This is a genomic window from Kribbella sp. NPDC004138 (assembly GCF_053603655.1).
Genome location: NZ_JBSGFZ010000008.1, coordinates 57,356 through 172,698, shown reverse-complemented (window position 1 = coordinate 172,698; position 115,343 = coordinate 57,356). Strand labels below are relative to the sequence as shown.

Annotated in this window: 99 protein-coding genes and 1 riboswitch (1 of these 100 cut by a window edge); of the genes, 42 read left to right on the top strand and 57 right to left on the bottom strand. The window is 69.9% G+C overall.

The features are described from left to right. Positions 1–112 precede the first annotated feature (112 nt). Entirely contained in the window at positions 113–874 is a 762-nt protein-coding gene (locus tag ACWEOO_RS13560) for a hypothetical protein (RefSeq protein ID WP_452143219.1), read from the bottom strand. A 9-nt stretch (positions 875–883) separates the two neighbouring features. After that, positions 884–1,135: a hypothetical protein gene (locus ACWEOO_RS13555; protein ID WP_452143218.1), complete on the bottom strand. Its 252-nt coding sequence runs from the start codon at positions 1,133–1,135 to the stop codon at positions 884–886. Positions 1,136–1,417: 282 nt separating this feature from the next. Between ACWEOO_RS13555 and ACWEOO_RS13550 the strand changes: the two genes are divergently transcribed. Beyond that, positions 1,418–3,490, top strand: coding sequence for a hypothetical protein (locus tag ACWEOO_RS13550; RefSeq protein WP_452143217.1), 2,073 nt, complete (start codon positions 1,418–1,420; stop codon positions 3,488–3,490). A gap of 439 nt (positions 3,491–3,929) precedes the next feature. Here the strand turns inward: ACWEOO_RS13550 and ACWEOO_RS13545 are convergent, their stop codons facing one another. After that, the gene (locus tag ACWEOO_RS13545; RefSeq protein ID WP_452143216.1) at positions 3,930–4,346 is read right to left on the bottom strand and encodes a hypothetical protein; all 417 of its coding nucleotides are present in this window, start codon (positions 4,344–4,346) and stop codon (positions 3,930–3,932) included. A gap of 1,170 nt (positions 4,347–5,516) precedes the next feature. Between ACWEOO_RS13545 and ACWEOO_RS13540 the strand changes: the two genes are divergently transcribed. Next, positions 5,517–6,158: a hypothetical protein gene (locus ACWEOO_RS13540; RefSeq protein ID WP_452143215.1), complete on the top strand. Its 642-nt coding sequence runs from the start codon at positions 5,517–5,519 to the stop codon at positions 6,156–6,158. A 42-nt stretch (positions 6,159–6,200) separates the two neighbouring features. On the opposite strand, the gene trpD is transcribed toward ACWEOO_RS13540, so the two are convergent. From trpD to ACWEOO_RS13525, 3 genes are read right to left on the bottom strand one after another with little or no spacing between them, the layout of a single operon-like run. Next, on the bottom strand, positions 6,201–7,244 hold the full coding sequence (gene trpD, locus ACWEOO_RS13535; RefSeq protein ID WP_452143214.1) for an anthranilate phosphoribosyltransferase: 1,044 nt from the start codon (positions 7,242–7,244) through the stop codon (positions 6,201–6,203). Positions 7,245–7,250: 6 nt separating this feature from the next. Then, on the bottom strand, positions 7,251–7,670 hold the full coding sequence (locus ACWEOO_RS13530; RefSeq protein WP_452143213.1) for an Rv3143 family two-component system response regulator: 420 nt from the start codon (positions 7,668–7,670) through the stop codon (positions 7,251–7,253). 58 nt (positions 7,671–7,728) lie between these two features. Beyond that, positions 7,729–8,646, bottom strand: a complete 918-nt coding sequence (locus tag ACWEOO_RS13525; RefSeq protein WP_452143212.1) for a cytochrome c oxidase assembly protein — start codon at positions 8,644–8,646, stop codon at positions 7,729–7,731. A gap of 31 nt (positions 8,647–8,677) precedes the next feature. Here ACWEOO_RS13525 and ctaE point away from each other — a divergent pair, with 31 nt between their 5' ends. Genes ctaE through qcrB form a run of 4 tightly spaced genes read left to right on the top strand, consistent with a single transcriptional unit; the run spans position 8,678 to position 12,973 of the window. Beyond that, positions 8,678–9,391, top strand: coding sequence for an aa3-type cytochrome oxidase subunit III (gene ctaE / locus ACWEOO_RS13520; RefSeq protein ID WP_452143211.1), 714 nt, complete (start codon positions 8,678–8,680; stop codon positions 9,389–9,391). After that, positions 9,388–10,254: a cytochrome bc1 complex diheme cytochrome c subunit gene (gene qcrC, locus ACWEOO_RS13515; RefSeq protein WP_452143210.1), complete on the top strand. Its 867-nt coding sequence runs from the start codon at positions 9,388–9,390 to the stop codon at positions 10,252–10,254. Before ctaE ends, qcrC begins: the two co-directional genes overlap by 4 nt. A 56-nt stretch (positions 10,255–10,310) precedes the next feature. After that, positions 10,311–11,303 (top strand): cytochrome bc1 complex Rieske iron-sulfur subunit, encoded by a 993-nt coding sequence (qcrA, locus tag ACWEOO_RS13510; RefSeq protein WP_452143319.1) that lies wholly within the window; start codon positions 10,311–10,313, stop codon positions 11,301–11,303. Next, complete coding sequence (gene qcrB, locus ACWEOO_RS13505; protein ID WP_452143209.1) at positions 11,300–12,973, top strand: cytochrome bc1 complex cytochrome b subunit; 1,674 nt, start codon at positions 11,300–11,302, stop codon at positions 12,971–12,973. Before qcrA ends, qcrB begins: the two co-directional genes overlap by 4 nt. Before the next feature lie 48 nt (positions 12,974–13,021). On the opposite strand, the gene ACWEOO_RS13500 is transcribed toward qcrB, so the two are convergent. Beyond that, complete coding sequence (locus ACWEOO_RS13500; RefSeq protein WP_452143208.1) at positions 13,022–13,486, bottom strand: MarR family winged helix-turn-helix transcriptional regulator; 465 nt, start codon at positions 13,484–13,486, stop codon at positions 13,022–13,024. Positions 13,487–13,527: 41 nt separating this feature from the next. On the opposite strand from ACWEOO_RS13500, the gene ACWEOO_RS13495 reads away from it, so the two are divergent. The 3 genes from ACWEOO_RS13495 (at position 13,528) to ACWEOO_RS13485 (ending at position 16,793) form a co-directional block, all read left to right on the top strand. Further along, positions 13,528–14,358, top strand: a complete 831-nt coding sequence (locus ACWEOO_RS13495) for an alpha/beta fold hydrolase (RefSeq protein ID WP_452143207.1) — start codon at positions 13,528–13,530, stop codon at positions 14,356–14,358. A gap of 33 nt (positions 14,359–14,391) precedes the next feature. Beyond that, positions 14,392–14,871, top strand: coding sequence for a pyridoxamine 5'-phosphate oxidase family protein (locus ACWEOO_RS13490; RefSeq protein WP_452143206.1), 480 nt, complete (start codon positions 14,392–14,394; stop codon positions 14,869–14,871). Between the two features lie 98 nt (positions 14,872–14,969). Further along, positions 14,970–16,793 (top strand): DUF222 domain-containing protein, encoded by a 1,824-nt coding sequence (locus ACWEOO_RS13485; RefSeq protein WP_452143205.1) that lies wholly within the window; start codon positions 14,970–14,972, stop codon positions 16,791–16,793. A gap of 353 nt (positions 16,794–17,146) precedes the next feature. On the opposite strand, the gene ACWEOO_RS13480 is transcribed toward ACWEOO_RS13485, so the two are convergent. The 8 genes from ACWEOO_RS13480 to ctaC form a co-directional block, all read right to left on the bottom strand. Then, on the bottom strand, positions 17,147–18,376 hold the full coding sequence (locus tag ACWEOO_RS13480; protein WP_452143204.1) for an MFS transporter: 1,230 nt from the start codon (positions 18,374–18,376) through the stop codon (positions 17,147–17,149). Positions 18,377–18,437: 61 nt separating this feature from the next. Continuing rightward, positions 18,438–19,145: a DUF4386 domain-containing protein gene (locus tag ACWEOO_RS13475; RefSeq protein ID WP_452143203.1), complete on the bottom strand. Its 708-nt coding sequence runs from the start codon at positions 19,143–19,145 to the stop codon at positions 18,438–18,440. After that, positions 19,108–19,410: a hypothetical protein gene (locus tag ACWEOO_RS13470; protein WP_452143202.1), complete on the bottom strand. Its 303-nt coding sequence runs from the start codon at positions 19,408–19,410 to the stop codon at positions 19,108–19,110. The genes ACWEOO_RS13475 and ACWEOO_RS13470 overlap by 38 nt, the downstream gene beginning before the upstream one ends. An 87-nt stretch (positions 19,411–19,497) precedes the next feature. Further along, a complete protein-coding gene (locus tag ACWEOO_RS13465; RefSeq protein WP_452143201.1) occupies positions 19,498–22,161 on the bottom strand; it encodes a LuxR C-terminal-related transcriptional regulator in 2,664 nt (887 codons plus the stop codon). Between the two features lie 122 nt (positions 22,162–22,283). Next, the gene (locus ACWEOO_RS13460; protein ID WP_452143200.1) at positions 22,284–23,522 is read right to left on the bottom strand and encodes a L,D-transpeptidase; all 1,239 of its coding nucleotides are present in this window, start codon (positions 23,520–23,522) and stop codon (positions 22,284–22,286) included. A gap of 199 nt (positions 23,523–23,721) precedes the next feature. Next, positions 23,722–24,117 carry a cytochrome c oxidase subunit 4 gene (locus ACWEOO_RS13455; RefSeq protein ID WP_363713541.1) on the bottom strand — a complete coding sequence of 132 codons (396 nt, stop codon included), beginning with the start codon at positions 24,115–24,117 and terminating at the stop codon, positions 23,722–23,724. Then, entirely contained in the window at positions 24,114–25,862 is a 1,749-nt protein-coding gene (gene ctaD, locus ACWEOO_RS13450) for an aa3-type cytochrome oxidase subunit I (protein WP_452143318.1), read from the bottom strand. The genes ACWEOO_RS13455 and ctaD overlap by 4 nt, the downstream gene beginning before the upstream one ends. 26 nt (positions 25,863–25,888) lie before the next feature. Then, positions 25,889–26,674, bottom strand: coding sequence for an aa3-type cytochrome oxidase subunit II (gene ctaC, locus ACWEOO_RS13445; protein WP_452143199.1), 786 nt, complete (start codon positions 26,672–26,674; stop codon positions 25,889–25,891). A gap of 193 nt (positions 26,675–26,867) precedes the next feature. On the opposite strand from ctaC, the gene ACWEOO_RS13440 reads away from it, so the two are divergent. From ACWEOO_RS13440 to pulA, 5 genes are all read left to right on the top strand, one after another. Continuing rightward, a complete protein-coding gene (locus ACWEOO_RS13440) occupies positions 26,868–27,983 on the top strand; it encodes a cysteine desulfurase family protein (RefSeq protein WP_452143198.1) in 1,116 nt (371 codons plus the stop codon). Further along, complete coding sequence (locus ACWEOO_RS13435) at positions 27,980–28,192, top strand: sulfurtransferase TusA family protein (protein ID WP_452143197.1); 213 nt, start codon at positions 27,980–27,982, stop codon at positions 28,190–28,192. The genes ACWEOO_RS13440 and ACWEOO_RS13435 overlap by 4 nt, the downstream gene beginning before the upstream one ends. Before the next feature lie 13 nt (positions 28,193–28,205). Continuing rightward, a complete protein-coding gene (locus ACWEOO_RS13430) occupies positions 28,206–28,769 on the top strand; it encodes a GNAT family N-acetyltransferase (RefSeq protein ID WP_452143196.1) in 564 nt (187 codons plus the stop codon). After that, entirely contained in the window at positions 28,756–29,478 is a 723-nt protein-coding gene (locus ACWEOO_RS13425) for an SIR2 family NAD-dependent protein deacylase (RefSeq protein WP_452143195.1), read from the top strand. The genes ACWEOO_RS13430 and ACWEOO_RS13425 overlap by 14 nt, the downstream gene beginning before the upstream one ends. A gap of 74 nt (positions 29,479–29,552) precedes the next feature. Continuing rightward, the gene (pulA, locus tag ACWEOO_RS13420; protein WP_452143194.1) at positions 29,553–35,204 is read left to right on the top strand and encodes a pullulanase-type alpha-1,6-glucosidase; all 5,652 of its coding nucleotides are present in this window, start codon (positions 29,553–29,555) and stop codon (positions 35,202–35,204) included. Here pulA and ACWEOO_RS13415 read toward each other — a convergent pair. Further along, entirely contained in the window at positions 35,201–36,097 is an 897-nt protein-coding gene (locus ACWEOO_RS13415) for a diacylglycerol/lipid kinase family protein (RefSeq protein WP_452143193.1), read from the bottom strand. The genes pulA and ACWEOO_RS13415 overlap by 4 nt on opposite strands. A 37-nt stretch (positions 36,098–36,134) precedes the next feature. Between ACWEOO_RS13415 and ACWEOO_RS13410 the strand changes: the two genes are divergently transcribed. From ACWEOO_RS13410 to ACWEOO_RS13360, 11 genes are all read left to right on the top strand, one after another. Then, entirely contained in the window at positions 36,135–37,547 is a 1,413-nt protein-coding gene (locus ACWEOO_RS13410; RefSeq protein ID WP_452143192.1) for a serine hydrolase domain-containing protein, read from the top strand. A gap of 47 nt (positions 37,548–37,594) precedes the next feature. Then, entirely contained in the window at positions 37,595–38,533 is a 939-nt protein-coding gene (locus ACWEOO_RS13405) for an NAD-dependent epimerase/dehydratase family protein (RefSeq protein WP_452143191.1), read from the top strand. A 116-nt stretch (positions 38,534–38,649) separates the two neighbouring features. After that, a riboswitch (guanidine-I (ykkC/yxkD leader) is annotated at positions 38,650–38,775 on the top strand. Between the two features lie 58 nt (positions 38,776–38,833). Beyond that, the gene (locus tag ACWEOO_RS13400; protein ID WP_452143190.1) at positions 38,834–40,405 is read left to right on the top strand and encodes an amino acid permease; all 1,572 of its coding nucleotides are present in this window, start codon (positions 38,834–38,836) and stop codon (positions 40,403–40,405) included. Continuing rightward, entirely contained in the window at positions 40,402–41,013 is a 612-nt protein-coding gene (locus ACWEOO_RS13395; protein WP_452143189.1) for a DUF1989 domain-containing protein, read from the top strand. Before ACWEOO_RS13400 ends, ACWEOO_RS13395 begins: the two co-directional genes overlap by 4 nt. After that, entirely contained in the window at positions 41,010–41,651 is a 642-nt protein-coding gene (locus tag ACWEOO_RS13390) for an urea amidolyase associated protein UAAP2 (RefSeq protein WP_452143188.1), read from the top strand. The genes ACWEOO_RS13395 and ACWEOO_RS13390 overlap by 4 nt, the downstream gene beginning before the upstream one ends. Before the next feature lie 3 nt (positions 41,652–41,654). Then, a complete protein-coding gene (locus ACWEOO_RS13385; RefSeq protein WP_452143187.1) occupies positions 41,655–43,607 on the top strand; it encodes a 5-oxoprolinase/urea amidolyase family protein in 1,953 nt (650 codons plus the stop codon). Further along, positions 43,604–45,181 carry an allophanate hydrolase gene (gene atzF, locus ACWEOO_RS13380; protein WP_452143186.1) on the top strand — a complete coding sequence of 526 codons (1,578 nt, stop codon included), beginning with the start codon at positions 43,604–43,606 and terminating at the stop codon, positions 45,179–45,181. Before ACWEOO_RS13385 ends, atzF begins: the two co-directional genes overlap by 4 nt. 17 nt (positions 45,182–45,198) lie before the next feature. Next, on the top strand, positions 45,199–46,473 hold the full coding sequence (locus tag ACWEOO_RS13375; RefSeq protein ID WP_452143185.1) for a M20 family metallopeptidase: 1,275 nt from the start codon (positions 45,199–45,201) through the stop codon (positions 46,471–46,473). A gap of 53 nt (positions 46,474–46,526) precedes the next feature. Continuing rightward, the gene (locus ACWEOO_RS13370; RefSeq protein ID WP_452143184.1) at positions 46,527–47,633 is read left to right on the top strand and encodes an amidohydrolase family protein; all 1,107 of its coding nucleotides are present in this window, start codon (positions 46,527–46,529) and stop codon (positions 47,631–47,633) included. 33 nt (positions 47,634–47,666) lie between these two features. Beyond that, positions 47,667–49,031 carry an amidase family protein gene (locus ACWEOO_RS13365; protein WP_452143183.1) on the top strand — a complete coding sequence of 455 codons (1,365 nt, stop codon included), beginning with the start codon at positions 47,667–47,669 and terminating at the stop codon, positions 49,029–49,031. Positions 49,032–49,039: 8 nt separating this feature from the next. Next, the gene (locus ACWEOO_RS13360; RefSeq protein WP_452143182.1) at positions 49,040–49,852 is read left to right on the top strand and encodes a MerR family transcriptional regulator; all 813 of its coding nucleotides are present in this window, start codon (positions 49,040–49,042) and stop codon (positions 49,850–49,852) included. On the opposite strand, the gene ACWEOO_RS13355 is transcribed toward ACWEOO_RS13360, so the two are convergent. The 3 genes from ACWEOO_RS13355 to ACWEOO_RS13345 are packed head-to-tail and all read right to left on the bottom strand — an operon-like array spanning position 49,839 to position 52,701. Continuing rightward, a complete protein-coding gene (locus ACWEOO_RS13355; protein WP_452143181.1) occupies positions 49,839–50,330 on the bottom strand; it encodes a DUF3830 family protein in 492 nt (163 codons plus the stop codon). The two genes, ACWEOO_RS13360 and ACWEOO_RS13355, sit on opposite strands and share 14 nt — an antisense overlap. Further along, a complete protein-coding gene (locus ACWEOO_RS13350; protein WP_452143180.1) occupies positions 50,327–51,712 on the bottom strand; it encodes an amidase in 1,386 nt (461 codons plus the stop codon). The genes ACWEOO_RS13355 and ACWEOO_RS13350 overlap by 4 nt, the downstream gene beginning before the upstream one ends. Then, entirely contained in the window at positions 51,709–52,701 is a 993-nt protein-coding gene (locus ACWEOO_RS13345; protein ID WP_452143179.1) for a D-2-hydroxyacid dehydrogenase, read from the bottom strand. Before ACWEOO_RS13345 ends, ACWEOO_RS13350 begins: the two co-directional genes overlap by 4 nt. A 67-nt stretch (positions 52,702–52,768) precedes the next feature. Here ACWEOO_RS13345 and ACWEOO_RS13340 point away from each other — a divergent pair, with 67 nt between their 5' ends. Genes ACWEOO_RS13340 through ACWEOO_RS13330 form a run of 3 tightly spaced genes read left to right on the top strand, consistent with a single transcriptional unit; the run spans position 52,769 to position 55,889 of the window. Continuing rightward, complete coding sequence (locus ACWEOO_RS13340) at positions 52,769–53,524, top strand: maleate cis-trans isomerase family protein (RefSeq protein ID WP_452143178.1); 756 nt, start codon at positions 52,769–52,771, stop codon at positions 53,522–53,524. Beyond that, on the top strand, positions 53,521–54,675 hold the full coding sequence (locus ACWEOO_RS13335) for a M24 family metallopeptidase (protein WP_452143177.1): 1,155 nt from the start codon (positions 53,521–53,523) through the stop codon (positions 54,673–54,675). Before ACWEOO_RS13340 ends, ACWEOO_RS13335 begins: the two co-directional genes overlap by 4 nt. 5 nt (positions 54,676–54,680) lie before the next feature. After that, entirely contained in the window at positions 54,681–55,889 is a 1,209-nt protein-coding gene (locus ACWEOO_RS13330) for an aminotransferase-like domain-containing protein (protein WP_452143176.1), read from the top strand. Between the two features lie 13 nt (positions 55,890–55,902). On the opposite strand, the gene ACWEOO_RS13325 is transcribed toward ACWEOO_RS13330, so the two are convergent. Then, on the bottom strand, positions 55,903–56,640 hold the full coding sequence (locus tag ACWEOO_RS13325) for an SDR family oxidoreductase (protein ID WP_452143175.1): 738 nt from the start codon (positions 56,638–56,640) through the stop codon (positions 55,903–55,905). A gap of 93 nt (positions 56,641–56,733) precedes the next feature. On the opposite strand from ACWEOO_RS13325, the gene ACWEOO_RS13320 reads away from it, so the two are divergent. Then, positions 56,734–57,573 (top strand): LysR family transcriptional regulator, encoded by an 840-nt coding sequence (locus ACWEOO_RS13320; RefSeq protein ID WP_452143174.1) that lies wholly within the window; start codon positions 56,734–56,736, stop codon positions 57,571–57,573. A 35-nt stretch (positions 57,574–57,608) separates the two neighbouring features. Here the strand turns inward: ACWEOO_RS13320 and ACWEOO_RS13315 are convergent, their stop codons facing one another. Further along, the gene (locus ACWEOO_RS13315; protein WP_452143173.1) at positions 57,609–60,752 is read right to left on the bottom strand and encodes an FAD-binding and (Fe-S)-binding domain-containing protein; all 3,144 of its coding nucleotides are present in this window, start codon (positions 60,750–60,752) and stop codon (positions 57,609–57,611) included. Between the two features lie 45 nt (positions 60,753–60,797). Here ACWEOO_RS13315 and ACWEOO_RS13310 point away from each other — a divergent pair, with 45 nt between their 5' ends. Then, on the top strand, positions 60,798–61,526 hold the full coding sequence (locus tag ACWEOO_RS13310; RefSeq protein WP_452143172.1) for a maleate cis-trans isomerase family protein: 729 nt from the start codon (positions 60,798–60,800) through the stop codon (positions 61,524–61,526). Then, positions 61,523–62,170, top strand: a complete 648-nt coding sequence (locus ACWEOO_RS13305) for a GntR family transcriptional regulator (protein ID WP_359933159.1) — start codon at positions 61,523–61,525, stop codon at positions 62,168–62,170. The genes ACWEOO_RS13310 and ACWEOO_RS13305 overlap by 4 nt, the downstream gene beginning before the upstream one ends. Before the next feature lie 13 nt (positions 62,171–62,183). Here ACWEOO_RS13305 and ACWEOO_RS13300 read toward each other — a convergent pair whose 3' ends face one another. Then, positions 62,184–63,644, bottom strand: coding sequence for an NAD-dependent succinate-semialdehyde dehydrogenase (locus tag ACWEOO_RS13300; RefSeq protein WP_452143171.1), 1,461 nt, complete (start codon positions 63,642–63,644; stop codon positions 62,184–62,186). Positions 63,645–63,725: 81 nt separating this feature from the next. Between ACWEOO_RS13300 and ACWEOO_RS13295 the strand changes: the two genes are divergently transcribed. Beyond that, positions 63,726–64,979 (top strand): aspartate aminotransferase family protein, encoded by a 1,254-nt coding sequence (locus tag ACWEOO_RS13295; RefSeq protein ID WP_452143170.1) that lies wholly within the window; start codon positions 63,726–63,728, stop codon positions 64,977–64,979. 99 nt (positions 64,980–65,078) lie between these two features. On the opposite strand, the gene ACWEOO_RS13290 is transcribed toward ACWEOO_RS13295, so the two are convergent. Both ACWEOO_RS13290 and ACWEOO_RS13285 read right to left on the bottom strand, forming a co-directional pair. Further along, complete coding sequence (locus tag ACWEOO_RS13290) at positions 65,079–66,437, bottom strand: MFS transporter (RefSeq protein ID WP_452143169.1); 1,359 nt, start codon at positions 66,435–66,437, stop codon at positions 65,079–65,081. Positions 66,438–66,816: 379 nt separating this feature from the next. After that, positions 66,817–67,023: a hypothetical protein gene (locus tag ACWEOO_RS13285; protein WP_452143168.1), complete on the bottom strand. Its 207-nt coding sequence runs from the start codon at positions 67,021–67,023 to the stop codon at positions 66,817–66,819. Here ACWEOO_RS13285 and ACWEOO_RS13280 point away from each other — a divergent pair. Continuing rightward, entirely contained in the window at positions 67,013–68,386 is a 1,374-nt protein-coding gene (locus ACWEOO_RS13280) for a DHA2 family efflux MFS transporter permease subunit (protein ID WP_452143167.1), read from the top strand. The two genes, ACWEOO_RS13285 and ACWEOO_RS13280, sit on opposite strands and share 11 nt — an antisense overlap. Before the next feature lie 196 nt (positions 68,387–68,582). Here ACWEOO_RS13280 and ACWEOO_RS13275 read toward each other — a convergent pair whose 3' ends face one another. Further along, positions 68,583–68,939 carry a HesB/IscA family protein gene (locus ACWEOO_RS13275; RefSeq protein WP_355688408.1) on the bottom strand — a complete coding sequence of 119 codons (357 nt, stop codon included), beginning with the start codon at positions 68,937–68,939 and terminating at the stop codon, positions 68,583–68,585. Between the two features lie 173 nt (positions 68,940–69,112). Further along, complete coding sequence (locus ACWEOO_RS13270) at positions 69,113–70,207, bottom strand: glycerate kinase family protein (RefSeq protein WP_452143166.1); 1,095 nt, start codon at positions 70,205–70,207, stop codon at positions 69,113–69,115. 62 nt (positions 70,208–70,269) lie between these two features. Between ACWEOO_RS13270 and ACWEOO_RS13265 the strand changes: the two genes are divergently transcribed. Together ACWEOO_RS13265 and nfi are read left to right on the top strand one after the other, a co-directional pair. Beyond that, positions 70,270–70,665, top strand: a complete 396-nt coding sequence (locus ACWEOO_RS13265) for a VOC family protein (protein ID WP_452143165.1) — start codon at positions 70,270–70,272, stop codon at positions 70,663–70,665. Next, the gene (gene nfi, locus ACWEOO_RS13260; RefSeq protein WP_452143164.1) at positions 70,665–71,306 is read left to right on the top strand and encodes a deoxyribonuclease V; all 642 of its coding nucleotides are present in this window, start codon (positions 70,665–70,667) and stop codon (positions 71,304–71,306) included. The genes ACWEOO_RS13265 and nfi overlap by 1 nt, the downstream gene beginning before the upstream one ends. 56 nt (positions 71,307–71,362) lie before the next feature. On the opposite strand, the gene ACWEOO_RS13255 is transcribed toward nfi, so the two are convergent. From ACWEOO_RS13255 to ACWEOO_RS13220, 8 genes are all read right to left on the bottom strand, one after another. Continuing rightward, positions 71,363–71,992: an SRPBCC family protein gene (locus ACWEOO_RS13255; protein ID WP_452143163.1), complete on the bottom strand. Its 630-nt coding sequence runs from the start codon at positions 71,990–71,992 to the stop codon at positions 71,363–71,365. Then, positions 71,989–72,843, bottom strand: a complete 855-nt coding sequence (locus ACWEOO_RS13250; RefSeq protein WP_452143162.1) for an FAD binding domain-containing protein — start codon at positions 72,841–72,843, stop codon at positions 71,989–71,991. The genes ACWEOO_RS13255 and ACWEOO_RS13250 overlap by 4 nt, the downstream gene beginning before the upstream one ends. Further along, positions 72,840–75,224: a xanthine dehydrogenase family protein molybdopterin-binding subunit gene (locus ACWEOO_RS13245; protein ID WP_452143161.1), complete on the bottom strand. Its 2,385-nt coding sequence runs from the start codon at positions 75,222–75,224 to the stop codon at positions 72,840–72,842. The genes ACWEOO_RS13250 and ACWEOO_RS13245 overlap by 4 nt, the downstream gene beginning before the upstream one ends. Continuing rightward, complete coding sequence (locus tag ACWEOO_RS13240; RefSeq protein WP_452143160.1) at positions 75,221–75,685, bottom strand: (2Fe-2S)-binding protein; 465 nt, start codon at positions 75,683–75,685, stop codon at positions 75,221–75,223. Before ACWEOO_RS13240 ends, ACWEOO_RS13245 begins: the two co-directional genes overlap by 4 nt. Before the next feature lie 83 nt (positions 75,686–75,768). Next, a complete protein-coding gene (locus ACWEOO_RS13235) occupies positions 75,769–76,917 on the bottom strand; it encodes an XdhC family protein (protein WP_452143159.1) in 1,149 nt (382 codons plus the stop codon). After that, a complete protein-coding gene (locus tag ACWEOO_RS13230; RefSeq protein ID WP_452143158.1) occupies positions 76,910–77,998 on the bottom strand; it encodes a vWA domain-containing protein in 1,089 nt (362 codons plus the stop codon). Before ACWEOO_RS13230 ends, ACWEOO_RS13235 begins: the two co-directional genes overlap by 8 nt. Positions 77,999–78,003: 5 nt before the next feature. Further along, entirely contained in the window at positions 78,004–78,879 is an 876-nt protein-coding gene (locus ACWEOO_RS13225; protein WP_452143157.1) for an AAA family ATPase, read from the bottom strand. A gap of 38 nt (positions 78,880–78,917) precedes the next feature. After that, the gene (locus ACWEOO_RS13220; RefSeq protein ID WP_452143156.1) at positions 78,918–79,493 is read right to left on the bottom strand and encodes a nucleotidyltransferase family protein; all 576 of its coding nucleotides are present in this window, start codon (positions 79,491–79,493) and stop codon (positions 78,918–78,920) included. Positions 79,494–79,575: 82 nt separating this feature from the next. On the opposite strand from ACWEOO_RS13220, the gene nadA reads away from it, so the two are divergent. Then, positions 79,576–80,757: a quinolinate synthase NadA gene (gene nadA, locus ACWEOO_RS13215; RefSeq protein ID WP_452143155.1), complete on the top strand. Its 1,182-nt coding sequence runs from the start codon at positions 79,576–79,578 to the stop codon at positions 80,755–80,757. Here the strand turns inward: nadA and ACWEOO_RS13210 are convergent. Genes ACWEOO_RS13210 through ACWEOO_RS13190 form a run of 5 tightly spaced genes read right to left on the bottom strand, consistent with a single transcriptional unit; the run spans position 80,754 to position 84,825 of the window. Further along, the gene (locus tag ACWEOO_RS13210) at positions 80,754–81,944 is read right to left on the bottom strand and encodes a glycosyltransferase family 4 protein (protein ID WP_452143154.1); all 1,191 of its coding nucleotides are present in this window, start codon (positions 81,942–81,944) and stop codon (positions 80,754–80,756) included. The genes nadA and ACWEOO_RS13210 overlap by 4 nt on opposite strands. Continuing rightward, a complete protein-coding gene (locus ACWEOO_RS13205; protein ID WP_359933103.1) occupies positions 81,944–82,360 on the bottom strand; it encodes an adenylyltransferase/cytidyltransferase family protein in 417 nt (138 codons plus the stop codon). Before ACWEOO_RS13205 ends, ACWEOO_RS13210 begins: the two co-directional genes overlap by 1 nt. After that, positions 82,360–83,106 carry a CDP-alcohol phosphatidyltransferase family protein gene (locus ACWEOO_RS13200; protein WP_452143153.1) on the bottom strand — a complete coding sequence of 249 codons (747 nt, stop codon included), beginning with the start codon at positions 83,104–83,106 and terminating at the stop codon, positions 82,360–82,362. Before ACWEOO_RS13200 ends, ACWEOO_RS13205 begins: the two co-directional genes overlap by 1 nt. After that, complete coding sequence (locus ACWEOO_RS13195; protein WP_359933099.1) at positions 83,103–83,564, bottom strand: adenylyltransferase/cytidyltransferase family protein; 462 nt, start codon at positions 83,562–83,564, stop codon at positions 83,103–83,105. The genes ACWEOO_RS13200 and ACWEOO_RS13195 overlap by 4 nt, the downstream gene beginning before the upstream one ends. A gap of 43 nt (positions 83,565–83,607) precedes the next feature. Then, a complete protein-coding gene (locus ACWEOO_RS13190) occupies positions 83,608–84,825 on the bottom strand; it encodes a glycosyltransferase family 4 protein (protein ID WP_452143152.1) in 1,218 nt (405 codons plus the stop codon). Positions 84,826–84,910: 85 nt separating this feature from the next. Here ACWEOO_RS13190 and ACWEOO_RS13185 point away from each other — a divergent pair, with 85 nt between their 5' ends. Beyond that, complete coding sequence (locus ACWEOO_RS13185) at positions 84,911–86,614, top strand: right-handed parallel beta-helix repeat-containing protein (RefSeq protein ID WP_452143151.1); 1,704 nt, start codon at positions 84,911–84,913, stop codon at positions 86,612–86,614. A 130-nt stretch (positions 86,615–86,744) separates the two neighbouring features. Further along, positions 86,745–88,328: a right-handed parallel beta-helix repeat-containing protein gene (locus ACWEOO_RS13180; protein WP_452143150.1), complete on the top strand. Its 1,584-nt coding sequence runs from the start codon at positions 86,745–86,747 to the stop codon at positions 88,326–88,328. On the opposite strand, the gene ACWEOO_RS13175 is transcribed toward ACWEOO_RS13180, so the two are convergent. The 6 genes from ACWEOO_RS13175 to ACWEOO_RS13150 are packed head-to-tail and all read right to left on the bottom strand — an operon-like array spanning position 88,303 to position 94,754. Next, positions 88,303–89,685: a mannitol dehydrogenase family protein gene (locus ACWEOO_RS13175; protein WP_452143149.1), complete on the bottom strand. Its 1,383-nt coding sequence runs from the start codon at positions 89,683–89,685 to the stop codon at positions 88,303–88,305. The genes ACWEOO_RS13180 and ACWEOO_RS13175 overlap by 26 nt on opposite strands. 13 nt (positions 89,686–89,698) lie before the next feature. Then, on the bottom strand, positions 89,699–90,544 hold the full coding sequence (locus ACWEOO_RS13170) for an ABC transporter permease (RefSeq protein WP_452143148.1): 846 nt from the start codon (positions 90,542–90,544) through the stop codon (positions 89,699–89,701). Next, positions 90,541–91,419, bottom strand: coding sequence for an ABC transporter permease (locus ACWEOO_RS13165; RefSeq protein WP_452143147.1), 879 nt, complete (start codon positions 91,417–91,419; stop codon positions 90,541–90,543). The genes ACWEOO_RS13170 and ACWEOO_RS13165 overlap by 4 nt, the downstream gene beginning before the upstream one ends. Continuing rightward, positions 91,416–92,474, bottom strand: a complete 1,059-nt coding sequence (locus ACWEOO_RS13160; RefSeq protein ID WP_452143146.1) for an ABC transporter ATP-binding protein — start codon at positions 92,472–92,474, stop codon at positions 91,416–91,418. The genes ACWEOO_RS13165 and ACWEOO_RS13160 overlap by 4 nt, the downstream gene beginning before the upstream one ends. Then, on the bottom strand, positions 92,471–93,697 hold the full coding sequence (locus tag ACWEOO_RS13155) for an ABC transporter substrate-binding protein (protein ID WP_452143145.1): 1,227 nt from the start codon (positions 93,695–93,697) through the stop codon (positions 92,471–92,473). Before ACWEOO_RS13155 ends, ACWEOO_RS13160 begins: the two co-directional genes overlap by 4 nt. A 58-nt stretch (positions 93,698–93,755) precedes the next feature. Beyond that, positions 93,756–94,754 carry a LacI family DNA-binding transcriptional regulator gene (locus ACWEOO_RS13150; protein ID WP_359933081.1) on the bottom strand — a complete coding sequence of 333 codons (999 nt, stop codon included), beginning with the start codon at positions 94,752–94,754 and terminating at the stop codon, positions 93,756–93,758. Positions 94,755–94,895: 141 nt separating this feature from the next. Here ACWEOO_RS13150 and uxaC point away from each other — a divergent pair, with 141 nt between their 5' ends. Together uxaC and ACWEOO_RS13140 are read left to right on the top strand one after the other, a co-directional pair. Then, positions 94,896–96,308 carry a glucuronate isomerase gene (gene uxaC, locus ACWEOO_RS13145; RefSeq protein WP_452143144.1) on the top strand — a complete coding sequence of 471 codons (1,413 nt, stop codon included), beginning with the start codon at positions 94,896–94,898 and terminating at the stop codon, positions 96,306–96,308. A 150-nt stretch (positions 96,309–96,458) separates the two neighbouring features. Then, the gene (locus tag ACWEOO_RS13140; RefSeq protein WP_452143143.1) at positions 96,459–97,868 is read left to right on the top strand and encodes a right-handed parallel beta-helix repeat-containing protein; all 1,410 of its coding nucleotides are present in this window, start codon (positions 96,459–96,461) and stop codon (positions 97,866–97,868) included. Here the strand turns inward: ACWEOO_RS13140 and ACWEOO_RS13135 are convergent. Beyond that, positions 97,854–99,128: an O-antigen ligase family protein gene (locus ACWEOO_RS13135; RefSeq protein ID WP_452143142.1), complete on the bottom strand. Its 1,275-nt coding sequence runs from the start codon at positions 99,126–99,128 to the stop codon at positions 97,854–97,856. The genes ACWEOO_RS13140 and ACWEOO_RS13135 overlap by 15 nt on opposite strands. Before the next feature lie 8 nt (positions 99,129–99,136). Further along, on the bottom strand, positions 99,137–100,759 hold the full coding sequence (locus ACWEOO_RS13130) for a Wzz/FepE/Etk N-terminal domain-containing protein (protein ID WP_452143141.1): 1,623 nt from the start codon (positions 100,757–100,759) through the stop codon (positions 99,137–99,139). Positions 100,760–100,929: 170 nt separating this feature from the next. On the opposite strand from ACWEOO_RS13130, the gene ACWEOO_RS13125 reads away from it, so the two are divergent. Together ACWEOO_RS13125 and ACWEOO_RS13120 are read left to right on the top strand one after the other, a co-directional pair. Further along, positions 100,930–103,149, top strand: coding sequence for a LamG-like jellyroll fold domain-containing protein (locus tag ACWEOO_RS13125; protein WP_452143140.1), 2,220 nt, complete (start codon positions 100,930–100,932; stop codon positions 103,147–103,149). A gap of 134 nt (positions 103,150–103,283) precedes the next feature. Beyond that, positions 103,284–104,813: a fibronectin type III domain-containing protein gene (locus tag ACWEOO_RS13120; RefSeq protein WP_452143139.1), complete on the top strand. Its 1,530-nt coding sequence runs from the start codon at positions 103,284–103,286 to the stop codon at positions 104,811–104,813. Here ACWEOO_RS13120 and ACWEOO_RS13115 read toward each other — a convergent pair. The 10 genes from ACWEOO_RS13115 to ACWEOO_RS13070 all read right to left on the bottom strand — a co-directional run. Further along, the gene (locus tag ACWEOO_RS13115) at positions 104,810–106,096 is read right to left on the bottom strand and encodes a hypothetical protein (RefSeq protein ID WP_452143138.1); all 1,287 of its coding nucleotides are present in this window, start codon (positions 106,094–106,096) and stop codon (positions 104,810–104,812) included. The genes ACWEOO_RS13120 and ACWEOO_RS13115 overlap by 4 nt on opposite strands. Before the next feature lie 9 nt (positions 106,097–106,105). Further along, complete coding sequence (locus ACWEOO_RS13110; protein ID WP_452143137.1) at positions 106,106–106,885, bottom strand: WecB/TagA/CpsF family glycosyltransferase; 780 nt, start codon at positions 106,883–106,885, stop codon at positions 106,106–106,108. Then, positions 106,882–107,871, bottom strand: coding sequence for a GDP-mannose 4,6-dehydratase (gene gmd / locus ACWEOO_RS13105; RefSeq protein WP_452143136.1), 990 nt, complete (start codon positions 107,869–107,871; stop codon positions 106,882–106,884). The genes ACWEOO_RS13110 and gmd overlap by 4 nt, the downstream gene beginning before the upstream one ends. Further along, complete coding sequence (locus tag ACWEOO_RS13100; RefSeq protein WP_452143135.1) at positions 107,868–108,779, bottom strand: GDP-L-fucose synthase family protein; 912 nt, start codon at positions 108,777–108,779, stop codon at positions 107,868–107,870. Before ACWEOO_RS13100 ends, gmd begins: the two co-directional genes overlap by 4 nt. 29 nt (positions 108,780–108,808) lie before the next feature. Continuing rightward, the gene (locus ACWEOO_RS13095; RefSeq protein ID WP_452143134.1) at positions 108,809–110,284 is read right to left on the bottom strand and encodes a sugar transferase; all 1,476 of its coding nucleotides are present in this window, start codon (positions 110,282–110,284) and stop codon (positions 108,809–108,811) included. Positions 110,285–110,478: 194 nt separating this feature from the next. Beyond that, a complete protein-coding gene (locus ACWEOO_RS13090; protein WP_452143133.1) occupies positions 110,479–111,372 on the bottom strand; it encodes a phytanoyl-CoA dioxygenase family protein in 894 nt (297 codons plus the stop codon). Positions 111,373–111,384: 12 nt separating this feature from the next. Continuing rightward, positions 111,385–112,551 carry a glycosyltransferase gene (locus ACWEOO_RS13085; RefSeq protein ID WP_452143132.1) on the bottom strand — a complete coding sequence of 389 codons (1,167 nt, stop codon included), beginning with the start codon at positions 112,549–112,551 and terminating at the stop codon, positions 111,385–111,387. Beyond that, positions 112,548–113,861, bottom strand: coding sequence for a hypothetical protein (locus tag ACWEOO_RS13080; protein ID WP_452143131.1), 1,314 nt, complete (start codon positions 113,859–113,861; stop codon positions 112,548–112,550). Before ACWEOO_RS13080 ends, ACWEOO_RS13085 begins: the two co-directional genes overlap by 4 nt. Next, the gene (locus ACWEOO_RS13075; protein WP_452143130.1) at positions 113,858–115,078 is read right to left on the bottom strand and encodes a polysaccharide pyruvyl transferase family protein; all 1,221 of its coding nucleotides are present in this window, start codon (positions 115,076–115,078) and stop codon (positions 113,858–113,860) included. Before ACWEOO_RS13075 ends, ACWEOO_RS13080 begins: the two co-directional genes overlap by 4 nt. A gap of 1 nt (position 115,079) precedes the next feature. Beyond that, positions 115,080–115,343 carry the end of a glycosyltransferase family 2 protein gene (locus ACWEOO_RS13070; protein WP_452143129.1) on the bottom strand. The gene runs 711 nt beyond the window's last position, so 264 of the gene's 975 nt are visible here — the last part of the coding sequence; the start codon falls outside the window, past its right edge; the stop codon is at positions 115,080–115,082.

Below are 115,343 nucleotides of genomic sequence, written 5' to 3'. Positions count from 1 at the left end.
CCAGCAGCAGTCCTGGCCGGCTCAGCAGCAGGAGTCAGCTCAGCAGCAGTCCTGGCCGAGTCAGCACACCGACGGCCAGCAACAGCCGTGGTCCGCCGATCAGCAGCCGTGGTCAGCAGGCGAGTTCAGCTCCTACGACCAGCCCAACGCCGAGCACTCCCAGCACCAGCCGGCGCCCGGCCAGCACCACCCCGCAGCGCAACAGCCCTGGCCTGCCCAGCAAGAGCCTGGAGCTCAGCAGCAGAACCAGCCCTGGCCAGCCCAACAGCAGCCGGACCAGCAGTCGACGGCCCACGACACCACGCAGCAACAGCCGTGGTCCGCAGACCAGTTCAGCTCCTACGACCAGCCCAACGCCCACCAGGCCCAGCAGCAGCCGTGGCCCGGCCAGGAGCAGCCCGGAGCTCACCACCAGGAACAGCCCTGGTCGGCAGACCAGCAACCGTGGTCCGCCGACCAGTTCAGCTCCTACGACCAGACCGACGCCGAGCATGCCCAGCAGCAGCCATGGCCCGGCCAGCAGCAACCTGGAGCTCACCACCAGGAACAGCCTTGGCCTGCCCAACAGCAGCCCGAAGCTCAGCAGCAGAACCAGCCCTGGCCTACCCAGCAACAACCGGACCAGCAGGCCACGCCCGACGGCACCACGCAACAACAGCCCTGGTCCGCAGACCAACAGCCCTGGTCCGCCGGCCAGTTCAGCTCCTACGACCAGCCCGACGCCGAGCAGGCCCAGCAGCAGGCGGGGCCCGGCCAGCAGCACCCCGCAGCCCAGCAGAACCAGCCCTGGCCGCCCCAGCAGCAGGAGCCAGCTCAGCAGCAGTCCTGGCCGAGCCAGCACGCCGACGGCCAGCAGCCGTGGTCCGCCGACCAACAGCCCTGGTCAGCCGACCAGTTCAGCTCCTACGACCAGCCCAACGCCGAGCAGAACCAGCAGCCTTGGCCTGGCCAGCAGCAGCCCGCAGGGCACAACCAGCAACAACCCTGGCCCGCGCAACAGGAGGGTCAGCAGCCGGACCAGCCCCAGCAGTCTTGGTCTGCGGATCAGCAGTCGTGGTCGGCTGATCAGTTCAGCAGCTATGACCAGCCGGATCCTGACTCCGAGCAGACTCAGCAGCAGCCGTGGTCTGCCCAACAGGACTGGTCGCAGGAGCCGACCGTGCAAGGCTCCGGCACAGCTGAGCAGACCCAGCAACAGTCGTGGTCGGCCAACCAACAGCCGTGGTCAGCAGACCAGTTCACCTCGTACAACCAACCCGAGCAAACCCCCTCTGATCAAGGCACGCCCGGCACCTGGGACATGCAGCAAGGCCCGGCGCAGCAACCGACGGACCACGCACCTGACGCCAACGAGCCGACGCGCCCAGTGCCCGTACAGCCTGCGGACGAACCACAGCCCACGCCTGGCCTACGCGCAGTGCAGCACACCCCTGTCGAGACGACCGAACAAGCCGAAGGCGGCGGCTGGTGGCAACCAGCCGCCACACCGCAACTGTGGAGCACGACGCCGTCCACCGACGACGCAGCGACCGGCGGTACACGCCTGCGCGCAGTCGCGCCGGACGAAACCGCGCCCTCGCCCCAGTCAGCAGCTGCCCAGGCGACACAGACAGTTGAGACGGCTCAGACCACCGAGGCGTCGCGAGCCGAGGCAGCCGCACGTGCGCGCGCGACCTGGGGCGCTCCGGAGCTAGCCCCTGCTCCGCCGGAACACTGGACTCGGCGCGAGATCTCCCCCGAGCTCGAAGAAGAACCCGCCCCACCCACCGACGCGCAGCCAGACGAACAAGCCACCGGCTGGACCCTCAAGCTCGCCCCAGCCCTCGCCGACGACGCAACCGACGCAACGTCGACATCTGCAGCCGACACCTTCACGCCAGCCGCAGACGAGCAGCCCACGAACCAGCGGGCAACGGACCAGCACGCCGCGTACCCGCAGACAGCGGATGAGCACGCTGAGGACGAGCAGACCGCGGACCAGTCCGCCGCAGACCCGCAGGCAGCGAACCAGCCAGCAACCGACCCGCACGCAGTGAACCAGCAGACAGCGGACCAGCGGGCTGCAGACCAGCGGACAACGGACCAGCGGGCTGCGGACGAGCGGGCTGCTGAGCTGCTGGCGGCTGATGACGCTGAGGCGGCCGGTCAGCTGCGGCCCGACTGGGGTAGCCAGTCCGGTGACGGGCAGGACGAGCAGGCAACCGACGTACCAGCGTGGGGTGTCGAGGCGTCGGCCGAAGAGGACGAGCAGAAACCAGAGAAGGCCAGTCCTCTCTGGACTGTTCCGGAGACGTCAGACACCCCGCAGGAGCAGCCTGTCCAGCTCTGGGGCGATCAGCCGAGCCAGACCTCGAGTGCGGGGCAGACCGCGCAGGCCGGGCAGGTTTGGGGCTCACAGCAGAGTACGGCGGGAGTTGATGCGCCCAGCGACAACGGTTGGGGCGACTCGAACGGCGTACAGGAATCCTCGCCGTGGGGCCAGCAGCCAGCCGCCGGTCAGCAGGGTGGCGACCAAGTGTGGGGCGGCCAGTCCTGGCCCGTGCAGGAGGCCGCCGGTCAGCAGAACGCTCAGCCGACCCAGCAGCAGTGGGGTGCCGGCAACCAGCAGGCCGGCCAGCAGCAGGGCGGCCAGCAGGCTTGGGCTGGTCAACAGACGCAACGAGCCTGGAACGACGACGGGAGCGAGGCTTGGGGCGGTCAGACCGACCTGAGCGCCGGCGTCGGCAAGCGGGACGGCGGCAAGGGCAGCAAGAAGTCCAAGAGTTCCGGCGGCGGTGGTCCGTTCGGCGGGAAGATGCCGCTGATCATCGCCGGCGGGGTCGCGGTAGTCCTGTTGACCGTCGCCGCGGTGGTCCTGCTGACGAAGGGCGACAAGGAGACCGCTGACCCGGATCCGACCGGTACGCCGACGCAGAGCTCCTCCCCCACGCCGACGAACCAGTCCAGCACCAAACCCGGTCAGTCGAAAAACCCGTCGCTGCACGAAGGTGCCGGCCGGATCGCGTCGGACGCGATCTCGTTCCCGCGCCGGAATCCGCCGTGGTCGGACCGCAAGCGCCTGGTCGAGCAGCTGATCAACTCGAACGGGCAGCGCATCGTCCTCAAGGAGGACGTCGTCGAAGGCGACGACTGGAGCGCGGACATCTTCGTCGGCGGTCTGGGCACCGGATCCGGCTTCAACGGCGACCCGAAGGCGACCGCGGCGTCGCTGTCGCTGAAGGTGCGCGAACGCATGTACGGGAACATCCCGGTCACGTACAAGACGGTCGCGAACGGTCCCGTCAAGCGGAGCGGCAAGGCCGGCTGGGTGTTCCAGCAGTCCGTGACCGCGACAACGACTGCGGTGACCGATCGAGTACTTACCCTGACGGTGGCCGTTTTCGACCTCGGTGACGGGACGGCGGTCGCCTACATCAGCGGCATCCCGAACAACCGCCCGGACCTGAAGAAGGCCGCGGACCAGGCCTACCTAGGAATTCAAGTTGGCTGACAACAACCACACCCCGCCCCACGACACCCCCCAGGGCACGGACCCGCTCACCGGCACCCCCCAAGCACCGCCCTCCCCGACGCCCAGCAGCGAGGCACAGGGCGCCGGCCAGATACCAGGTCTCGGTGAACAACCGCGTGCTGACCACCCGGCAAGTGCCAGCGAGACGCCGGACGCCGGGCAAGCGCCTGGTATCGCCGAGTCGCGGGGCGCCGGCCAGCTACCAGGTCACGGTGAGATGCCGGCTGCGGGTCAGGCACCAGATCCAGGTGAGGCGCTTGGCGCGGGCCAGGCATCAGGTCTCGGTCAGGCGCCAGGTGCGGGTCAGGGTGGATCTTCGGATGCTCTGTTCGGGCAGTCGCCTGCTCCGGCGCCGCCTCCTCCGCCGGTACGGCCGCAACACGCGGCCCCGCCGCAGCAGCACTGGACCAGCCAGCCCTCACAGCCTTCTCCCCACCAGCAACCGACCACTCAGCAACCACCTGCGCCGCCACGCCCCGGCACTCAGGCACCAAGCGCACAGCAGTTGGGCGGGCAGCAGCCAGGCGGACAGCACTTGGGATCCCCGCAGTCGGGCGGCCAGGCCGGCGGCCCGCATGCGGGGTCCCAGGCGGGCGGGCAGCAGGCGGCGTCCCAGGCAGCGGGGTCTCAACCGGCGGGCGGTCAGCAGCAGGGTAGGCAGCCGGGTGCGCCGATGTGGGGCGTGCAGCAGCCACAGCAGCCGGGTGGGCAGCAGGTGCGGCCTCAGCATGCGGCTCCGCCGCCGGGGGCGCAGTACGGCGGGCAGCGTCCGGTGCAGCAGTCGGGGCAGGGTGAAGCGGGCCGGCCAGACGGTGGCTACGCGCAACCGCGTCAACCGCAATCCCAGCCTGGGCAGCAGGCTCCTACACAGACAGGCCAGGCCGGTGCTGGGCAGGCCGGGCAGATGTGGGCTGTGCAGCAGAGCGGTCAGCGGGCGGGTGGCTGGCAGGCGCAGGCTTCTGGGCCTCAGGGCAGTGCGCCGCAGTTCGGCGAGCAGGCCCGGGCGCAGGGCTGGCAGGTCGGTTCGGCGCAGGGCGGGCCTGCTGGGCCTCAGGGCGGGCAGCAGGTCGGCGGGCAGGGCTCTCAGCAGGCTGGACCGCAAGGCGGGCAGCTCGGTTCGGGGCAGGGCGGCCCCGCGCCGCAGGGCGGTCAGCACGCCGCGCCGCAAGCGGGAGTGCAGGGCTCAGCGCACGGCGGGCCGGTCGGTTCGGCGCAAGGTGGGCCAGGCGGCCAGCAGGCCGGCGGGCAGGGCAATCAGCAGGCTGGGCCGCACGGCGGGCAGATCAGTTCGGCACAAGGCGGGCAGGCAGGAGGGCCGCGGGTCGGTCAGCACGCTGCCCCTCTGGCTGGGGTGCAGAGCTCCGCGCACGGCGGGCCCGGCGGGTCTGCGCAAGGTGGGCCGGCTGGGCCGCAGGGCGGTCAGCAGGCCGGTGCGCAGGGTGGGCGGGCCTTGTTTACTGAGGTGGTTTCGCGGGCGGTTGGGCCCGGGGCTGCGGGGGGTTCTCACTCGGGTGCGCAGGGGGCTGGTTCGGGTGATGGGCGCTCGGATGGGCTGGGTGCTGGGGGGTTCGGTGGGGCGGCGGCTCATGGTGCTGGGCAGGGTGCCACGCACGGCGCTGGGTTCGGCGCTGGGCAGGATGCCGCGTCTGGGGCTGGGGACGGCGCCGGGCATGGCGCCGCGTACATGGCTGGGCAGGGTGCTGGACAGGGCGATGGGCACGGGACCGGGCAGGGTGCCACGCACGGGGCTGGGGACGGCGCTGGGCACGGCAGCGCGTATGGAGCTGGGCAGGGCGTCACGCACGGGACCGGGCACGGGGCCACGCACGGGGCTGGGCACGGGGCTGGGCGTGGGGCTAGTGGGTCGCGGGGGGCGGCTCGGCATGGGGGTGGGGGGTCTGTCGGCGTAGGTGCCGGGGGTGGGCCTGGTGGGCGGGCTCGGGCTGTGGGGGCTGCGGTGTTGGTGGTGGCGGCTTTGGCTGCTACGGGGTTAAGTGTCGGGTGGGTGTGGAACAGGGCTGAGGCGATCAGTCCGGTTGCGTTGCCGACGGCGGCGGAGAAGCCGATCGAGACGGTCAGTCCGTCGGTTAAGCCGACGAAGACGCCGACGCCGTACGGCAAGGTGCTCGGGACCGAGATGCTGGCGGCCAACAACGACACGATGCCGGTGATGAGTTCGGCGTGGGGCAACAACTTCGAGCGCACCGGGTTGTGGGGCGGCGCCGCGGTCTGGCTGACGGTGCACAACAACTACAACGGCAAGGGCTCGTCGTGGGGCAACTACGTGTCGTTCGGGCAGCTCCCGCCGGACATCCCGTACCAGAACTCCGCGGCGGGTCGTAAGCAGGCAGCGATCCAGATCGGCGCCCGCGCACTCGTCAACCTGTACGACAAGAACGTGACGGTGGTGAAGAACAGCAGCACCCACAAGGTGATCACGGTCAACGGCCACCCAGGCCACGAACTGACGGCCAGGGTCCCGGTGAGCGTGCCGAAGCTGACGGAGACGTACTCCACGATCATGATCGCGGTCATCGACCGCGGCGACGGCACCGCAGACGTCTCGATCGCCGACCTGGCTGGTTCAACCCCGGCCTGGCAGAACGTCTGGCGCTACAAGGTCAGCCAGATCAAGGTCAACAAATAGGAAGGTGCCGGCGGGGACAATCCCCGCCGGCATCAACAAGGACTAGCCGCGCACCTCGGCGCAGGCCGCGATCCAGCGGTCCAGCACGTCCTTCGCCGCCCCGGAGTCGATCGCCTCAGCCGCGCGATCCATGCCGCTGCGGATCCGCTCCGTCACGGTGCCGGCCTCCGGCGTGTACGCCGCGAGCGCCGCGCCGGCGTTCAGCAGTACGACGTCCCGCACCGCTCCCGGCTCGCCGTCGACGAGGGCCCGCACGACCTTCGCGTTGTACGCCGCGTCCGCGCCCTTCAACGCGTCCGCGGCCACCGGCTCGATGCCCAGCTCCCGCGGGTCGAGCGTGACCGGTCCCTCGACCTGACCGCCGCCGACGGTCCATACCTGCGACGTCGTCCGCGTGGTCAGCTCGTCCAGCCCGTCGTCGCCGTGGAACACGAGCGCGTCGATGCCGCGCCGCGCGAGGACACCGGCCATCAGCCCGGCGATCCGGCCGTCGCCGACGCCGACCGCCTGCGCCGACGGGTTCCCCGGATTCGCGAGCGGGCCGAGGAAGTTGAACGTGGTGGGCACCCCGAGCTCCCGCCGCGGTACGGCGGCATGCCGCAGCGCGGGGTGGAACGCCGGAGCGAAGCAGAACGTGATCCCGGCCCGCTCCCCCACCTCGGCCACCTGCGCCGCGGTCAGGTCGAGCGGAATGCCCAGCTCCTCGAGGACGTCCGCCGCGCCGCAGGCCGACGAGGCCGCGCGGTTGCCGTGCTTCAGCACCTTCGCGCCCGCCCCGGCCGCGACGATCGCGGACATCGTGCTGATGTTCACCGTGTGGGCTTGGTCACCACCGGTACCGACGACGTCCAGCGTCCGGCCGGGCACCGAGATCCGGGTGGCGAAGTCGCGCATCGTGGCGACCAGGCCCTCGACCTCGGTGACGGTCTCGCCCTTGGAGCGCAGCGCGATCACGAACCCGGCGAGCTGCGCGGGTGAGGCGGCGCCGGACAGGATCTGCTCCATCGCCCACGCCGTGGCGGAGGCCTCCAGGTCCTCACGCCGCAGCAGCGGGTTCAGCACCTGCGGCCAGGTGTAAGCCCCCATGGTGCGTCAGGCGGTGGTGGCGGGGAGCTTGGTCAGCCGCTGCCGGAGCAGCTCCGCGGTGACCTCGGCCAGCTTGATCGGGTCGATCGGGTGCGAGACCGCGCCCTCGGCCCGCGACCAGGTCGCCAGCCAGGCGTCCTGCGGACGGCCGGTGATGACCAGGACCGGCGGGCACTGGAAGATCTCGTCCTTCAGCTGCCGGGCGATCCCCATGCCGCCGGCCGGGACGGCCTCGCCATCGAGGATGGCCAGGTCGATGCTGCCCTTGTCCATGGTCTTGATGACGGCCGGCTCGGTGGCGCACTCGACGTACTCGAGCTCGGGCAGATCGGCCGCGGGCCGCTTGCCGAGGGCCAGCCGGACGGACTCCCGCGTCGTACGGTCGTCGCTGTAGACCAGGACCTTCAGCGGACGCTCTGAACTCATCGATCCATCCCAAGCTGTGTTCTGAGGAAGACTGGACATTCAAACAACACCGCGCATGCTACCGGGGCGCCTGTTCGGCCCGGCGAGCCTGTTCCTCCAGGCGGTCCAGCCGCCGGTCCTCACGGCGCGCCTCACGCTGCGACTCGCGCACCCACTGGACGAACAGTACGGCGAAGAACACCAAGCCGACGATGTCACCCGAGCCCCACAGCAGACCGCCGGCGATGTACTGGTCGTGCAGCGGCGACGGCGGCCAGGACCGGCCGAAGCTGGTGTACCAGTCCTCGGCGATCAGCGTGTTCGCCGACATGATCGTGATGCCGAGGAAGGCGTGGAACGGCAGGGTGAGGAACACCAGGATCAGGCGGAACGGGTAGATCACCCGGCCGGGCACCGGGTCCAGCCCGAGCAGCGGCCAGAAGAACAGCGATCCGACCAGGATGAAGTGCAGGTGCAACAGGTCGTGCAGCACGGTCGAGTGGAGCGTCGCGTCGTACCAGCTGCTGAAATAGAGCGCCCACGGGCTCAGCACGAACAGCGTGAAGCCGATCAGTGGGAAGCAGATCACCTTCGCGAACCGTGAGTGCAACACGGAGAGCAACCATTTCCGCGGCTGTTGCGGCAGGGTCCGCAGCGCCAGCGTGACCGGAGCGCCGAGCGCCAGCGCGAGCGGCGTCAGCATCGACAGGATCATGTGCTGCACCATGTGCACGCTGATCAGCACGGTGTCGTAGGTGCCGAGCGCGGACTGGGTGGCGATCACGGCGCTTCCCAGGCCGACGCCGACGAAGGAGAACGTCCGGCCGCGGGACCACTTGTCGCCGCGTTTGCGCAGCCGGTGGACGCCGTACAGGTACACCGCGCCGAGGAGAATGATCACGCCGAGTAACACCGGTTCGAAGGTCCATGCCGTCAGCAACCGGACCGGAGTCAGCGGCTCGATCCGGTCTCCGGGCGTGGCGTGAAGGGGAAGCACGCTTCCACAGTAGAAACAACGGTTCGGCGACATGCACGGGGGTGGTCGTGGCACTGAACAGCGGGACCGACATAATGACCGCGTGGCCACTGCAACCGCGCTCCCAGCGTCTCGTGAACACGGACACCACGACCGTCCCAGCATGGTCAGTGTCGGCACGATCGTCTGGCTCTCGAGCGAACTGATGTTCTTCGCCGCCCTGTTCGCGGCGTACTTCACGATCCGGTCGGTGACGACCGCCGCCGCGGCTCCGGGGACGGAGACGCTGTGGCAGCTCTCGACCGAGCGCCTGGATGTGCCGTTCGCCTCGGTGAACACGCTCATCCTGGTGGCGTCGTCGTTCACCTGCCAGTTCGGCGTGTTCGCTGCCGAGCACGGCCGGGTGGGCCGGACCGGCTCGGTGCTGAACCTCCGCTCCTGGGGCATGCGTGAGTGGTTCATCCTCACGTACATGATGGGCGCGGTCTTCGTCGCCGGTCAGGTGACCGAGTACACCGCACTGGTGCAGGAGGGCCTGACGATCTCGTCCAACGCGTACGGCTCGGTGTTCTACCTGGCCACCGGATTCCACGCGCTGCACGTGACCGGCGGCCTCATCGCTTTCGTGTTCGTCCTGGCCAGGACGTACATGGCTCGTAAGTTCACCCACGAACAGGCCGTCTCGGCGATCGTCGTGTCGTACTACTGGCACTTCGTCGACGTGGTCTGGATCGCCCTGTTCGCGACCATCTACCTGCTCAAATGAGTGAGAAGAGACCTTCCTTGTCACCGGCGCGCTTTCTCTCCGCGCGACGACGGCACCGGTCCGCCGGCCTCGTCGTGCTCCTGTTCGGCCTCCTGGCAGTGGGCTCGGCGTACGCCGCCTTCGCCCCTGACAACGCGGTGGCGGACAACTCGGCCCAGTCCCAGCAGATCGAGGAGGGCAAGAAGCTCTTCGCGGTCGGCTGTGCCAGCTGCCATGGCCTGAACGCCGAGGGCGGCGGGAACGGCGAGGGCAAGATGGCCGGCCCGTCGCTGATCGGCGTCGGCGCCGCCGCGGTCGACTTCCAGGTCGGTACCGGCCGGATGCCGGCGATGCAGCCGGGCGCGCAGATCCCGCGCAAGGCCCCGGCGTACACGGAGGAGGAGATCGAGGCCCTGGCCGCGTACGTCGCCTCGCTCGCCCCGGGTCCCGCGGTGCCGGCGTCGGAGTCGTACGACGTGAGCAAGGCCACCGACGAGCAGGTCACCCGCGGTGGCGAGCTGTTCCGTACCAACTGCACGGCGTGCCACAACTTCGCCGGTCGCGGTGGCGCACTGCCGAACGGCAAGTACGCACCGTCGCTGATGGGTGTCAGTGAGAAGCACATCTACGAAGCCATGCTGACCGGCCCGCAGCAGATGCCGGTCTTCTCCGACCAGGTCATGCAGCCGGAGGACAAGCGCGACATCATCGCGTACCTGAAGGCCCTGCAGACGCAGAAGGACCCGGGCGGCTTCGGACTGGGCCGGCTCGGCCCGGTGTCCGAGGGCCTCTGGGGCTGGTTCGTCGGGATCGGCCTGCTGGTGGGCGTAGCGGTCTGGATCGGCGCCAAGGGCGTCAAGGCCAAGGGAGCGAAGGCCAAGTGAGCGACGACAAGAACCTTCCGGTCAAGCCGGAGGACGAGCACGGCAGCGCCGTAGAGGTGGCGGAGCCGATTCCGGACCCGGGTCTGGAGCCGCACGAGCCGCGGATCACCGACATCGACCCGAAGGCGGCCGACCGCGTCGAGCGCCAGGTGTCGGCGATGTTCGGCCTGGCGACGCTGCTGGTGCTGGGCTCCTGCGTGGCGTACTTCGCGATCCCGCGGGACTCGATCCTCGAGTTCGGCCCGCTGTCCGGCAACGCGAACAACATGGTCATCGGCCTGTGCATCGGGCTCGCGCTGTTCCTGATCGGGGCGGGCGCGATCCAGTGGGCCAAGAAGCTGATGGTCGACGAGGAGATCTCCGAGGACCGGCACCCGGCGCACTCGTCGCCGCAGCAGATCGCCGAGATCACCGAGGCGTTCCAGCAGGGCACGGCGGAGTCCGGCTTCACCCGGCGCAAGATGATCCGCAACTCGCTGATCGGCGCCCTCGCCGTCCTCGGCCTGCCGGCCGTCATCCTGCTCCGCGACCTCGGCCCGCTGCCGGGCCGGGCGCTGTACAACACGATCTGGGCGAAGGGCATCCGGGTCGTCAACGACGTCACCGACCGCCCGATCAGGCCGTCCGACATGGTCGTCGGCCAGCTGGTCAACGCGGCGCCGGCCAACCTGGCCCCGCTGCAGGAGGAGAACCCGGCCGAGTACCAGAACGCCAAGGCGAAGGCCGCGGTGATCGTGGTCCGGATCAAGCCCAGCGAGATCCGCACCCCACCGGGCCGGGAGAACTGGGGTGTCGACGGCATCCTGTGCTACTCGAAGATCTGCACCCACGTCGGCTGCCCGATCTCCCTGTACGAGCAGACCACGCACCATGTGCTCTGCCCGTGCCACCAGTCGACCTTCGACCTCGCGGACGGCGCCAAGGTCGTCTTCGGCCCTGCGGCCCGGCCGCTGCCTCAGCTACCGTTGGCAGTGGACAGTGAGGGCTACCTGGTTGCGCAGAGCGGCTTCACCGAGCCGGTCGGCCCGAGCTTCTTCGAACGAGGGTGACAACAGTGTCAACAAGCACAGAGTTCCCTGGACCGGTCAAGTGGGTCGACGATCGCCTCGGCATCGCGAAGATCGGCAAGAAGAACCTGCGGAAGATCTTCCCCGACCACTGGTCGTTCATGCTGGGCGAGATCGCGCTCTACAGCTTCATCATCCTGATCCTGACCGGCATCTTCCTGTCGTTCTGGTTCAAGCCCTCGATGGCCGAGGTCGAGTACCAGGGCTCGTACAGCCTGCTCAAGGGCCTGCACATGTCGGAGGCCTACGCCTCCACGCTGGACATCACCTTCGACGTCCGCGGCGGCCTGCTGGTCCGGCAGATCCACCACTGGGCGGCCGTGCTGTTCATCGCCGCGATGATGGTGCACCTGCTCCGGATGTTCTTCACCGGCGCGTTTCGCAAGCCGCGGGAGCTGAACTGGCTGATCGGCTTCGGGATGCTGTTCCTGGGCATCATCGAGGGCTTCCTCGGCTACGGCCTCCCCGACGACCTGCTGTCCGGTACCGGTCTGCGGATCACCAACGGCATGATCCAGGCGTCACCCGTGGTCGGCACGTACATGAACTTCTTCATCTTCGGCGGTGAGTTCCCCGGCGACGACTTCGTCTCCCGGTTCTTCATCGTCCATGTGCTGCTGATACCGGGCATCATCCTGGCGCTCGTCACGGTGCACCTGTTCCTGGTCGTGTACCACAAGCACACGCAGTACGCCGGTCCCGGCCGGACGCAGAAGAACGTGGTCGGCTACCCGCTGTTCCCGGTGTACACGGCCAAGGCCGGCGGCTTCTTCTTCGTGGTGTTCGGCATCACCGCGCTGATGGGCGCACTGATGCAGATCAACCCGGTCTGGCTGTACGGGCCGTACAACCCGGCCGAAGTGACCGCGGGATCGCAGCCGGACTGGTACATGGGCTGGCTGGAAGGCGCGGTCCGGATCTTCCCCGGCTTCGAGTCGACGTTCTGGGGCATCACGATCAGCTGGAACCTGCTGATCCCGGCCCTGATCATCCCGCCGGCGTTCGTCACCCTGGTCGCGCTGTATCCGTTCATCGAGGGCTGGATCACCGGTGACAAGCGCGAGCACCACCTGCTCGACCGCCCGCGGGACGTCCCGACCCGGACCGGTATCGGCGTCGCGTTCATCACCTTCTACGCACTGCTGTGGATCGGTGGCGGTAACGACCTGATCGCCACCCACTTCGGCATCTCGCTGAACAACGTGACGTGGTTCCTGCGGTTCGCGGTGATCCTCGGCCCGATCCTGGGCTTCTGGATCGCCCGCCGCTGGGCGATCTCGCTGCAGCGGGCCGACCAGGAGCGGCTGCTGCACGGTCTGGAGACCGGCGTGATCATGCGCGACGCGGACGGCAAGTACACCGAGAAGCACCAGCCGATCTCGACGTACGAGGCGTACTCGCTGACGGCGCGGGACCGGGTCGTGCCGCACGAGCTCGGTCCGGAGACGGACGAGAACGGCGTCCGCGCCCCGCGCCGGGCGCTGCACAAGGCCCGCGCCGCACTGTCCCGCTTCTACTACGCCGACGCCGTCCAGAAGCCGACGACCGCGGAACTCGAAGAGGCGCACGAGCACGCGCACGACGCCGACGAGATCCACGAACTGACAGAGGAGACGGAGACCTACCGCGAGGTCACCAGCGACCGCTCCTGACGTCGTACGCAGCGCGAAGGGCCCCGGCAGCTGCCGGGGCCCTTTCGTTTACCCCAGCGCGTCCGAGACCGCGCTCAGGTACTCCTTGACCACGGTCTGCTCGTCGGGGCCGAGGCCCTGGGTGGTGACGATCAGCCGGTCCAGAAGCGGGCCGAAGAACTGCCAGCCGAGGGCCACCGCACTGTCCGAGACCTGGAGACGGGCGCTGCGGCCGTCTGTACGGCTTCTGAGGCGTTCGACATGGCCGGCGGCCTCCAGGCGGTGGATGACCGCCGTCGTCGCCTGAGAGGTCATTCCAAGCTGTTGAGCGAGCCATCCTGGTGTGGCGTCGGCTCCGGCGCGTTCGGCGTCCAGGAGGCGTACCAGGGCCCGGACGTCGGTGCCATGCAGGCCGGTCGTCCGCGCGAACTCCCCCACCGCCAACTCGAGCCGTAGGGCGACCTCGCGCAGCAGGTGCACCACGTCCAGCGCGGCGGCCCGATCCGGGTCGGACGGTGTCACTCCTTCTCGCATACTGCTCAATTTACCTCACTGAGTGAGCTATTCTCGGCAGCATGAGCTTTCAGGACACGTACGACGGCCTGCTCGCGCGCTGGGGCGTGCCGGTCGAGCAGCTCGAGCTGACCGACGAGTTCGGTACGACGCACGTGAACGCGTGCGGTCCCGCCGACGGGCCGCCCGTCGTACTGCTTCCGGGTCACGGCGCTACCTCGCCGGTGTGGTTCACGGTCGCCCCGCGGCTCGCGGAGCAGTACCGGGTGTACGCGGTCGACCTGATCGTGGACGCGGGCCGCAGTACCAACACCGGTCGGACCCCTAAGACACCGGACGACCTGCACAGCTGGCTTTCCAACACGTTCGACGGCCTCGGCATCGAGCGGGCCGCGCTGTGCGGTCACTCGTACGGCGCCTGGATCGCGCTCACGTACGCGATCGCTCACCCGGAGCGGGTCGAGCGCCTGGCTCTCCTTGACCCGACGGACTGCTGGACCGGTCTGCGCCTCCCGTACATCCTCAGAGCGCTGCCGAGCCTGCTGCGCCCCTCCCGCGAGCGGACCACCGCGTTCCTACGCTGGGAGACCCAGGGTCTGCCCCTCGACCGCCAAGTCCTGGAGCTGGCCGGCCTGGCCGCGGAGCAGCCGTCTACACCGTTCGTCCGCACCAAACGCCCCAGCGACGACCAGCTACGCGACGTCACTCCCCTGGTCTTCGTTGCCGGCCGCAGCAAGAGCCAGGACGCCGCCCACCTCACCGGCCGAGTCACAACGCTCTCCCCCGGCGCAACCGTCGTACAACTCGACAGCGCGACCCACCATTCGCTCCCGTCGCTGGATGCGGATGAGGTCGCTCCGCCGCTGCTGGCGCATCTGGTCAGGAATCGATAAGCAGGCTGCTGACGTCGCGTCTAGCGTTGGGGCATGACTGAGGTATTGGCAGAGCTGCAGGATCGAACCTTTGAGCGTGCCACGGCAGCTACGGCGAGCACCTATCCGCCGGAGCGCCGGCTCACGGCCGAGCAGCTGACGAGCTATTTGAGGCGCCGTGAGTACGCGGTGGTCGGTACGAGCCGGCCGGACGGTCGGCCGCATGCGTCGATGTCGATGTACGTCCGCAGCGGCGGCGCTTTCTGGCTGCCTGCTGTGGCCGGCTCGATCCGCGCGCGCAACCTGCGGACCAACCCCTGGCTGACGCTGGTGGTCGCCGAGAACGACGACGAGAGCCACATCGCCGTCATCGCCGAGGGTCCGGCCGAGCTGGTCGCACTCGACGACCTGCCCGACGACCTCCGCGCGGCCGTCGATCGGAGCTGGCCGAATGTCTGGAAGTGGGTCGACGTTTGGATCGTGCTGAACACCGAGCGCGTTCTGTCGTACGCCGCTGAGGACGCCCAGCCCTAGTCCGCGGCGGGTGTGGGCTGTGTGGGCCCACGAATTGCCCACAAAACAAGGGGATTCTGGTTCGGTGATCGTCGGAGCCTGCGTCTAGTGTCGACGGCATGGAACTCCTGGGTGAGCGGCCGGCGTGGTCGATGGGCGGCGGCGAACTGCTGTCCACTCTCGACGCGCTGGACGCCGAGATCGCCCGCCTGGAGGCCTACCGACTGACCGTGGTCGCGGCTGTGGAGAGCACCGGGTACGCCGCTGAGCTCGGGGCGCGCGACACTGCGGAGCTGCTGCGTTTCCGGTACCGACTGGACGCCCCGGCCGCCCGCCGTACGCTCCGACTCGCCCAGGCGCTGGAGCACCACCCAGCCGTCTCTGCCGCCCTCGCCGAGACCGCCTCCTGCGAGGCTTCCGACATCCCCGAAGACAGCACGGCCGAAGGCCGCATTGCAGACGCCGGCGCTTCTGAGGGCGGCGCTGACAGTGGCTGGCTGCTCCGTCCGACGCAGGCGGCCGCGATCGTGTTCGGTCTCGACCGGGTCCGGTCACGGGTCCCAGTGGAACACCTGGACGCGGCCGCGGAGCAGTTGGTCGAGCTGGCCGGCCACCTGTCACCCGGCGAACTACGCACCGCCGCCAAAGAGATCGCCGACCTGCTGGACTCCGACGGCCCCGAACCCGAAGAACATAAGGCGTACGAACGGGAGTCCCTGACGCTGTCGGCTGCGGACAACGGCGTGAAGTTCAAAGGGTTCTTGGCGAACGAGAACGCCGAACTCCTGCGCGCCGTCGTGCACGCCGGCGCCCGCCCACACAAGACCGTCGACGGCGAACACGACCCCCGCCCGCGCGACAAGCGCCAGGCCGACGCGCTGTCGGACGCCTTGAGCATCGCCGCCGCCGTGTGGGACACCACCGGCCCCGCAGCCGGCCGCACAGCCGGCCCCGCCATGGGCACCGAGGGTGCCGCGAGCACCGCGGGTACAGGTGGTGCCGCGAGCACCGCGGGTACAGGTGGTGCCGCGAGCACCGCGCGTACAGGGGACATGGCAGGCACCGCGGGTGCCGCAGCTTCGGCGCCTGAGGGCGCCGCCGGTACAGGTGGTGCCGGGAGCACCGCGGGTACAGGTGGTGCCGCGAGCACCGCGGGTACAGGGGGCATGGCAGGCACCGCGGGTGCAACGGCTTCGGCAGCTGAGGGCGCCGAGAGCGCCGAGGACACAGCCGGCACCGCGGGCACCGCCGGCACCGCCGGCACCGCGGGCACCACGGGCACAGGTGGTCGGGTGGCTCGGTTTGGGGCGAAGGCGAACATCACCGTCACGATCGACCTCGACGACCTCAGGTCCGCGACCGCGGACGCGATCGGGCGCACCGTCTACAGCGGCGGGCTGTCCGCGGCCACGATCCGGCGGCTGGCCTGCGACGCGAACATCATCCCGTTGGTGCTGGGCTCGAACTCGGAGCCGCTGGATGTCGGCCGCCGCGTGCGGCTGGTCACCAAGCCGATACGCCGCGCCCTGGACGCCCGCGACCGCGGCTGCGTGGTGTGTGGAGCCCCGCCGATCATGTGCGACGCCCATCACCTGATCTCCTGGATCGACGGCGGCGACACCAAAGTCTCGAACCTGGCCCTGTTGTGCCGCCGCCACCACGTCGACCTGCACAACGGCCACTGGACCATCACCATCAGCAACGGCGTCGTCCACGTCACCCGCCCCAGCTGGGCCGAACCCGCACACCCCCACCGCTTCCGCCGACGGGCCGCCGCCCCTAGACCGAACCATCCACCCACCGCACCACCGGGCGCACCGCTCGGCGCGCTGTTCGGTGGTGGTGAGGTGGTGGCCGTTGGCGTGCGTTCGAAGTGGCAGGCGGACGACGCCGTCCTCCAGGAGGCTGCTGACTTCGCTCTGACCGGACCACCGACCGGCTAGGTCAGAAACACGCAACGGCCTCCCAGGCGCGGGCATGCGCGCGGAGCGCCTGTGGTTGAAGGGCAGGAGCGAACGGAGCCTGCCTTGTCGGCGGCGCCAGGCGGCGCCCGCGAGACACCACTGCAGCCGACACCGAGATCAGATGCGTACGGCAACCGCGCATGCCGGCAAGGCCGGCCGACAAACCAGTCGCCGCGCAGCGGTGTCCGTTGACCACTCCGACCACACAGCAACTGCGGCCGCGGACACCTCTGACACGACGCACCAGTGCCTGGCTCCTCCCGGATCCCGCACAGCCAGACACGGCTGGCTGTGCCGAGACCACGGAGACAGCGCTCGGTGACTGTGGAGGGTCATCTGACCCGCTTCACACCGAGGATCGCGGCAGCTCCCAACGTGGCGGACAAGCCCGCGGCTGTGTAGAGGACGGCGTAGCTGCCGTTGCCCAGGACCAAGATTCCCGGCGCGAGGGCGGGGGCGACGAAGAACGGGAGGGCGCTGGCGATGTTGAAGACTCCGAGATCCTTTGCGGCGGTGGCTCGGTCGGGGAGGACGTCGGCGACGAGAGCGAGATCGACGGCGACGTACAGGCCGAAGCCGAGGCCGCTGATCGCCATGCCGGTGAGGTAGCCGGTGAAGGTGTCGGAGACAGCGATGACGAACATCGCGACGCCGTACAGGATCGACGCCGTGACGACGAGGATCTTTCGCCGGCCGGTCCGGTCCGAGAGGTAGCCACCGACGAGGGATGCGGCGATCAGGAGGACGGACTGGGCGAGAGTGCCCAGGAAGATCTGATGCGGTACGTCGGCCTCCGGGCTGCCGATCTGATCCAGGAGGTAGTAGGCCTGGTAGGTGGCGAGGAAGGCGTAGGCCAGCACCAGCAGGAACCGGCTGGTGAACGCCCAGGCGAAGTCGGGGCTCGTGCGTGGGTTGAAGTAGAAGGTACGGAGCAGTTCCCGGACCGACCACGGCGGCCTGTCCGCCGGGTCGAGCCGGCGATCCGTCAGGGTGACCGCGAAGAGCAGGACGAAGAACCCACCGATCGCGCACGGAGCCAGGAACATCAGGAGCCGGTTCCCGGTGAACAGCTGAACCAGATAGGTCGCGGTCACCGACGCGACGGGCAGACCGATGCCGAGGAATCCCGCGACCGAGCCGCGTTGGGTGACCGGGACCTGGTCCGGCAGGACGGCCACCAGAGCGGCGAGCAGAGCGTTCAGGGCGAGTTGCGCGAGGCACCATCCGACCAGGACAACGGCGACAGTGGGTGCCAGCGCGACGATCAGGATGCCGACGCACCCGCCGCCCAGGCCGGCGACCATCCACGGCCGGCGCATGCCCAGTCGTGAGGACGTGCGATCACTCAGCTTGCCGAAGAACGGGTTCGCGATCATCGACACGACGGATCCGGTCCCGGCGACGAGTGCCAGGCTCTTCGGAGCCTGTTCGATCCCGACGAGCGAGTTGACCTTCAGCGCCAGGGTGACCAGCAAGGGAGCGAGGAACACCAGCGACGTACCCATCGATGCCAGGGCATAGCGCGAGACGAAGCCCCACCCGACCCGGTCCGGTTCCCTCACATCAGCGATCATCCAGGCGAATGCGGCCCACCGCCATCGGCGGTGGACCGCACCGGGGACGTCAGTCGACCTTGGTGAGACCGGCGGTGACCGGCGCCGGCTTGAAGCCCTTGAAGGCCATCCAGCCGCCGACCGAGAGCTCCCAGCAGGCGACCGGGACGGTGGCGAGCATCGTGATGGCCGAGGTCTGCTCGTTGTGGCCGAACACGGTCGCGACGTTGGCGGTGAACAGCAGCGGCGCTCCGATGAGTCCCAGGGTGGGGATGATCCGCGGGACCAGCCGCGACTGGTACATCAGTGTGCCGAGCAGTACGGCGTTGATGGAGGCCATGAACCCCGGACCGAACAGGAACGTCCAGTCGCGGACGGCCACGAGCGCCTGGCTGGCTCCCGTCGTACCGGTGCCGTTCTGGTTCAGGGTGACGACCGCGAGCAGGCTGACGACCCCGGTCATGATGATGGCGGCCTCGAGCAGCCGTGACGTGACGAAGCCGAGAGCGAGGGCCTGGTTCTGACGCTTCAGGACCGGGAACAGGGCCACTGCGCTACCGATACAGGCGAGGGCGTTGACGAAGTCCAGGAAGCCGGCCGACAGGAGCTGGGTGTCGTGACCGGCGGCGACGGTGAGGTCCGGGTTGACCGCCGAGCCGATGACGGCGAAGGCGGGCAGGGACGCCGCGAACGTGAGCAGGTAGAAGATGCCGGCTGCGCGGGCGTGATTGCGGGTCGGGTCACTGGTCCCTGTGGTGGGTCGTGCGGTGGTGGTCATGGCTGTCTCCGGTCTTCGGGTCGTGCGGATCTTCAGGGTTGGCATGCGGATCGGGCTCCACCTGGGCGACCGAGAGGAGGGGGAGGCCGAGGTCGCGGAGTCGTTGCAGCAGCCCGTGCAGGGCGGCCTGGTCCACGACGGGGCCCCTGATGGTGGTGGTGCCGTCAGCGGTGGCAGTGAGGGCGAGCCCGTCGAACCACGCCGACCACCGCGGATCGAGGCGCCCCCCGAGGCGGATCTCGTACCACTGCGGCGTGCTGTTCACGGGACGCTCCTCTTGTTCGATACCCGCAAACTAGGAGCCGATGTGGTGAGAGGTCCTCACATCATCTGGTGAACTCGGTGATGATCTTCAGCGCCGATGGGACAGCAGGTTGAGCTGGTGCGCCCGGCGGACCGCGGCACGGCGGTTGTTGACGCCGAGCTTCGCGTAGATGTTCTTGGTGTGGGTCCGCACCGTGTTGAGCGACACGACGAGCCGGCGGGCGATCGACGGCCCGTCGAGATCGCCGGCGAGCATCCGCAAGACATCCAGCTCACGCTCGGTCAGCGGCTCGATCAACCCGTCGTGAGGGGCGGGTATACCCGCCGTACCCGGGCAGGCGTCCAGGAGTCGCTGTACGTACGACGTGCCCGGGGCCAAGGCAGTGAGTAACTCGGCCATCGGCTGCCCTTGGCTGGAGAAGACCCGCACATACCCTTCGGGCTCGGCCAGAGTCAGCGCGCGTTCCAGCACCGCCCGCGCCTCCTTGTCGTCCCCGGTCGCCTGCTGAGCAAGCGCCATGAGCGTCAGGAGTTCGATGAGGGTGCCCTGCCTACCGCCGTCCTCGGCCGCGGCGATGAGTCGCTCGAGCAGCCCGATGGCGTCCTGCAGCCGCGATCCGTCCGCGAGCAGGACCCGGGCGAGAGTCACGTGCTCGTACTCGCTCAGGTACGACGCCTCGTCGTGCGCGGATACGCCGTACTCGCGTGCCCACTCTCGGGCGGCGGCGACGTCCCCGTGCGCAGCCAGCATTCGTGCGCGCAGTGCTGGGATCGGTCGCACCTTCGGCGCGAAGTCGCCGACGTACACCCGTTCGGCCTCGGCGAGCAGCCCGAGCGCCGCGTCGACATCACCCTCGGCCTCGCGGACCTGTGCCAGCGCCACCCGCCACCGGTACGGGTTCTGCGGCAGGCCGAACTGCTCCCCGAACTGATCACCGCGTCTCAGGTGCTCGGTGGCACTGGTCAGATCGCCGCGCTCCATCGCCACCTGGCTCAGACCGACGTACATGTCCCTGATGCCGCGCAGATCGGGGTCGTGGCCGGCCGCGAGCTCGATGGCGCGCTCATAGGTCCGCTGCGCCTGGCGCAGCCTGCCCTGCGTGATCTCGAGGTCGGCGAGCGTGATGGAGCATCCGAGGACGTCGGCGACGTACCCGAGCCGGTGCAGCCCGTCGGCAACGGCGGTGTAGCTGCGGTGTGCGGCCTCGAGGTCGCCCGCCGTCCACGAGGCGATTCCGGCCAGCGCCTCGGCCGAAGCTCTGGTCAGGTGGTCGTGCTCGGGCGCACGGTCGACCGCCGAGCGGGCGTGCGTCAAGGTGCCGCTGAGGTCACCTCCGATCAGTGCCAGCGCGGCCCGGTACAGCTCGATGCCGCCAGGCAGCCTGGTGAGTTCGAGCTCGTCGACGACCACGATCTCTGCGGACCCGTTCAACAACTGCTCGATGTGGCGCAACCTGCGCTCGACGTCGCCGAACTCGTTGCCGGCCATCAGCGCGCCGACGAACCCCATCGCGAGCACAGGCCGGCGCTCGACCACGTCATCGGGAAGCTCGTCGATCCACCGGCGCAAGGTGTGCTCCTGGCGGTTCTTGCGCAGCTCCGGTACGGCGCGCTCGACCATGTCGGCCGCCCGCGCAACGTCACCGGCCGCGAGCGCGTGCCGGACCGCCGGCTCCGGTCGGCCGGCACCGCCGTACCAGTCGGCCGCGCGTCGATGCAGCGCTGCGACGTCGATGTCCTCGTCGATCAGATGGGCGTGGAGGACGTCGCGGAAGAGGTGGTGATACCGGTACCAGCGGCGCTGGTCGTCGAGCGGGACCAGGAAGAGATTCGCGCGGTCGAGCCGCTCCAGCATCGCCTTGCCGTCGTGTTCGCCGGTCACTGCATCGCAGAGCGGTCCGGTGAGACGGTCGAGAATGCAGGTCGCCAACAGAAACCGTCGTACCGCGTCGGGCTGGCGGTCCAGAACCTCTTCCACGAGGTAGTCGACGACGAAGCGATCGTCTCCGGCGAAGCCGGCAATGAAGTCGGCGGCGTCGCCGCGACTGCGAAGCGACAGGACCACGAGTTGCAGGGCCGCGACCCACCCCTCGGTGCGCTCCTCGAGTGACGCGATGTCCTCGGCGGTCAGACGCAGGTCGTTCACGTCGTTGAGGTAGCTGACCGCCTCAGCGAGGGTGAAGCGAAGGTCGGCGGCGCGGATCTCCAGGAGCTCGCCGCGTGCGCGCAGGCGTGCCAGCGGCAGGCCGGGGTCTGCTCGGGTGCTGATGATCAGCCGGAGTTGCGGAGGCAGATGATCGAGGAGGAAGGTCATCGCCGGCCGGAGGCCGGGGCTGTCGACGAGGTGATAGTCGTCCAGGATCAGGATGACCTCGTCCGGTCGGACGCTCAGCTCGTTCAGAACCACGGTCAGCGCTGCCTCGATCGGCGTCTGCCCAGCCTGAAGCAGCGGGAGGGCGCTGGCAGCGATGCCTGGAACGGCACGGTCCAGGGCGGTGACGACGTACGTCCAGAACGACGAGGCCTCGCGGTCGCCCTCGTCGAGGGCGACCCACGCGACTGTCGCTCCCGCCGAGGCGGCCTGGCTGTCGATCCACCGTCCCAGCAGGGTGGTTTTGCCGAATCCTGCCGGCGCCGAAACCAGAACCAGGCGACCGCCCCGAGTCAGGCCCTCGTCCAGCCGTGCCCGCGCGACGAGGCCGGCCCGTGGCGCGGGCGGGAAGAACTTGGTCTCGACGAGCGCGTCGGTCATCGCAACCCCGGGGGTGTTGACGCTATGTCCACGAGAGTAGGACACGCGCCTTCAGAGCTGGTGGAAACACAACAGCCTCCCGGCCGCGGGCATGCGGGTGGGGAGGCTGTTGGCTCAGAGGGTCAGGAGAGGGCGGAGCCTGCCTTGTACGCCGCCCAGGTGGTGTTCCAGTCGGTCCAGCCGTTGCCGGGCTCCATATGGCGGGTGGTGCCGGTGACGATGACCGGGTCGCCGCGGAGGGTCTGGTTGAAGAACCACTGGGCGTCCTTCAGGCTCATGCCGACGCAGCCGTGGCTGACGTTGGCGCTGCCCTGGCTGCCGGACGACCACGGTGCGCCGTGGATGAACTCGCCGGAGCTGGTGACGCGCTGGGCCCATTTCACGTCGGGGATGTTGTAGTACTCGGGGTCGCCGGGCTTGAGGCCGACGGTGGCGGCGTCCATGCGCTTCACCGTGAACTTCTCCATGATCACCTTCACGCCGCTGCGGGTGGTGAAGCCGTCCTTGCCGGCGGTGATCGGGATGGTGCGGGCGAGCTTGCCGTTGATCCTCACCGTCATCGTGTGGGTCTTGACGTTGACGTTGCTGACCACCGACTTGCCGATGCTGAACACGATCGTCCGGCCGGAGGTGCCCCAGGTGTTGTTGCCGGCGTTGACGCCCTGGGTGTCGATGTTCACCGTCACCTTGGTGCCGGCGGGCCAGTAGTTCTTCGGGCGGTAGTTGATCTGCTTGCTGTTCACCCAGTGCCAGCTGCCGTCGACCGGGACCGACGTCTTCACCGACAGGCGCTTCTCGACCGCGGCGCGGTCCTTGACCGGGTTGTTCCAGAAGATCTGGATCGGCAGCGCGACGCCGACGGTCTCACCGTTCAGCGGGACGACCGAGGCCTTCAGGCTCTTCGACGCCTTCAGCGTCTTGAAGGTCGAGCTGATCGGCACGGTGGCGCCGTCGGTGCCCTCGGCCGAGCCGCTCACCGTGTACGACGCGCCGGGCTTGAGCTGCGGCTGCGACGTCCACTGGGTCTTGTCGGTGTTGAAGCTGCCCGTGACCTTGTCGCCGTCGTCGTCCTTCAGCGTGATCGCGGTCAGCTTGCCGGCCGTGGTGGTCACCGTCACCGGCTTGTCGGGCTGCACCGACGTCGCGCCCTTGGCGGGCACCACGGCGATGCTGGCCGCGGCGGACTCCGACGGGGTGCTCGAGGCATCCGGGGTGCTCGAGGCGCCTGGCGTGTTGCCCTGCGACGTCGACGCGCCGGGCGTCGACTGGCCACCGCCGCCGTCGGCCTTGGTGTCGCTACAGGCCGTCCCGGCCAGCAGCAGGACGCAGATACCCGCCACGGCAAGGCCGTGCTTCCTCACCGAACCGCTTACCATTCCCCAGCTCTCCCCTGTTTAGTCAAACCGCGGTAAGGGTAACCTGCCGCGGCGACATTTCCCTGCATCCGCAGACCGCCTGACTGGTACGGACCACAACTCTCTGTACCCGGCGGCACTACTCAAGACGCACGAAAACGCCGTCCGGTTCGCTCCCGGACGGCGTTTTTCGTACGACTCTCAACTAGTGAGCGTGGTCACCGCGGTAGTACTCGAAGATGAACCCGCTCAGCGTCACGATGCCGATGCCGCAGCCGGCGATGAACAGCCACCAGCCGAAGACGATGCCGAGGACAACCACCGACAGCGTCAGCGCGCACCACAGCGGCCACCAGGAGTGCGGCGGGAAGAAGCCGAGCTCGCCGGCCCCTTCGACGATCTCCGCTTCCTTGCGGTCCTCCGGCCGGGCGTCCATCCGGCGCGCGGTGACGCTCAGGTAGAACGCCACCAGCAGCGACAGGAAGAACGTCATCACCAGCGCGGTGGTGCCGGTCGGGTCCTCCGACATCAGCCAGTAGATCGGCGTGACGACGAGCACGAACACACTCAAGATCCCGAAGACCCAGGCTTCGACCTTCACGCCTTGTCCTTCCCCTCGGTCCCGTCGGTACCGTCGGCCTGCTCGATCAGGTGCTCGACGCGGCCCTGGTCCTCACCGGCGTCCAGCAGGTTGTCCGCGCCGGCCCGGTTGTCCGGGTACTCCGCCAGCGCCACATCGGCGTGGTGGAGGTCGAACGCCGGGGACTCCGAGCGGATCCGGGGCAGCTTGACGAAGTTGTGCCGCGGCGGCGGCGAGCTGGTCGCCCACTCCAGCGAGCGGCCCCAGCCCCACGGGTCGTCGACGCCGACCAGCGGCGTCTTGCGGGACTTGTAGATGTTGTAGAAGAACGGCAGCATCGACGCGCCCAGGATGAAGGCACCAACGCTGGACACCTCATTCAGCGTGGTGAAGCCCTCGTTGGCGCCGTACGACGCGTAGCGCCTCGGCATCCCCTCGACGCCCAGCCAGTGCTGCACCAGGAACGTGGTGTGGAAACCGACGAACAGCAGCCAGAAGTGCAGCTTGCCCAGCCGCTCGTCCAGCATCCGCCCGGTGAACTTCGGCCACCAGAAGTAGAACCCGGCGAACATCGCGAACACCACCGTGCCGAACACGACGTAGTGGAAGTGCGCGACCACGAAGTACGAGTCGGACAGCTGGTAGTCCAGCGCCGGCGAGGCCAGGATGACGCCGGTCAGACCGCCGAACAGGAAGGTCGTCAGGAAGCCGATCGACCACAGCATCGGCGTGTCGAAGGACACCGAGCCGCCCCAGATCGTGCCGATCCAGTTGAAGAACTTCACCCCGGTCGGGACTGCGATCAAGAACGTCATGAACGAGAAGAACGGCAGGTTCACCGCGCCGGTGACGAACATGTGGTGCGCCCACACCGCCACCGAGAGGACCGCGATACCGAGGGTCGCGCTGACCAGACCGATGTAGCCGAAGACCGGCTTGCGGCTGAAGACCGGCAGGATCTCGGTCACGATGCCGAAGAACGGCAACGCGATGATGTACACCTCTGGATGCCCGAAGAACCAGAACAGGTGTTGCCAAAGTATTGGCCCACCATTGGCCGCGTCGAAGACGTGTGCCCCGAGTGTTCGGTCCGCCTCCAGCACCAGCAGCGCCGCCGCCAGGATCGGGAACGCGATCAGCACGAGGATCGAGGTGACCAGGATGTTCCAGGTGAAGATCGGCATCCGGAACATCGTCATACCGGGTGCGCGCATGGTGATGATCGTGGTGATGAAGTTGACCGCACCGAGGATCGTGCCCAGACCGGCCATCCACAGACCCATGATCCACAGGTCACCGCCGATGCCCGGCGAACGGACCGCGTTCGACAGCGGGGCGTAGGCGAACCAGCCGAAGTCGGCCGCGCCGCCGGGGGTGAAGAAGCCGCTGATCGTGATCAGGCCGCCGAACAGGAACAGCCAGTAGCTGAACATGTTCAGCCGCGGGAACGCGACGTCCGGGGCGCCGATCTGGATCGGCATGATCTCGTTGGCGAAGCCGACGAACAGCGGGGTCGCGAACAGCAGCAGCATGATCGTGCCGTGCATCGTGAAGAGCTGGTTGTAGACCTCTTCGTTCACGATCTGCAGACCCGGCTTGGCCAGCTCCGCGCGGATCAGCAGCGCCATCACGCCGCCGATCAGGAAGAACGCGAACGACGTGACCAGGTACATGTGCCCGATCAGCTTGTGGTCGGTGGTGGTCAGGTACTTGACCAGCAGCTCGCCCTTGGTGCGCCGCCGGGGCAGCGTGGTGGTGCTGCCGATGGCGCCGGTGCGCTCGGCGAAGTCCGTCACTTCTCGCCCCCTGTGCCGGGAATTGTGGTGGCGTCGCCGCCACCGGTTGCGGCGCCGGTCTGGCCCTTGGCGGCCAGCTCGCGCAGGTGTGCGTCGTACTCGTCGCGGTTGACCACCTTGACGCTGAAGATCATCCGGCTGTGGTAGAGGCCGCAGAGCTCAGCGCACTTGCCGGCGAAGGTACCGGTCTTGGTCGGGGTCAGCTCGAACTTGTTCGTCTTGCCCGGGATGACGTCGAGCTTGAAGTAGAACGACGGGACCCAGAAGGAGTGGATGACGTCCGGCGAGGTCAGGTCGAAGTGCACCGACTCGTTCACCGGGAGCCACAGCGTCGCGGGCTTGTCCAGGGTGCCGGTCTCCCAGACGCCCTCCTGCCCGTCGACGGTGTCCTTGTAGTTGAAGGTCCACTGCCACTGCTGGCCCACCACGTTCACGGTGTGCTGCGCGTTGGCGCTCATCTTCGTGACCTGGTTGCCGTGCTCGACGGTGTAGAAGAAGAGCACGCCGATGATCGCGAACGGCGCCAGGGTGTAGAGCACCTCGAGCGGCAGGTTGTAGCGCACCTGCCGGGGTGCGTCGTCGTTGCGCTTGCGGTACCGCACAACGACCCACAGGATCAGGCCCCAGACCATCACGCCCACGATCAGGGCGGCGATCCAGGCCCCGATCCAGAGGCTGCGGATGGCCTCGGTCCGGTCCGATGCGCCCTCGGGCAGGCCGAGTCGTTTCCACTGCTCAGTGGTCGCCGTCGAGCAACCGGTCAGCAGCAGGGTGCCCAGCACCACTGCACTGCCGACCAGCAGGCGACGCTTCGCCGGCCGTGTGGCGCCGGCAGAACCTGCCGGTCGCTCCTCCACTCCGGGCGTGCCGTTCGAACCCACGGGGCGCCTTTCCCTTCCCAAGTGAGACTGACGACCAAACACTACTGGACACCATTCGCCGTCCTGCGCATAGGTAGGGCTTAGCGTTTCCCGTGTGAGCGAGCGTACGTATCTGGACGCCGCATCGGCCGAGCCGATGCACCCCGCCGCACGGGAGATGTTGCTCTCGGCAGTGGATTCCGGATGGGCCGATCCGGTGCGTCTGCACCACGAGGGCCGGACCGCAAGATTGCTGCTGGACAACGCCCGGGCGGTGCTCGCCGAGGCGGTCGGCGTACGGCCGGACGAGCTGTACCTGACCACCTCGGGGACCGCGGCGATCCAGGCCGGTCTGACCGCTCTCCAAGCCGCCCGCCGCCGCGTCGGGACCACAGTGGTCCACACGGCTGTCGAGCACTCTGCCGTCCTGCACAGTGCCGGCGCTGACGGCATCGAGGTCGGGGTGGACGTTCACGGCCGGGTGGATCAGGAGGCGTTCAAGGACGCGGTACGGCGCCCCGGCGCGGCGGTGGCCGCGGTCCAGTCCGCCAACCACGAGGTGGGTACCAGGCAGCCGATCGCCGCGATCGCGCAGGACTGTGGCAGCGTGCCGCTGTTCGTGGACGCCTCGGCGTCGGTGGGGCACGACGCGCTGCCGGACGGGTGGTCGGCGCTGGCCGCCAGTGCGCACAAGTGGGGCGGACCGGCCGGTGTGGGGTTGCTCGCTGTGAAGAAGGGCACGCGGATCGCGCCGGCGTGGCCGCTGGACGAGCGGGAGGACGGCCTCTCCCCCGGGTTCCCGAACATACCCAACGCGCTGGCCGCCGCCGCTGCTCTACGGGCCCGGCTGGCTGAGGCCGAAGAGCTCGACAAGCAGCACAGGGCCTGGATCGACGAGGTACGGCGTCGTGTGGCGACCGACATCCCCGACGTGGAGGTCGTGGGTGACCCGGCGGACCGCCTGCCGCACATCCTCACGTTCTCCTGTCTCTACGTGGACGGCGAGGCCCTGGTGACCGCACTGGACGCTGAGGGGTTCGCCGTCTCCAGCGGTTCGGCCTGTACGTCGAGCACGCTCCGGCCCTCTCACGTACTCGCGGCGATGGGTGTCCTCACCCACGGCAACGTCCGGGTCTCTCTCGGGCGCGACACCAGCTACCACGACGTCCAACGGTTCTGTGCGGTCCTGCCGGGGATCGTGCGGCGGATCCGGGCGGAGGTGGGGATGTGAACGTGGACCTGGACTGCACCGGCCTACTCTGCCCACTCCCGGTGATCAAACTGGCCAAGACGCTACCGACCGTCGCCATCGGCGACACGGTCACCGTGCTGGCCGACGACCCGGCCGCGGCGACCGACATCCCGGCCTGGTGCCGGATGCGGTCCCAGGAGCTGGTGTCGGCCGGGGAAAACCAGTACGTCGTCCGGCGGGTCAGCTGACACACTGCGCCGCGTGACCGACTTCGCGCACAAGCCGACGCTGACCGGGGACCTGGTCGTTCTGCGACCTGTGGACGAGGGTGACTACGAAGCACTCGCCGTCGCGATGGCGGACCCGGACGTCGTCCGTCTGACGGGCAGCCACGGCGAGATCGGCGAGGAGAAGGCCCGCGAGTGGTACCGCACCCGCCGGGACCAGACCGATCGGCTGGACCTCGCCATCGTCGACAAGGCCGCAGGGGTCGTCGTGGGCGAGGCCGTGCTCAACGAGTGGGACCCTGACAACCAGAGCTGCAACTTCCGGATCCTGATCGGGCCGTCCGGCCAGGGCCGCGGCCTCGGGACCGAGGCGACCCGGCTGATCGTCGGCTACGGCATCGAGCAGCTGAGGCTGCACCGGATCAGTCTCGGCGTCTACGCCTTCAACCCGCGCGCCCAGCGCGCCTACGAGAAGGCCGGCTTCACCACTGAGGGCGTACTCCGGGACGCCCTGCTCTGGGACGGCGAGTGGGTGGACGAGGTCGTGATGTCCGTCCTGGCCCAGGACTGGGTACCTTCGGAAGGTGATCCGAGCTGACCGCATCGCTGTGCTGACCGGCGCCGGGATCTCGACGGCGTCGGGGATCCCGGACTTTCGGGGACCGCAGGGGGTGTGGACGAAGGACCCGGCGGCGGAGGCGATGTTCGACATCGACGAGTACGTCGCCAGTCGGGAGGTCCGCGTGGCGACCTGGAAACACCGGCTCTCGGTGCCGGCCTGGACCGTGCAGCCGAACCCGGGCCACCTCGCCCTGGTAGAGCTGGAGCGGCAGGGCCGCCTGACCGGCCTGATCACGCAGAACGTCGACGGGCTGCACCAGAAGGCCGGCTCCTCGCCGGAGCTGGTCCACGAGCTGCACGGCACGGTCTGGTACGTCGACTGTCTTCAGTGCGACCGGCGGATCCCGATGGCGGACGTACTCCCCCGGCTCGAGTCAGGCGACGAGGATCCTGCGTGTGAGGTCTGTGGCGGCATCTTGAAGTCCGCGACGGTCTCGTTCGGCCAGTCCCTCGACAGGGTCGTCCTGGACCGAGCTGTCGCGGCCGCCGAGGCAGCAGACCTGTTCCTGGCCATCGGCACATCGCTGCAGGTCTACCCGGCCGCCGGCCTGTGTGACCTCGCACTGAACGCCGGGAAGCCGCTGGTGATCCTGAACGCCCAGCCGACGCCGTACGACGAGCACGCGACGACAGTGCTGCGCACACCGATCGAGACCACGCTGCCGGAGCTCGTGACCTTACCGTGATCTTCGAGCCCTCCTCACGGTAAAGAGCGGCGGCTAGCGTCCCCGGCAGATCAGTTGGCGGGGAGGGGACCGTGATGCGCGGGTTCAGGCGTTGGACGGCAGGTTTCACGGCGGCCGCGGTCGTCGTACTCGGACTGGGTACGGCTGCACCGGCTCCGGCACAAGTGGCTGCGGACCGGGTGATCACCGTGGCGGGCTCGCTGCAGAGTGAGCTCGGGTGTGCGGCCGACTGGGATCCGGGCTGTGACGCGACCAGTCTGGGCGCGAGTGCGCCGTACACGAAGGTGTTCGACGTACCGGCGGGGTCGTACGAGTTCAAGGTCACGGTCAACAAGAGCTGGGACGAGAACTACGGCGCCGGCGGTGTTCTCAACGGCCAGAACATCCCGCTACGGATCGAGGGTCCGGCCAAGCTGGAGTTCAGCTACGACGACACGAGCCACATCGTCACGGTGAAGCCGGTGAATCTCGCCGGACCGGCCGTGACAGCCGCGGACCGGGCACTCGCGACGCCGAGCCTGCGGCCGGACCTCACCAAAGAGCGGTTCTACTTCCTGATGGCGGACCGGTTCGCCAACGGCGACAAGTCCAACGACAACGGCGGGCTCACCGGCGACCGGCTGACGACCGGGCTGGACCCGACGGACAAGGGCTTCTACCACGGCGGCGACCTGACCGGTGTGATCCAGAAGCTCGACTACATCAAGTCCCTGGGGACGACGTCGATCTGGCTGACCCCGTCGTTCAAGAACCGCCCGGTGCAGGGCTCCGGCGCCGACGTCAGCGCCGGGTACCACGGCTACTGGATCACCGACTTCACCCAGATCGACCCGCACCTGGGCACGAACGCGGACATGAAGCGGCTGATCGACCTCGCGCACCGCAAGGGCATGAAGGTCTTCTTCGACATCATCACCAACCACACCGCGGACGTGATCGCGTACCAGTCCGGCCAGTACGGGTACATCCCGAAGTCCACCTCGCCGTACAAGGATGCGCAGGGCAACGCCTTCGACGACAAGCAGTACGCCGGCGGCGACACCTTCCCGCAGCTCGACCCCGCCACCAGCTTCCCGAACGTCCCGGTCTTCAGGACGCCGGCCGACGCGTCTGTGAAGGTGCCGGCCTGGCTGAACGACCCGACCCTGTACCACAACCGCGGCGACTCGACGTTCGCCGGCGAGAGCGCGGAGTACGGCGACTTCGTCGGGCTGGACGACCTGTTCACCGAGCAGCCGCGGGTCCGCGACGGGATGATCGACGTCTACAAGACGTGGGCCGAGTTCGGCATCGACGGGTTCCGGATCGACACCGTCAAGCACGTGAACATCGAGTTCTGGCAGAAGTTCTCGCCGCAGATCCTGGCCGCCGCACAGTCCGCCGGGTCGAAGGACTTCTTCATGTTCGGGGAGGTCTTCGACGCCAACCCGCAGTTCATGTCGACCTACACGACCAAGGGCGCGCTGCAGGCCACGCTGGACTTCGGGTTCCAGCAGAACGCGGTCGCGTACGCGAAGGGCGACCCGAGCACCAAGCTGCAGGACTTCTACGCCGACGACGACTACTACACCGACACGGACTCCAACGCGTACGAGCTGCCGACGTTCCTCGGCAACCACGACATGGGCCGCGTGGGCACGTTCTTGAAGCAGGGCGGCGCGTCCGGTGCCGAGTTGCTGGCACGGGACGAGCTGGCGCACTCGCTCATGTACCTGACGCGCGGCCAGCCGGTCGTGTACTACGGGGACGAGCAGGGCTTCACAGGCCCCGGCGGTGACAAGGACGCGCGGCAGGACATGTTCGCGACCCGGACCGCCGACTACGCGGACGACGAGGTCGTCGACGGCAGCGGTACGACGACGATCGGCAGCAAGGACCGGTACGACGTCAACGCGCCGATGTACAAGCACATCGCCGGGCTGGCGAAGCTGCGCGCCACGTACCCGGCGCTGTCCGACGGGCGGCAGGTGCACCGGTACTCGTCCAAGTTCAACGGGCTGTACGCGTTCAGCCGGCTCGGCAGCGACAACGTCGAGTACCTGGTCGTCGCGAACAACTCCACGACGGCCGCCTCGGCGACGGTGCCGACGTACGGCTCGAACACCTGGCTGAAGCCCGTCTACGGCGGCTCCAAGGCGGTGAAGACCGACCGTGAGGGCAGGGTCGTCGTCAGCCAGGCCCCGCTGTCTGTGACGGTGTACCAGGCCCAGAACAAGCTCCCGGCGCGTACCAAGGCTCCCAGCGTCTACATGAGCTCGCCGGAGCTCGGTGCGACGGTCGGTGGGCGTGCTGAGATCGCTGCGGCGGTTCCCGCGAACACCCCTGCGACTGTGACGTTCGGGTACCGGCCCGTGGGTACGACGGCGTGGCAGCGGCTCGGCGCGGACGACAACGCGCCGTACCGCGTCTTCCAGGACGTGTCCGGACTGCCGAAGGGGACGCTGCTCGAGTACCGCGCTGTCCTGCGCGACGTCTCGGGCAACTACTCCGTCTCCGGCTCGTACGGCGTGGTGGGCGACGCGGCCGCCCCGGGTGGTGGCGGTGGCGGCACCGGCCCAGTCGTCCAACCCGCCAACGTGTCTGTGCCTGGCGACCACAACAGCGAGATGGGCTGTCCTGCCGACTGGTCGCCGGACTGCGACCAGGCCCAGCTGACACTGGACCCGAAGGACAAGGTCTGGAAGGGCACCTACACGCTCCCGGCCGGCGAGCACGCGTACAAGGCGGCCATCAACAAGACCTGGGACGAGAACTACGGCGCCGGTGGCGTCAAGAACGGTGCGAACATCTCGTACACCGCACCGAACGGGCCCGTCAGCTTCTACTACGAGCACGGCCGCCACTTCGTCACCTCGACTGCGCAGGGGCCGATCATCACGGCACCCGGGTCGTTCCAGACCGAGCTGGGCTGCCCGACCGACTGGGACCCGTCCTGCATGCGACCCTGGTTGACCGACGAGGACGGCGACGGGACCTACACCTGGTCCACCAGCGAGCTGAAGGCGGGCACCTATGAGGCGAAGGTCGCGCACAACCTGTCCTGGGACGAGAGCTACCCGGCGAACAACGTGCCGGTCTCGGTGCCGAGTGACGGTCTGGTCGTCACGTTCTCGTATGTGCTCGCGACCCACCAGTTCACGGTGACGACGGCCAAGCCCGGCGCACAACCGGACCTCAGCCAGGCGAAGGCGTACTGGATCGACCGCGACACCCTCGCCGTACCCGCGGTCGCGCACCCGGAGCGGTACCGGTGGCGGCTGCACTGGTCGGACACCGGCTCGCTGAAGATCGACGCGAACGACATCGGCGGCTCGTCGGCCGCCCTGCGCTACGACACCGCCGAGGTGAAGCCCGGCTACACGACGCTGCGCCTCGACCAGGCCGACGTCCAGAAGATCCTCACCGGCCAACTGGGCCTCGCACAGTACGACGACACCGGCCGCCTCCTCGACGCGACCGGCGTCCAGATCCCCGGCGTCCTCGACGACGTCTACGGCGGAGCGACCGCCCGCTCGTACGGCGTCACGTGGCAAGGCGCCGCACCGGCCTTCACGCTGTGGGCGCCGACGGCTCAGGACGTGAAGCTGCTGATCGGGTCTTCGGCGATCCGCATGCGGCGCAGCGACGACGGCGCCTGGTCCGTCGTCGGGCGGCCGTCGTGGAAGAACGCGCCGTACCGCTATCAGGTGACGGTGTACGCACCCAGCACCGGCAAGGTGGAGACGAACGTCGTCACGGACCCGTACTCGGCCGCGCTGACCACCGACTCGACGTACTCCGTCGCAGTCGACCTCAACGACCCGGCAGGCAAGCCGGCACTCTGGACATCCACCCCGTCGCCGAAGCTCGCCCGCGGGGTCGACTCCACCATCTACGAGCTGCACGTCCGCGACTTCTCCATCAACGACAGCACAGTGCCCGCGGCACATCGCGGTACCTACCTGGCCTTCGCCGACGAAGGCGACGGCACCAAGCACCTGCGCACCCTCAAGGCAGCAGGGCTGAACACCGTGCACCTCCTGCCGACCTTCGACATCGCCTCGATCCCCGAAACCGGCCAGCAGACACCTGCCTGCGATCTGAAGGCTCTACCGGCCGACTCGGACCAGCAGCAGGCCTGCGTGACGGCAGTGGCTGCCAAGGACGGCTTCAACTGGGGCTACGACCCGTTCCACTGGCTGGCGCCAGAAGGCTCGTACGCCACCCAGAAGGACGGCCTGGCCCGGGTCTCCGAGTTCCGCACGATGGTCGGCGGGCTGCACAAGTCCGGTCTGCGCGTCGTACTCGACCAGGTCTTCAACCACACCCCGGCCGCCGGCCAGGCCCCGACGTCGGTGCTGGACCGCATCGTGCCCGGGTACTACCAGCGGCTGAACGCAACCGGGAAGGTGGAGACCTCGACCTGCTGCAGCAACATCGCGACCGAGCACGCGATGGCCGAGAAGATCATGGTCGACGGCACGGTGAGCTGGGCGCGCAACTACCACGTGGACGGCTTCCGGTACGACCTGATGGGTCACCACTCCAAGGCGAACATGCTGAAGGTCCGGGCCGCCCTGGACAAGCTGACGCTCGCCAAGGACGGCGTGGACGGCAAGTCGATCTACCTGTACGGCGAGGGCTGGAACTTCGGCGAGGTCGCGGACGACGCGCTGTTCGTCCAGGCCCGGCAGGGCAACCTCGGCGGCACCGGGATCGGCACGTTCTCCGACCGCCTGCGCGACGCGGTCCGCGGCGGCGGCCCCTTCGACGACAACCCGCGGATCCAGGGCTTCGGCTCCGGCGAAGCGAGCGACCCCAACGGCGACCCGGTGAACGGTACGCCGGCCGAGCGCGCCAAACGGCTCGCTCACGACACCGACCTGGTCCAGCTCGGGCTGGCCGCCAACCTCCGGTCGTTCAGCTTCACGTCGGCGGAGTCCGGACAGGCCGTCCGCGGTGACCAGGTCGACTACAACGGCCAGCCGGCCGGGTACGCCGACCAACCGGACGAGGTGATCACGTACGTCGACGCGCACGACAACGAGACGCTCTGGGACACGCTGACGTACAAGCTGCCGACCGACCTGCCGATGCCGGACCGGATCCGGATGAACACGTTGTCGCTGGCCACGACCGCACTGGCGCAGACGCCGTCGTTCTGGCACGCCGGCGCGGACATGCTGCGCAGCAAGTCGCTGGACCGCAACTCGTACGACTCCGGCGACTGGTTCAACACACTCGACTGGACCGGCGCCGACAACGGCTTCGGCCACGGGCTGCCGCCTAAGCCCGACAACGAGGCCAAGTGGCCGTACATGAAGCCGCTGCTGGCCAACCCGGCGCTGAAGCCGTCAGCGACCGACGTGGCCACGGCCTCGGCCGCGGCCGCCGACCTGCTGAAGCTCCGGTTCTCGACGCCGCTGTTCCGCCTCGGTTCGGCCGCGCTGATCAACCAGAAGCTGAGCTTCCCGCTGAGCGGTACGACGCCCGGCGTCATCACCATGCGCATCGACGACACGGTGGGTGCTGACGTCGACCCGTCACTGAAGGGCGTCGTGGTCGTCTTCAACTCCACCAACGCCGCGGTCACCCAGCAGCTCCCGGGCCTGACCGGCGCCAACCTGTCCCTGTCCCCCGTCCAAGCAGCCGGCTCCGACCCGGTCGTCAAACAAACCACGTGGTCGTCCGCGACGGGCACAGCGACCGTCCCGGCCCGGACGGTCGCCGTACTGGTGCAGCGTTAGGGCACGCGGACGACGAGGGCCGCCGGGTCGACCTCAGCGGTCAGCGACGTGCCCTCGTCGATCGCGTCGCCGTCGAGCTGACGGCGTACCACCCGGTCGGCGCGCAGCTGGATGCGCCGGCCGGTGAAGCGCTCGATGTGACGCTCGCGCCAGGACTTCACGACCAGGCCGAGGGCGAGCCGCGGCCAGTGCGTGATCCGGCGCGGCGCGAGGACGACCACGTCGATCGTGCCGTCGTCGGGTACGGCGTCCGGCAGCAGCGGGATGTTCGCCTGGAGCGTGCCGACGTTGCCGATCACCACGGTGCGCGCCTGCCGGCGGACCGGCGGCTGGTCGTCGACGGTGATCGTGACCCGGACCGACGGATGGTTCAGGTTCTTCAGCGTCGACACGACGTACGCCGCCCAGCCCACCCGTTTCTTCAGGTCGTCGGGCGCGTCCTCGATGATCGCGGCGTCCAGTCCGAGCCCGGCCATCACGACGAACCGGTCGGTGGTCAGCTGGTCCCCTTCGACCAGCACGCTGTCGATCCGCCGCTCGGAGCCGTCCAGGAGCTCGGTCAGCGCGACGTCGAGGTCGAGCGAGATGCCGAGGTTGCGGGCGAGCAGGTTCCCGGTGCCGCCGGGGAGGACGGCGACCGGGATCGCGGTGCGAGCCAGCTCGGCGCACACCACCCGGACGGTGCCGTCGCCGCCGGCGACCAGCACCAGGTCCACCTGCTCGTCGATCGCGCGCCGGGCCATGGTGACGCCGGCGTCGTCCTCGGTCGTCTCCAGCCACAACGGCTCGTCGAGGCCCCGTTCGGACAGGGCCGTCTCGACGATCCGGCGGAACTTGTCGCCGTCGACCTTCACCGGGTTCACGATCACGGCTGCCCGCTTGGCAGAACTCACCTGATATTTGTCCGTTTCTGGAGATAGCGTCTTGGGTGTGAGCAGACTTCCACGGAGTACCCCAGAAGCCCAGGGCTTGATCACCGCAGCACTCGACAGTTTCGTCGCGGCGCTGGACGCGGCCGAGCCGGAGATCCAGACTGTCATGCTGCTGCGGCACGGCCAGGTCGTGCTGGAAGAGGCCTGGGCGCCGTACCGGCTCGACGACCGGCACCTGCTGTTCTCGGTGTCGAAGAGTTTCACGTCGACGGGCGTCGGGCTGGCGATCGACGCAGGGCTGCTCTCGCTCGATGACCAGGTCATCTCGTTCTTCGACGCGGACGAGCTGCCGGAGGCGGTCAGCGACAACCTGGCCGCGATGAAGGTCCGGCACCTGCTGACGATGACGACCGGGCACTCGAAGGACACCGTCGACGCGCTCAGCCGGGACCGCCGGATGGTGAAGATCTTCCTCGGCCTCGACGTGGAGCACGAGCCCGGCACGGTGTTCGTCTACAACAGCGGCGCCACCTACATGCTGTCGGCGATCCTGCAGCGGCTCACCGGCGAGCGCCTGCTCGACTATCTCCGGCCGCGGCTGTTCGAGCCGCTCGGTGCGACCGAGGCGACCTGGCAGGTGTCGAGGGAAGGCATCACGGTCGGCGGCTGGGGCCTGAGCATCAACACGGAGTCGCTGGCCGCCTTCGGGCAGTTGCTGCTGCAGCACGGTGAGTGGCAGGGCAAGCAGGTCGTCCCTGCCGAGTGGTTCGAGGCGGCAACGTCGAAGCAGGTCCCGAACGACACCGAGGAGAACCCGGACTGGAAGCAGGGCTACGGTTTCCAGTTCTGGCGCGGCCGCCACAACACGTATCGCGGTGACGGCGCGTTCGGGCAGTTCTGCCTGGTGTTCCCGGACTACGACGCGGCGCTGATCATCACGAGTTCAACGACCGACATGCAGGCGATCCTGAACACGGTGTGGGAGCACCTGCTGCCCGCGCTCGAGGGCAAGGAGGTGCCGGTCGTCCCCCGGCCCGAGCAGCTGCGGTTGGTGCCGCCGACGGGTGCCGCACCGACCGCCGGGGACGGCCGGACGTACCGTTTCGCGGCGGCCAACCCAGCCGGTCTCACCTCGGTCCGGCTCGACGCGGACGGGTCGGGCACATTCACGTTCAGCGACCTGGGCGACGGCAGAACTCACGAGATCCGGTGTGCGGCCGGTGACTGGCAGGAGCAGGCTGCGCCGGGCACGGTCGACGACGCCGCTCCGGAAGCCGGCGAGCGCGTCCTGACCAGCGCGTACGGCGACGGCGACGCGTTCGTGGCGACCTTGCGCTGGGTGGAGACCCCGTTCGTCGCCACCCTCACGTGTCGTGTGGACGGCGGCACGATGACGGTCGACGGCAAGCTCAACGTCTCCTTCGGCCCGACCGAATTCCAGCTTTCTTCGGAGCCGATGTCACAGGACTGACGCGGCGCGTGTCCTCCGGGTCGTAATCACGGACGACGGAGGATGACATGAAGGTTTTGGTGGCAGGAGCGACCGGCGGACTGGGCCGGTCACTGGTGCCGCAGCTGCTCGCGGCCGGGCACGAGGTGACCGGGATGACCCGGTCCGAGTCCGGCGCGGCCGGCGTGCGGTCGTTCGGCGCGGACGCCGTGCTCGCGGACGGGCTGGACGCCGCCGCGGTGCGCGCGGCCGTGGAGTCGGTCCGGCCCGAGGTCGTCGTACACCAGATGACCGCGCTCAAGGGCGGGATCGACTTCAAGCACTTCGACGACAGCTTCGCGACGACGAACCAGCTGCGAACGGTCGGCACGGACAACCTCCTGGCCGCCGCCAAGGCTGCCGGCGTACGACGGTTCGTCGTCCAGTCGTACGCCGGCTGGAACCTGCAGCACGGCGGATCCGCGGCGAAGACCGAGGCGGACCCGCTCGACCCGGACCCGGTGCCCGCCCAGCGGCAGACGATGGCGGCGATCAGGTACGTCGAGTCGGCGGCGGTGAACACCGAAGGGATCGAGGGCGTCGCGCTGCGGTACGCGAACTTCTACGGCCCGACCGCCGACCTCGGCAAGGGCGGCTCGATGGTGGAGCTGATCCAGAAGCGCCGGCTGCCGATCATCGGCGACGGCACCGGGGTCTGGTCGTTCATCCACTACGACGACGCCGCCGCGGCGACGGTGAAGGCGGTCGAGAGCGACGTGACCGGGGTGTTCCAGATCGCCGACGACGACCCCGCGCAGGCGGCGGTCTGGCTGCCCGAGCTCGCCAAGATCCTCGGCGCCAAGGCCCCGCGGCGCATCCCGGCGTGGCTCGGACGGCTCGCGGTCGGCGACGTCGGCGTGGCGGCGTTCACCGAGATCCGCGGCGTCGACAACTCCCTCGCCAAGCGGACCTTCGAGTGGCAGCCCGGGTACGCGTCCTGGCGCGACGGCTTCCGCCAGGGGCTGTGATCTCCGCTCGCTCACAGCCGCGCGAGCCGGTGAGAGGATTCCTTTACTTCGGCGTTACATGCGATGACGACCGCTGAAACCGGCGGGTCCTGAACTGGAAAGGACCCGCCGGTACGGCGGGGCGCCCCTAGGGTTCCGCTGCTGGTCGAGCCGACGGCAGGTCTGGTCCGAGAGGGGAGGCGGTGCTGTCGCCGGCGTTGTGCGGCGGCACCGTTCCACGGCGGGACAAAAGCCCGGGAGGCCTTGAAGGCCCCGGGTTGCCGTGCGCGCATTCCGGGCCCGATCCAGCGGAGGCCGGACATGTCAGCACCCCCCGAAACCCTGACCACCGATGAACTGGGAGCGCGCGACCTCGGCCGCTTCGGCTACTCCCAGCAGCTCTCGCGCCGCGTCGGCAGCTACGCGTCGTTCGCGGCCGGTTTCTCGTTCGTCTCGATCCTCACCACCGTCTTCCAGCTGTTCGGTCTGGGCTTCGGCTTCGGCGGCACGGCGTTCTTCTGGACCTGGCCGGCCGTCCTCGCCGGTCAGTTGATGGTGGCGTTGTGCTTCGCCGAACTCGCCGCGCGGTACCCGCTGTCCGGCGCGATCTACCAATGGGCCCGCCGCCTCGGTGGCGCGGTCGCCGGGTGGTTCGCGGGCTGGACGATGGTGATCGCGCAGATCATCACGCTGGCCACGGCCGCGATCGCGCTGCAGGTCGTGCTGCCCGCGGTCTGGCCCGGGTTTCAGCTGGTCGGCACGGATCCGGCGCTGGCGTCGAGGGACGGCGCCGCGAACGCCGTGGTGCTCGGGTGCCTGCTGCTCGTCGCGACGACGCTGCTCAACGCGACGAGTGTGCGGGTCACCGCGATCGTCAACTCGGTCGGCGTGACCTGCGAACTGGTCGGCGTCGTGCTGATCGTCGTCCTGCTGACCAGCAAGGCGGAGCGCGGGCCGTCCGTCGTCCTGCACACGACGAATCTCGACAGCACGACCGGGTACGTCGTACCGCTGCTGGTCTCGGCGCTGATGGCGGCTTACGTGTTGGTCGGGTTCGACAGTGCGGGCGAGTTGTCGGAGGAGACGCACAAGCCGCGCGCGACGACGCCGCGGACGATCCTCCGGGCGGTGATCGCGTCCGGAATCGGCGGCGCGTTCCTGATCGTCGCGGCGTTGATGGCCGCGCCGTCGGTGACTGACGGGGATCTCGCCACGCAGGGGCTTCCCTACGTGCTGACGAGCCGGCTGGGCACGACGCCCGGCAAGCTGCTGCTGCTCGACGTCGCGCTCGCGGTGTGCGTGTGCACGCTGGCGATCCAGACCGCCGCGGCGCGGATGATCTTCTCGATGGCGCGCGACAACGTGCTGCCGGGATCGCGTCAGCTCCGCGAGGTGTCGCCGCGGACCGGTACGCCGGTCGCCGCGACCGTGGTGCCCGGCGTACTGGCCGGTGTCTGCCTGGTCGTCAACGTGGGGAACGCCGGCCTGTTCCTGGGGCTGGCGAGCGTCTGCATCATGCTGCTCTACGTCGCGTATCTGATGGTCACCGCGCCGTTGCTGGTACGGCGCCTGACCGGGCGCGAGTTGTCCGCCGGGGTGGACGAGAACGGGCGGCCGCTGTTCTCGCTCGGCCGGTTCGGCGTGCTGGTCAACTTCGTTGCCGTCGGCTACGGACTCGCGATGGCGATCAACCTCGGCTGGCCGCGCGCCGAGGTCTACGATCCGGCAGGTGAGGGCTGGTACCTGCACTACCTTCCGCTGATCACCCTTGCCGTCGTCGCCGTCGGCGGCCTTCTCGCCTTCCGGGCTCAGCGGAGCGCCTACTACGCCTCGATCGGCCTGCCGCTGCGCACTGCCGCACCGGTTGTCGAGGTCGAAGGAGCCGGCGCATGACACATACCCACGACATGCCTGGTGACGCGGCGTGGTCCGCGCCGGTCCGGGCCGGACGCGTCATCACGCTGACCGCCCTCGACGACGGCGCGAACGCGTCGGTGCTGATCATCGGCGCCGACCGTCTCGATCGGCTGAACATCCCGGACACGCTCAAGGCGCAGATGTCGGCGCGCATCAAGCCCGGCATGGTGCTGATGTCGGACCGCGGGCTGGCGCTGGCGACGGTCCTGGCCTCGAGCCTCGACTGGCACGACTGCCTGACCGGTGCGGCGCCCGACCGGTTGCTGCTGCTCGAACTCGTCAAGCACGGTTTCGGTGCGGTGGATCTGCACGGCTGCATCAACTTCTTCAGCAAGGTCGACGTCGCGGACGACGCCCGCGCGTCGCTGGCCTTCGTCCCCGGCCATGCCCGCGCGGGTCACACCGTCACGCTCCGCGCGGACCAGGACCTGCTGGTCTTCGTGTCGACCGCGGCTCATCCACTGTCCGATCTGCCTGCCGTCGGTGTCGCCGTACAGATCGAGACGCCGGAACACACCGAGGATCCCGACCTGCGGGAGGAAGCGGTCCGCGCACTGCGTCTGACCCGGGAGTTGATCGCATGACCGCGACCGAGACGACCACCAGCCTCGACACAAGCCTCGACACAAGGCTCGACACCGTCGTACCGGCGGGTGACGGCGCCCTCGTGACCGTTCCGGCCGGCGGGCGCCTGCGGATCGTGGACCTGCACGGGAACCAGGCCGTGGACACGTTGTTCTACGACGCCCACGACATCGAGAACCGCTACTCCGCCTTCGACACGATCCGTGAGCAGCGAGCGGTGTTCCTGACCGCCGGGTCACGGCTGCTGTCGACCCGGCTCGACGAGCTCGCGGTGATCACCGACGACACCTGCGGCCGGCACGACACTGTCGGCGGCGCGTGCTCACAGGAGAGCAACGTCATCCGGTACGGCGAGTTCACGCGGCACCAGCATGCCTGCCGGCAGACCTTCCTGCGGTACGGCGCCGCGGCCGGTATCGGTCAGCGTCAGCTCACGCACAACATCAACTTCTTCATGAACGTGCCGGTGACGGCGAGCGGCGGGCTGACGTTCGAGGACGGTCTGTCGGCGCCGGGCAAGTACGTCGAGGTCACCGCGAGCCGTGACCTGTTCGCGCTGATCAGCAATTGTCCGCAGGTCAACAATCCGTGCAACGGCTGGAACCCGACGCCGATCCAGCTGCTGGGCCGGTGGTGACCGGTGGCCGTGATCATTGTCAACAATCCTGGTGTCCAAACGACGGTGCAGGATCTCGCCGGGCGGCCGGGGCTGTGGGATGTCGGCGTGCCGCCGTCCGGCGCCGCTGACGAGCTGACGTTCGCCCTGCTGAACGCTGCGGTCGGCAATCCCGACACAGCGGCCGGCCTGGAGTGTGTGCTCGCCGGACCCGTGCTGACGTGCGACGAGGACCGGCTGATCTGCGTCGGCGGCGCGGTCCGCCGTGCGACTGTCGACAATCTGCCGATCAGGCCGGGGATGGTCGTGCTCTGGCCGGCCGGCTCCGTGCTGGATGTCGGCCCGCTCGACGGTCCCGGGATGCGGGGCTACGTGGCAGTCCAGGGCGGACTGGACGTGCCGCGCGTGCTCGGGAGCCGGTCCACGTTCATCCTCGGCGGCTTCGGCGGTCACGACGGTCGCCCGCTGGCGGAGGGCGACCGGATTCCGCTGGGCCGCCGGGAGAACCTGCTGCCCCCGTTGTCGGTGGAACTGCCGTCGATGTCCGGCTCGTGGCAGATCCGCGTCATCCCTGGGCCGCACGGTGCGCCGGAGCATCTCACCGCGGACGGTGTCGACGCGTTCTTCGCCAACAACTGGATTGTCGACCATCGCTCCGATCGCACCGGGGTCCGGTTGCTCGGTCCGACTCCCGGCTGGGCCCGGACCGACGGCGGCGAGGCAGGCCTGCATCCGTCGAACGTCCACGATTCGGCGTACCCGGTCGGCGGCATCATGCTGTCCGGCGACACCCCGGTCATCGTCGGCAAGGACGGCCCGTCGCTGGGCGGCTTCGTCGTACCGGCCGTAGTGATCGAGGCCGACCGGTGGATGCTCGGCCAGCTGCGCGCAGGCGATTCCGTGCAACTGGTCCCGGTGACGCAGGAAACGGCAACCGAAGCGATCCGGTCCCGCCGCCGCTGGCTGACCGACCTACGCCAGGAGCCGACCGCGGTCGCCGTGTCGGCCGCTGCACCCGAACGCCCGAACACACTGCACCGAGGCGACCCGGCCGGCACCACGCCGGCGTACACGATCAGATGCGCCGGCGAACGGCACCTGCTGGTCGAAGCCGGGCCGGCCGAACTGGATCTCACCGTCCGGGTGTGGATCCACCTGCTGGCCCAAGCCCTCCGGGACGACCGCCCGGCCGGCGTGACGGAGATCGTCGAGGGCGTGCGGTCGCTGCTGGTCGCGGTCGACTCGGCCCGGATCGCCCTCACCTCACTCGCGGAACAGCTCGCGTTCCTGGCGGCCGGACTGGCTGATCCCGAGACCGTGGTGCTGCCGGCCCGCGAAGTGGTGCTGCCGATCGCGTTCGACCATCCCGAGGCGCACGAGGCGATGCGCCGGTACGCGACGTCGGTGCGGCCGGACGCGCCGTGGTGCCCGGACAACGTCGAGTTCATCCGGCGGGTGAACGATCTCGGCGCGCGCGACGACGTGTTCGAGATCGTGCAGGCCGCGACGTACCTGGTGGTCGGTCTCGGCGACGTGTACCTCGGCGCACCGGTCGCCGTACCGGTCGATCCGCGGCACCGCCTCGTCACGACGAAGTACAACCCGGCCCGGACCTGGACGCCGCAGAACGCAGTCGGGATCGGCGGGATCTACCTGTGTGTGTACGGGATGGAAGGCCCGGGCGGGTACCAGCTGGTCGGACGCACAGTCCCGGTATGGCGGCTGTCCCCCGCCGACGAGCAGCCGTGGCTGCTGCGGCAGTTCGACCTGATCAGATTCACCCCGGTAAGCGCGGAGCAACTCGCCCACGAGCGGGCCGAGATCGCCGCCGGGCGGGCCGATCTCAAGACCGCGCCGGCGACGTTCTCGATCGCCGACGTCCGCAAGATCGAGCAGGAGGCACCTGTGGAAATCGCGACCGTGCGGGCCAGACGCCGCGCCGCGTTCGAGGCCGAGAGGGCACGGTGGGGAGCATGAACAACGAGTGGATCACCCGGGTCGACCCGATCGCGCCGCTCCCCGGAGTCCTGAACGGGCTGACGATGGCGCTGAAGGACAACATCGATCTCGCCGGGGTGCCGACGACGGCCGGCGACCCGCGCAACGCACGGCCCGCGGAGCGCAACGCCTTCGTCGTCGACCAGCTGATCGCGGCCGGCGCCGTACCGCTGGGGAAGACGAACCTCGACCAGTACGCGACCGGGCTGGTCGGCACGCGATCGCCGTACGGCGCGTGCCACTCGGTCTTCTCCGACCGGCATGTGTCCGGCGGATCGAGCTCGGGCAGTGGCGTCGCCGTGGCGAGTGGTCAGGTCGACTTCGCGCTCGGCACCGACACGGCCGGCAGCGGACGGGTGCCGGCTGCCTTCAATCGGATTGTCGGCATCAAACCGAGCCGCGGGCTGGTCTCAGCGCGCGGCGTCGTACCGGCCTGCCGGTCACTCGACTGCGTGACCGTCATGGCGACGACCGTGGCGACCGCGCGGGCGGCGTACGAGGTGATGGCCGCGTACGACCCGGACGACGCGTGGTCGCGGCGCGCCTCCGACCTGCCCCGGCGGCGGCCCGGCTCCGGCGGCGTGATCGGCGTACCGGACATCGGGCTCGATCTGGATCCGCTGCACGAGGCGGCCTGGCAGGAGACGCTCGGCGAGGCCCATCGGCTCGGCGAGGTCGTGAAGGTGGATGTGCGGCCGCTGCTCGAGGCCGCGGACCTGCTGTACTCCGGGCCGTGGCTGGCCGAGCGCTGGCTCGCCTTCGGGGACAAGCTGGACGACGATCCGGCGGTCGACCCGACCGTGCGGACGATCGTGCGGGGCGGCGCGTCGCTGACCGCGGCCGCCGCGTTCGCGGGCTTCGACCGGCTCGCGACCCTGGCCCGCGCGAGCGAACATCTGTGGACGAAGCTCGACGCGCTGCTGTTGCCGGTGACGCCCGGGCATCCCACGTTGGCGGAGGTCGCGGCCGATCCGATCGGCGCGAACAGCCGCCTCGGCCGGTTCACGAACATGGTGAACCTCCTTGATCTGTGCGCGGTGGCGTTCCCGGGACCGGATCGCGCCGACGGGCTGCCGTTCGGGATCCAGCTGCTGGCGCCGGCCGGGCATGATCTCGAGCTCATCGATTTGGCGGCTGCGTGGACCGGCGAGGACGTGCCGGCTTCGGGCGGCGACGTGCTGCTCGCGGTCGCGGGCGCGCATCTGTCCGGCCAGCCGCTCAACGATCAGCTGGTTAGGCGTGGTGCGCGGCTGGCGTTCGCCGCGCGGACCGCGTCGTCGTACCGGATGTACCTCGTCGACGGGCCGCGTCCGGGACTGACCCGGACGTTGGCGGGTGCGGACGGTCCAGGGATCGAGGTCGAGGTGTGGAGACTGCCCGCGGCCGAGCTCGGCGGTTTCGCGACGACCATCGATCCGCCGCTGGCGATCGGGCCTGTGGAACTGTCGGACGGGCAGCAGGTGCTCGGGTTCGTCTGTACGGCGGATGCCGCGGACCCGGCGCGGGACATCACGGCCGCGGGCGGCTGGCGGGCGTACCTGGCCGGGAGCTGACCCTATGGTTGGTGGGCATGAGCCTGACGCCCGCCGAACAGACAGTGCTGGACCGGATCGACGAGGACCTGCTGGTCCGGGTGACGCAGGACCTGCTCCGGGCACCCGGCCAGAATCCGCCCGGCGAGGAGAGCGCCACCGTGGCCGCTCTCGCCGCGGCGGCGCGCGAACTCGGCCTCGACGTCCGGACGACACCCGTAGAGCGTGACCGGGACAACGTCTCGGTCACGCTTGCCGGAGGCAATGGTCCCGGCCTGTTGCTGCTCGGGCACACCGATGTGGTTCCGGTCGGCGACGGCTGGACGGTCGACCCTTTCGGCGGTCTCCTGCGTGACGGCCGGATCTACGGCCGCGGCGCCTCCGACATGAAAGGCGGCCTCGCCGCAGCCCTGGTCGCGCTGGCCGCCCTCCGAGGCACCACTCTCAGCGGCCCGGTCGAGCTACTCGCCGTCGTAGACGAAGAAGAAACCGGCAAGGGCATCCGCGCCTACGTCGAAGCCACCCAGCCTGCGCCTGTGGATAACCCAGCCGCGCCCAGCCCGCCGCTCGATAGACTTGAAGCGGAAAGGACAGGGGCGAGACACAACTCCACCAGCACCCAGTCCCGTCGGTACCTCGGCTGCATCACCGCCGAGCCCACCGACCTGCAGACGATCATCGCGGCGCGCGGCGACTCGTACCTGCAGGTCTCGGTGCACGGTCGCGCCTCGCACGCCGGCAACCCGGACGGCGGGGCGAACGCGATCTACGGCGCAGCCGCGGTGGTCGCCGAGATCGAACGCCTGCATCACGAACTCGCCGCCGCACCGCATCCTTTGCTCGGCCCAGCGACCTGGAGCGTCGGCCAGATCAACGGCGGCACCGGCGGCTCGATCGTCCCCGCCGACTGCGTGGTCGTCGCCGACCGCCGGCTCCTGCCGGGCGAATCCCCCGCCGAGGTCCTCGCCGACCTCGGCCGCCGCATCGCCGCCCTGCACCTGGAGGATCGCGGCCTCACGGTCGAGCTCGCGATGCCGATGGAGATGCCCGCCTTCGAGACCCCCGAGGAGCACGAGTTGGTCCGGGTCACCGAGGCGGCCCGGTTCGATGCCGGCGGACCACCGCTCCCGCTGGCCGGCTGGACCGCGGCCTGCGACGGCGGGTACGTCGCCCGCGACCTCGGCGTACCGGTGGTTGTCCTCGGCCCCGGTTCGGTCACCACCCAGGCACACCGCGCCGACGAATCGGTCGCCGTGGCGGAACTCGTCATCGCGGCACGCGCCTACGCGCTGGCCGCGCTGAGGTTGCTGTGACGCGCCGGGTGCTGCTTCGGGGTGGGTCGGTTCTTGATGTTGCGTCCGGTGAGGTGCGGCGGGCTGATGTGGTGCTGGCCGGTGATCGGATCGTCGAGGTCGGGATCGGGTTGGACGGTGACGCGGCGGTCGACTGCGACGGCGGACTGCTGGTTCCGGGGTTCATCGACTGCCATACGCACCTGTGCATCACGCAGACGCGGATCGATCCGTTCGGGCTGCCGCGATCGGTTCGGCCGCTGTCCGCCGTACCTGTGTTGCGAACACTCCTCGGTCTCGGCGTCACCACCGTGCGGGACGCGTGGGGAGCCGACGCCGGCGTACGGATGGCCGTCGAGAAAGGTTGGATCGACGGACCGCAGGTGCTGCTCAGTCTGCGGCAGGTGGGGACGACCGGCGGCATCGGCGACCTCTGGGCGCCGCGGACCGGACCGCTCGACTTCTTCGAGGATCCGTCGCTGCCGGACCCGATCTTCAACGGGGCCGACGAGGCGCGGGCCGTCGTGCGGCGGATGATCCGGGCCGGCGCGGACTGGATCAAGGTGACCGCCACCGGATCCCTGGCGATCGGCAAGGGCCTCACCGACCTCGAGCTGACCGACGACGAGATGACCGCGCTCGTCGACGAAGCCCGGCGGCGCGGAGGGCGGCGCATCATGGTGCACGCGCACGGAGCCCGGGCCGCGGAGCTCGCTGCCCGCGCCGGCGCGGGCAGCATCGAGCACGGCACGTACCTGAACGAATCCGCCGTACAGGCAATGGCGGACTCAGGGACCTGGTACGTGCCGACGCTGTCGGTCACCCAGTCCGACCCGACAGCCGTACCGGACGGCGCCGCCGAGGCTCATCGCGAATCGATGCGACTCGCGATCGCCGCGGGGGTGAACATCGCGATGGGCACCGACAACCCGGTCCGGCCGCACACCGAGGTGCTGTGGGAGCTGCGGCATCTGGCTGCCGCCGGCCTCGGTGATGCGGGTGCACTGCGTGCGGCGACGATCGGCGCGGCACGACTGCTGGGTCTCGCGGACGACCGCGGCGAGATCGCGGTGGGCAAGCGTGCCGATCTGGTCCTGCTCGACGGCACCGAGCTGGACTGCACCGCGCTCGACGGCCGGATCCGGCGGGTCTTTCACAACGGAGCCGAAGTCGGGCGTTGACCCTGACACCGTGTCAGGTCGTAGACCGGGCGCATGATGACTGCACGAGAGATCGCGGACCGGATCCGCACAGGTCAGGTGTCGTCGCGTGAGGTGACCGAGGAGCTGCTGGCGCGGATCGCGGACGACCAGGAGGTCAACGCGGTCATCGAGGTACGCCGGGAGTACGCCCTGGCGGCGGCCGATCGGGCCGACGCGATGGCGGCGGCGCGCGGATCGGTCGGGCCGCTCGGATCGCTGCACGGTGTGCCGATGACGGTCAAGGACTGCTTCGACGTCGCCGGTCTGCACACCACGTGGGGCAATCCGGCGTTCGCCGAACACGTCGCCGACCGTGACGCGGCGGTCGTCGAGCGGCTGCAGCGCGCGGGGGCGATCGTCGTCGGGAAGAGCAACGTGCACGCGATGCTCGCCGACTTCGGCCAGACCGCGAACGAGATCTACGGGCGGACGAACAACCCCGCCGATCTCACTCGGACGCCGGGCGGATCGAGCGGCGGCGGCGCCGCGGCACTCGCCGCCGATCTCACCTATCTGGAGTACGGCTCCGACCTGGTCGGCTCGATCCGCCTGCCGGCGGCGTACTGCGGGGTGTACGGACTCAAACCCACGAACGGTCTGGTCCCGCAGCGTGGCTTCCAGGTCCCCGGTACGCCGTACCTCCCGGGCGAGCTGCCCAACTTGTCAACAATCGGACCACTCGCCCGCACCGCCGGCGACCTACGGCTCGCCCTGCACGCCACCGCCGGCCCCGAGGCGCCGTACTCGTGCACGCTGCCCCGCCCCCGGCACACCCGTCTCGCGGACTATCGCGTCGGCGTGGTCCTGGACCACCCCGCGGCCCCGGTCACCAGCGAGGTCGGCGACGCGCTGTCCAACACGATCGACCGACTCGCCCGCAGCGGCGCAAAGATTGTCGACAACTGGCCGGACGGCGTAGACCCGATCGAGCAAGCCGAAGAGTTCGGCCGCCAGGTAGAACTCTTCTTCGCCCTCCACGCCACCTCCGACGGTGACCCCGGCGGCGACTCCGACGGCGGCCCTAGCAGCGGTTCGGGTGGCGGGTCCGGGAGTGGTCTGACGCTTGAGGACGTGCGCGGGCTGGATCGGCGGCGGATGGCGGCGCGTGGTCGGTGGCAGCGGTACTTCGAGGATGTCGACGTCTTCCTCTGCCCGACCAGCTTCACCGTCGCGTTCCCCCACGGATCGTCGACAATCGACGGCCTGCCGTACGAAACGCAGGTCTTCTGGATCGCCCACGCCGCGCTGACCGGGCACCCCGCGCTCAGCATGCCGATCGGACACACGCCGGCAGGGTTGCCGATCGGTGCTCAGGTGATCGGTCCGTGGCACGAGGACGACACCGCGATCACGTTCGCGGAACTCCTGGCTGGTTGACTGCCGTCATGTTCGCGATCGGTGAATTCGCCCGCCACGGCCGGGTGTCGATTCGGATGCTGCGGCACTACGACGCCATCGGCCTGCTGCGCCCCGCGTACGTCGACCCCGCCACCGGCTACCGCAGCTACACCGCCGCCCAGCTCGCCGACCTGAACCGGATCGTCGCACTCAAGGACCTCGGCTTCTCCCTCGACCAGGTCAACAAGATGATTGCCGACAATCTCAGCCCGTCCGAGCTCCGCACGATGCTCACCATGCGACGCGCACAGCTGGAGACCACACTGGCCGAGAGCCAGGCCCGGCTCGCGCAGGTCGAGTCGCGCCTGCGCGGTCTCGAGAGCGACGTTCCGACCGCGGATGTCGTGGTCAAGGAACTGCCCGCCGTACGACTCGTCGGCCTGACCGCGACGGCGGCGAGCTTCACGCCCGACGACATCACTCCCGTGGTCCATCCCCTCTGCGCAGAACTCGGCCGGAGACTGCCGGATGCAGGCGTCCGCCCCGCCGGCCGGCTGACCTGCCTGTACGCGCAAAGCTCCGAGGACGAGGTCGTCGTCCGTGCGACGGTCCCAGCCGCGGTCGATGCCGGCGGCAACCTCAACGGCCTCGAAGTGATCGACCTGCCGGCGATGCAGGCAGCGACGCTCGTGCACCGCGGACCGATCGATCAGGTGCTGCCGTCCTGGCAGGCGCTGGCGCGCTGGCTCGACGACAACGGCCGTCGCGCCGCCGAGCCGGCCCGCGAGCTCTACCTCGACACCCCGGAGAACCCGGACGACTGGGTCACCGAATTGCAGCAGCCCCTCACAAGCGGCTGAACGACAACGTCTCCCCGCGGGCGCCGCCCATCCACAGGTCCTGGCAGGCGGCGGCGAACTCGTCGAGGTTCTCGGTAATCGCGCCGAAAACGTTTCCCGGCACCCATCCCTGGTCGCCGTTGATCAGCAGGTTGTTCCGGCCGTAGAACACCGCGAGGTCGACGATCGCGCCGGTCGTGCCGGTGCCGGTCGTGTTCTCGTACCCGTAGGCGGGATTTCCCAGGTCGTCGGAGTCGAACGAGAACCAGCACAGGTCCCCGGGGATCGGCGTGACGGTGGTGTTCTCCTTTCCCGGATCGGGCGCGAACGCCGGAATCAGCGTGTAGATCTCGTTCCGCGCGTATTTTCCGTGGAACACCGGCGCTGACAGCGGCAGCGCATCCCAGACCGCCGCGCAGGTCCGGGGCGCCACGTCGTCGAGCAGCTTTGCCACACAGCTCACGCCGCGCTTGTCCAGGCTGACCGTGATGTGCTTCATCGTCTCTCCAAGGTCGGGGTCCGGCGGTGCCATTCGGTCGCGGCCTGATACGCCTGGCCGACCCGCAACGTCAGCGCGTCGGCATGGCGCGCTCCGACGACCTGCAGCCCCACGGGCAGACCGTCGCTCGTGAAGCCGCACGGCACGCTCAGCGCCGGCTGTTGGGTGAGGTTGAACGGATACGTGTACGGCGTCCAGTCGGTCCAGTCCGGCGACGACGACCCGTCCGGTACGTCCTGACCGACCGGAAACGCGGTGATCGGCAGCGTCGGCGTCACGAGCACGTCGTACTGCTGGTGGAAGCGGCCCATCAGCGTCCCGAGCTCCATCCGGACGTTGGTCGCGTCGAGGAAGTCCGACGCCGAGAAGGCCGACCCCTTCGCGGCGACCCGGCGCAGCCCCGGGTCGACGCGATCGTCGACCGCGTACGCCGACAGCACTTTCGCGGCACCGGACCACCAGAGCACGTTGAACGCGTCGATCGGATCCGCGAACCCGGGATCCACCTCTGTCACCTCGGCGCCGAGCTCCGCGAGCACGCGGACCGCGGCGCGGACCAGCGCGTCGACCTCCGGATGATTGTCAACAAAACCAAGATCGGACGAGAAACCGATCCGCAGACCGGCCACGCCGTCATCGAGGCCGTCCAGGAAGGACCGGGCCGGTGTCGGCATCGCAGACCAGTCGCGCGGGTCGAACCCGGCGACCACGTCGAGCAGGGCAGCCGCATCGCGTACGGTCCGGGTCATCGGCCCGGCGTGCGACAACGTCCCGAAGGCGCTCGGCGGGAACAGCGGGATCAGCCCGTACGTCGGTTTCAGCGCGACCGTTCCGGTGAACGCGGCCGGGATCCGCACCGATCCACCGCCGTCCGTACCGAGCGACCACACGCCCATCCCGAGGCCGACCGCGGTCGCCGAGCCGCCGCTCGAGCCGCCCGACGTCCTCGCCGGATCCCACGGGTTGCCGGTCGCGCCGTAGGTGAAGGAGTCGGTGACGCCCTTCCACGAGTACTCCGGAGTGGTCGTCTTGCCGAGGATGACGGCGCCCGTCTCGCGCAGCCGGGCGACGGACGGCGCGTCCTCGTCCCACGGCCCGGCCGGGTCGATCATCGTGCTGCCACGCAGTGTCGGCCAGCCTCTTGTCCACAATGCGTCCTTGATGGACGTCGGCACACCGTCGCCGGGTCCGAGCGGGGTTCCGGCGTGCCAGCGGGTCTCCGATTCCTTCGCGGCGGCGAGCGCGCCTTCGGCGTCGACCAGGACGAAGGCGTTGACCTGGTCGTCGTACCGCTCGATCGCGTCCAGCGCCTGCTGCGTCGCCTCGACGGGCGACAGTGCGCCGGTTCGGTAGCCCTCGACCAGCTCGGTTGCCTCGGTCATCGATCTCCCGTCGGAACGTAGCCAAGCTTCTTGTCGACAATGTTCAGCAGCGGTTCGCCGGCCAGCCAGCGCCGCACATTGGTCGCGAACTGCGCCGCCAGGGTGTCGCGCCAGCCGACGACGTCGCCGGACATGTGCGCGGTGACCGTGACGTTCGGCGCGTCCCAGAGCGGATGGTCCGGCGGCAGCGGCTCGGTATCGAACACGTCGAGCGTTGCGGCGATCCGTCCACTGCCGACAGCGGCAAGCAGTGCCGTTTCGTCGACAATCGGACCGCGGGCAATGTTCACCAGGTGCGCTCCCGGCCGCAGCGCGGCGAGGACGGCGGCGTCGACGAGCCCGCGGGTCGCCGCGGTCAACGGCGCCGCGATCACGAGATGGTCGGCCCAGCCGGCCTCGGCCGACAGGTTGCTGCTGGCAACGATCGTGCCGAAGTCCGGGTCGCCCCCTCGCGCGACCCGGCCGGCCCCCCGGACCTCCAGCCCGGCCGCGCGCAGCAGCCGGGCCGTCTCCCGCCCGATCGCACCGGTCCCCACGACCAGCGCCTTCGCGCCCAGCACGCTCCGGGTCTCGCGGTGCTTCCAGCGCCGCTCGCGCTGCAGGTCGAAGCTGCGGAGGCTGTCCTTGGCGTGCGCGATCACTGCGCCCAGCACGTACTCGGCGATCGGCCGGTCGAACACGCCGTGCGCGTTCGTGACCACGACCGCGGAGTCGCGCAGTTCGTCGAAGAGCAAGGTGTCCACACCGGCCGCGGTCACATGGATCCATTCGAGCGCGTCGGCCGCCGTCCAAGCGTCCCGGACCGCCGTCGAGAAGAAATCCCAGAGCATCAAGGCGCGCGCACCCCGAACCGCAGCGGCCAGCCCGTCCGCGTCGCAGTACCGGAAGTCGACCGGCAGACCGTCCAGCCCCGGCGGCCGGTCGGTCGCGCGCTCACAGAGCACCGCGACCACGGGGCGCTCGGTGCTTGCTGGCGGGAGGGCTGGCACGTGATCGAGGCTAGGAACTCGCTAGTAGGATTGTCAACAATCTCCTTCGCGCCGCACACTGACTGGCATGAGCACGCGTCCCTCCACCCACCCGCTGCCGGCGGCGGTGCCGCCACTGCTGCAGACCGGGATCGGCGTCGTCGCGCCGTACGACTTCGCGCTCGACCGCGAGCTGTGGCGCTGGGTGCCCGACGACGTCACGCTGCACGTCACACGGACGCCGTACGCGCCGATGGCCGCCACGGTCGAGATGGCCGTGCACATCTCGGATCCGGAGCTGATCGCGCGGACGACGTACGACGTGCTGCCGGTCGGTCCGCTCGTGGTCGCGTACGCCTGCACCTTCGGCAGCTTCGTCGGCGGACTGACCGGTGAACTCGCGCTCGTGGACGCGATGGTCGGCGCGGGGGCGCCGGCCGCGGTGACCACCAGCGGCGCGCTGCTGCTCGCGCTGCGTCGGCTCCGGGTCAACCGGATCGCGACGGTCACGCCGTACACCAACGATCTGACCGCTGGGCTGAGCGCGTTCCTCGCCCAGGCCGGGGTCGAGGTGGTCGCGACCGCCGGGCTCGGGCTGATCGCGCAGATCTGGGCGGTCCCCTACGAGACGACGGTCGAGCTGGTCCGCAGCGTCGACAGCGACGCGGTCGAGGCGATCTTCATCAGCTGCACCAACCTGCCGACGTACGACGTGATCGCCGGGCTGGAGGCCACGCTCGGCAAACCGGTGCTGACCGCGAACCAGGTCACGATGTGGTCCGCGCTCGAACTCGCCGGCCACGAAGGAGTCGGTCCGGGACAACGATTGTTGACAATCCGATGAGCGAATACGCCGCCCGGCTGACCCGGGTTCGCGCGGTCCTGGCGGAGCGCGGCCTCGGTGCGCTCGTGGTCAGCGATCCCGCGAACCTCTTCTACCTCACCGGCTACGACGCCTGGTCGTTCTACACGCCGCAGTGCCTGCTGGTCCCGGCCGACGGTGACGTGCAGTTCTTCGCGCGGGCGATGGATGCGGCGGGTGCGTCGTACACCTCCAACCTGCGCGCCGACCAGGTCCACGGGTATCCCGAGGTGCTGGTGCACCGGCCGGACGTCCATCCGTACGACTGGATCGCGAACATCTGCCACGAGCTGATCCCTGCCGGTGCGGAGGTGGCCGTCGAGAGCGATGCGCACTACTTCACCGCCCGCGGCTACCTTGCCCTCAGCAACGGTCTGCCCGGCCGCAGGCTGGTTGACTCGGCCGAGCTGGTGAACTGGGTCCGGCTGGTCAAGTCGCCGCACGAACTGGACCACCTCCGGATCGCCGGCGCGATCGCGGAGCAGGCGATGCGGGTCGCGCTCGACCGGCTCCGGCCCGGCCGGCGGCAGTGCGACGTCGCCGCCGAGATCCTCGCCGCGCAGGCGACCGGAACACCGGAGCACGGGGGCGACTATCCGGCCATCGTGCCGATGCTGCCGACCGGCGACGCCGCCGGGACGCCGCACCTGACCTGGAGCGATCGTCCATTCGTCGACAATCAGGCCACCACGGTCGAACTGGCCGGCGTCCACGGCCGGTACCACGCGCCACTCGCCCGCACCGTGATGCTCGGCGACCCGCCGCGACGGCTCCACGAGACCGCGAAGATCGTTGCCGACGGCATGCAGGCGACGTTGTCGGCAATCCGGCCGGGCGTCACCGGCAGCGCGGTGCACGCCGCGTTCAACGCGGTGATCGCGGCGCGCGGTCTGGTGAAGGAATCGCGGATCGGGTACTCGATCGGTATCGGGTACCCGCCGGACTGGGGCGAACGCACCGTCAGCCTGCGCTCCGGGGAGACCACCGTGCTGACCGCGGGAATGGCGTTCCACGTCATCCTCGGAATGTGGATGGACGGGTGGGGATACGAACTGTCCGAACCCGTCGTGGTCAGCGCCGACGGAGTGGAACGACTGACCGGCCTGTCCCACGAACTGACCATCAGGAGGTAGCCCCGTTGTCAGCACGTCCAGCACCCTCAGCGCTCCCGTACGCCGCCCGCGCCACCGGTCTGGTGGGTTCGGTGATCGACTCGAGTACGTCGCTCCTGCACAAGCAGACGCACGACATCGTGCGGTTCGCGATGGGATCGCCCGCGGCGGAGGCCGTCCCGGCGCGGATCCTGTCCGCGATCGCGGCCGAGGAGCTGAGTCGTCCCGCCGCCTTCGACTATGCGGCGACCGAGGGCGACCCGCCGCTGCACGCGGCGCTGCTGGAGATGCTGCGCGGGACCAGCGACGAGACCACCGCCGATCGGCTCACCGTCACGGCCGGCGGCATGCAGGGCCTCGACCTGTTCTGCAAGATCTTCGTCGACCCTGGCGATCTGGTCGTCGTCGAGTCACCGACGTACACCAACGGCAGCGCGACGGCGCTCTCGTACGGCGCGGAGCTGCTCGAGGTACCGGTCGACGACGACGGCATGATTGTCGACGATCTACCGCGGCTGCTCGACGGGCGAACGCCGAAGGCGATCTACACGATCCCGACGTTCCAGAACCCGTCCGGCGCGACGCTGTCGCTGCACCGGCGGCAGCGTCTGCTGGAGCTGGCCCGTGGGTGGGGGTCGATGGTGATCGACGACGACCCGTACGGTCTGCTCCGGTTCGCCGGCGATCCCCTGCCCACCCTGCGGGAGCTCGGCGCGGGCGATCCGCTGGTGTTCGCCGTACGGACGTTCTCGAAGATCGTCGCGCCCGGTCTGCGCGTCGGCTGGGTGGACACGGATCCCGAACTGCAGCCGCTGCTGATCAACGCGAAGCAGGCGATGGACACCTGCACGAACCTCCCGGCGCAGCGGCTGCTGACCGGATTCCTGACCGGCGGGCATCTCGCGGAACACCTGGTCCGGCAGCGCCGCGAGTACAAGCGGCGCAAGGAAGCGATGCATGCCGCGCTGACCGAACACTTCGGCGACATCGCGCACTGGACGGATCCGGAAGGCGGTTTCTTTCTCTGGGTGACGTTGGAGAACGGCGTCGACACCGCGGAACTGTTCGAGGTCGCACTCGCCGAAGGCGTCGCCTTCATCCCCGGACCGGCGTTCTCGCCCACCGGCCGTTTCCGAAACGCTTTCCGCCTCTGTTTCGCGTCGACCGCCCCCGACCGGATCCACGAAGGCGTCGCCCGCCTCCGCCGCGCCACCGACAAGCTGCCGACGACCTAGTTACGCGCTGTGGTTACCAGGGGACTGTTCCGGCGTCGTCGAAGAATCCGCCGGTCGGTCCGTCGTCGGGCAGGGTCGCGAGGTGAATCGCGATGGCCGCGCCCTGTTGCGGCGTGCGGACGCCGCGGAAGCCGTTGAGGTCGGTGGCGGTGAAGCCGGGGCAGCCGGAGTTGATCAGGATGCGCGTGTCACCCAGTTCCTTCGCGTACTGGATGGTGAGGGCGTTGAGGAAGGTCTTCGAGGCCAAATAGCCGGCGGGAACCGGGCCCATGTCGACGTCGGGTGCGGTTTGCAGGGCGAGCGAGCCGACGCTGCTGGACATGTTGACAATTCGCGGTGCTGCCGAGCCGCGCAGCATCGGCAGCATCGCGTTGGTGACCCGGATGACGCCGATCACGTTGGTTTCCACGACAGCTCGCACGGTCGCGGGCTCGACCGTGGTGGGTGTCTGTGGCAGGCGGCCGGTGATCGCCGCATTGTTGACCAGGACATCGAGCCCACCGGCCTGGCCGGCGATCAACTCGGCCGCAGCGCCCACACTCGCGTCGTCGGTGACGTCGAGCGGCACGGCAAAGGCATCTGTCCCGGCCGCACGCAGCTTCTCCACCGCGGTCTCGCGGCGTTGCCGATCCCTCGCGCCCACACCGATTCGCCAGCCGAGGGCGCCCAGGCCTGCGGCGATCTCGTACCCGATGCCTTTGTTCGCGCCGGTCACCAGCGCGACTGTCCGTTCACTCATGCCGTCGATCATGGTGCGGACCCGGCCGGGGCGTCCAAGACCGGTCGGGTGGTCGGCGATACCGCACGGGTATTGGTCGTGGTCAGCGCCGGATACGATCGGTCGGTGGAGACGCGGGAGTTGCGATACTTCGTCGCTGTCGCCGAGGAGTTGCACTTCGGGCGGGCGGCACAACGGCTCGCGATGGCGCAACCACCGCTGTCGCGGGCGATCCAGCAACTGGAACGGCGGCTCGGCGTCGTTCTGCTGCACCGCACTGCTCGCAGGATCACGTTGACCGAGGCCGGGTCGGTGCTGCTGCGGGAGGCCCGGGCTGCGCTCGACGCGGTCGAAGCCGCCGAGCGGCGCACCCGCCGCGCCGCGGCCGACCAGCCGCGTGTGGTGCTGGCGGCCAAGGCCGGAGCGTCCACGGAACTGTTGTCGAAGCTCCTGGACGCCTACGCCGCTGAACCGGGCGCCGTTGCCGTCGAGGTGGTGCTGTGCGGGCCCGGCGAGCCGGAGAGTCTGCTGCGCACCGGGCGTGCCGACGTTGCCCTGCTCCATCGGCCGTACGACACGACAGCCGGATTCGACACCGAGGATCTGCACACCGAACAGCAGGTGGTGGTCCTGCCCGCGGGTCATCCCCTCACCGACCGGGCACATCTGTCATTGGCCGAGATCAACGCCCAGACGGACCTGCCCCTGCCGCGCTGGCCTCAAGGGGATGGCACCTATCAAGACGGCCCCGGCCCGCAGATCCGCGACCAGACCCAACTGTTCCAGCTGATCGCGCTCGGACTGGCGTGCGTCGTCGCGCCCGAGTCGCTCGGAGACCAACTGGGCGACGACCATGCCGTCGTGCCGGTGCCGGACGCACCGGCCGTCACGACCGTGATCGCCTGGCCACCACACAGCAGATCCACAGTCGTTGCCGACCTCGTCCACACCGCGACACGCCTTTAACCGGCTGGCGTCAACGAGGTCATAGCCGGCAACGCCTAGCTCGAGCGCGGTCGGAGCGCCTCGGCGAGAACCTGGGCGAGGTGGGAGGGGGTTCGTGGGGTCGCCTGGGCGATCTGGGTCCGGCAGCTGAAGCCGTCGGCCAGCACAGCGGTTGTCTCGGGCAACGATCGTACGGCGGGAAGCAGCGTGCGTTCGCCTACGGCCTTGGAGACGTCGTAGTGGTCGCGCTCGAAGCCGAAGTTGCCGGCGAGACCGCAGCAGCCCGGGTCCGCGAGACCGGCCTCGATACCGGCCGCCGCCATCAGTTTGCGGTCGGCGTCGAAGCCGAGAACAGCATGCTGGTGACAGTGCGGTTGGACGAACGCCGCTCCGCCGACCTGCGGCGGCTGCCAACCGGATTCGACGAGGAGCTCCGAGAACGTGCGGATGTTCGCGGCCGCCGACGCGGCGAGAGGATTGTCGACAAGCAGAGCAGGCGCGTCGTGGCGGAAGGCCGCCGTACAGCTGGGTTCGAGACCGACGATCGGGGTGCCGGCCTCGAGATGCGGCGCGAGTACGTCGAGGGAGCGGGTGAGGACACTTCGCGCTCGAGTGAGCTGACCGGTCGAGATCCACGTGAGGCCGCAACACACCGGCTTCGCCGGCACCACAACCTCGAACCCGGCCGCTTCCAGCACAGCCACCGCCGCCCGCCCGATCTCCGGCGCAAGGTAGTTGGTAAACGTATCCGGCCACAACACAACCCGCCCCGCACTCCCGGGCTCCACACTCCCTTCCGCCGCGCCCTCCAACCCCATACCTTCCGGTCCCGCACCCTCCAGCCCCGCACCCTCCAGCCCCGCGCTCTCCGGCCCCGCGCTCTCGGGCCTCATACCCTCCGGCCGGGCGTGCTTCTGCCGGGTAGCTTGGTGGGTGAACCAGTGGGTGAAGGTTTCCGGGGCGAACGGTGGGACCTGGCGTTCGGCGGCGATGCCTCCGAGGCGCTTGGTCAGGGGTAGGCGGGCGAAGCGGTTTGCCAGGGCTGGGGCGTGGGACGCGAGGCGTGACCACAGCGGCAGCCAGCCCATCGACCAGTGCGACAGCGGGCGGGCCCACGGGCGGCGCGCGTAGTGGTGGTGGGTGAACTCGGCCTTGTACGTCGCCATGTCGACGTTCACCGGGCAGTCCGACAGACATCCCTTGCACGACAGGCAGAGATCCAGCCCGTCGCGTACCTCGGCCGATCGCCACCCGTCGGTGATCAGGTCGCCCTGCAGCATCTCCCACAGCAGGTGCGCACGCCCGCGCGTCGAGTGCAGTTCCTCGCGCGTGACCTGGTAGCTCGGGCACATCACGCTGCCGGACGTCTGCCGGCACTTCCCGATCCCCACGCACCGCCGCTGCGCCTGCGCGAAGTCGTGCCCGTCGTCCGGGTAGTCGAAGATTGTCGGCAATCTACGATCCTTGGCCGGCCCGTCGTGCCGGATCGCGAGGTCGAGCGGCGGCGGGTCGACGATCGCGCCCGGGTTCAGCACGCCCGCCGAGTCCCAGATCCGCTTCAGCTCGCCGAACAGCGCGACCCCATCGGCGCCGTACATCTTGCTCAGCAGTTCGCCGCGCGCCCGCCCGTCACCGTGCTCACCGGACACCGAGCCGCCCAGCCCGACCACCAGGTCCGCGGCCTGCTCGACGAACTCCCGGTACGTCGCGATGCCCCGCGCGCTCAACAGATCGAAGTCGATCCGCATGTGCATGCAGCCCTCGCCGAAATGCCCGTACGACGCGCCGGACAGACCGTGCCGCCCGAGCAACTCGTCGAGGCCGCGCAGGTACGCGCCCAAACGCTCCGGCGGTACGGCGGCGTCCTCCCAACCACCCCACGCCTCGGCTCCGTCCGCGCGGCGAGTCGCCAGGCCTGCGGCGTCAGTACGGCACCGCCACAGCACCGCCTGCGCCCGCGGATCGGTCACCAGACTCGCCGTAGCGCCGGAATCCCGCAGTTCGTCGAGCATCGCGCGGGCAGCGGAGGCGGCCGCCGCCTCGTCCTCGCCGCCGATCTCGACCAGGAGCCAGGCGTTCCCGGCCGGAAGCCCGGCGTGGACCGCCTCGTCCCGCACCTCGGTCGGCAGCCTGTCGACAAGCTCGTTGTTGATCGACTCCATCGTGAGCGGCGCGTGCCGCAGGACAACCGGTACGCAGTCCGCCGACGTGATCGAGTCGGCGAACCCGAGCACGCACAGAACCTTTGCCTTGGGCAACTCCACGAGCCGGACGGTGGCGCGGAGGGTCGCGGCGAGGCCGCCCTCACTGCCGGCCAGCAGACCGGCGACGTTGTAGCCGTACTCCGGCAGCAGACGGTGCAGCGCGTACCCGGAGATCTGCCGAGTGAACTGCCCGAACCGGCGGCGGATCAGCAACTCGTTCCGGCCGGCGAAGTCCTGCAGAGCCCGATGCAACTCCCCTTCACGCCCCGGCCGACGGGCCAGCTCGGCACGCCGATCCTGCCCGGGATCGGCCGCCCCGCCCGATCCGTCACCGGGTGCGTCGAGGGTCAGACGGGTTCCGTCGGCGAGGACGACGTCGAGCGATTGCAGATTGTCGGCAGTCGTACCCCAGGCGACCGAGTGCGCGCCGCATGCGTTGTTCGCGATCATGCCGCCGAGAGTGGCCCGGCTCGCCGACGAAGGGTCCGCGCCGAACGCCAGCCCGTACGGTCGCGCGGCCGCCAGCAGATCCGTCAGTACGACGCCCGGCTCGACGACCGCTGTCCGCGCGGCGGCGTCGATGCCGAGGATCCGGCACACATGCCGGGACGCGTCGATCACGACGCCACCGACCTCGACCCCGCTGACCCCGACCCCGCCGGCCACGTCACGACCGACCCGGTCACCACCGACCCCGACCCCGACACCGACACCGACGCCGATCGCGTTGCCCGCCATCGACGTACCCCCGCCCCGCAGCACGACCGGCGCGCCGGCGGCTGCGGTCAGCGAGACAGCCGCCGCCAGGTCCTCGGCATCGGCCGGTACGACGACCAGGTCCGGCACCGCGCGGTAGTTCGACCCGTCCGTCGCGTACAGCGCGCGCGTCCGCCGGTCGTCGCCGACCTCGCCCCGGAGCTCGCGGCGCAACGTCGCGACCAGCCGCGCGGCGTCGTACGCCGCAGATCCGGCGCCGGAGCGCTCTGGGGTTAACATTGTCGACAATCTACCTTTCGGTCGTTCGACCAGCCAGGAGGCCAGATGGTCACGGTAGGACTCCTTTACCCCGGACACAGCGCGGAGGACGACTACCCGTCGCTCGAGGCCCGGCTCGACGGTTCCGTGAAGCTGCCGGTTGTCATCACCTCGGTCGGCGAGGACGCGCACCGGGTCGACGCCCTGCTCGACCTCGGCCGCGCGGAACGGCTGGCCGAGGGCGCCGCCGAGCTCGCACCATCGCGGCCGGACGCGGTGATGTGGGCCTGCACCTCGGGCAGCTTCGTGTTCGGCCCGGAGGGCGCGAACATCCAGGCAGCCGGCGTTGCGCAGGCGCTCGGCGTCCCGGCGTCCTCGACCTCGATCGCGTTCGTCGACGCGTGCCGGACGCTGGAGCTGAAGCGCGTCGCCGTCGCCGCGTCGTACCCCGAGGACGTCGCGCAGCACTTCGTCCGGTTCCTGACCGCGGGCGGCCTCGACGTGGTGTCGATGGGCAGCAACGGAATCGTCACCGCCGCGGAGGTCGGGACGCTCGTGCCCGAGCAGGTGGTGGCGATGGTGAAGGCGGCCGACCACCCGGACGCCGAGGCGGTGCTGGTGCCGGACACCGCGATGCACACGCTCGAGATCGTCGACGACCTGGAGGCCGCCGTCGGCAAACCGGTGCTGACCGCGAACCAGGTGACGGTCTGGAAGGGGCTCCAGTTGGCCGGGCCTGTACCGTCTTTGCCACATCTGGGGACGTTGTTCGCCACAAGGGGGAATTCGGAGTGACCAGTTACATCGAGCCGCTGGCCCAGGAGTCGACGCCGAGCATCATCGCCGACAAACTGCGCAAGGCCATCGGCCACGGGGAGCTGAAGCCCGGCGCGCAACTCGGCGAGGCCGACCTGGCCCGCAAGCTCGGCGTCAGCCGCGGGCCGCTGCGCGAAGGCATGCAGCGCCTGACCCAGGAGGGTCTGCTGGTCTCGATCCGCAACCGCGGCCTGTTCGTCATCGACATGACGCCGGACGACATCCGTGACATGTACCTCGCCCGCGAGGCGGTCGAGCGCGCCGCGATCCAGAAGATCCTCTGCGGCGACCACGCGTCGGCGGGGACGGCGCTGTGCGCGGTCGCCGACCGGATGCTGGCCGCCGACGGCGACCCGGCGGCGATCGGCGACCTCGACATCGAGTTCCACGAACTCCTCGTCCGGCTGGCCGGCAGCCCGCGGCTGTCGCGGATGCACCAGACGTCGATCATCGAGACCCGGATGTGCATCCACGCGCTCGAGGAGACCTATCTCGCCGCCGACGCCCGCGCCATCGAGCACAACAACCTCGGCGAGGCGATCCGCGACGGCGACGCCGAGCGCGCCGAACGGCTCCTGATCGCGCACATGGACGACGCCATCGAGCGCCTCGTCAACCGCTGACCGGGCCACCTGTTCAGTCGTTGACCGCGATCCCGATGTACTTGGTCTCGAGGAACTCGTCGATCCCCACCGCGCCGCCCTCGCGGCCGAGCCCGGACTGCTTCACGCCGCCGAACGGCGCGGCGGGGTTCGACACGACGCCCTGGTTCAGCCCGACCATCCCGGTCTCGATCGCCTCCGCGACCCGCAACGCCCGCCGCAGGTCGTTCGTGAACACGTAGGCGACCAGCCCGTACTCGGTGTCGTTCGCCGCCCGCACCACCTCGTCCTCGTTGCTGAACGGCGTCAGCGGCGCCACCGGGCCGAAGATCTCCTGGTCCGCCATCGCGGCCTCCCGCGGTACGCCGGTCAGGACCGTCGGCGGGTAGAAGTACCCGCTTCCGGCGGGCACGTCTCCCCCGGTGAGCACGGTCGCGCCGCGCCCGACCGCGTCCGCGACGAGTGACCGGACCTTCTCGCGGCCGGCCTCGTCGATCAGCGGGCCGACGTCGACGCCGGGCTCGGTCCCGCGCCCGACCGTCAGCGCGGCCATCCGCTCCGCGAGCCGCCGGCCGAACTCGTCGATCACGGAGGCGTGCACGAAGATCCGGTTCGCCGCCGTACAGGCCTCGCCCATGTTCCGCATCTTCGCCGCGATCGCGCCGGTCACCGCCTCGTCCAGGTCGGCGTCCTCGAACACGATGAACGGCGCGTTGCCGCCGAGCTCCAGCGACGTCCGCAGTACCTTCTCCGCGCACTGCTCGAGTAGCATCCGGCCGACCCGCGTGGAACCGGTGAAGGACAACTTGCGCGCCAGTCCGGAGCGGATCAGCGGCTCCATCACGCCGCCCGCGTCCATCGCGGTGACGCAGTTGACGGCGCCCGCCGGTACGCCGGCCTCGGCCAGGATCCCCATCAACGCCAGCATCGACAGCGGCGTTTGATGGGCGGGCTTGATCACGCTCGTACAGCCGGCCGCGATCGCCGGGCCGAGCTTGCGGGTGCCCATCGCCATCGGGAAGTTCCACGGGGTGATCAGCAGGCACGGGCCGACCGGCTGCCGGGTGATCAGGAAACGGGCGTTCCCGGCCGGCGCGGTCTGGTACCCGCCGTCGATCCGCACCGCCTCGCCCGCGAAGTGCCGGAAGAACTCGGCCGCGTACGCGATCTCACCGCGGGCCTCGCGCAGCGGCTTGCCCATCTCCAGCGTCATCAGCAGCGCCAGCTCGTCGGCGCGTTCCACCAGCAGCTCGTACGCCGTCATCAGCATGTCGGCGCGTTCGCGCGGGGACGTCCGGGCGAAGTCGCGCTGGGCGGCGACCGCTGCCTCGAGCGCGGCCCGGCCGTCCGCCGGCGAGGCGTCGGCGACCGCACACAGCACCTCACCGGTCGACGGATCGACGACGTCGAACGTCGCGCCGCGGGTCGCCTCGACCCATTTCCCGTCGACGAACAACCGCTTCTCGACCGCCCCGACCACGCTCGACTCGTCCATCTGCACCCCTTCACCGGCTTCGGCTGCTGAGATAGGCTGATTGTCAACAATCCTACAGCTCACGAGGGAAGAGGGAAGCCCGTGGCCGAGCTCTCGCAGATCCTCAAACAGGCGACCGGCGTGGTGGCCGCCCGCGGTGAGGGCGTCCAACTGTTCGACGAGGACGACCGCAGATACCTGGACTTCACCGCCGGCATCGGCGTGACGTCGACCGGGCACTGCCATCCGCGGGTGGTCGCGGCGGCGCAGGAGCAGGTCGGCCGGATCATCCACGCGCAGTACACGACGGTCATGCACCGGCCGCTGCTCACCCTGGTCGAGCGGCTCGGCGAGGTGCTCCCCCGGCACCTCGACCGGATGTTCTTCGCGAACTCCGGCAGCGAGGCGATCGAGGCCGCCCTGCGCCTCAGCCGGCAGGCGACCGGCCGGCCGAACGTGGTCGTGTTCCACGGCGGCTTCCACGGCCGGACCGTGGCCGCGGCCTCGATGACCACATCCGGGACCAAGTTCCGCTCCGGGTTCAGCCCGTTGATGGCCGGGGTCCACGTTTCGCCGTTCCCCGACCCCGGCCACTTCGGCTGGCCGGTCGAGCAGGCGACCGACTTCGCGCTCAGCCAGCTCGATTACACCCTGCAGACGTTGACCACCCCGGCCGACACCGCAGCGTTCTTCGTCGAGCCGGTGCTCGGCGAAGGCGGCTATGTCCCGGCGAACGAGCGCTTCTTCGCGGGCCTCCGCGAGCGCGCCGACGCGCACGGGATCCTGCTGGTGGTGGACGAGGTACAGACCGGCTTCGGGCGGACCGGCAAGTTCTGGGGTGGCGACCACTTCGGATCGCACCCGGACATCCTGGTCACCGCGAAGGGACTCGCCTCCGGCTTCCCGCTCTCCGGGATCGCCGCGTCGTCGGAGCTGATGGAGAAGGCGTGGCCCGGTTCCCAGGGCGGCACGTACGGCGCGAACGCGGTCGCCTGCGCGGCGGCACTCGCGACGCTCGACGTGATCCAGGACGAGGGTCTCGTACAGAACTCCGCCGACCGCGGCGCGCAGTTGAAGCAGGCGCTGCGGCTGGTCGCGGACAAGCACGAGCAGATCACCGACGTCCGCGGACTCGGGCTGATGATCGGCAACGAGTTCCGTGACGCAGGCGGCAAGCCGGACCCGGTGACGGCCGCCGCGGTCCAGCAGGAGGCGGCGCGGCGAGGTCTGCTGCTGCTCACCTGCGGCGCCTGGGGTCAGGTCGTCCGCTTCATTCCCGCACTGGTCGTCTCCCCCGACGAGGTCGACGAAGCCGCCGGCATCTGGTCCGACGCAGTCACCGCCGTCGTCCGCTGACGGGCAGAACGAGGCCGGCCCGCCCTTTCCGGAACATGTCTCGCAGCAGGTGGCGATTCAGTTCCGGAAAGAGCGGGCCGGTTCGTCAGTGCCTCGGGGTCAGGCCTTCGCGTGGGCCGGCTCGAGGGCCACGGGCGGCGGCGCGTCCTCGGTGCCCGGGATCTCGGTGCCGTTGAGCGGGCACCGCGACGTCTCCGGCACCCGGGCGAGTGCGAGCGCACCGACCAGACAGGCCGCCATCATGTAGTACGCAGGCACCAACGAGTCGCCCAGCTTGGCCGTCAGCCAGTCGTTGACCGCGGGCGCCGTACCGCCGAACAGCGACGTCGACACGTTGTACGCGATTGCGAATCCGGCGTACCGCACGTGCGTCGGGAACATCGCGGGGAAGGTCGCCGAGATCGTCGCGAGCTGCGGGACGTACAGCAGGCCGAGCACCGCGAAGCCGATGATCGCGCCGGCCAGGTTCGTCCCCATCAGCAGGAACATCGGCACACCGAACACGAACAGCCCGGTCAACGACGCCCACCACAGCGGCTTGCGCCCGATCCGGTCGGACGCGCGGCCGGCGAACGGCACGAAGACCATCATTGTCAACATTCCGATGATCGGCACGATCAGCGACTGGTCGGCACTCAGGCCGATCTCCTTCTCGAGGTACGTCGGCATGTAGGTGAGCAGCGTGTAGTTCACGACGTTCAGCGCGATGACCATGCCGCCGAGCCGCAGGATCGGGCCCCAGTAGCCGGCCAGCAGGTCCTTGAACTGGGTCGCGGTCTCCTCTTCCTTCTGGCCCTTCGCCTCGAGCTCGCGGAAGACCGGGGTGTCCTCGAGCCGGGACCGGAGGTAGACGCCGACCAGGCCGAGCGGCGCGGCGACCAGGAACGGCAGCCGCCAGCCCCAGGCGTGCATCGCGTCGTCGCCGAGCACCAGCGAGAAGCCCAGCATCAGCAGCGCGCCGAGCGAGAAGCCGGCCAGCGTGCCGAACTCCAGGAAGCTGCCGAGGAACCCGCGCTTGCGGCTCGGCGCGTACTCGGCCATGAAGGTCGCGGCACCGCCGTACTCGCCACCGGTCGAGAAGCCTTGGATCATCCGCAGCAGTACGAGCAGGATCGGCGCCCACAGCCCGATCGAGTCGTACGACGGGACCAGACCGGCGAGCAGCGTCGCACCGGACATCATCAAGATCGTGATCGCCAGGACGTGCTTGCGCCCCAACCGGTCGCCGAGCGGCCCCCAGACCAGGCCGCCGAGCGGGCGGACCAGGAACGAGACGGCGAACGTCATCAGCGCGAGCAGGGTCTGACTCTCGGTGTCACCCGGGAAGATCGCCGCCGAGATGTACGTGACGCCGTACGCGTAGATGCCGTAGTCGAACCACTCGGTCGCGTTGCCGATCGCCGAGGCGGCGATCGCCTTCCTGAGCACCCCGGGCGGCTGCTCCTTCTCGGTGGTCACGGGCGGCCGGTCCTGGGCTGGCCCACCACCAGACGGCTGCGGGCTCACTGGCGGGGTCTCGGCGTCCACGGTCTTCCTCCTGTCGTCATACGGCCTCACCCGTGTGCCCACCCGCGCGTAAACCACACGCCGCAGGAGCGAAGTCGTAGTTTTGTTGACAATCCGAAGGTTAACCATGTGCATTCGTGAACCACAAGCAGTCGCACCCGGTTTGCCCTCCGTGTTTACAACGCGGTTACACAGCCCGCCCCGGCCAGCCCGGTCAGCCGGTTAGCCCGGTTAGCCCGGCTCGGGTGACTCGGCTCGGCTCGGCATGGCCCGGTCGGGCCGGTCGGCCCGGTCGCGGCTCGGTCAGCCCTGCCCGGTAGAACGGTGTTCGTCAACGAACACTGTTCGCCAATCCTGAGGGGCCAACGATGAGCACCACACTCGACAACTCACCCAACGCCACACCCGGCAGCACGCCCGGCACCAGCACCAGCACCAGCACCAGCACCAGCACCAGCACCAGCACCAGCAGCACATCCGACTCCACGACGGCCGCGCGCGGCACGCCGTACCGGTGGCGCTGGATCGTGCTCGCCACGATCCTGGTCGCCGAGATCATGGACCTCGTCGACGCGACGATCGTCAACATCGCCGCCCCGTCGATCCGCGCCGAGCTCGGCGGGTCGGAGTCGGCCATGCAGTGGATGCTGGCCGGCTACACACTGGCCTTCGCGATCGGCCTGATCACGTTCGGCCGGCTCGGCGATCTGGTCGGCCGGCGGCGGCTGTTCGTGATCGGCGCCCTCGGCTTCACGGTCGCGTCCGCGGTCTGCGGCCTCGCGACCAGCCCGGAACTGCTGATCGGCAGCCGGGTCGCGCAGGGCCTGCTCGGCGCGGTGATGATCCCGCAGGGCTTCGCGATCCTGAAGTCGATCTTCCCGTCCGAGGAGCTCGGCAAGGCGTTCGCGATGTTCGGCCCGGTGATGGGACTGTCGGCGGTCGCGGGCCCGATCCTGGCCGGCGTCCTGATCGACGCCAACTGGTTCGACGCCGGCTGGCGGACCATCTTCTTCATCAACGTCCCGGTCGGCATCGCCGCACTCGTCGGCGCGCTCCGCTTCATGCCCGAGGTCAAGACGCCCGGCGCGTCCCGGCTCGACGCCGCGGGTGTCGTCCTGGTCAGCCTCGCGTCCGGCCTGCTGATCTACCCGCTCGTCCAGGGCCGTGAGCTCGGCTGGCCGTTGTGGACAATCCTGATGTTGATCGGCTCGGTCGCGGTCTTCGCCCTGTTCGGCTGGCGCGAGCGCCGGTCCGGCAACCCGGTCATCGACCCGTCGCTGTTCCGCAACCGCGGGTACGTCGCCGGTCTCGGAGTGATCACCACGTTCTTCCTCGCGATGAACGGCTTCATGCTGGTGTTCAACCTGTTTACCCAGCTCGGCCTGCACTACAGCCCGCTGAAGGCCGGCCTCGCGATGGTGCCGTTCTCGCTCGGCATCGCGATCGGCGCGCCGCTGTCGGCCGCGCTGCTCGCCCCGAAGCTCGGCCGCAAGGCGCTGCAGCTCGGCATCGCGGTGATGACGGTCGCGATGGCCGGTGTCTGGTTCACGCTGCACACCCAGGGCGACGCGACCACGATCTGGAACCTGGTCCCCGCGACGCTGGCCACCGGCATCGGCGCCGGCATGGTGTTCGCGCCGCTGTTCGACATCATCCTGGCCTCGATCGACGACCAGGCCGCGGGCTCGGCGTCCGGCGTCCTGACCGCGATGCAGCAGTACGGCGGCGCGATCGGCGTCGCGGTGATCGGCACGATCTTCTTCCAGCTGCTGCCGAGCCACGCGTTCCTGGGCGCGACCAAGACGTCGGTCCTGGTCGCGATCGGCCTCTTCGTCGTCAGCCTCGCGGTGTCGTACCTACTGCCGAAGCGGGCCCGCGAGGACAGCGTCAGTCACGGCTGACGAACCCCTCCTTCACCAACCAATCCATCGCGACGTCGGCGGGCTCACGTCCGTCGACGTCGACTTGTGCGTTCAGGTCGATCAGCAACCAATACCCAACAAGCGTTGAATTCACACGGTCGCTTCCGAAGTGCGGGCACGCCGAAGCCCCCGGTCACCGCGCGGTGACCGGGGGCTTCGGGTGCTTCAGCTCAGCTCAGTTGAACGAATCGCCGCAGGCGCAGGAGCCGGTGGCGTTCGGGTTGTCGATCGTGAAGCCCTGCTTCTCGATGGTGTCGACGAAGTCGATCGTCGCGCCCTTCAGGTACGGCGCGCTCATCCGGTCGGTGACGACGCTCACGCCACCGAAGTCGGCCACCACGTCGCCGTCGAGCTGACGCTCGTCGAAGAACAGCTGGTACCGCAGTCCGGAGCACCCGCCCGGCTGCACGGCGACCCGCAGCGCGAGGTCGTCGCGGCCTTCCTGGTCGAGCAGCGCCTTCACCTTGGAGGCGGCCCCGTCGGTGAGGAGAACACCCGTGGCCACGGCCTGCTCGGTCTGCGCTTCAGTCATCCCTGACTCCAGTCATCTACTCAAGTGCCCGGCCTACGGCTGCCCCGGCACGGAAGTCTCTTGTCAACACGTACCAACGTCGGCCGGCGCGCGCTCATTCCCATGGTCGCACACCAATTTCACAGATCAACGATCCCGGGTCACGAGGTGATCAACCAGTCACCGCGCGCCGATCACCGGGCCCAGGTCCGGGCGACCCGCTCCGCGACCGTCGCGAGCGACCCCTGCGGGTCCGCGAAGGCCTGCTCCTCGCCGACCACGTCGACCAGCGCGTACGCCGACTCGACGCCCATCGTGCGCATCTCGCGGGACCCGATCAGGACCTTCCCGGCCAGCACGACACACGGCCGCATCGCGTCGTTGGCCACCTTCGCGACACCCGCGATCACCTTGCCGTCGCGGGACTGGAAGTCGAACGCGCCCTCGCCGCTCAGCACCAGGTCGACCTGCGACGCCTTCTGCTTCAGCCCGGTCAGCTCGGCGACCAGGTCGATACCGGAGACCCGCTCGGCGCCGAGCAGCAGCAGCGCGTACCCGAGGCCGCCCGCCGCGCCCGCGCCCTTCTGGTCCGCGGTCTTCCGGCCGGCCAGCTCGGCGAAATGCGTCAGCCAGCCGTCGACCACCGGCTTGCGATCGTCGGTGATGCCCTTCTGGGCGCCGAACACGCTGGTCGCGCCGCGCAGCCCGAGCATCGGGTTCTCCACGTCGCTCGCCGCCACGAACTCCACCCCGGCGACGCGCTCCCGGGCCGGCGCCAGATCGACCGAGGCCAGCTCGGCCAGCCCCGCGGCACCCGCGTCCAGCCGACCGCCCTCGGCCGTCGCTCCGAGCGCGGCGAGCAGACCCGCGCCGGCGTCGTTCGTCCCGGAGCCGCCGAGGCCCAGGATGATCCGCCGCGCGCCGGCGTCCACGGCCGCAGTGATGAGCTGGCCCACGCCGTACGTCGTCGCGTCCTCGGGGCGGCGCTGCTTCGGCTCCACCAGGTGCAGCCCGCACGCCTGCGCGGTTTCGACGTACGCCGTCTCCCCCGCCAGCAGCACCGTCGCCGGGGTCTCTTCGCCGAGCGGTCCGCGGACGGTGACCGACAGGAGCTTGCCGTCGACGACGGCGGACAGCACGTCGATGAAGCCCGGGCCGCCGTCGGCCATCGGCGCGACGAGCACCTCGGCCTCCGGATCCCGCCGCCGCCACCCTGCCTCGATGGCCGCCGCAGCCTCCACGGCCGTCAGCGTCCCCGCGAACTTGTCCGGCGCAATCAGAATCCGCATGCGCACATCCTCCCCCACCCGCTGCGGTTGACGGCGTCCGGTGCCACCAGTTGGATCGGTGGATGAAGACGATCCTGTTCGCGTTGCGGGTGAGTGACCTGGAGCGGTCGTTGAGGTTCTACGCCGCGGTCGGGTACGTCGAGGTGAGCAAGATCCCGTTCGACGACGGGTCCAGTCTGGTCTGGCTCCGGCTGCCGGGTGAGTCGTCGGTGTCGCTCGAGCTCGTCCACCGGCCCGCCGACGGGCCGGTCGAGGTGCGCGGGTTCGAGCACTTCGCGATCGAGGTCGAGTCGCTCGCCGAAACCGTCGACCACCTCACCGCCGGCGGCCTGCAGCCCGGCCCGGTCGAACTCCCGGGCGGCGCGGACGGCCCGAAGACGTCCTGGGTCGTCGACCCCGACGGCTACCGCATCGAACTCGTCGAGTGGCCGCCCTCCGGCGCACCGACGTTCGACTGATGGACTGGCCGACGACCGAGACCGAAGCGATTGCCGTCCAGGACGACCTGCGGTCACAGGTCGATCCGACCGACTCCCCCGGCGTCGTACGGCACGTCGCCGGCCTCGACGTGGCGTACGACGGTGACCGGCTCGCCGCGGCGGTCGTCGTACTCGACCGGGAGACGCTGGACGAGGTCGATCGCGCCATGGTCGTCGGCGAAACGACGTTCCCGTACATCCCCGGGCTGTTCGCGTTCCGCGAGGTACCGGGCCTGCTCGCAGCACTCGGTCAGCTGAGAACCGCGCCGGACCTCCTGGTGTGCGACGGCCAGGGACTGGCGCATCCGCGGCGCTTCGGCCTGGCCTGCCACCTCGGCGTACTGACCGGGATTCCGTCCATCGGCGTCGCGAAGAACACCTTCGTCGGGACACACGCGGAGCTCGGCCGGGAGCGAGGTGCCACGGCCGCCCTGGTCGACGACGACGAGGTGGTCGGGGCCGCGCTGAGGACACAGGACGGGGTGAAGCCGGTCTATGTGTCCATCGGGCACCGGGTCAGCCTGCCGACCGCGGTTGCGCACGTCCTGCACCTGACAGTCCGGTACCGCCTGCCGGAGACCACGCGCCTGGCCGACCGGGCCTGCCGCGACGGGCTTTGACATCCCCGCGCGGCAGGCGGTGGCGCACACCTTGGGCGCCGAGGCGGCCTGACCTGTCAACGGCTGAACAGGCGGCGTAAGAGCAACGCCACAACAGCCCCGATCAGGTACGGCGTCGCGCGCCGGGCGAGTGCTGGGAGGAGGGTGGTGCCGAGGTCGAGGGCGACCGCGTCGGACTCTGGTGTGGTCGGTGGTTCCTTCACCGATGTCTCGGTCGCCGGCTCGGGCTGGGCTTCCGCGGTGGTGTCCAGCTTGGTCTTCAGGCAGGCGGTGAACTGATCGAGGAGTTTGTCCGAGACCTCCTGGATCAGGCCGCGGCCGAACTGCGCGGGACGGCCGGTGATGGTCAGTTCGGTGTCGACCGACACCTCGGTGGACCCGTCCGCCGTACCGGTCAGCTTCGTGGTGACGTGCGCGCTCGCCGTACCGTTGCCGCGCCGGTCCTTGCCCTTGGCCTCGATCACGGCATGGTGATCGCTCTCGTCGCGCTCGACGAACGTGCCGGTGCCCGTGTACTGCAGGGACACCGGCCCGAGCTTCACCTTGCACGACCCGGTGAAGTCGTCACCCTCGTACGACTCCAGGGTGGCGCCGGGGAAACACGGCACCACCCGTTCGAGGTCGTTGAACGCCGACCAGGCCTGCTCGACCGGCGCCGGTACGACGAACTTGTGCTCGAGCTTCACGCCGTACCTGCCGCTGCCAGGACCGCGCGCCTCGTGAGCACCGTGGCGAGGTGCCGCCGGTAGTCGGCGTCACCGTTGAGGTCGGTCACCGGCGACGTCCCGTCCGCCGCCCGCGCCGCGGCCTCCCGTACGGCGTCGGCGATGGCGGGCTGCCCGACCAGGGCCTCCTCGACCGCGGTCGCCCGGACCGGGGCCGGCCCCATGTTGCCGAGTCCGACCCGTGCCTCCGCGATCGCCCCGCCGTCGACCCGCACGGCCGCGCCGACCGACACGATCGACCAGCCCTGCGCGACCCGGCTGAACTTCTCGTAATGCGCACCCCATCCGGTGTACTTCGGCACCCGGACCTCGACGAGCAGCTCGTCGTCACCGAGCGCCGTACTGAAGATGCCCTCGAAGAAGTCCGCGGCCGGCACGGTACGCCGTCCGCCGGCGCCCGCGATCACGAACGACGCGTCCAGCGCCACCGCCACGACCGGCAGGTCCGCCGCCGGGTCCGCGTGCGCCAGCGACCCGCCGAACGTGCCGCGGTGCCGGATCTGCGGATCGCCGACCGTTGCCGTCGCCAACGAGATCAGCTGGGCATGTTCGGCGACCAGCGGATCCGTCTGCACCGTGCTGTGCGGGGTCATCGCGCCGATCACCAGCGCGTCGCCGTCGTCGCGCACGCCGCGCAGATCGTCGATCTTCCCAATGTCGACAATCGTGTCGGGCGCCGCCAGTCGTAGCCGCAGCGCGGGCATCAGGCTCTGCCCGCCCGCGAGCACCTTCGCGTCGGCGTGCTCCCGCAGGAGCCCCAGCGCCTCGTCGATCGTCGTGGGCGCGAAGTACTCGAACGCCGCGGGGATCATGAGCCCGCTCCTTCCTGGATCGCCTTCCAGACGCGGTACGGCGTGCACGGCATCGGCACGTCCGTGACGCCCATCGGCCGCAGCGCGTCGACAATCGCATTGACGACAGCCGGCGTCGACGCGATCGTCCCCGCCTCACCGACCCCCTTCACGCCCAGCTGGTTCGTCGTCGCCGGAGTCTCGGTCCGCGCCGTGTCGAACCCTGGCAGGTCAGGCGCCCCCGGCAGCAGGTACTGGTCGAACGATCCGGTGACCAGCGTCCCGGACTCGTCGTGCACGGCCTCCTCGTAGAGCGCCTGCGCGATGCCCTGCGCGAGCCCGCCGTGCACCTGGCCCTCGACGATCAACGGGTTCACCACCACGCCGACGTCGTCGACGGCGACGTACGACCTGATCTTCGTCCCGCCGGTCTCGGTGTCGACCTCGACCGCGCACAGGTGCGTGCCGTGCGGGAACGAGAAGTCGTCCGGGTCGAGCGTCGCGTCCGCGTCCAGACAGCCCTCGGCGGACCCGTCCAGCTTGTGTCCCTGGAACACCGCGAACGCCAGCTCGGCCATCGTCATCCCGGCCTCCGTACCGCGGACGCCGTACCGCCCGGCAGTGAACTCCAGGTCGTCCGCGTTCGCCTCCAGCAGCTGGGCCGCGATCGGTTTCGCCTTCTCGATCACCTTGTCCGCGGCGGCCAGCACCGCCATCCCGCCGACCGCGAGCGAGCGCGACCCATACGTGTCGAGCCCGCGGACGGCGACCTGCGTGTCGCCGTGCAGCACTTCGACGTCCTCGAACGCCACACCCAGCCGGTCCGCGACGATCTGGCTCCACGCCGTCTCGTGCCCCTGACCGTGCGGGCTCGTCCCGGTCACCACCTCGACCTTCCCGGTCGGCAGCATCCGCACCGACGCGTGCTCCCAGCCGCCGCCGACGTACCCCATCGAGCCGAGCCAGCGCGACGGCGCCAGTCCGCACATCTCGGTGAACGTCGACACGCCGATGCCGAGCTGCACCGGGTCGCCGGACTCCCGGCGCTGCTGCTGCTCGGCCCGCAGGTCGTCGTACCTGAACAGCTCGCGGGCCTTCGCGGTCGCGGCCTCGTAGTTGCCCGAGTCGTAGCGCAGCCCGGACACCGTCGAGAACGGGAACTCCTCGTGCTTGATCCAGTTCTTCTCGCGGATCTCCAGCGGGTCGGCGCCGACCCGGGCGGCCAGCTCGTCCATCAGCCGCTCGATCGCGTACGTCGCCTCGGGACGGCCGGCGCCGCGGTACGCGTCGGTCCACGTCTTGTTCGTGAACACGTTGGTGATGCCGAGGTGGTACGCCGGGAACTTGTAGATCCCGTTGTACATGAACGCGCCGAGCAGCGGGATCGCCGACGTGACCAGACCGAGGTACGCACCCATGTCCGCGATCAGCTCGACCTTCAGCCCGGTGACCGTGCCGTCGGCGTTCGCGGCGAGCGTGACCTGCTGCCACTGGTCGCGTCCGTGGTGCGCGGCCATCAACGACTCGGACCTGGTCTCGTTGTATTTGCAGGGCTTCCCGGTCCGCCGCGCCGCGATGACTGTGAGCACCTCCTCCGGCGTGAACTGCAGCTTGCCGCCGAAGCCGCCGCCGACGTCCGGCGCGATCACCCGGACCTTGCTCTCCGGGATGCCGAGCACGAGCGCGATGAAGATCTTCACGAAGTGCGGCACCTGCGTCGACGACCACACGGTCATCTGTTCGGTGGTCGGATCGACGACGATCGACCGCGGCTCCATGAACGCCGGGATCAGCCGTTGCTGGCGGAACTCCTCCTCGATCACGATGCCGCCGTCGCGGGCGGCCGCGATCGCCGCCTCGACGTCGCCGCCGGTGCCGGACTCGGCCGAGTCGTACGACCAGACCGCGGACACGTTCGTGCCGAGATCCGGGTGCGCGAGCACCTCGTCGCGGGACGCGGCCTTCAGTTCGAGCGCGGGCGGCAGTTCCTCGTAGTCGACGTCGACGAGGTCGGCCGCGTCGCTCGCCTCGGCCGCGGTGCGGGCGATCACCATCGCGACGATCTCGCCGGCGAACGCGACATGGTCGACCGCCATCGAGGGGTGCACCGGCGCCTTCTGGTCGGGGATGACTGCCCAGGCGTTCGGCAGCGCACCCTGTTCGTCGGCGATGTCGGCGCCGGTGATCACCGCGACGACACCGGTCGCCGCTTTCGCCGCCGCGGTGTCGATCGACGTGATTCGGGCGTGCGCGAACGGACTGCGCACCATCGCGAGGTGCTGCAGCCCGGGCAGCACGATGTTGTCGGTCCAGCGGGTCCGGCCGGTGACCAGCCGGGCGTCCTCCTTGCGCAGCCGCGCGGTGCCGACCTCGGCGGCCGGGCGTTCCTCGGTGGCGGTCATTGCGCACCTCCCGCGGCGGCGCGGACGGCCTTCACGATGTTCTGGTAGCCGGTGCACCGGCACAGGTTGCCTTCGAGTCCGAGCCGGATGTCCTCGTCGCTGGGATTCGGATTGTCGGCAATCAGATCGATGGATTGCATGATCATCCCGGGTGTGCAGAAACCGCACTGCAACGCGTGGTTCTCGTGGAAGGCCTGCTGCATCGGGTGCAGCTGACCATTCGTCGCGAGACCCTCGATGGTGGTGATCTCGTGACCGTCGGCCTGGACCGCGAGCAGCGAGCAGGACTTCACGCTCCGCCCGTCCAGGTGCACCGTGCAGGCGCCGCAGTTGCCGGTGTCACAGCCGACCACGGTGCCCGTCTTTCCCAGTTGCTCGCGCAGATAAAGCACGAGCAGCGTGCGCGGCTCCACGTCGTCCGTGAAGCTGCTTCCGTCGACCTTCACCGTGATCCGGGTCATCGCCCCGCCTCCAGATGTCCGCAACCGCCGTCTCTTCGAGAGTGCTCCTGTTGTGATGTGCACCACAAGCTTCAGTGCTCTGTTCAGTGATGGATGGGACCCGCCGCGGCCGAAAGTCGTTGCCCAGCGCCACCCCACCGCTGCGCGATGATCTCGGCCGCGATGCTCACCGCGGTCTCCTCCGGCGTCCGCGCACCGAGGTCGAGACCGATCGGGCTCGCCAGCCGGGCCAGTTCCGCCTCGCTCAGTCCGGCCTCCCGCAGCCGCTTCAGCCGGTCGTCGTGCGTCCGCCGTGATCCCATCGCCCCGATGTAGGCGACCTGCGGCAGCCGCAACGCGACCTCCAGCAGCGGTACGTCGAACTTCGGGTCGTGGGTCAGCACGCAGACCACCGTCCGGTCGTCGATCCGGCCGGCCTCCGCCTCACCCGTCAGGTACCGGTGCGGCCAGTCGACGATCACCTCGTCGGCGAACGGGAACCGCGACGCCGTCGCGAACACGGCGCGCGCGTCGCACACGGTCACCCGGTACCCGAGGAACGAGCCGAGGCGTGCGACCGCGGCCGCGAAGTCGATCGCGCCGAACACGAGCATCCGCGGCACCGGCGCGAACGACGAGACGAAGACCCGCATCCCCTCCCCGCGCCGCTGCCCGTCCGGGCCGTACTCCAGCGTCTCCGATCGTCCGTTGGCCAACAATCCGCGGGCATCGTCGACGACCGCGTCGTCGGCACGGTCCGATCCGAGACCTCCGCTCGCCAGCACCCCACTCGCCTGCTCGGCGTCAGGGGCAGTGGCCGGGCGGACGACGAGGCGCCGCCCGATCCGCGCCGGATCCGGATGCGCCACCACGGTCGCGACCGCGACCGGGCGCCCCGCGGCGATGTCGGCGGCGACCTCCCCGAGCTCGGGGAACGACTCCCGGTCGACCTTCTCGACGAACACGTCGATGATCCCGCCGCAGGTCAGCCCGACCGCGAACGCCGATTCGTCGCTGACGCCGTACCGCTGCAGCACCGGCTCGCCCGAGGACAGGATCTCCTCGCCCAGCTGGTACACCGCGCCCTCGACGCAGCCGCCCGACACACTGCCGACCGCCTCCAGCCCGGGACCGACCAGCATCACCGCGCCCGGCGGCCGCGGCGCCGAGTCGAACGTCGCGACAACGGTGCCGACGGCAACCGATTCACCGGCCTGCCACCAGGTCAGCAACCGGTCGAGCACATCACGCATCGGCGACCACCTCCAGAAGTTCGGCGAAGCTGGCCAGGCTGTGCCCGGCGACGAGGTCGTCCAGGTGCGGCAGGACGGCGACGATGCCCGACTGCACAGGCTGGTAGCCGCGCTTGCCGCGATGCGGGTTGAGCCACACCACGCGGTGCGCGAGGGCGGCCAGTCGCTGCAGCTGCGCCCCGAGCAGCGCCGCGTCGCCGCGCTCCCACCCGTCGCTGCACACCACGACGACCGCCCGCCGCGCCGTACCGCGCTGGCCCCAGCGGTCCAGGAACACCTTCAGCACCTCGCCCAGCCGCGTCCCGCCCGACCAGTCCGGTACGACGTCACCGGCTACCCGCAACGCGAACTCGGGATCGCGGTGCCGCAGGGCCGGCGTCACGCGCGTGAGTCGCGTGCCGATGGTGAAGACCTCGACCGACCGCGGCGCCTGCTGGACCATCACGTGCGCGAGACGCAACAGGCTGTCGGCGTACGGACGCATGGAGCCGGACACGTCGATCAGTACGACGACGCGCCGCGGCCGGACCCCGCGACGCCGGTACCGGACGCGGGCCGGTTCGCCGACCTGGCGGAGCTGGGCGCGCAGTGTGCGGCGCGGGTCGATCTCGCCGCGATGCGACGGGCGGCGGCGGTTGGCGCGACGGGTCGGGACGCGCGGGCGGAGCGAGCCGAACAGGCGGGCGAGTTCGGCGCGGTCGGCGGCGGACAGTTCGGCGACGTCGCGGTGCCGGAGGACTTCCGTCGGACTCGCGGAGACGTTCAGCGTGTGGTTGCCGTCGGCCTCCTCGGGAGCGTCGCCGAGGTTGGCCTGGACGGACGACTGCGGGGTGCGGCTGGGGACGACGCCGCGCGACCGGCTCCCGGTGAACCAGGCCGCGAACACCTCGTCGTACCGGGCGGTGTCGTCGGGGCCGCTGCAGAGCGCGGCGCGGCCGGCCCAGTAGACGTCCGCGGTCGAGGTGACGTCCAGAGCGGCGACCGCCTGCAGGAAGAGGTGCACACGGTCGGCGGTGACCGCGAGCCCGGCGTGGCGCAGGGCGGTGGCGAAACCGGCGAGCGCGAGATCGGGCCCCGACATGGCGATCAGCTCGCCAGCAACCGGTCGAGGGATTCGCGGACCCGGTCGGTGTCCTCCCGGTACTTCAGCACGGCGCCGAGTGTCGCGGCCGCGGTCTCGACGTCGAGGACATCGGTACCGAGCGCATCGAGGGCCCGCGCCCAGTCGAGCGTCTCCGCGACACCGGGCGGCTTGAGCAGGTCGAGGTCGCGCATCCGCTGCACCGACCGGGTGACCTGCTCGGCGAGCCGCGCCGACACCTCGGGCAGGCGGGTGCGGACGATCTCGATCTCGCGGGCCAGGCCGGGATGGTCGATCCAGTGGTACAGGCAGCGGCGCTTGAGCGCGTCGTGCACCTCGCGGGTGCGGTTCGACGTGAGCACCACGATCGGCGGCACCTCGGCCTTGATCGTGCCGAGCTCGGGGATCGTCACCTCGTACGTCGACAGCACCTCGAGCAGGAACGCCTCGAACTCGTCGTCGGCGCGGTCGATCTCGTCCACGAGCAGCACGGCGGGACTCTCGCGGAGCGCCCGCAGGACCGGGCGGGAGAGCAGGAACCGCTCGTCGAACAGGCTCTTCTCCACCTCCTCGGCGGCCGCGTCGGTGCTGGTCGCCTCGACGGTGCGCAGGTGCAGGATCTGGCGCGGGAAGTCCCAGTCGTAGAGCGCCTGCGAGGCGTCGATGCCCTCGTAGCACTGCAGCCGGATCAGGTCGAGGTCGAGCGCTTCGGCGATCGCGGACGCGAGCGAGGTCTTGCCGGTGCCGGGCTCACCCTCCAGCAGCAGCGGGCGATGCAGCGCGAGCGCGAGATACCCGACCGTGGCCAAGCCCTCGTCGGCTAGGTACCCGGTCGCCCGCAGACACTCGGCCAGCTCCGCCGCCGAGCCGACGGCACTCACTCCTTCAGCATTCACCTACTTCCGGCCGTTGCCAACCCTCATCGGTGTCCCGGCGGCAGATCCTCCGGCGTGTCGACGTCGGCACCGTCACTCACGTCCCCGCACTCCACCAACACCGTTTCGTGCTCGCGCAAGTACCCCCGCGCTCCTTCGTCCCCGCGCGCCAACGCGATCACCCCGGCCCAGTGCTCCCGACCGATCACCACCGGATGCCCTGGTGCCCCGCCGTACGTCGCCCGCACCAGCGCCTCTGGCCCCCCTCTCTCCACGACCCGCCGCACCGCCGCCAAGGTCAGCCCCGGGACGTCCACCGGCACGACAACCACCGCATCGACGCCGGGGGCGAAGGTCTTCAGGCCGGCTCGGAGGGAGGCGCCCATGCCCTCCGCCCAGTCCGTTGCTTCGACGACGTGCACCGGCTCGGCCGACAGTTCGGCGCGGACCTCGTCGGCGGCGGCTCCGATCACCACCACGACCGGTGCGCAGCCCGAGGCGGCGAGTAGGCGGGACGCCCGGACGACCCACGGGACGCCGTCGGCGTCGCGGACGAGAGCCTTCGGCGTACCCATCCTGCGGCCCGCACCGGCGGCCAGCACGAGACCCGCGTTCTTCACACCGGCAGCGTACTGATTTCACACTCTGAGCAATGACACGTGCCACGCGGAGTGCGGCGGTGGGCGTGCGACGATATCCGACGTGACGACGATCGCAGACGGCTCGAAGTCCCTTCCGTTGCTGTTCCTCGGGCAGAACACCGACCCGCACTCCGAGCGCGGCGTCGAATGCCCGGGCGCGCTCCCGCCGGCGTCCGACCCGGACTTGGTCGAGCGGGCGCTGAAGGCGAAGGCGGCGCTCGGCGACCAGGTGTTCGTGCTCGGGCACCACTACCAGCGCGACGAGGTGATCCAGTTCGCGGACGTCACCGGTGACTCCTTCAAGCTCGCCCGCGACGCGGCCGCCCGGCCGGACGCGCCGTACATCGTGTTCTGCGGCGTGCACTTCATGGCGGAGTCGGCCGACATCCTCACCAACGACCAGCAGACCGTGATCCTCCCGGACCTCGCAGCCGGGTGCTCGATGGCCGACATGGCCCGCATCCACCAGGTCGAGGCGGCCTGGGACGCGCTCGCCGACGCGGGTGTCGCCGACGTGACGGTGCCGGTCACGTACATGAACTCCAGCGCCGACATCAAGGCGTTCTGCGGCCGCAACGGCGGCGTCGTGTGTACGTCGAGCAACGCGGAGACCGCGCTGAACTGGGCGTTCGAGCAGGGCGAGAAGGTGCTCTTCCTCCCCGACCAGCACCTCGGCCGCAACACCGCCGTCCTGGAGCTCGGCCTGTCGCTCGACGACTGCGTCGTGTACGACCCGCACAAGCCGAACGGCGGCCTGACGAACGAGCAGCTCGCGGCCGCGAAGATGATCCTGTGGCGCGGGCACTGCTCGGTGCACGGCCGGTTCACCGCCGAGTCGGTCGACGACGTCCGCGCCCGGGTCCCCGGCGTGAACGTGATCGTGCACCCCGAGTGCCGCCACGAGGTGGTCACGAAGGCGGACCAGGTCGGCTCCACGGAGTACATCATCAAGGCGCTCGAAACCGCCGAGCCCGGCACGTCGTGGGCCGTCGGCACCGAGCTCAACCTGGTCCAGCGCCTCGCGAAACAGCACGCCGACAAGAACATCGTCTTCCTCGACAAGACGGTCTGCTACTGCGCGACGATGAACCGCATCGACCTCCCGCACTTCGTCTGGGCGCTGGAGAACCTGGTCGCCGGCCACGTCGTCAACCCGATCAAGGTCGACCCCGACACCGAGAAGTACGCCAAGCTCGCCCTCGACCGCATGCTCGCCCTCCCCGGCAAAACCGCCCGCGACTAGTCAGCGGAGACGCGGGCCGGGGTGTACCACTCGGCCAGCAGGTTGGGGAGTCGGTCGGGGCCCCAGCGGTCCACCGGGGTGATGCGGCCCTGCAGTGATGCCAGGCCGCGGGCCAGTTCGCCGACGACGTCGCCGCGCCAGGGGACCGTGACGCCTTCGCCGGGGCCGACGATGACGGCGGGGCCGCCGCGGTCGACGCAGACGACGGGGCAGCCAGAGGCGAGGGCCTCGGTGACGGCCCAGCCGGCGGCTTCGCGGATGGCAGGGGCGAGCAGGGCGTCGGCGCGGAACATCGCCGCCAGGACGTCCTCGCGCGGCAGCGCGCCCATGAACTCGACGCGGTCGCGGACACCCAGCTGCCAGGCCAGGCTCTCCGCGCGACCCCAGTCGGGGCCGTCGCCGATGATCCGCAGCTCCCAGTCCGCGGCCTCGGGCCGGGCCAGCGCGCTGATCGCGAGCAGCACGCCCTTCCACGGGATCAGCCGGCCGACGAACAGCGCCGTCTTCACGCCGGGCGCCCCGAACGGCTCGTACGGACCCGACGCGGTGAACCGCCGGATCGCCACGTTCGGCTGGACCACGATCTCCCGCGCGTACGGGCGGAACACCTCGGCGACGTCGTTGTTCTGGGCAACCATAAGGTCGGCGATCTGCGCCATCCGCCGCCCGGTCGCGCGGCGCCGGATCCCGGTGTACGCACGGCGGACCAGCTCCCCCGCGACACCGCGCGACCCGAGCCAGTGCGCCATCGACAGCGGCGCCGTCGTCGACCCGCCGACGGGACCCCAGATCACCTTCGCCGACGACCGCTCCACCACGCCGGCGCCCATCCAGTCGACCGCGAACGTCAGGTGGTGGATCACGTCGAACGAATGCTCCGCGTGCAGCCGCCGCGCGGTACGCCGCGCCAGCCCCTGCCACAGCGGGTAGTACCAGTACACGTCCGACGGCCGCCGCCGCAGCCGCAGGATCCACCCCGGCATCTCCAGCGGTACGACGGTCAGACCGGGCACCGGCCGCGCCGCGAGCTCCGCGGCGATCTCGTGCGCGAACTTGCCCCGGGTGAGCAGCCAGACGTCGTGGTCCCGCGCCGCGGCCTTCGCCCACGCCCAGCCGGCGCCCGGCTCCGATCCGCCTGCCGGCCGGCAGGCGTACGCACTGAGCAGTACCTTCGGCCGGCCCGGCATCAGTTCATCCCTTCCAGAAGCCTGCGCAGATCGGTGCTCGAGGTGGAGGCGGTGTACGGGAAGTAGTGCACCTGTGCGCCGACCTCACCCAGCAGCCTTTCCAGTCTGGTCCCCTTCTCCGTTCCCTTCCAGTCGTCACCCTTGAAGAGCACGTCGTAGCGCAACTGCTGCCACATCTCGAACTTGTCGCTGGACCAGTCGCTGACCACCTCGTCGACCAGGTCGAGCGCCCGGACGACCTCCATCCGCTCCTCGTGCGGCACCACCGGCGGCCGGCCCTTGATCCGGGCCACCACGTCGTCCTCGACGACGCCCGCGATCAGGTGGTCGCAGTGCTCGCGGGCGCGGCGCAGGATGTTCAGGTGCCCGATGTGGAACATGTCGTACACCCCGGGCGCGTATCCGACGACCGTCATCAGGCCCGCACCCCCAGCGCGGCCATCTCCCGGTACCACTTCGCGACCGCGGCGGCCAGGAAGAGCAGGTTCAGCGCCAGCAGCGCGCCGTACAGCACGAGGAACAGCGACGGCGTGCCGAAGGCGAGGAAGACCAGGCACAGGACGCCGTAGTCGGTCGGTGCGATGAGCAACGACTTGACCACGGAATCCCCGCGCCGGTTGGGCTCGCCGGCCGCGCCGTGCCGCCGGCGGAGCTGGTCGATCAGGATCAGCCCGAAGAACAGCACCGACGACATACACACGTACGCGAGCGGCACGAGCAGCGCCAGGTCGTTGTCAAAGGCATCGAAACGGTAGAACGAGATCAGTACGGCGCTGTGCAGCAGCACGATCTTGACCGCGTCGATCATGTGGTCGAGCCACTCCCCCAGCGGCGACCCGCCGCCGCGCAGCCGGGCCAGCTGCCCGTCCGCGGAGTCCAGCCCGTAGCCGAGCACCAGCAGCGCCGTCACCGCCAGCGCCAGGCTCAGGGACGGCCGCACGCAGGCCACCAGCACGATCCCGATCAGCGAACAGAACCCGCTCGCCAGGCTGACCTGGTTGGGCGTGCGCCGGCCGAGGAACGCCGCGGCCGCGAACACCCGGCCGATCCGCCGGTTCACGAACCGCGAGTACGCCGGAGTCCCGGCCGACGGCTTCTGCGCCCGGGACAGCTGCGCGACCGTCGCCCGCAGCCCGGCGCTGCTCAGGGGCCGCTCGCTCATGCGACGTTCGAACTGCGGGACTGCCGCTGGTCGATCGCAGCGCGCAGGATCGGGCTGCGGGAGCCGCGGCCGGCGGGCAGGACGGTGATCAGCGCGGCCGGGATCCCGTCGAGCTCCTCGACCCCCAGGACGCCGTCCGTGCCACTGGCAGCGAACACGGTGCGCGCTCCCAGGACGCCGGTCAGCCACTCGGGCCGTACGTCGTCCACGGCAACCACCTCGTCGACGCAGCGCAGGTGCTCGACGATCTGCGCCCGCTCGAGCAGCGGCACGAACGGCCGCCCGCCCCAGGCGCCCAGCGCCCAGTCGTCGGACAGCACCGCCACCACCAGCCGGTCGCAGTGCCGCCGCGCCCGCTCGAGCACGTCGACATGACCGACGTGGAACAGGTCGAAGACCCCGGCCACACAGCCGACCCGTGGCGCGGCCGGCGCACCACCTGAACTGCCATCCCCCACCGCGAACTCCTGATGTCCCTCCGGCACGACGCCGCCCCCTGCGTCAGCCGTGCTCGTGTCCTGAACCTGCCGTGCGCGCCCGGTCGCTGGCGGAGTGCCGGGCGATCGCATCGGTGTAGATCCTTTCCGTGGCCACCACGTCGCGCTCCGGTGTGAAGCGCTCCAGGTAGACCTGACGGGCTCGTTCGCCGAAGGCTATCGAAGTCTCGGGATCAGCCACCAACCCGATGGCCTTCCGCAGTCCTTCCGGATCACCGGGCGCGGTCAGGGCACCGGTTTCTCCGTCGTCGACCAGCTCCGCGAGCGCCCCGAGCCGGGACGCCACCACGGGCACGCCGTGGGCGAAAGCCTCCACCACCACGAGTCCGAAGGTCTCATACGAACGCGCCGGCACCACGGCGGCGCGCGCGGACCGCAGGATTTCCATACCGGCCGCCCACGGCAGTTGACCGAGAACCTGAACCGACGGGTCTTGGCGGGCCCGTTCCTCGGCCGCCGCCCGCAGCGGACCGTCGCCCACGACGACCAGCCGGCCGAGCGAGGAATCCCACGCCTGCAGGAGATCCGCGAAGCCCTTGTCCTCGCTGAGCCGCCCGAGGAAAACGACCGCGTCGCCCGCGCCACTGCGCACCTCGCCCGAGTGCGGTACGGCGTGCGGCTTCACCACGAACCGCTCCGCGTCGAACCCGGCCGCGGCGTACCGCTCGCCGACGAACTCGGACGGTACGACGAACGTGTCGACGTACCGCTGCCACGTGTGCATGGTGTTGTGTACGCCGATGCTCACCGCCAGCGGCAGCGTCTGCACCCGCGACTCGCGATAGCAACCGTGGCGCACGGCGGCCAGCGGCAGCTTGCCGATACACGACTCGCACGGGCCGCCGTCGCGCTGCAGGACGGCGTTCGCGCAGAGCAGGCGGAAGTTGTGCAGCGTCGCCACGACCGGGAGGTCCAGCCGGTGCGCCGCGCGCAGGACCGAGGCGCTGAACAACGGGAAAGTGTTGTGCACGTGCACCACGTCGGGCCGCTGCGCCTGCAATAGCTTCGTTAAATCGCGGTCGGCCGAAAATGACCAGACGGAGCGAAACGGTAACAGTGCGCGATCTTTTCGCCCCAGTTCGGCGATGTCATCGCTGTTCCGGGCGTAGAAGTCGATCTCATGTCCTGAGTTACGCAACAAATCAACCGTTTGCGCGACAACCGTGTTCTCCCCGCTGGGTTGACCGGTTCGGTAACGGTTGTGCAGCATTGCGACCCGCATGGCACTACCTTATGTCCCTGAGTGATGTCCCTGAGTGGCTACACCTGGTCTCCCGCTCTGTCTCGCCCGCTCCCAGGAGAGTGCATTGAGGAAGTTGTGGTTCGGAGCGCTCATCGCTGCGGCGGTCGCGGTCGTTACAGTCGCGGTGCCGGTGATCGCCAAGGAGAACAAGGCGACGACCGCGGCGAAGGTGCAGGAGTCCGAGCAGGCCGCGACCCGCGCGCTGCCTTCACATCGTCCGGGCAAGCCCACCGGCACGCCGTCCGCGAAGCCTTCGCCGAAGACCACGGCCACCACCGCGCCGTCGAAGAAGCCCGGCGCCACGACGCACCCCAAGAAGCCTGCCACGACACCGACGAAGCCGGTCGAGCCCAAGATCCCGACGCCGCCCGCCGTCGACTCCGACGAGGCCGGGCCCGCCGTCGCCGGGCCGTGCACGGGCGTGGTGATCAAGCCGGGCCAGGACGCCCAGTCGATCGTCAACTCCAAGCCGGCCGGTACGACGTTCTGCTTCGCCGCCGGCCTGCACCGGATCAGCGACACCATCCGCCCGAAGGCGAACCAGGTGCTGGCCAGCGCCCAGCGCGCCGTACTCACCGGATCGATCCCGCTCGCCGGGTGGGCGCGCTCCGGGTCCGTCTGGGTCGTGCGGGGCGCACTGCCATCGGCGTACGGCAAGAGCGGTGAGTGCGAGGACAACAACGCGAACATCTGCTACCTGCGGGAGCAGTTGTTCCTCGACGGCACGCACCTGACGCGAGTCGCGAGCCTGGCCGCGGTGAAGGCCGGCACGTTCTACGCCGACTATGCGGCGAACGCGATCTACCTCGGCAGCAACCCGGCCGGGCACGAGGTCGAGATGTCGAAGACCGCGACCGCGATCGAGTCCGGCGCGAGCGGCGTGGCCGTCCGCGGACTGACCATCGAGCACTTCGCCAGCGCACCGCAGGCCGGGGCGCTGGTCTCCGGGCCGGGGTGGAAGGTGACCGCCAACGACGTCCGCTGGAACCACGCGGTCGGCGTGATGCTGGTGAAGGCCAACAGCACGAAGGTCGACAAGAACCTGATCCACCACAACGGCCAGCTCGGCCTCGGCCAGTACAGCTCCGCCGCCGCGGCCGTCACCCGGAACGTGATCAGCTCGAACAACACCGACGGCTTCTGGATCGCCGACTGGGAGTCCGGCGGCATCAAGTCGACCCGCTCCTCCGGCACCGTCAGCGGCAACGTGATCAAGTCCAACAAGGGCATCGGGATGTGGGCCGACGTCGCCGACGACGGCCGGGTGATCAGCGGCAACCAGATCGTCGGCAACGCGGCGGACGGCATCCGGTTCGAGATCAGCCGCAACGGCACGATCGAGGGCAACACGGTGACCGGCAACGGGTTCGGCACCGGCCGCGGCTCCGGGACGTCGCTGTGGGACGGCGGCGGGATCAACGTGAACACCTCGACCGGGGTGACCATCAAGGGGAACCGGGTCTCGGGCAACGTCAACGGCGTCACGATCCAGTCCCGGACCCGGGGCACCGGCCCGTGGGGCACCTATCTGCTGCGCGACGTCCAGGTGAGCGGCAACACGATCGAGATGACCGGCGGCACCCAGGCCACCGGCATGGTGCAGAACTCCGGCGCCGAGGTGCCCGCCGGCGAAGTGGTGTTCAGCGGCAACAAGTACCTGCTCGACGACCTCGGCACCCAGCGGTTCGCGCGCTTCGGCGCCAAGCTCACCGCGGCCGGCTGGCGGCAGGCGGGCCTGGACAAGGTCGGCAGCTTCCTCGCCGACTGATCGCTTGCTCATCGCAACATATTTGTGCGCTACGTATTGCCATGACTACGTGACGTAGGGGTAACCTGCGTAGCGAAGCCGCGCCATGGGGGGTGCGCTCAGGGCTACCTGTGCCACCGGAGGCTCCGCTATGAAAACTACAGTTCTGGCATTTGTTGCAGTCGGCACCGGTCTGGTTGCCGTCGGCCCGCTGCCTGCGAGGGCTGCGCCGACCGGCGACGACCTGACGCTCGACGACCAGCAGACCGTGTCCACGCCGCCGGCCGACGGCACGTTCCGGACCGGCCCCGCACTCGCGCCGGCCTGCACCGGCGTCCCGATCCGCACCACCGACAACGCCGCCAAGGTGGTCGACGACGCCCCGACCGGTACGACGTTCTGCTTCACGGCCGGCTGGCACCGGATCACCGAGACGATCCACCCGAAGGCGGACCAGGTGCTTGCCGGCAACAGCGGCGCCGTCCTCACCGGATCCGTCAGGCTGACTCGCTGGACGCCGAACAACGGCGACTGGGTGACCACGGGCGTCCTGCCACCGGCGTACGCGCAGACCGGGCAGTGTGAGGACAACACGGCCAACATCTGTTATCTGGGCGAGCAGCTGTTCCTGGACAGCAAGCACCTGACCCGGGTGGCCACCCGGGACAAGGTTGCCCCCGGCACCTTCTATGCCGACTACGCGGCGAACGCCGTCTACCTGGGCAGCGACCCGGCCGGGCATTCGATCGAGATGTCGAAGACGCAGACCGCGATCGAGTCCGGCGCGACCGGGGTGACAGTGCGCGGCCTGACGATCGAGCACTTCGCCACTCCCCCGCAAGGCGGTGCGGTGGTCCTCGGCCTCGGCTGGCGGGTGTACGCCAACGACATCCGCTGGAACCACGGCGTCGGGGCGATGCTGGTGAACGCCGACGGCGCGGTGCTCGAGAAGAACCACATCCACTCGAACGGCCAGCTCGGCATCGGCCAGTACAGCACCCTCAAGGCGACCATCGCGGCGAACGAGGTCAGCTACAACAACACCGACGGCTTCTGGATCGCGGACTGGGAATCCGGCGGGATCAAGACCACCTGGTCCAGCGGCGGCTCGGTGAGCGGGAACCTCATCCGGTACAACCGGGGCGTCGGCCTGTGGAGCGACGCGTACGACGACAGCCGGACGTTCAGCAACAACCAGATCCTCGGCAACGCGGCGGACGGGATCCGCTACGAGATCGGGCGCAACGGCGTGATCGCGGACAACGTGATCAGCGGCAACGGCTTCGGCACCGGCCGCGGCTCCGGTACGTCGCTGTGGGACGGCGGCGGGATCAACGTGAACACGTCGTCGAACGTCCAGGTCCGCGACAACGTGGTGGCGAACAACGTGAACGGGATCGCGATCCAGTCCCGGACCCGCGGCTCCGGCCCGTGGGGTACCAACGTGCTGCGGGACATCGTCGTCGCGGGCAACCAGGTGACGATGCGCGGCGGGACCACCGCGACCGGCATGGTGCAGAACTCCGGTGCGGTGATCCCGGCCGGCGAGGTCGCGCTGAACGACAACACCTACATCCTCGACAGTCTCAGCGCCGAGCGGTTCCAGAAGACCGGCCAGTGGTACACCGCGAAGCAGTGGCGCGCCACCGGCCAGGACACCACGAGCGACTTCACCATCGGCAAGGCGATCCTGGACGCGACCGGACTCCTCAGAATCCTGCCTGCAGGGAGCTGACGTGGTCGACGAGGAGGTCGCGAAACAGGGCTGAGTCGCGGAGGTCGGGCGTGAAGATCGAGTCGACGGCGAGCAGGGCATCGACCAGCGCGCCGGGCTCGGCCACCCCCGCGACCGCGGCCTTCAGCCGGTCCGCCTGCGGGTCGTCCAGGTCCGGCGTGCGCTGCACGTAGACCATCCAGGCGGCGACCGCGAGCGAGATCATCCGCGGTTCGGCGCCGGCGGCCAGCCGGTCGCGGACCGTGCCGAGCATCCGCACCGGCAGCTTGACCGAGCCGTCCATCGCGACCTGCCGGGTGCGGTGCTTCAGCGCCGGGTTCTCGAACCGCTCCAGCACAGTCGCGCCGTACGCGGCCAGGTCCAGCCCGTCGGGCGGCGTCAGCGTCGGTACGACGTCGTCGGTCATCAGCTGCCGCGCGAGCCGGCCGAGCTCCTCGTCGCGGACCGCCTCGGCGATCGTCTCGTACCCGCGCAACGCGCCGAGGTAGGCGAGCATCGAGTGGGTGGCGTTCAGCATCCGCAGCTTGGCCTGCTCCCACGGCGCCACGTCCGCGGTGAGTACGGCGCCGCCACGCTCCCAGGCGGGCCGCGGACCGGCGAAGTCGTCCTCGATCACCCACTGCAGGAAGGGTTCCGCGACCACCACGGCCTCGTCCCGGACGCCGAGCAGCCGGGCGGCCTCGTCGCGGTCCGCGTCGGTGGTCGCCGGCACGATCCGGTCGACCATGCTGGCCGGGAACCGCGTCGCCTCGAACGCCGGCGGGATCTTGCCGAGCGCCTCGAAGTAGTCGGTCACCAGCCGGCGCAGGAACGGTCCGTTGGCCACCAGGTTGTCGCAGGACACGATCGTCAGCGGCTCGTCGCGCCGGGCGATCGCCGCGGCCAGCTGGCCGACGACGGTGCGCGGCGGGCGGCCGGTCAGGTCGGCCTGGATCTCCGGGTCGTCGAGGTTCAGCCCGGCGCCGGCGGCCCGGTACCCCTTCTCCGTGACGGTCAGCGTCACCACCGACACCGCCGGGTCCGCGATCCGCGCGACCACCGCCTCCGGGTCCTCGGGCGCGGTCAGCACCTCGCGGATGCTGCCGATCACCTGGACCGACGGCTCCCCGAGGCCGCGTTCCAGGACCGAGTAGAGGCCGTCCTGCGGCGCCAACTGGTCCCGGACCGTGGTGGAGCGCTGGCTCACGCCGGCGATCCCCCACCGGGTCTCGCCCGTCTCCACCGCCGCCCGTTCGGTGACGACGGCCTGGTGCGCGCGGTGGAACGCGCCGATCCCGAGATGCACGATGCCGACCGACACCGCGTGCGGGTCGACCGCGGGGGCGACGGGGAGCTGGGTGAGACTCAGCCTGTTCAACTGACGGAACCTTTCATTCTGAGGGTTCTTCCTTCACACGGGCCACGAGTTGCGTGGGATTCACGAAGCGCAGCGCCACCACCAGCAGGACCAGCATCATCGCCGTGTAGATGACGGCCATCGAGTCGACCGACTGCTGCGCGCGGATGCCCGCGGCGGACATCGAGTAGTACAACGCGACCACGAGGGTCTGCGAGTCCGGTCCGGCGGTCAGGAACGTCAGCTCGAACATACCGACGGTGCGGACCAGCACGAGGATCGCCGAGGCCAGCAGGCCCGGGACGAGCAGCGGGGCAAGGATCTTCAGGAACACCGCGCGGGTGCCGGCGCCGAGCATCCGGGCCGCGTCCTCGATCCGCGGATCGACCTGCTCGATGAACGGCGTCATCGTCAGGATCACGAACGGCACCGACGGCACCAGGTTGGCCAGCACGACCCCCGACAGGTGTCCCGCGAAACCGAACTTGTAGAGCACGGTCGCGAGCGGGATGCCGTAGGTGATCGGCGGCATCAGGATCGGCAGCAGGAACGTCAGGTACACCAGCCGCTTGCCGGGGAAGTTCTTCCTGGCCAGCACGTACGCCGCGGGCGCGCCGACGAGCACCGACAGGACGACGACCAGCGCCGACACGAGCAGCGTGACGACGATGACGTGGAACAGCGTGAACTCGCGCCACGCGTCGCCGTACCACTGGGTGGTGAAGCCGCTCGGGAACCAGGTGTCGAACCACTTCGTGCCGAACGAGCTGACCAGCACCGAGAGCACGACGCCGGCCAGGTTCACGAAGAAGAACACCACCACGGCCCAGATCACCCAGCCGAGCGGCGTGGCCCGGACGGATCTCGCCTTCGCGCTCATCCCTTGCCTCCCGTCGATCCGGTGTAGAGCCGCGACCGCCACAGCAGCACGACCGCGACCACGATCAGCTCGACCGCGCCCATCACCATCGCGATCGCCGAGGAGTACGCGTAGTCGTACTGCTCGTACGCCGCCTGGTACGCCGCCAGCGAGATGACCCGGGTCGATCCCGCCGGGTTGCCGACCAGCACCGCGGACGGGAAGACCGAGAACGCGAGGACGAAGGTCAGCAAGAAGGTTGTCGCCAATCCGGGCGCGAGCAGCGGGAGCGTGATCCGGCGGAAGCGCTGCGCCCGCGACGCGCCGAGGGTCGCCGCGGCCCGCTCCAGCGTGGGGTCGATACCGGACAGGTACGACAGCACGAGCAGGAACGCGAACGGGAAGCCGGTGATGACGAGTGAGAAGAACACGCCCCAGTAGTTGTTTGTCAGCCGGATCGGATTGTCAACAATCTGCAGGCTGAGCAGGATCCGGTTGAACCAGCCCGTCGGGCCGAGGTAGTTCAGCAGCCCCTGCGCGGTGAGGACCGTGCCCAGGGTGATCGGTACGACGAGGATCGTGGTCAGCAGCCGCTTGCCGCGGAACCGGCCGCGCAGCCGGAAGGCGATCGGCACCGCGGCGAGCACGTTCAGCAGCGCCGCGGGCAAGGCGATCTTCAGCGTCGTCGCGATCGTGTCGCGCTGATAAGCATCGCTGAAGAACTTGTCGTAGTTGGCCAGCACGCCGCCGCCGTTCATCGGCTGGAACGACAGGCTGAGCCCGTAGAGGAACGGGTAGACGAACAGCAGCAGGACGAAGATCGTGGCCGGGAGCAACAACCACAGCCGCCGGTCGACGCCGCGCTCGGCCAGCCGGTGCTGCCAGGTCGCGCTCATGACGGATACACCAGGAGCCGCCCCGGCGTGACCGCCAAGGCCACCCGCTCCCCCGGCTCGACCCGCTGCTCGGTGCGCACATGCACCCGCAGCTCCCCGTCCAGGACCACCTCGACCGCCCGCTCGCGCCCCTGGTACTCGACGACCTCGACGAGTCCCTTCACGCCGTCGTCGCTGAGTTTGAGGTCCTCGGGACGGACGGCGGCGATCACGTCGTCTCCGTGCGCGACGGCGCCCTGCGCGGCGCCGCGGACCGGCGTACCGCCGAGCTCGACCGTCACCTGGTCGCCGTGCAGCTGCGCGGCCTTCAGCGGCAGCAGGTTGCGGTACCCCATGAAGTCCGCGACGTGCCAGGTCGAAGGTTTCGTGTGGACCTGCTCGGGAGTACCGATCTGCTGGACCTTGCCCTTGCGCATGACGACCAGGCGGTCGGCCATGCTGAGCGCCTCCTCCTGGTCGTGCGTCACGTACACGGTCGTCAGCCCGAGCGACTGGTGCAGCCGGCGGATCTCGGTACGCATCTCCAGCCGGAGCTTGGCATCCAGGTTGCTCAGCGGTTCGTCCATCAGCACCAGCGACGGCTCGAGGACGGTCGCGCGGGCGATCGCCACGCGCTGCTGCTGCCCGCCGGACAGCTGGCCCGGCAACTTGCTCGCATGCTCGGTCAGCTGCACCATCTCGATCGCCTCGGCGGTCCGCCGCCGGACGTCGTCCTTCGGCAGGTGCCGCATCCGCAACCCGAAGGCGATGTTGTCCCGGACGGTCAGGTGCGGGAACAGCGCATAGTTCTGGAACACCATGCCGAAGCCGCGCTTCTCGGGCGGCAGCGTGTCGATCCGCTGGTCGTCCTGCCAGATCGCACCCGCGGTCAGCGGGAGCAGGCCGGCCAGGCAGTTCAGCGCGGTCGACTTGCCGCAGCCGGACGGACCGAGCAGGGCGATGAACTCGCCCCGCTCGATCGTCAGGTCCAGCCCGCTCAGCGCGTCCGCCGTACCGAACCGGCGGGTGACGCCGTCGAGCCGGAGCTGCGTGAATCCCGAGGTCGACGAGGTCACTGGCTCTTCACCTTGCTGCCGCCGACCTCGCGGTCCCACTTGTCGAAGGCGGCCACCAGCGCCTTCGCGTCCAGCGGCACCTCGGTCGGATTGTCGGCAATCAGCTTGTCGTACTCCGGCCGGCCGAACTCGGTGATCGCGTCCTTGCTCTCCTGCGGCGCCTGCGTCAGCTCGACGCCCTTGATCGCCGGGCCCGGGTAGAAGTAGCCCTTGTCGTACGCCTTGGCCTGCTGCTGCGGCGTCAGCATGAACTGCAGCAGCTGCAGGATCGCGGCCTGCTTGTCGGCCGACACCCCCTTCGGTACGACGGCGTAGTGCGCGTCGGTGACCCAGTGGAAGCCCTCCAGCGGCGTGATCGCGGCCTCCTTCGGGACCGTGCCGAGCACCCGCGGGTTGATGTCCCATCCCGTCGTGCTCGCGATGATGTTGGCCGAACCGTTGGCGAGCGCCTTCATCGTGTCGGCGGTGCCGGACGGGTAGAAGTCGACGTACTGGTTGAGCTCCTTCAGGTACGCCCAGGTCTTGTCCCAGCCGTTCACCGGGTCCTTCGGGTCCTTGTCGCCGAGGATGTACGGCAGGCCCATCAGGAACGTGCGGCCGGGGCCGGAGTTGGCGGGCCGGGCGTACATGACCTTGCCCTTGTTGGCCTTCGCGTAGGCGAGCAGGTCCGCGGCGGTCTTCGGCGGCGACGCCACCTTCGACGGCATGTACTCGAGGAGCGGGCCGGACGGGTAGTACGTGACCGTCACGCCTTCCTTGCCGCCCAGCTCTTGCATCTTCTGCGCTGGTGGGAGGTAGTCCTTCATCCCGGGCAGCCGGTCGGAGTACTTCGAGAGCAGGTCGGTCCACAGGCCCTGCTCCTGACCGGCCGCGAGCCCGTCGGTGCCCGTGAGCACCAGGTCGATGTCGACCCGGTTCGCGTTCTGCTGGGCCTTGATCTTGCCGGCCAGCTCGGGCGCGGGGCCTTTCGAGTAGGTGACCTTCGAGATCACGTCGTGGTGCTGCTGGACGAAGTCGTCGATCATCCCCTGGGTCAGCTGCAGATTGCCGGCCACGTCGAGGACGTTCAGCGTGACGGCCTTGGCCGGCTTGTCGGGTACGTCGCCACCGCCGTCGGTGGCGGGCTTGTTCGGCGCCGGGGCGCCGCACGCAGTCAACATGGTCACCGCGGCGAGCACGGCCACCAGACCGGTGACCGCGATCATCTTCCGCTGCAGATGCATCGGGTATCTCCTCGGATCAGGGCGGGCCCGGCACGGCGTCGCCGCCGCGCCGGGGTGATCACTTCTGTGGTGCTGGTCCGGTCGAGTCCCGGACGATCAGTTCCCCGTGCAGTTCCCCGTGCTTCAAGCGCTGGCCCTGGGCGGCGTCCGGGTCGTCGAGCAGTGCGAGCAGCAACTCGACGGCGATCCGGCCGGCCTCCTGCTTCGGCAGCCGGACCGTGGTCAGCGCCGGCCGGGCCATCCGGGACATCGCGATGTCGTCGACCCCGACCACGCTCAGGTCGCCCGGGACCGAGATGCCGCGGCTGTGCAGGCGGGCCAGCAGACCGATCGCGACCAGGTCGTTGTAGGCCACGACCGCCGTGGCGCCGGTGGCGACGACCTGATCGGCGGCCGCCATGCCGCCCTCGTACGTCGGCGCGAAGTTGCCGACCGGCGCCAGCTCGGCCTGGAGCGCCTCGGCCGCAGCGCGCAGACCGACGCCCCGGTGCTGGGTCGACCAGGAGGTGGCGGGCCCGCCGACCCAGGCGATCCGGCGGTGGCCGAGGGCAACGAGATGGGCGACGGCCTGCCGCATCCCGTCCTCGTTGTCGTAGGTGACGCCGGGCAGGCCTCCGGCGGTGCGGTTGACCAGCACGACGGCCGTGTCCTGGGCGATCGCCTCCAGCTCCGCGTCGCTCGCGCGCGGCGAGCACAGCACGACGCCGTCGACCTGCTTCGACAGCGCCCGCACCAGGCCGGCCTCGGCGGCCGGGTCCTCGTCGGTGTCCGCGACGAAGACGGCGACGTCGTGGTGCCGGGCGCGGGCCTGCACGCCCTTGGTGAGGCTGGCGAAGAACGGGTTCGCCAGATCGGGGACGAGGAGGCCGATGGTGCCGGTCCGGCCGGTGATCAGGCCGCGGGCGGCGCGGTTCGGCTCGTAGCCGAGCTGTTCGACCGCGGCCGCGACGCGGGCCCTGGTGGCCGCGTTGACCATGCCGGGCAGTGAGAGCGCCCGCGAGACCGTGGACGGCGATACGCCGGCCAGCCGCGCCACGTCCCGGATCGTTGCCGCCATGGTCATCTCCTCAGGTCGGGGTTGAGTCTGCAATCGGTTGCAGTTTGTGTCAAGGCACCGGGTCGTGGACGGCGGCTTGTGCTGACAAGGTCCGACTGCAATCCTTTGCAGAACACGTTTCAGCCCAGCATCGGAGGATCAATGCCGAAGGCTCTGCAGCCCCATCCGGACCGCGCCCTGCCGGCCGGCGCCGCGCGGGACGTCGCCCGCCGGATCCACGCCTCGACGAAGGACCTGCCGCTGCTGTGCCTGCACGGTCACGTCGACATCGGGCTGTTCGCCGCCGACGCGCCGTTCGGCAACCCGGCCGAGTTGCTGGTCGTACCGGACCACTACGTGACCCGGATGCTGATCTCCCAGGGCGTCTCCCCCGACAAGCTCGGGCTCCCCCGCCGCGACGGCCGGCAGACCGCCGAGCCGCGGGAGATCTGGCGCGAGTTCTGCACCAACTGGCACCTCTTCCTCGGCACCCCGAGCCGCTACTGGCTGGAGCACGAGTTCGCCGAGGGGCTCGGGCTGACGGTGCACCCGTCCGCGGAGACCGCCGACGAGCTGTACGACCAGATCATGGCGCGGATCGCGGAGCCCGGCTTCCGGCCGCGAGCGCTGCTGGATCGCTTCAACATCGAGCTGATCTCCACCACCGACGCGGCCACCGACGACCTCGCCCAGCACGCGCAGCTGGCCGCCGACCTGCCCGGCCGGGTCGTGCCGACCTTCCGCCCGGACGCCGTAGCCCACCTCGACCGCGACGGCTGGCCGCAGCTCATCAGCCAGCTCGGTGCACTGGCCGACGTCGACACCTCGACGTACGACGGATTCCTGGACGCTCTCCGGCAGCGTCGCCAAGCGTTCGTCGCCGCGGGCGCCCGGGCAACGGACCACGGCCACCTCAGCGCCGCCGCCGTCCCGCTGACCGATGCGGAAGCGCAAAGGATCTACGCCGGCGCGCTGAAGGGCGATGTGACGCCGGCGGACGCCCAGGCGTTCGCGGGCCACATGCTGTACCAGTCGGCGGTGATGTCGGCCGAGGACGGTCTCGTCATGCAGCTGCACCCGGGTGTCCTGCGGGACCACGACCCGGCGATCTTCGCGACGTACGGTCCGGACCAGGGGCACGACATCCCGGTCGCGGCCGAGTTCACGCGGTCGCTGCGGCCGCTGCTCGAGCGGTTCGGACACGCCGACAACTTCCGGCTGGTGCTGTTCACCGTCGACGAGACGGTCTACAGCCGCGAGCTGGCACCGCTGGCGGGCGTGTACCCGGCCGTGCGGCTGGGTGCGCCGTGGTGGTTCCTGGACAGCCCCGACGGTATGCGCCGGTTCCGCGAACTCGTCACCGAGACGGCCGGTTTCTACAACACCAGTGGCTTCGTCGACGACACCCGCGCGTACCTGTCCATCCCGGCGCGGCACGACCTCGCGCGCCGGATCGACGCCGGCTACCTGGCCAACCTCGTCGTCCAGCACCGGCTGGACGAGGACGACGCGCTCCACGTCGCCAAGGCGCTGGCGTACGACCTGGCGAAGGACACGTACCTCTCCAACCGGTAGTCTCACGCAATCTGTTCGCCGGGGGTGCGTGAAGGGACCGGGATGAGGCGTGGGGCCGTCGCGGCTGCTGGAGCCGCAGTGCTGGTGTTGTCGGGGTGTTCGGACACGGGCACCGCTCCCGAACCCTCGAAGGCCCCGCCGACCGTCACGGTGACGGTTCCAACCGCTCCCCCGGCCGCGGCCGCCGCCGTACTCGGACCAACAGGGCCGAGTACGGCGAAACCGTGCAGCGGGACTGCCATCGCGGTCGGCGTGGACCCGCAGCCGGTCATCGACGCCGCCCCCGCCGGCACCACCTTCTGTTTCGCGAAGGGCCTGCACCGCATCACGCGAGCGATCCGCCCACGCCAGAAAGACACGCTCGCCGGCGACCCGGGCGCAGTGCTGAGCGGTGCGATCCGGCTGACCGGGTGGGCCCACAACGGATCTGCCTGGTCGGTGCAGGGCGTGCTGCCCCCGGCGTACCCGCTCAAAGGCCAGTGCGAGGACAACAAGACCAACCCCTGTCAGCTCGGCGAGCAGCTGTTCGTGGACGGCAACCATCTGACCCGGGTCATGAGCCGCGCGCAGTTGAAGCCCGGCACGTTCTACGGCGACTACACCGCGAACATCGTGTACGTCGCCGACGACCCGGCCGGCCACGTCGTCGAGATGTCCCGGACGCGGACGGCGATCGAGAAGTCCGCGGACGACGTGACCGTCACCGGCCTCACGATCGAGCACTTCGCCTCGAAGCCCCAGGGCGGCGCCGTCCAGGTCGGCACCGGCTGGAAGGTCACCGGCAACGACGTCCGCCGCAACCACGCCGTCGGCATCATGGTGATCGAGGGCGACAACGCCGAGGTCAGCCGGAACACGGTCGCCGACAACGGCCAGCTCGGCATCGGCCAGTACAAGTCGGCCGAGGTGAAGATCACCGCCAACCTCGTCACCCGCAACAACACCGACGGGTTCTGGATCGCGGACTGGGAGTCCGGCGGGATCAAGTCGACGCGCTCGTCCGGCGAGGTGAGCGGTAACGACATCGTCGCCAACTTGGGCGTCGGGATGTGGAGCGACATCGCGGAGTACGACCGCCGGATCACCGGGAACCGGATCCGCGACAACGCCGCGGACGGCATCCGGTACGAGATCAGCTACGCCGGCGTCATCGACCAGAACGTCGTCCAGCGCAACGGGTTCGGCACCGGCCGCGGGTCCGGCGGCACGCTCTGGGACGGCGGCGGCATCAACGTCAACACGTCGTCCGACGTCCAGGTCCGCGGCAACCTGATCCAGGACAACCGCAACGCGCTGTCGATCCAGTCCCGCACCCGCGGCGACGGCCCGCGCGGCACGTACGTCCTGCGCAACGTCCTGGTCGAGGGCAACCTGGTCGTGATGAGCGAGGAGTCGACGCTCGGAGTCGTCGAGAACAAGCGCTCGCCGACGCAGCCCGGATCCGTCACCTTCCGCCGCAACAGCTACCAGGGCGCCGACCGGTTCGCGTACCGGGGCAGGACGATGACCTGGCCGGAGTGGCAGCAGTCCGGCTTCGACAAGGATTCAGTGAGCAGCTGAACGTCTTCGCTGCCGGAGGCGGTCCGCGTCGCAGATCGCCGCGGCGACCAGCAGGTGCACCGTCATCGACGACAGGTCCGACAGGCCGCTCTCGTTCAGCGAGGCAGCCGTCACGTATCCGAGCAGCAGGGCGCCGCAGGCCTTGACGTACGGCGTCGGCGCGCGCAGCACCGACACCCAGGCGAGGATCAGCGCGAGCCCGACGATCGCCACCGCGAGCAGCCCGGTCTCCCAGTAGAGGCCGAGCCAGCTGTTGTCGATCGCCATCACGTCGACGTCACCCTCGCCGCGGGTGAGCAGCACCCGTTTGTTGCCGAGGCCGTGGCCGATGATCGCGGTCTGCGTGGACACCTTCTCGTCGAGGACCGCTTGCCAACTGGTGGTCCGGCCGCTCAGCGAGCTGATCTGCCGCGTGCTCTGGCCGCGCAGCAGCCAGTCGTGCAGCGAGCCGATGGTGAGGAACGCCAGCCCGAGCAACCCCGGTACGGCGAGACTCACGAATCGGCCCGTCCAGGTCTTCCGCGTGATGATCAGCGCGATCACCAGGCCGAACGCGACGGCCGCCGCCGAGGTCCGCGTCCGGCTCGCCGCGATCAGCACACCGCCGAGACCGATCAGCGTCACCGCGGGCAGCGTGGCCAGTTTGCGGCAGACCAGCCCGATCACCGCCAGCCCGAGCAGCACCGCTCCGACCTCGCCGACGCGCGGCGGCAGCATCGGGATGATGACGCCCTGCAGCCGGTACCCGGCGCCGAGGGACCGCAGCGGGCGCCACGCCTGCGACGGCGCGTAGGCAAGGCTCAGCACGACAGTTGCTGCCAGCAACAGGTGGGCCCACAGGTGTGCGCGGACCAGCCGCTCCGGCACCTGGACCAGCGGCCGGTAGAGCAGGAAGATCAGCACCAGGCCGATCAGGAACCGGGCCAGGCGGGTCAACGGCCCCATCGGCTCAGCCAGCAGGAACGCGGTCGCGCACGCGAACAGCACGTACATCACGTACAGCCAGGAGGCCGGATTCACCCGCGTCCGGAACCCGGGCTTGGTCGCCGCGAGCGCGACCAAGAAGACCGCACCGAGCAGCAGACCCTTGGCGATGCTGTTCGTGGAACCGGTGGTGCCCTGCGGCGCCGCGACCCGTGACGACCACGGCTGGACGCCGAGCACGAACAGGCACCACAGCAGCAGCCAGAACCAGGCCGGGCGCTCGCTCTCGCCCTCGACCGTGCCCGGCACCGCCGGAGCCAAGCGTGTGCCCGACATGCTGGCCATCAGCGCGACGGCGTGCCCGCGTCCAGCGGCTTGTAGTTCAGCGGGATGCCGAGCGTCTCGTCCTGGGTCGACGTGCCGATCAGGACGACGCCCAGCACCGGGGCGCCGGCGAACTGCAGCGCGCCCGTCAGCCGCGCGACGTCCATCTCCTTGTCGAGGCCGACCTGGACCACCAGCACCGAGGCGTCGACCGCCGCGGCCAGCGGCGTGATGCCGTGCCGCCCGACCGAGGCGGGACCGTGGATCACCACGGAGTACCCCGGCGGGAGGTCCGCGACGATGCCGGGGACCAGTGACGGGCCGACCGCCGCGGCGGTCTCCTCGTGGTTCAGGCCCGGCGGCAGCACGTACAGGTCCGCGACGGTGCCCGGGCGGAACAGCTTCCGGGCCCGGATCGCGCGGGTCGCGGCCGGCTCGTTCACCAGATCCGTCAGGCCCTCATGGCCGGTGAGGTGCGGGAGCACCGGCGTACCTTCGATGTCGGCCAGCACCAGCAGGGTCTCACGGCCGTCGCGGGCGTTCGCCTCGGCCATGGCCAGCGCGATACCGGCGGAGTTCGGGGTCGGGGACGCCGACACGACCAGGAGCGCGCCCGGGCCGCCGCCGGCGAAGGCCCGCGGGTTCAGTTCACGCCGCGCCAGCGCGCCGCTCGCCTCCGCGCCGAGCGCGGTGATCTCGTACTGCGGGAGCTCCGGGGCGGACCGCTGCCAGAACCGGCGACGGTTGCCCTCCGAGGCCGCGATCACCGGCGCGGTCGCCGCCCGTGCCGCCTGGTCACGGGTGAGGATGTACGGCGTCAGGTGCGAGCGCAGCAGCGCCAGACCGAAGCCGAGCACCAGGCCGAGGATCCCGCCGACGAGGATGTCGCGGGCAACCATCGGCGACGAGCTCGCGGTGTCGGTCGTCGCGGGCGTCACCAGCTGGCTCCCCGAGCCGACCGTCGACAGCGCCTTCAGCATCGCGGCCGCGTCGTCCGCGGCCTGTCGCGCCTCGGTCGCCAGGCCGACGCGCTGGTCCCGCAGCGCCGCGGCGGTCTGGTTGTCGCCGCGACCGACCGCCTCGTCGATCTGGCTGACCAGACTGCGGGACTGCTGGGTCGCCGTCCGCGACCGGGCCTGCGCCTGCTCGGCCAGGTTGGTGAGCAGCGCCTTGGCCTCGGCGTTGCGCTGGGCGAGGTAGATCGTCGCGATCGCGTTCGCGCGGTCGACCGCCGTCTGCGCGGTCGGGCCGTCGGTGGTGACCAGGTAGGCGTTGTCGGTGACGGCCTTCACCCGGGTGACCGTGGCCAGGTTCTGGATGGTCTGGTCGTTGTCCGGCATCCCGAGCGCCTTGACGACGGCCTTGAGCAGTGTCGGGCTCGCCATCACCCGCGCCTGCGTCTCGGCCGGCAGGTCCATCCCCAGCGGGCCGCTCTTGTCCGCGGACGTCGACAGCTTGCCGACCAGCGCCGGCGGCACGGCCGGGCCGATCACCAACTGGCTCGAGGCGGTCCAGCGCTCGGTCTGGGAGAGCGCGAACACCGAGGCGCCGAGCAGCCCGAGCAGGATGCAGCCGAGGATCAGCCACTTCTGCCGCAGCAGTGACTGAGCGGTCTCCCGCCAGACCACGGTGCCCGGTTCCATCCCCTACCTCCAGTTAGCCGGCCTCCTGGTTCGCCGGCGCCCCAGGATATCCACAGGTGCGGACGGGACGCTCACGCGATCTCGCGGTTGTGCCCTACTCTCTTCCCGGGGGATTTCTGAGGGGTCAGGCGCCACGCGCGCCGATCATGTCCAAGGGGGGACATCGCTACATGACGAAAAGACGGCTGTTCACACGGCTGGGGGTCGTAGGGACGGCGCTGGCCGTCGTCGGGACCGTGCTGATCGCGGCGCCGGCGCAGAGCGTCGAGGCATCGCTCGCGGCCACCAGCAGCTCGACCTGGCAGACCAACGCCAGCGTCCAGGGCATCGCGGTCGCCGCCGGTAAGGCGTACGCCGGAGGCCGCTTCACCAGCGTCCGCCCGCCGGGCGCCACGCCCGGGATCGGCGAGGTCGGGCAGGCCTATCTGGCGGCCTTCGACGCGGGCACCGGCGCGCTGGTCACCTCGTTCACCCCGGTGCTGAACGGTCAGGTCTACGCGGTCGCCGCGTCCGCGGACGGCTCGCGGATCTTCGTCGGCGGTGACTTCACCACTGTCAACGGCCAGACCCGCAACCGGATCGCCGCCTTCGACACCGCCACCGGCGACCTGGTGGCGAACTGGAAGCCTTCGGTCTCGTATCGCGTCAAGAGCATCGCGGTCTCCGGCACGACGGTGTACTTCGGCGGCTCGTTCGGCCTGGTGAACGGCGTGGACCGCCTGCGGCTCGCCGCGGTCGCCGCCGACACCGGCACGCTGTTGCCGTGGGCCCCGGCCGTGAACGGCGACGTGTACGCCGTCGACGCGGCCGATGACGCCTCCAAGGTGTACGCCGGCGGTCAGTTCAGCACCGTCAACGGCACCACGCAGAACACCGTGACGAGCCTCGACCCGGTGACCGGCGCGGTGCTGCCGTTCCCCGGCGCCTCCGCCGTACCGCCGCCGAACGGGTCCTGCACGACGCGGGTGAAGACGATCGACGCCAGCGGCGACACCGTCTACTTCGGCAACGGCGGTGACGGCGGTGGGTGCTTCGACGGCACCTGGGCGGCCGACATCGCGACCAACACGCTGAAGTGGAAGAACCAGTGCCTGGGCGCGACCGAGGCGGTCAAGGTCGTCAACGGCTGGCTGTACAAGGGCTCCCACGCGCACGACTGCGCCAACCAGGGCGCCGGCGGCTTCCCGCAGGGCTTCGGGTACCGCTTCCTGCTGAGCGAGAAGCTGACCGACGGATCGCTCGGCCCGTGGTTCCCGAACACCGACGCCGACCCGGACAGCGTGACGAACGTCGGCCCGCTGGCGTTCGCGACCGGCGGCAACGACCTGTGGGTCGGCGGCGACTTCCTGAACGTGAACGGCACCGGCCAGCAGGGCCTGACCCGGTTCACCAACGCCGCTCCGGGCGCGGCCCCGGCCAAGCCGGCCAAGCTGACGCCGTACAGCGTCCAGCCGGGGGTCGTGCAGATCCACTTCCCGACCGTCGTCGACAACGACGACAGCACGCTGACGTACCGGCTGCTCAAGGGCTTCAGCAACACCACGATCGCGACCTGGACGGCCAAGTCAACCCCGTGGGACCGGCCCTGGCTGAGCTACACCGACACCTCCTCGGCGCCGGGTGAGCAGACCAACTACCGCGTCGAGGTCACCGACGGCAGCACGACGGTGCGCGGCAACTACTCCGACCCGATCACGGTCGCCTCGGCCGCGTCCACGGCGTACGACCAGATCGTCAACGCGGACGGCCCGCAGGCGTACTGGCGGCTCGGCGAGCCGGCCGGGACGACGACGTCCGTCGACTCCTCCGGGCAGAGCAACAACGGCACGTTCACCGGCGTCACGCTGGGCGGCACCGGGGCGATCGCCGGCAACACCTCGATGACGACCAGCACGAGCAGTGGCCGGATGGTCGGCGACAAGGCGTACAGCATGCCGCAGCAGTTCACGGTCGAGGCCTGGGTCAAACAGAGCGGCTTCAACCGCGGCGGCCGGATCATCGGCTTCGGCAACTCCAAGACCGGGAACAGCGGCGGTGGCGGCGACCGGATGCTGTACATGCGGACCAACGGCTCGATCGTCTTCGGCGTGAACGACGGCTCGCAGCGCACGCTGACCAGCCCGTCCGGCAAGAACGACGGCCAGTGGCACCACGTGGTCGGCAGCTACGAGAACGGCGCTATGAAGCTGTACGTCGACGGCGTCCTGTCCGGCAGCGCGCTGGTCGGACCGGCGTCGATCTACTACGGGTGGTGGCGGGTCGGCTACGACCTGACGAACTCGTGGCCGGGCGGCGGAGCGACGCAGACCGGAATGGGCATCGACGAGGCGGCGGTCTACCCGTACGCGCTGTCACCGCTCCAGGTCCAGTCCCACTACGCCGCAAAGTGAAAAGTTAACTCTGGCACAAACTCATAACGCGATCAGGAGGCCCGTTTCCAGTGGGCCTCCTGCAGCGCTAATGTCCTTCGCTGGTGCGTGATGAGGCACGCGCTGACTGATCCCCGCCCAGTCGAAGGACATAAATGAAGAAGTTAGTGCTGGCCGCCATCACCGTTGTGGCCGTGGTGGCCGCGGCGTTGATCCCCTCCGGACCGCCGGTGGAGGCGGCACAGCCGGGCTTCGCTTCCGCGGTCTCGGCGATCAAGCAGACCTCGTGGCAGACCAACAACAGCGTGAACGCGCTGGCGATCGCCGGGAACACCGTGTTCGCCGGTGGTCTGTTCACCAGGCTCCGGCAGCCGGGCAAGGCCTCCGGCCAGGCGCCGGAGGCGGTCCGCACGTACGTCGCCGCCTTCGACCGCACCACCGGGAAGCCGACCGCCTTCGCGCCGACGCTGAACGGCCCGGTGTACGCCATCGCCACCAGCCCCGACGGCAAGTGGGTGGTGATCGGCGGTGACTTCACCACGGTGAACGGCATCCGGCGCAGCAAGATCGCGATGTTCTCGGTCGCCACCGGCAAGCTGGTCGCGGCCTGGGACCCGGTCGTGGCGGCCCGGGTGAAGGCGCTGGCGATCTACGGCAACAGCGTGTTCATCGGCGGGGCGTTCCGCGCGATCGACGGCGCCACCCGCAACCGGCTGGGCGCGGTCCGGCTGATCCAGGGCGACCTGCTGCAGTGGAACCCGAACGCGAACAACGACGTGTACGCGGTCGACGTGGCCGACAACGGCACCCGGGTGTTCGTCGGCGGCCCGTTCAGCACGATCAACGGCAAGGACCACTACTCGCTCGCGATGCTGAACAACACGACCGGCGCGGCCTTCGCGTTCCCGGCCGCGGCGGCGATCCCGAAGCCGACCGCGACCTGCACCACCCGCGTCAAGGACATCGACACCTTGGGCGACAAGGTCTTCGTCTCGAACGGCGGTGACGGCGGCGGGTGTTACGACGGCGTCCTCGCCGCCCAGGTGAGCACCGGTCAGCTGCTGTGGCAGAACAAGTGCCTGGGTGCGACCGAGGCGATCAAGGCGATCGGCAACTGGGTCTACAAGGGCTCGCACGCGCACAACTGCAGCTCGTCGCCGAACGGGTTCCCGGACGGCACCGGCACGCACTACCTGCTGGTCGAGAGCGCGATCAACGGCAACCTCGGCCCCTGGTTCCCGAACACCGACGCGAACCCGAAGAGCACCACGCAGGTCGGTCCGCTGGCGATGGCCGGCACCGCCACCGACCTGTGGGTCGGCGGTGACTTCCTGCACGTGAACGGCACCATCCAGGTCGGCATCACCCGGTTCACGAACGTGGCCGGCGGCGCGGCTCCCGGCCTGCCGAAGGCTCCCACGCTGACGGCGACGACGTCCGGCCGGGTGTACGTGAGCTACACCGACACCTACGACCTCGACAACCTGACCTTGACGTACAACGTCTTCCGTGGCTCGCTGAACGTCGGCTCGAACCAGTACACGTCGTACTTCTGGCAGCCCCGCAAGGTCTACCAGGTGGTCGACCGCGGCCTCGCGCGCGGCTCCACGTACACGTACCACGTGGAGGTCCACGACGGCCGCAACATCAGGAAGGGCGCCTCGGCAAGCGTGAAGATCCCCTAACCACGGCCGACCCGTCCACCGTCGCCCGCGCGGCGGTGGGCGGCGATCGCCCGGTGGGCCTCGTTCCACCAGAGCAGGAGGGTTGCGAAGGAGGCGCCGGCCAGGCCCCAGGCCGCGCCTTCGGGGCCCCAGAGGTAGGCGCCGCCGATGCCGCAGGTGATCAGGACGACGGACGAGATCAGGCGGACCCGGAGGCCGCGGGTGGCGGCGGTCAGGGCGCGGAGAATCGCGAAGGCGCCGGCGTTCGAGGCGCCGAAGGCCTGCAGCAGGATGACGGGGACGAGGACGTTGTGGGCCTGGGTCCAGACGCCCGGGCCGAGCAGCTCCCGCCCGACGACCGGGGGCAGCAGCAGAAAGATCGCGCCCCAGGCCAGCGCGCCCGCGCCGATGCCGAGCGAGATCGCGAGCCCGACCAGCCACAGCCGCCGGTACGAGTGCCGCAGGGCGCGGGCCGCCTCGGGGACCGAGATCATCCGGATGCCCTGGTTCAGCACGTTCACCGGGCCCAGCAGGACCTGGGCGCCGCGGATGCCCGCGGTCGCGACCAGGCCGGCGGCGGCGGTGATGCCGAGCATGTAGACCTGGATGGTGCCGGACACCGCGAGCATCTCCCCGACGTACTTCGGGGTCAGGTCCCAGTTCCGCCGGACCCATTCGCGGATCAGCTGCCGGCGCGGCGCGACGCCTGCCTGGAAGCGGCCGGCGATCGCCGCGATCACCGCGCCGAGTCCCCACGCGAACGTCAGCGAGAACGCCGACGCCGTGTCGGTGAGGTACAGCCCGCCGAAGATCGCCAGCATGCCCAGGAGCCAGATGAGGTCGTTCACGAAGGCCTTCTGCCCCTCGCCGACGACGAAGAACGCCCAGCGCCAGGCGTCTTGCAGGAGCAGTCCCGGCATGGTGACGGCGAAGGCAATCAGGACACCTTTCGACGGAACACCCGGGAACGCCGCGATCGCCAACCCAACGGCCAGAGCCAGGAGGCCGCACAGCACCGCCGCCGCCGTGCTGGCCCGGACAGCTCGTTGCCAGTCCGGCGTGCGGTCTCCGGAGTGCCGCACGGCGAGCGGCTCGGTGGAGACTGCCCGGGACACGTTGAGGGCGATCGTGTAGCCGCCGAACGCGAGGGCGTAGACACCGAAGTCCGCGACCGTGCTCGACCGTGCGACGACGACCCCGACGGCGAGGTTGCTGAGACTCGACAGGGCTTGGTCGGCCAAACCCCAGCTCGCGCGACCGGCCGGTCCGGCCAGCCGCCGGAGTTTCGGTCGCCGGATTCTCACCGCCTCACTCTAGAGGGGACGCGGCGGATGCCGCAGGACACCCAGGAGAAAGCGCGGGATGCCGAGCACGTACCGCTTCCAGAGCCGCCGCGGCTCCTTGTACAGCCGGTAGCTCCACTCCAGCCCGGCGCGCTGCATCCACCGCGGCGCGCGGTCCAGCCGGCCGGTGTGGAAGTCGAAGGCCGCGCCGACCCCGATCAGGATCGTCGCGTTCAGCCGGTCGCGGTGGTCGGCCATCCAGCGCTCCTGCTTCGGCGCGCCGAGCCCGATCCAGACGATGTCCGGGCGGGCCTCGTTCATCCGCGCGACCGTCGCCGCGTCCTCCGCGTCGGTCAGCGGACGGTACGGCGGGCACTCGACGCCGACCACCTTCAAGGCCGGGTGCAGGTCCTGGAACCGTTCGCGCAGCTCGTCCGCCACGCCCTCGGCCCCGCCGTAGAAGTACTGCGTCCAGCCGCGCTGCGCCGCCTCCGCCAGCACCCGCTCGAGCAGGTCCGGACCGGCCACGCGGTCCATCTGCTCGAAGCCCGCCTTCTTCCCGGCCCACACCAGCGGCATCCCATCCGGCACGGTCAGCCCGGACGTGTTGTAGACCGCGGTCAGCCGCTCGTCGGCGCGGGCGTGCAGCAGGGCGTTCATGTCGGTCACGCAGACCAGCTGCCGGTCGCCTTGCTCGATCCAGTCGGCGAAGGTGCCGACCGTGTCGTCAAGGTTCGTCACGCTGACGTGGATACCCAGCACGTCGACGCGGTCGGCGGCCGTGGTGGGTTCGGCCTGGATGTCGGTCATCGGTCGTCCCGTTCCGTCAGCGCCGCCAGATCGGCGTCGACCATGATCCGGACCAGCTCCGGCACGTGCACCTGGGCCTTCCAGCCGAGCTCGGTCGTGGCCTTGGACGCGTCCCCGATCAGCGAGTCGACCTCGGTAGGACGCTCGTAGCGCTGGTCGTGGTCGACGTACTTCTCCCAGTCGAGCCCGACGTGCTCGAAGGACAGCGCGACGAAGTCACGCACGCTGTACGACGTGCCGGTCGCGATCACGTAGTCCGCCGGGGTGTCGTGCTGCAGCATCCGCCACATGCCCTCGACGTACTCCGGGGCGTAGCCCCAATCCCTGGAGGCCTCCAGGTTGCCCAGGTACAGGCGCTGTTCCAGGCCGAGCTCGATGCGGGCGACGGCCCGGGTGATCTTGCGCGTCACGAACGTCTCGCCGCGCCGCGGGGACTCGTGGTTGAACAGGATCCCGTTCACCGCGAACATGTCGTACGCCTCGCGGTAGTTCCGGGTCATCCAGTAGCTGTACAGCTTCGCCGCGCCGTACGGCGACCGCGGGTAGAACGGGGTGTCCTCGTTCTGCGGCGGCGGGGTCGCGCCGAACATCTCCGACGACGACGCCTGGTAGAACCGGCAGTCCAGCCCGATCATCCGGATCGCCTCGAGCAGCCGCGTCGTCCCCATCCCGGTGGTGTCACCGGTGTACTCCGGCTCGTCGAAGCTCACCCGCACGTGCGACTGCGCGGCCAGGTGGTACACCTCGGCCGGCTGGATCGACGCCAGCAGCGTGACGAGTCGGGACCCGTCCGTCAGGTCGCCGTAGTGCAGGAACAGCCGCTTGTCCTGGGCGTGCGGATCCTCGTAGAGGTGGTCGATCCGCTTGGTGTTGAACGTCGACGCGCGGCGGATCAGGCCGTGCACCTCGTAGCCCTTGGCCAGCAGCAGCTCGGCCAGGTACGAACCGTCCTGGCCGGTGATACCGGTGATGAATGCTTTCTTCATGTGACGTTCTCCACGTACCAGCGGTAGGTGGCGGCCACACCGTCTTCGAGGGAAATCGACGGCTTCCACCCGAGCGCCTGTAGCCGGCGCACGTCGAGCAGCTTGCGCGGGGTGCCGTCCGGCTTGGACAGGTCGTTGCTGAGGGCACCGGTGTAGCCGACCACCCGGGCGACCAGCTCGGCCAGCTCCCGGATCGTCACGTCCGCGCCGACGCCGACGTTGATCGGCTCCGGCGCGTCGTAGTGCTCCAGCAGGTGCAAGCATGCATCCGCGAGATCGTCCACGTGCAGGAACTCACGCCGCGGCGTACCGCTCCCCCACAACACGACCTCCGGCGCACTCGAGGCCTTCGCCTCGTGGAACCGCCGGATCAGCGCCGGCAGCACATGCGAGGACGCCGGGTCGAAGTTGTCGTGCGGACCGTACAGATTCGTCGGCATCGCGGAGATCCAGCGCAGGCCGTACTGCCGGCGGACCGCCTGGACCTGCATGATGCCGGCGATCTTCGCGATCGCGTACGCGTCGTTGGTCGGCTCGAGCTCGCCGGTGAGCAGGCTCGTCTCGCGGATCGGCTGTTCGGCGTACTTCGGGTAGATGCAGGACGACCCGAGGAACAGCAGCCGCGGCGTGCGGACCTCGAGGCAGGCGTCCATCAGGTTCACCTGGATGCGCAGGTTGTCGCTGAGGAACTCGGTCGGGTGGTCCCGGTTCGCCAGGATGCCGCCGACCCGCGCCGCCGCGTCGATCACCATCGCCGGGCGATGACGGCGAAGGAACGTGAAGGTCTGCGCCCGATCGCGCAGATCCAGCTCCGCCGACGAAGCGCCGATCAGGTTCGTGTAGCCGGCCGCCTCGAGCCGGCGCCACAGCGCCGACCCGACGAGACCGCGGTGACCCGCAACGTACACCGGTGCATGCCTGGGCAACTCATTGGCCATCAATACGCTCCCGCGCCGTAGAACACCGCGCGCACGGTCTTCCAGAGAATCAGCAGGTCCAAGGTCATCGACCAGTTGTCGACGTACCGCAGGTCGAGGCGGACCGACTCGTCCCAGGACAGGTCGCTGCGGCCGCTGACCTGCCAGAGTCCGGTCAGGCCGGGCTTCACCAGCATCCGCCGCGAGTCGTCGGCGGCGTACAGCGCGACCTCCTCGGCCAGCGGCGGCCGCGGGCCGACCAGCGACATGTCGCCGCGCAGTACGTTGAACAGCTGCGGCAGCTCGTCCAGCGAGAACCGCCGGATCCACCGGCCGAGCGGGGTCATCCGCGGGTCGTTGCGCATCTTGAAGATGACGCCGTTGCCGTCGCTCAACGCGTACAGGTCGCTGAGCCGCGCCTCCGCGTCGACGTACATGCTGCGGAACTTGAGCATCGTGAACTCGACGCCCGCGCGGCCGACGCGCTGCTGCCGGAACAGCACCGGGCCGGAGCTGGACAGCTTCACCGCGAGCGCCAGGCCGATCAGCAGCGGCGCCAGCACGACGACGATGCCGAGGGCAACGACCCGGTCGAAGACCGCCTTCATCAGGTGCGGTCCGCCGCTGACCGACGGCCGCTCCAGGTGCAGCAGGGACAGGCCGGCCACCGGGCGGACCGAGATCCGCGGACCGGCGACCTCGATGATGCCCGGCGAGACGATCAGCTCGATACCGCGCTGCTCCAGCGCCCAGGACAGCCGGCGCAGCGACTGCCCGGCCAGCTCCGGGTCGGTCGCGATCGCGACCACCTCGACCGCGTGCCGGTCGGCGGCGGCGAGGATGTCGGGCTCGTCCAGCGCCTCGACCTCACCGGACTCGCCCCGCGGCCGGCAGGTCGCCACCACCCGGAACCCGTCGGTCGGACGGCTCTCCAGGTGCTCGCACAGCGTCGCGGCCGGGCCACTGCGCCCGACCACGAGAACCCTGTGCATGCAGCGGCCCCGGACCCGGTGCCGATGCAGGTCCTTGCGCAACGCATACCGCAGCAGGAGCGCGGCGACCACCATCACCGGGATCGCCAGCACCACGAAGCCGCGGGCGATCTCGGCCTTCGTCACATACGACGTCATCGCGACCGCCGCGGTGAGCCCGACACCGGCGCGCAGCAGCGACCGGAACTCGTCCGGCCCGGCCCCGTAGAAGCGCGGGTCGTACCCCTTCGACAACGCGACGGCGGCCACCCAGGCCAGCGGCAGCACGCTGCTCACGACCAGGTAGCTCGAGCCGACGTGGTACCCGAACCGGGTGAGCAGCGCGATCGAGACGCCGAGCATCGCGGCGAGCAGGTCCCCGCCGACCGCGGCCCAGCGGTACACCCCGACCCAGCGCGGCTCGGTCGACCGCGACGGCAGCGGAACGATCGCCGGGACCTCGTGCGGGACGACCCAGAGCGGCCGACGGCTGTCCACAGCGTCAGGCGCTTCTGCTCCGCTCACTGCGGCCCCTCGATCCCTCCCGCAACCATCCGGTCACTAACAGTGTCCGCGATGGCGTGCAGCGTGTCCTTGTTCACCCGCGCGTCGGCGACGAGTCACCGAACATTACTACGCGGGCAGGCCGCGGGCGACACAGACTCCACAACCTTGTGAAGACTTTTCACAAGGTTGTGGAGCGGGCGGTTGCCGGGGGCTCAGGCGACCTCGACCTTGGGGATGTCGAACGCCTCGACGACGTCGGCCGGGATGTGCTCCAGGTCGCGGACGCGCAGGTAGTCGCCCATTGTCGTACCGGTGCACTCGGAGTCGATGTTCGGCGCCGACCGGCCTTCCAGCGCGTCGGCGAGGTGCACGGTGCGCAGGTCGATGCTGAACCGGGTCCGGCCCGAGGTGTTCGGCACGCTGGAGTGCAGTTGCGCGCCGGAGAACAAGATGATGCCGCCCGGCTTGCAGATCGGCCGGATCTGCGGGATCAGCTCGACCTCCTCCTCCGGCACCGGCTGCACGCGGGTGTCGGTGCCGATCTGGGTGGCGGCGATCTTCCGGCTGGTCTCGTTCCACTCGGCGTAGTTGTAGACCCGCGAGCTGTTCTTCAGCGGCGTCTGCCAGTACTTGCGGTGGAAGGCCAGGCCGTTGTCGTCGGTGATCGCGAAGATCGGCAGCCACCAGTTCAGCTGCACGTGCGGCGCCGAGTACCAGGTGTCGCGGTGCGGGTGGAACGCGAACGCGATCCCGGTGGTCAGGTAGTCGTTCGACGTCGAGCTGCGCATCCGCGGGACGTCGAAATACGTCTGCTCCTCGTCGCACCCGAAGTCGGCGAGCATCTCCTGGATCAGCCGCTTCGACTCCGGGTGGTGGATGAACTCCGGCTTCAGTTTCGCCAGCAGCGCGGCGTAGTCCTCGACCGCCATCTCGAACTGGGCCGTCTCCGGGTCCAGCGGCGCGAACGCCTCGCGGGCCATCGCCGCGGCGAACTCCGTCAGCGCCAGCGTCGACGGACGCGGCGAGTAGACGAACAGGTCACCGTCGTAGAGCTTGGCGCGCCGCTCGTCGTCGGTGAAGTCGGCGTCGACGTAGATGGAATGCATGATTGTCTCCTCTCAGACAATCGACCGCGCGGGGCGGATCCCCGTGTGTTCGAGAAATGCCAGCAGCCGTTCCCCGGCAGCGGCAGCACTGAACTCCGCCGCGCTCCGGGCCCGCGCGGCGGCCGCCAGCGTGGCGCGTCGCGCGGGGTCTTCCATCAGGCCGATCAGGACGCGTGCCGCGGCGCCGGCATCGTCCAGTGGCCAGAACAGGCCGTCCACACCGGGCCGGACCACCTCGGGCACTCCCCCGACGGCGGCCGCCAGCACCGGCAGGCCTTCCGACATCGCCTCGGCGAGCACGATGCCGAACGATTCGGTCGTCGACGTGTGGCAGTAGACCTGATGCCGACGCATCAGCGCGCGGGCGTCCGGCTGGTATCCGAGGAAGGACACCTGCCCGGCGAGTCCGAGCTCGGCCGCCCGCGCCTCGAGCGCCTGCCGGTCGGCACCGTCGCCGACGACCGAGAGCGTGTACCGGTGGCCGCGCGCGGCGGCCGCGGCCAGGATCTCGAGCAGGTACCGGTGGTTCTTCCGGGAGTCCAGCCGGCCGACCGTGATCAGGTCCGCGAGCGGCTCCGCCCGGTCGACGGCCCCCGCGGTCCGCGAGACCGCGTTCGGGATGACCGCGCTCGGCAGGTCGCGCAGCCCCGGGATCCGGTTCTCGAGGCCGGCCTTGGTGAACTCCGAGACGTAGACGATGCCGTCGAGTCCGCCCAGCACCCGCTCCTCGAACTGCCGGATCGCGCCGAACAGCCGCCCGCCGCGCGGGATCTCGCCCTCGTCGGCCCATTCGTCGGCCTGCGAGATGTTGAAGTGCGCGACCATCACGACGGGCTGGGTACGGCGGACCTGCAGCGCCACCCCGGCCGAGATCGGGCACTGGGCGTAGATCACCGCGTCTGGACGCGCGGCCAGCCGGGTGCGCAGCGCCGCCTTCAGGTAGTGCGCGTGCCAGTACTGGTGCCACCACACGGCGGCGGGCCGGCTGACCGGCCGGATCCCGACCCGGCCCGCGAACACCGGCAGGACGAACGGCGACCGGGCCTCGAACGGGCTGACGATGCTGACCGCCCGCGACGAGTCCCGCAGGTACTCGTCGAACGTGCGGACGTGGCTCTGCAGCCCGGATCCGCCGCGCTGGCGCATCAGGGTCGCGATGACGATCCCGGACCCGGTCATACCGCTGCGCCCTCCGCGGCCGTGCGGGCGTACTCGTGCCGGGACTTGGCCAGCCTGCTCCACCAGATCCCGACCCCGGCGACCGAGGCGATCGCGCTGCCCCAGACGACGCCCTGCGCGTCCCACAGCACACCGCCGATCGCGGCGAGGCCGACGAACAGCGACGTGACGACGATCTGGCACTGCATGGTCCGATCGGCACGCCCGAGGGCCCGCAGCCCGGCGGACGGTCCGACGTGCAGGCATCCGGCCGCGGCGCTCACGATCACGCCGAGCACCAGCGCGTGAGCGCCGGGCCAGACGCTGCCGAGCACCAGCTCGCCGAGACCGAGCGGGAAGATGACCAGGATCACCGCACCCCAGCCGAGTGCCATCGCGGACAGTCCGCCGCTCAGTCCCGCACACAGCCGCCACAACGACCGGTCACCGCGCTGCAGCGCCCGGGCGGCCTCCGGTACGGCGACCTGGCCGACGCCCATCAGCAGCGCGGCGACCGGGCCGATCAGCATCTCCGCGCCGCGGATGGATCCGGCCGCGGCGAGTCCGCCGGTCGCGGCGACGATCAGCGTCCGGACCTGGCCGCCGGCGCCGAGGACGACGTTCTCGACCAGGAACCGCGGTCCGAGGTCGCTGTGCCGCCGCAGCCAGCCGACTGCGTGCGCGGGCCGGGGCAGCACCCCCGATTGCCTGATCCCGTAGAGCCCGGCCAGCGCCGCCGTACCGCCGAAGGTGAGCAGCGCGGCCGTGATCCCGAAGTCCAGGTAGCGGCCACCGAACAGCACCGCCAGCATCAGCACCGTCCACACGGTGTCGTTCACGAAGGTCTTCGCACCCTCACCGGCAGCGAAGAACGCGGACCGCCAGCTGTCCTGGAACGTGAGCCCCGGCATGACGATGCCCAGGGCAACGAAAGCCGCGCCGACCTCGGAGCCCGGGGTGTGCAGCTTCAGGCCGAACCCGATCAGCAGGCAGATCACTCCGCTGATTGCACCGACCAGCAGCGCGACACCGCCCGACGCGGCCATCGCCTGCTTGCGGGCGTCGTGATCCGACACGCTGTAGCGGACCATCAGGGCGTCGGTCGACAACGCCCGCGAGCAGTTCAGCGCCACCGAGTACGCGAGGAAGGCGAGGCCCAGCGCGCCGAGACCGGTGGCACCGAGCAGCCGGGCGACGAACACCCCGAGCAAGAAGTTGCCGAGGCTGGACACCGCCTGGTCGCCGATCCCCCAGCCGAGCCGGCCCGCGACCTGCTTGCGCAGGGCAACGCGATGCCCGCCGGCATGCTTGGTCGCGTGGCGTCCGCTCATCGCACCGCCCCGCGAACCGGCTTGAAGAGAGCGTCGGACAGGTCGCGGAAGAGCTCGCCGAGCCGTGCTCTGTTGTCGGCGTTGCGCTCGGCCAGCGTCTTCTCGATGACGGCCTCGTCGGCCTCGAGCTCACCGACCTGTTCGACCAGCCGCTCGAGGTCCAGCGACCGGACGTCCTGCACGTACCCGGAGAGACCCATCTGCGCCATCACCGCGTCGTGCTTGCGGCCGTAGCCGATGGCCAGCGTCGGCCGTCCGACCTTCAGGCCGGCGACGACGCAGTGGTAGCGCATCGCGACGACCGTCTGGACCGATGCGACCTGATCCGTCAGGCCCTCGAACGAGGAGAACGGCTCGTACGACACAGGCAACCGGCTGAGGCCGGCCCACGCACCTTGGGCGTCGGCCAGCACCTCCTTGGCGACCTCCTCGTCGAGCCGGTCGCCGATGAGCAGGCGGACGCTCCGGCCGGATTGGACGAGCAGCCGCGTGAGCTCCTTCATCTGGTCGACGTACTTGGCGTGGACCTCGTCGGCGCGGGACCGGTCGCCGGGTGAACCGTAGTACGCCATCACGCCGAGCCCGACCGACTTCGGTTCGGGCTCCCGGGTGACCTCGAGGGGCAGCCAGAACGCCATGTCGGCATAGGCCTTGTCCTGCGGCGCCGCCACCCCGGTCTCGCGGCCGACCTCCAGCGAGTACTCGTCGCGGAACGAGCGGTAGTTCACCAGCCGGGCCGCGGCGCGCAGCAGCAGCCTGATGGCCCGCTCCTCGACGCGTGAGCCGCCGACGCAGACGAGTCCCGTCCGGACGCCGAACAGCCGGCCGGAGACCGCCATCACCAGCATCGTGTACGGCAGCTCCCACGGCCGCTCCGGCAGCGTCCCCTCGAGCACGCCGGCGCCCGGGACGATGACGACGTCGTGCCGGCGCACCCAGCGGGCGGTGCGCCAGGTGTCGATGACACCGGCCACCGGGATCCGCGCCAGCGTCAGCAGCTTCTGCGCGATCCTGGACCGGGCGGGCTTGCGGGACTGCAGCCAGTGCATCTCCACGGCCGGTACGCCGAACCGCTCGGTGATCTCGTCCGGACCCTCGCACATGAAGTCGAGCGTCGCGTCGGAATGCCAGGCGCGCAGGTGATCCATGACGGCGTCGAGCATCGCGTCGTTGCCGATGTTGCCGCCGCCGAGACGCCCGTACAGACCGACCCGCATGTCAGTTCCCCTCCGAGCCGGCCACCACGGCGTGGACGGACAGCGTGTCGATCGCACCGAAGTCCTGGATCGGCGCCGGTTTCGAGCGGCCGGGCATCCGGCGGGTGACGCGGCTGGTCAGCCAGCGGCGGATGTGCCGGTTGCACTCGCGCCGCTCGGCGGGCGTCAACGGAGCCCGCCGGACGGCGGCGAAGTAGCCGAGGACGTACTCGGCGACCAGCCGGGCCGGCGGGTGGACGAGCTTGTTGGAGCGCCGCGGGTCCAG

What these genes read in the sequence shown, in the direction of transcription:
- ACWEOO_RS13190 (WP_452143152.1), bottom strand. Translation starts at nt 84,825, where the DNA reads ATGCGGGTCGCAATGCTGCACAACCGTTACCGAACCGGTCAACCCAGC.
- atzF (WP_452143186.1), top strand. Translation starts at nt 43,604, where the DNA reads ATGAACAACGAGTGGATCACCCGGGTCGACCCGATCGCGCCGCTCCCC.
- ACWEOO_RS13325 (WP_452143175.1), bottom strand. Translation starts at nt 56,640, where the DNA reads ATGATCGACGGCATGAGTGAACGGACAGTCGCGCTGGTGACCGGCGCG.
- ACWEOO_RS13360 (WP_452143182.1), top strand. Translation starts at nt 49,040, where the DNA reads ATGTTCGCGATCGGTGAATTCGCCCGCCACGGCCGGGTGTCGATTCGG.
- ACWEOO_RS13405 (WP_452143191.1), top strand. Translation starts at nt 37,595, where the DNA reads ATGAAGGTTTTGGTGGCAGGAGCGACCGGCGGACTGGGCCGGTCACTG.
- ACWEOO_RS13315 (WP_452143173.1), bottom strand. Translation starts at nt 60,752, where the DNA reads ATGTTAACCCCAGAGCGCTCCGGCGCCGGATCTGCGGCGTACGACGCC.
- ACWEOO_RS13475 (WP_452143203.1), bottom strand. Translation starts at nt 19,145, where the DNA reads ATGACCACCACCGCACGACCCACCACAGGGACCAGTGACCCGACCCGC.
- ACWEOO_RS13250 (WP_452143162.1), bottom strand. Translation starts at nt 72,843, where the DNA reads ATGATCCCCGCGGCGTTCGAGTACTTCGCGCCCACGACGATCGACGAG.
- ACWEOO_RS13165 (WP_452143147.1), bottom strand. Translation starts at nt 91,419, where the DNA reads ATGAGCGCGACCTGGCAGCACCGGCTGGCCGAGCGCGGCGTCGACCGG.
- ACWEOO_RS13485 (WP_452143205.1), top strand. Translation starts at nt 14,970, where the DNA reads ATGGAACTCCTGGGTGAGCGGCCGGCGTGGTCGATGGGCGGCGGCGAA.
- ACWEOO_RS13180 (WP_452143150.1), top strand. Translation starts at nt 86,745, where the DNA reads ATGAAAACTACAGTTCTGGCATTTGTTGCAGTCGGCACCGGTCTGGTT.
- ACWEOO_RS13265 (WP_452143165.1), top strand. Translation starts at nt 70,270, where the DNA reads ATGAAGACGATCCTGTTCGCGTTGCGGGTGAGTGACCTGGAGCGGTCG.
- ACWEOO_RS13375 (WP_452143185.1), top strand. Translation starts at nt 45,199, where the DNA reads ATGAGCCTGACGCCCGCCGAACAGACAGTGCTGGACCGGATCGACGAG.
- ctaE (WP_452143211.1), top strand. Translation starts at nt 8,678, where the DNA reads ATGCACGGGGGTGGTCGTGGCACTGAACAGCGGGACCGACATAATGAC.
- ACWEOO_RS13335 (WP_452143177.1), top strand. Translation starts at nt 53,521, where the DNA reads ATGAGCGAATACGCCGCCCGGCTGACCCGGGTTCGCGCGGTCCTGGCG.
- ACWEOO_RS13270 (WP_452143166.1), bottom strand. Translation starts at nt 70,207, where the DNA reads ATGCGGATTCTGATTGCGCCGGACAAGTTCGCGGGGACGCTGACGGCC.
- ACWEOO_RS13200 (WP_452143153.1), bottom strand. Translation starts at nt 83,106, where the DNA reads ATGAGCGAGCGGCCCCTGAGCAGCGCCGGGCTGCGGGCGACGGTCGCG.
- ACWEOO_RS13490 (WP_452143206.1), top strand. Translation starts at nt 14,392, where the DNA reads ATGACTGAGGTATTGGCAGAGCTGCAGGATCGAACCTTTGAGCGTGCC.
- nfi (WP_452143164.1), top strand. Translation starts at nt 70,665, where the DNA reads ATGGACTGGCCGACGACCGAGACCGAAGCGATTGCCGTCCAGGACGAC.
- ACWEOO_RS13155 (WP_452143145.1), bottom strand. Translation starts at nt 93,697, where the DNA reads ATGCATCTGCAGCGGAAGATGATCGCGGTCACCGGTCTGGTGGCCGTG.
- ACWEOO_RS13495 (WP_452143207.1), top strand. Translation starts at nt 13,528, where the DNA reads ATGAGCTTTCAGGACACGTACGACGGCCTGCTCGCGCGCTGGGGCGTG.
- ACWEOO_RS13245 (WP_452143161.1), bottom strand. Translation starts at nt 75,224, where the DNA reads ATGACCGCCACCGAGGAACGCCCGGCCGCCGAGGTCGGCACCGCGCGG.
- ACWEOO_RS13240 (WP_452143160.1), bottom strand. Translation starts at nt 75,685, where the DNA reads ATGACCCGGATCACGGTGAAGGTCGACGGAAGCAGCTTCACGGACGAC.
- ACWEOO_RS13350 (WP_452143180.1), bottom strand. Translation starts at nt 51,712, where the DNA reads ATGACCGAGGCAACCGAGCTGGTCGAGGGCTACCGAACCGGCGCACTG.
- ACWEOO_RS13400 (WP_452143190.1), top strand. Translation starts at nt 38,834, where the DNA reads ATGTCAGCACCCCCCGAAACCCTGACCACCGATGAACTGGGAGCGCGC.
- ACWEOO_RS13125 (WP_452143140.1), top strand. Translation starts at nt 100,930, where the DNA reads ATGACGAAAAGACGGCTGTTCACACGGCTGGGGGTCGTAGGGACGGCG.
- pulA (WP_452143194.1), top strand. Translation starts at nt 29,553, where the DNA reads ATGCGCGGGTTCAGGCGTTGGACGGCAGGTTTCACGGCGGCCGCGGTC.
- ACWEOO_RS13395 (WP_452143189.1), top strand. Translation starts at nt 40,402, where the DNA reads ATGACACATACCCACGACATGCCTGGTGACGCGGCGTGGTCCGCGCCG.
- ACWEOO_RS13230 (WP_452143158.1), bottom strand. Translation starts at nt 77,998, where the DNA reads ATGTCGGGGCCCGATCTCGCGCTCGCCGGTTTCGCCACCGCCCTGCGC.
- ACWEOO_RS13275 (WP_355688408.1), bottom strand. Translation starts at nt 68,939, where the DNA reads ATGACTGAAGCGCAGACCGAGCAGGCCGTGGCCACGGGTGTTCTCCTC.
- ACWEOO_RS13075 (WP_452143130.1), bottom strand. Translation starts at nt 115,078, where the DNA reads ATGCGGGTCGGTCTGTACGGGCGTCTCGGCGGCGGCAACATCGGCAAC.
- qcrC (WP_452143210.1), top strand. Translation starts at nt 9,388, where the DNA reads ATGAGTGAGAAGAGACCTTCCTTGTCACCGGCGCGCTTTCTCTCCGCG.
- ACWEOO_RS13090 (WP_452143133.1), bottom strand. Translation starts at nt 111,372, where the DNA reads ATGCATTCCATCTACGTCGACGCCGACTTCACCGACGACGAGCGGCGC.
- ACWEOO_RS13135 (WP_452143142.1), bottom strand. Translation starts at nt 99,128, where the DNA reads ATGTCGGGCACACGCTTGGCTCCGGCGGTGCCGGGCACGGTCGAGGGC.
- ACWEOO_RS13110 (WP_452143137.1), bottom strand. Translation starts at nt 106,885, where the DNA reads ATGACCGACATCCAGGCCGAACCCACCACGGCCGCCGACCGCGTCGAC.
- ACWEOO_RS13080 (WP_452143131.1), bottom strand. Translation starts at nt 113,861, where the DNA reads ATGAGCGGACGCCACGCGACCAAGCATGCCGGCGGGCATCGCGTTGCC.
- ACWEOO_RS13530 (WP_452143213.1), bottom strand. Translation starts at nt 7,670, where the DNA reads ATGAGTTCAGAGCGTCCGCTGAAGGTCCTGGTCTACAGCGACGACCGT.
- ACWEOO_RS13300 (WP_452143171.1), bottom strand. Translation starts at nt 63,644, where the DNA reads ATGGACGAGTCGAGCGTGGTCGGGGCGGTCGAGAAGCGGTTGTTCGTC.
- trpD (WP_452143214.1), bottom strand. Translation starts at nt 7,244, where the DNA reads ATGGGGGCTTACACCTGGCCGCAGGTGCTGAACCCGCTGCTGCGGCGT.
- ACWEOO_RS13120 (WP_452143139.1), top strand. Translation starts at nt 103,284, where the DNA reads ATGAAGAAGTTAGTGCTGGCCGCCATCACCGTTGTGGCCGTGGTGGCC.
- ACWEOO_RS13355 (WP_452143181.1), bottom strand. Translation starts at nt 50,330, where the DNA reads ATGAAGCACATCACGGTCAGCCTGGACAAGCGCGGCGTGAGCTGTGTG.
- ACWEOO_RS13130 (WP_452143141.1), bottom strand. Translation starts at nt 100,759, where the DNA reads ATGGAACCGGGCACCGTGGTCTGGCGGGAGACCGCTCAGTCACTGCTG.
- ACWEOO_RS13085 (WP_452143132.1), bottom strand. Translation starts at nt 112,551, where the DNA reads ATGACCGGGTCCGGGATCGTCATCGCGACCCTGATGCGCCAGCGCGGC.
- ACWEOO_RS13210 (WP_452143154.1), bottom strand. Translation starts at nt 81,944, where the DNA reads ATGCCGGGCCGGCCGAAGGTACTGCTCAGTGCGTACGCCTGCCGGCCG.
- uxaC (WP_452143144.1), top strand. Translation starts at nt 94,896, where the DNA reads ATGCCGAAGGCTCTGCAGCCCCATCCGGACCGCGCCCTGCCGGCCGGC.
- ACWEOO_RS13500 (WP_452143208.1), bottom strand. Translation starts at nt 13,486, where the DNA reads ATGCGAGAAGGAGTGACACCGTCCGACCCGGATCGGGCCGCCGCGCTG.
- ACWEOO_RS13465 (WP_452143201.1), bottom strand. Translation starts at nt 22,161, where the DNA reads ATGACCGACGCGCTCGTCGAGACCAAGTTCTTCCCGCCCGCGCCACGG.
- ACWEOO_RS13150 (WP_359933081.1), bottom strand. Translation starts at nt 94,754, where the DNA reads ATGGCGGCAACGATCCGGGACGTGGCGCGGCTGGCCGGCGTATCGCCG.
- ACWEOO_RS13365 (WP_452143183.1), top strand. Translation starts at nt 47,667, where the DNA reads ATGATGACTGCACGAGAGATCGCGGACCGGATCCGCACAGGTCAGGTG.
- ACWEOO_RS13310 (WP_452143172.1), top strand. Translation starts at nt 60,798, where the DNA reads ATGGTCACGGTAGGACTCCTTTACCCCGGACACAGCGCGGAGGACGAC.
- ACWEOO_RS13390 (WP_452143188.1), top strand. Translation starts at nt 41,010, where the DNA reads ATGACCGCGACCGAGACGACCACCAGCCTCGACACAAGCCTCGACACA.
- ACWEOO_RS13205 (WP_359933103.1), bottom strand. Translation starts at nt 82,360, where the DNA reads ATGACGGTCGTCGGATACGCGCCCGGGGTGTACGACATGTTCCACATC.
- ACWEOO_RS13235 (WP_452143159.1), bottom strand. Translation starts at nt 76,917, where the DNA reads ATGCGTGATGTGCTCGACCGGTTGCTGACCTGGTGGCAGGCCGGTGAA.
- gmd (WP_452143136.1), bottom strand. Translation starts at nt 107,871, where the DNA reads ATGAAGAAAGCATTCATCACCGGTATCACCGGCCAGGACGGTTCGTAC.
- ACWEOO_RS13170 (WP_452143148.1), bottom strand. Translation starts at nt 90,544, where the DNA reads ATGAGCGCGAAGGCGAGATCCGTCCGGGCCACGCCGCTCGGCTGGGTG.
- ACWEOO_RS13340 (WP_452143178.1), top strand. Translation starts at nt 52,769, where the DNA reads ATGAGCACGCGTCCCTCCACCCACCCGCTGCCGGCGGCGGTGCCGCCA.